This is a genomic window from Bacillus shivajii (assembly GCF_020519665.1).
Classification (GTDB): domain Bacteria; phylum Bacillota; class Bacilli; order Bacillales; family Salisediminibacteriaceae; genus Bacillus_CA; species Bacillus_CA shivajii.
The window spans coordinates 1,730,148-1,845,490 of the sequence record NZ_CP084703.1 but is presented as its reverse complement, the minus strand read 5'-3'; the positions used below and the strand labels follow the sequence as shown (position 1 = coordinate 1,845,490).

The window sequence follows — 115,343 nt, the reverse complement described above, 5'->3', positions numbered from 1 at the left end:
TTCACAGTTGACTCTAATGCTTCGTTTCTTACCTCCAAAATATAATTGTCTAAAATATAGTCTTTGCCACCATTTTTCTCATACCAGTCTTTTACTCGTTGAACATGAGGCATGTCACTCCTTACATTTGACTCAATTTCTATGTAATCATCGTAACTATCATACTCCCATATAGCAAAGATTTCATAGGTATTATTTCCATTGTCCTTCATCCAACGCCCTACCAAACGCGCACCGTGTTTTAATTGATTTGGTAGATTCGTTTTATTAAAATGGTTATTAATTTCTTCGACAAAATCACTTTTCACAGTATAAAATTTTCTCCTATAAAACATAGAGTATCCTCCAATTTTTTAATTCTTTTTTCACAAACCTCCACGTTAACTACATAACTGTATAACGACTGCACTAATCATTTTCATATAGCGACTTATATTCGCTCCATAAAATATCACTATGAATACCGTCATAGTCTTTCGGTAAATCTTTTAAAAATTCTTGGTAGGCTATAAGTTGTAACCGTCAAGTAAAATTGAACACTTTTTGCTAATTAATTTTGAACACTTTCATTTCCAAATATGGTTTTTCGATATTTCATTCGATGGCTATCCTCGTTCATATGAATAACCTCTGCACGATGAATTAAGCGATCAAGAATAGCTGCGGTTATACTTGGGTCCCCCATTAATTCACCCCAATCACTTGGGGCTTTATTTGAAGTGATAATAATTGATGCACTGTTATATAGATCATTTATTAAATGGAAGAACAAGTTTGCTTCTCTTTGATCCATCGCCATAAACATCATGTCGTCAATAATGACTAAATCTGAATTTCTTATACGTTTCATTCTTGTTTGTGATTTCTTCGTTACTTCTTCTGTTTTTAACGTGTGTATCATTTCTCCCATTGAAATAAAACTCACTTTATACCCCTGATGAATGGCTTCAATACCTAACCCTACCGCAAGGTGAGTTTTACCCGCACCTTGCGGTCCTAATAAGATTAAATTAAATAATTGCTCTATCCAAGTTAGTTCTTTCAATTGATGATATTGCTTTTTACTTAACGATGCTTGTTCATCTAAGTTAAATTCATTTAATGTCTTGTGGAAGGGGAATGTCGCCCATTTCATATGTTTTTCTATCAACTTTTCCTCTCGACACTTTTTTTCATAAGATAGAACGTCTAATAAAAAGGTTGTATAAGATGCATCGTTTACTTCTGCTTCTTTGATTAAGTCAGTAATGTTCTTTGACGTTTCAGAGAACCGCAGAGATTTTAATAATTCTTCTGCTTGCTTTATTGGTTTCATAGGTCATCACCTGCCAAAACCGAAACATACTCCTTAATATCTCTTGTAGCTGGCTTTACACTCATGAGTGATTCACTTTCTTCATAAAGTGGTTTAATCCTGTTTGTCTGCTGAGGGAGTGTAATGTTCAACGGTCGTTGTCGGTCAAGGTACTGAACCATATCGCTAAAATCTGTTGCACAAAAGAGCTTCTGCTTTACACATTCCATCAGTGCACAATTGACGATCTTTCGATCATTTTTCTTTAATACCTTTGAAATGATTTGAAGCTGGTCTCTAATGTAACGAGGATATGCTGTCCGTACACCTTGAAGAAAGGAAAAGGCAAGTTCATTGTCGTCAAATTGTTCCACAATGGACTCAATAAAACTATCGATTCCTTTCGTACGATCCCGTGTATGTTGGCGATCTTGAATGAGCTTGCCTTTTTCAGAGGAGAGTGGATGTTTAGCTAACACTTCTCCTGTGGCAATATCACAGATGACGATTTGATTATTCTCAAGTATCGAAACCGTTACGGTTGGATTTTTCTCAAATGTCCCTAGTGGCACAGAATAACGGTTTGACTGATAATAAATCGTATTGTCCTTTCGTACTTTCCTTGATATACTTGAACTACATTGGTTATCAATAGGAAAACTATTGATAGGTGAAGAGATCGGTCGTAAGTGTTGCTTTTCCAGGAGAAACACTTCGATTGGTCTCTTTTTTGTTGTGTTATGAACCTTATAATTTCCTGTTCGTTCCAGCCAAGCTAAGCCATCCTCATTCCATTTATCTATACCGTGAAACACCCGATGTTTAGCGAAATTTGATTTAATATAACCTACTACATTTTCGATTTTACCTTTGCTCTCTGGATCGGCCTTTCGACAAACCCACATGTTTAGCTTCCTTTCTTCCTTATACGCTTGAAATTCCTTTGTTAAAATCACATCTCCACCATTTTCACTGACAACCAACAAAGCATCTTGGTCATAAACAATCTCTCTCGTAATACCTTCAAAGTATTGAAAGGCATTTTCGTGAGCGCGAATGACATCTCTTGTTGTAAAAGGACGATCCAGCCATTCTTTATACTTGTATCTAGAATTGGACATCACGAAGGCAATAAAACGAAGTTTTACACTGTTTCCATTACTAGACTGTTGATTGGTCTGTCCAAAGTCCACTTGCATTTGATCACCCAATGGTGGGTCAGGAATGGCTTCATATGTTCGAGGGACTGATTCCTTAGGAATGTTGTATTCATTTCGTAATTCCCTAACATAACTTCTAACTGTACTCTCGGCAACGTCTTCAACCCCATGTTGTTCTTGCAGCCAATCTAATACTTGAGAGGCAGACATATCTCGATGTTTCTCCAACCAAGAAAGGATAACATCTTTATAAGGATCTAACTTCTTCGCTCTTCCTTTTTGTTGAAGCATCCACTCATGCATATCACTAGGTGACTTTTTCAAATAACTATATACCGTAGTTCTTGAAACTCCTAGTTTTTGCGCAACCTTTACTTTACTGAAACCTTGCTTTAATAACTGCTGAATTTCCATGTACATTTCCCACTTATCCACCTTTTTTACCTCCATCACAATATATCTCAAAGGATAATCATACTGCGATATGAGGCTTTATTTTCAATCCTTCTTTTGGTAAATAAATGTTCAATTTTATCAAGCGGAAACTGTCCACTTTAGTTTATCAGTCACATAAGTCCATCTTCTTTGGCTTGATACAAAGAATTTAAATAGTTTTTCAAGGTATTTCTACCTTCTACTTGCTTATTTTCTTCTAGTATTTCTGATAATTCAGCGTGTAGCCTGTCTACCTCTTCATAATCAAATTTTTCAATATTATCCCTGAAATTATCAAACTTACTCTCTAACAAGTCCTCGTCAAATTCCATAGCGTTTTGCTTGCTCTGTGAGCAACCAATTATAATTCCCATAAAGCTTAAAATTATAAAAAAATAAATTAACTGTTTCAAAATACTCCCCCGTTTTAATTATTTTTACAACTTACTTAAAATCTTCTTTTAGAAACCTTCTCTTTAGTTTGATATTTTTTCATTTTTTTAGTGTGAAGAGAGTTGCAAAGTTACAATTCGTAACTTTAATAACTTCTCCGTTTGTTTAAGTAAAGACCTTCACAAAATCTACCTATTCATCCTCAATAATTAACATATTAGAATCGTCAAATTCCCAAATATCTCCGTAGGCGACTTCCCAATAATATCCATCATTATCTGTAAAATAACCACCATAACCGCCCCAATCAGTTTTCTGAGGCTCTTTTTGAATAGTAGCACCTGCCAACTCTGCCTTCTTGAATAGTTCGTCAACCTCCTCATTTGATTTTGCATTATAAGCTAAAGTGATTCCCGAGAACCCCCTTACGATTTCTGGAGGATTATTTTCATTAACATCCAAAGCTAATTCCTCTAAAGGATATAGTGCTATTCTGGTTCCTTCGTTTTAAAAAAATTATATCTGGACTAGACTCGTTTCCTCTAACTGAAGTGTCAAATCCTAATTGTTTGAAAAACTTGTGGGACATTACAATGTCTTTTGTAACAAGTGTTATTATATTTAATCTGTTCACATTGTCCTTCCTCTCTTAATTTTATATTTAATTTTAAGTAAATTGCTGATCTCAACCACAAACATTTATTGAAGTATCCTGCTCCGTACAGTTAAATAAAAATATCTTCTCCTGTTGAAGGGTTCTCCCCATTAGCCCCTCAACGGCACCAGAGGCTTATTGAACTATTGCTATCCGTTTCTTTAAGTACACTATTTCACATAGTATTTATTCTTTACTTTTCACTACACTTAAAATTTCAGAAACCCCCATTGCAATACTTGCATTGAGCATTCCAAACACTGTCCAAATTAACGTCATTCCATCATATTCCCCTATAAAGTTCATTACAAAGAATATAAAACAAAATGCAAATATTATTAGTCCGAAAATAAATAAAAATCTAACCAAATCTATACCTCCAGTAAAGCTACCCGTTTGTTCAATAAGAAAATAATCAACATCCCCTTAACCTACTAAATCCTGATAATCCAACAATGGTATTTCTACGGGAACCCCATCATTTTTATCTTTCCTATACAAAACTAAATAACCACCGATCATTTCATCGTCTGCTTCATAAACATATGCTTGTATCCAATCATAATTTAGAGAACCAGTTTCTACAATATACCCTCTTTGTAAGATAGGTTCATCCAAGTATGGGGTGAGGTCAATATTTGCATTTTCTTTTTTCTCTTGTACATATTTCTGATGTTCATTAAGTTGATTATGTACTATCGATTTATCAGTTTCTTGATAGTTGAAATATACTTTAGAATGACTGTATCGAATATCCCAACCATACGAAGATAGGTAATTTTCATGCTCTTTGGGAAAAGGGATTCCTTCCCGTTCTCTATCTTGGCACCCTATGATAAATATAAATGAAACAAAGATCAAAAAAGAGATTTTCCTCATAAAATTCCCCCCTAGATAAAAACAAATCAAACTTAAAAATAACTATGTTATGGAAAATTAAATAACTAAGAAAATAACTTATTAAGCTATCACACCTCGAACATTAAAGGATCATTCATTAATATACAACTCAAAATCCTCCCAATGATTCTGCTATTTTTAATAATTTCTCTTCACTTATATTATTGCCTTGTAGTCTATATGTTGTACCGTCGACCTCCCATTGAATAAATATTGCATTTGGACGAGCGATAAATCCAGGATTATTATTAATCTCGATTTCTTCCCAAGTATAGGTTTCTCCTTTTTCCAACTCAACCAGTGAAGCTACAAACCTAACTGAAACTTCTTTGATTTCATCAGAATTACCAAATAATTCAATTTTCGCTTGTTCGTCGTCATGATAAGTTATACTAGCTCCCCTCCATGTAATATCCTCTAAGTACATAGGGGTTTTTATTTCAAATTCTAATAAATCATTTAACGCACCTTCTACATCAGTAGTGGTTACCTTAGACATCTCAACTGATTGATTAGGAAAGAAATATAAAAGCAATAATAACAGGAAGGTTCCCATTAAAATTTTCTTCATAATTACCTCCTTCTCTTTTTTTGCTAAACTCCCTGTTAACAATACAAGGGGAGCGATTGCTTGTTCAGATAAAGCTACCGTTTGTGAGCAAACCATCATAAGATGTATAGCTAGTAATCTCTATGTAGAAAATAGAATGTTACCTGTCCAATTATAAAACTTACTATAATAACAACCATTCCAAAATTGACTTCCTTTGTCACAACACTAAAAATTACAAATGCGCTTATCATGAAGATTAAAGTCCAAGTAGCTTTTTTCAATTAAACCACCTTTTCTAGTAATTGGAGTTCCTAATTTCAATGATCAAAATTAATCTCTCCATTACTTTAATAAGCTTTATCATTTCAAGTTTAACATTATTTTCCTTTTATTTGGCCAAAAAATAGCGTCTCTTATTAAAGAAACGCTACCCGTAGTTATATACATATGATTTAACAATCTTTAACTATATTCACCTGATTTAATTTTTTCTATGAATTTGCTTGTTATCTTTTCAACTTCTTCTTGCGAATAGTGCTCAATATTGTATGAAAACATATAATGTCCTTCATCCACAGCGATAAAGTATTGATAGTCGGTTCCGTTGTTTCTAAATAACACTTCGTTTGCTTCTATCTCTATCAAGTCTTCACTAATACCGCCCTCTTCGTTATTAAGCATCTCCGGCATATCTAATTTACTAAAAGCTAACCAAAAGTACATATCTCCCGCATTTACATAAGGAGGAACGAGATGTTTCATCCCTGTTTTTTCTTTTTCTTCTTCTACAATGACTTCATTTTCGTAGCGCTCATCTTTATCCGATACTTCCGCATGGTACTGAACATCTACAGAAAAAGGCTCTTCTCCTGAAAAAGTAACAAATGCATTTTTGATTTCTAATTCTTCCATTTCTGGAACGAGAATATCTTTTATGTCTAATTCACTCATTGCCTTATCTCTAATTTCTTCTATTACGCTATCATACTGTTTCTTTTCATTTGTCTCAGAAACTTCTTTTTCCCCATCGTTGTTTTCAGCCATATTACTGCTACCGCAACCAAATAAGGTTATACCTGCAATTATGAGTGAACATACACACAGTAATTTCTTCATAGTTTATTTTCCCCCCTTGTATTAAATGATTGCTCAAAATATTAACCTACGTGTTTTTTGTCATAAGCAAAAATCCAAATTACAAGTGGTAAAACCAAAACAATGTATAATACCACAAACAAAGTTGTTCCAATTATTTCTGCCTCTGTTGCAATGTTTATGCCTATAAATATAATACCTAACGCTAAACAGGGAGCCACTAGTCCTTTCTGATGTTTATGGCGTGCATCTCTGTCCAACTTTTTGGCTCTTTTTCCTAACAAAAAGGTCAATTTCATTGCATGACCAATTGCGTATAATATCATAAAAACTCCTAAAAGAAATGATATTTCGTGCATTGTGTACTGCCCCCTATACTTTTACCTTAATAAGTGGTATCTCACTTAACTTTTCACCTAAATCACTGCTTTTTTTCCTAAACTCCCCATTAGTACCACAACAGAAGCGAGAGCTTATTCAACTCTCGCTCTCCGTTAGTTTAACAAGTCTAAGGAAATATCTGAGAGCCTATGTCTAATTACCAACTGAACTTTTTGTACTTTTTCATTACTGTTTTTTAAATCTTCTGTTTGTATTTCCCAAGATAATTTTGTTTCCTGTTCTAATTTTTTTACTTGTTCCTCAATCAAAAGAGAATGCTTTTCATATATCTTAATAGCAACTTTTTCATTATTAAATTCCTCTGGTAATCTATAATTTAACCCGTCAAACCATTCTTGGAATTCTTCCTTACCATATTTATTAAACCTGTTTTCTAAAATAATCATTATTTCATCAACAAATTCCTTATTAAATCCCATTTCATTCATCTTGTTTTGGATGTTATCCAAAGTAATATTTGATAATACATTTCTACTCTTAAACCCAAATAGTTTCTTAATCATCGTTCTCCCCCTTCATAACCATATATTTATTCAACTATTCTGCTCCGTTAGTTCAATAAAAAAATGGTATGTCCTTATTAAGCGAAACTCCCCATTACTTTTAGTACATCTTTTCACAAACTCAGCATACTACACATTGAAATTTTAACATATAATTCCAACGTTGCCACAAACTCTTTTGTTAGGTTATTTTCGTTTAATAAAACTCCAGCTGAAAATGTACCTTGAGGCTTGATACATTTTTCATACAATTTAGATTACGAAAAACATTTCAATAAGAGGTAATCCCCTATAGATCAATAAATAAAAAACCCCTATCAAATCACCATATAATTTGATAGGCAAATTACTCAACATTTTCTTTGTTTGAGACAGGTTACGGAACTCGTTACACCGCTTGGGAATCTGTTACCCGAAGAAAAAGTCTTAGTTGAACTTATACTTCACATTTAAATTCATCTACTTCGAGTAAAAATCTTAGGTGAAATTCTATACATTTTTATGAGAAAAACAAAAAAAGAAGGCCTCGGAATGAGACCTTCTACTTTAAGAATGATACGGTGAATCTTCAGTTTGCTGTTCTTTTTTTAATTTTTTTCGGTAAACGAATCCAGCCATTGTAATACTTACTTCGTATAAGAGTAGTAATGGGATAATCACTAGAATATCCGAAAGTAAATCTGGTGGTGAAATAAGTACACTGACGACAATTAATGCAAAGTAAGCATATTTCCTGTTATTCTTCATTCCTTCAGGCGTTATAATACCGATACTCGTTAAGAACATAACGACTAATGGCATTTCAAATAGAATACTAAAAGGAATGGTCATTCTTAATACGAATTGGAAATATTTATCCGGAGTAAACATCGTTTCAAACATCTCTGCTGATAAGCCGAGCAAGAAATTCAATACAATCGGCATAACAACAAAATAACCAAATGCTAACCCACCTACAAACAGTATGAAAGAAGCAGGAATATAAATAATCGTTGCTTTCCTTTCTTTGTCAGTTAAGGCCGGCTTTACAAACACCCAAATTTGAAAGATGAGTACTGGTACAGTACACGCTAACGCAATGACACCTGCTAAACTAAAGTAAACCCATACAATATCTAGCGGTCCTAAGACGGTGAGTGTCATATTAAGGTCCTTAACAAACCATTCATAAATGTCCCGAATAAAAATAAAGCTTATAATAAAGAAAACGATAAATGCTGCTAACGTGATCATAATACGTTTTCTTAATTCGTCTAAGTGATCAAGAATGTTCATACTTTCGTTAGACATGATGAGGCTCTCCTTAAACATGAAAAAGATGCAAGATGGATGACACCTCACATCCTTTCAACCCTTTATTTTACATTTTAGCGGCACTCAAAAAGTTTGACAAAACGATCGACGTTACTAGTCCACCTGGAACTAGCAAGCTTAGTAACTTTTTGAAGTCATCACTTTATTGATTTGATTTTTTTTTCGATGAATCGTCATCATCTTCATTTGTTAAGTCTCTTGTCGAGTTTTTAAATTCCTTTAGCGTTTGTCCCATCGCACGACCAATTTCCGGAAGCTTCTTTGGTCCGAAAATTACTAATGCAATGACTAGTATAAGGATTAAACCTGGAATTCCAATATTAGATAGCATTTATATCCCTCCTCTGGCTCGTTTGTCCAGTCTCTGGTTAAACGAATTACACTTCTATTATAAAGCCTGAATATATATAATACTATATTCAACGTAAATTCTCATATAATATTCATAATTTCATTTCCTACGTTCCCTTTCAAAGATTATCGAAATAATCAGTGCCTTCTACTATTTCAATGTTATAATGAAAAAGCTAGTCCATCGTGTGATTCATAGAATTTCAACTTTGTAAGGAGAACGTTATGTTTATTGTTATTGTCAATTCGTACTCAGGTCAACATAAGTCTAATTATATCCTAAAACAAATGAAACAACATTTCTCTACACGTTTTGTATCATATTTTACCCACCAATATCAAGGGGATGAAATGTGGCAAATCATTCATGACAAAATAAATGAAACTGGCAATGCGTTAAAAGGAGTCATCGTAGTTGGTGGTGATGGAACATTACATCAAACGATTCAACATTTACACGATATTGATGTCCCCTTTGGGTTAATCCCTTCAGGCTCTGGAAATGACTTCGGACGTTCATTAAAAATAAGTAACAATACGAAAAAAGCGATAAAACGAATTATACATAATCAACCAAAAACCTATGATTTATTACGAGTTCAAGATAAGCGTGTTTTATCGATCGTTGGAATTGGAGTCGATGCTGTGACTGCCTCCTTATGTCAACATTCAAAATTAAAAAAATGGTTAAACCGTGCTTTCTTAGGTAAATTGACATATTTGCTCTTCTTTTTTAAAGCAATTAAACAATATGAACCTGTTCAAGCAACCATCACCGATGAAAATGGGAAACAAACGTTTGACCGTGTTTGGCTTATTGCAGGTGGAAATACGAATTATTATGGTGGAGGAATTCCGATATGTCCACAGTCTGATCCTCATGATGGGAAAGCAGACCTTGTCATCGTCCACGGGTTATCATTGATAAAATTAGTCGTCATCTTACCTTCTGTCTTTTTTCGAAGACATTTATCACTTCCATACGTTCATTCAATGAGTGGCACGACATTTCAAATAGAGTCTTCTCATCAAACACCTGTTCAAGGAGACGGTGAAAAACTGTGCCAAACTCCGATAACAGTAACTGTTGAGCAAGATGCAGTGCGTTTCTTTTAGTAGTCATAGATTAGTAGCTTCCCTAATTACTAATTGGTATATTGTTCTTGTTTTCAAAATTACCAAATAAAACTTACAAAATAGAAGGTTAATTAATGTGATTTCGGTCATTATGTTTTTGCATTTAGTGATCAAATTAGTTTGTCACTGTATCATTTATTTAGTTACTTGAATCAATTTCATAACTCAAAATAAGATGTGAAATTCCGAATGATGAGCGTGAACTTCACTTCAGACGGACGCTTTCCCGAGGGCTTGTCTTCAGCTAACTTAGGCTCGACAGTTCTTCGCCTAAGTGGATCTTCAGACTGCGCTTATCCTCCGGGAGTCGCCGTCTTTTGTTACGTTCACTTACAAATAAAACGTACATTTAATGGAAAAAATTATAATATCATTCGTTTCATTGCGAAAAAACGGAATTATGAAATTGATTCACTTGTTTGCAAATTAAACATTGATGAAAACAAGGGGAGGGTGTTTAAAATAACCCATCCCCTTATTCAGTATCAAATATCATAACTATTCAATTTAAATGAATACCTTCTTTCGGTGATTTTTGGAACGTAGTACCTTTCAATAAATGTACAATCCCCGTCTTTATTAACAATAATCACTGTACTTGATCTTGTACCATATCCTTCTGTTTTGATAAACATAGGAGACAACATTTTCTCAATTTCCTTCGTTACACCTGTCGTCGGTAAATATTCGTCATCGGCTTGTTTATCATTTCTTAAAGCGTTAAACAAGTGTACTACGAGTTCTTCTTTGTTATTTACTTCTAATCCATCATACATCGCTTTTTTCATGCTCTCTACTTTTGGCCAGTCGCTATTCAACTCTGCATTGCTTAAAGCATAAACGCCCCTATGAATCGTTTTCGTATCTTCTATTCGGTTTGAAAGATAATTCAACCTGTTTATGGAACCATATATTAAGTTGAACCCTTCAAAATTCTCCTTTTCGCTGATCAAATGATAAAACTTTTCTCTGTTTGTAAAATAACTTTTTACAAGCTCTCCCCTTGATGTTGTGTATGTTTCTTGCGCACTTTTTTCTCTTACATTTGTTAACATCGCAATATCGCCACTTTTTGATAAAGCTAACCAGGAACCTCCTTTTTCAAGGTCGATTCCTCCTACGACATCATTGTTTTCCATCCAAAATGTTGCCTTTTCAGTTGGACGATCATAAAATTCGTCTCGATTGGCGGCTAGAATAAAAGGAAATTCAGGATGCTCTCCGATTGCTAACCCAATTAAACACATACCGTTATCAACGCCTTCTTGTTCTGAAATATTTTAGACAAACATAAGTGAACACCGTCACAAAAAAACTAATAAAACCTGGGGCATAACTAGAAGGGATGAGTGCATAAATGATCATACCAAACACAATGGCATATGATGCGTCTGCATTCAATTTATTCTTATTATCTGCTAGTTTCATTAAATCGTTACGACTTATGTTAAGCTTTTTATGAACGGTATAATCAGCTACAATAACTGCTGATAGTGGGATGATAAACACCCCTAATAATGAAATAAAACCTTCTGCTTCATCAATTACTCCTGGATATGTGCTTAATAAAACTCCTGCAGCACCAAAGATCATTGCACTCTTTACTCTTCCTAGTGAAGGAAAGCTATTTAATAAACTATATCCTCCTGTATATGCATTATTTAAGTTAATCGTAATCATGCTCATCATTGCGGCACTCATAATAATGAACAACAATATTGTTGAGTCTGTCCATTGGCTAGTAATAATAAACGGATTCCAATGGTTCGCAGCAGCTGCCGTATAGGCACCAAGTAATGCCGTAATCGTAAAGCCTACACTATTTCCTATTAATATACCCCAAAACGCATGATGAGTTGATCTGCCGTATCTAGCCAAGTCTGATGAAGAGCTAACACCTGACACATATTGAACAAACGCCAGACTGGCAAAAAAGGCCATCATGGATAAGGAGTTATCACTTCCAAATTGAAAGATTGCCACATGGTTTTCTCCCGTCGGTGTTGACGTAAAGAACACGTAAAACATGACAACGGCTGATAAAAACATGATCGGTGTGAAAAATGCTGTTATTTTTTTCATCATGTGAAAGCCAACAAGAGCGAGATACCCCATAATCATTGCTAAAAATAATGACAGATAAATGAACGGAATATGTATATGAAAGGCTCGTAGTAAAATTTCTTGTAACATATATGCTCCACCGATTGTCTGAACACTAAACCAATATAATGAGGTAATCGTTCGTACTGGTGATGTAATCCACATCGCCCCTTTTGTCCCAACCATTGTGCGAATGGCATATTGTGCTGGGATTCCATATTTAGCCCCAGGTAATGCAAGTAAAGACACAAAAACGAATGCAAGTACAGCCCCTATAACGGTTGATAATACAGCTGCTGAAAAAGAAAGCCCTCCTTCTAGCACAGCTAGAGCAGGGACTAAAACGTTTCCAGCGTTTACAGAAACGGCGATTTGTATTCTTGAATAATCAAAAGCAGTTGTCGTCTTTAAGTGGTCAGGAACTTTTTCTAAGCCAAGTCTCTCAATCTTTGTAAAACCTTGATGATGTTCTGTCCTTTCAATGGCATTTGACACAAATGTTCCTCCTATTAAATGTTTACCTTATATTGATCAAATAAGTTGCTATCATTTCGATGAATTTGTCGATAAACTTCATCTAGAAAAAGCTTTTTCGTATTAGGGTGTAAAAGTGTATACGCACTCATTTCATAATATTGGCGTTCATTCATTTTCTTATCATGTAATAGTCGATCGAAAAAAGGCAGTCGAAATTGATCAATTGATATATAAGCAATAAGAATTTGGTCTTCTTCTGATTGCACTTGCATTTTTAACCCTTTAACTTTCGGAAAAATAAAAGAAGTAAAATCCGGTACAGCCTTTAACTGCTCTCTTTTCGCTTCCTTTATAAGAGGCGTTGAGTTTGGTAATGAAACAAAATAAGTCATTTCTTCATATGAAAAGTGTAATTCCGTTAATTTTTTATTGTGCTTTGTTAATTTATTTTCTGTTTTCCACTTTAAGACGTAATACATAAACGGTCTACTTAACATGATAAGTGATATTGAAGCTAAAATAAACATCATGACGATGATTAAGACATTCATGATACTTCAACCCCTTCGTATAAATTGACGCGATTTTTCCCACTTGATTTCGCTGCATATAATGCTTTATCAGCATGATCTATTAATGTATGAATATCACTCACATGAGAAGGGAATGAAGCAACCCCAACACTTACAGTTACACTCCCATTCGGTTGACGAGCTTCACCATAAAAGTGTGCTTTTTCTACTTTTGCACGAACGCTTTCAGCTAATTGACATGTTTCTTTCTCATCTTTCATTGGTAAAATGATGACAAACTCTTCACCACCAAAGCGACACACGAGATCTTCATGCCCGAAATGATTCTTTAAAATATCTGCTAATTTTATCAACACATCATTGCCTAACAAGTGTCCATGAGTATCGTTATAGACTTTGAAATGATCAATATCGATAACAATAGCCGAGAGAGGGTTTTCATTTGTTTTTGCTGACTCAAATAAATGGGGAAGCATCCGGTCAAGAAAGCGTTTATTATATAGTTTAGTCAAACCATCTGTAATCGCCATTTCTTCCGTTTTTCTATAAAGTGAAGCATTTTCAATTGCCATTGCAGCTTGTGTAGCTAACGGCATAATATTGTCCATCTCTTCTTTCTTTATTTCTTTTCCGTTTACAATATTGTCAATCATTAAAACGCCAACGACTTTTCCTCTATTTAATAATGGAACAACCGCAAACTGTTCCATAGAAAATGTTTCCCTTATTTGTCGAACGAGTGGATCATTCGTGTGTTCTTCTATTATGACTGGTTCTTTCTTATGAATAACACCACTCATTGTATCGTTTTCATCCGACACTTGAAATGAAAGTGATCGTAACATCTTGTTTAATTCATGGTCATCTAGCTTTGCTTTTTCTTGAAGTTGTATAAAATCTTTTAATGTTAGCTTATTTACAACAACATTCTCCCAAATTTTGTGCCCCTGTTCGACAGATAGAGGTCCAATCCCTAGTTTTCCTTCAAATGTGTTATAAGAGTCCTTCGCTAAAAATAATAATGCACGATTGTAACCTAATCCATACCCCGCAGTTATTGCAGTTAAAAAAATATGTAACAATTTATCTAAGTTTAATGTACTTTGCAAAGCAAGCGAAACTTCTCGCAAGATGTGTAAATTTTTGGACTGACGATAAAACTGTTTTTGCCATCTATCAAATTTCGTCCGTTCTCGATGTAAATATTCAAATAATAATCCCATTATTAAAGAAAAAATCATATAAAAAGCACTAATCCAGAGATAGCTAATTTGAGTTGAAACAGGTACCAATGAGAACAACACTAGTAAACTAAGTGCTGAAATAACAGCACCCTTCCATTTAAAAGATGAGGCCATAATAAAAATAAAGAACAATCCCATCCATAATAAATGGGCTTCATTTAAATGAACCAAACTTATAGCAATTAATAGACTTGAACCAAAAATGAGTATTAATTTATTTATCACATCTGAAAAATAAAATCGTATTAGATTCAACGTAAGAAACAAGGCTAAACCAAGGAATAAGATGATAAATTCCATATACATTTTCGCTTTCCCCTCCTTTTGCATTTAATGCAAACGCTTGCAACAAAATGAAAGTCTTATGACATTTATCCTATTTTTCTCCTTTTATTATATCATAATAGTACGACTGTTTTTTGTTTCCAACCTCTATTTTATCTAAGAAACACAAGTTTTAATAGAAGGTTAGCAAAAGTGAATCAATTTCATAATTATGTTTTTTTCGCAATGAAACGAATGATATGATAAATTTTTTCATTAAATGTACGTTTTATTTGCACTATCAGAATTTATAAATTTATGGTCGATAGTTTAACGGCAACTAAGGCTTTCGCCATTTAGACTTGGCGAAAAGCCAAGTTTTGTTTAGAAGTGAACGTAACTAAATACGGCGACTCCCGGAGGATTGCGCAGTCTGAAGATCCACTTAGGCGAAGAGTTGTCGAGCCTAAGTTAGCTGAAGACAAGCCCTCGGGAAAGCGTCCGTCTGAAGTGAAGTTCACGCTCATCATTCGGATTTCCCATCTTATTTTGAGTTATGAAATTGATTCAAGTATGTATTCTTTTAAAAAATACAAGTAAACTCAAAATCAAAGACACCCTCTCCTCCATAACGGTCTATCCTAACGAGTATACGGTTTCTTCCATGGTAGCCGCACTCTCACTTCAACTCCCTTTTCATATGATCATCTAGAAACACCAATTGTTGTTTCTAGTTTACTTGAAAGGTATAATTTAAAATGAAACTTATATCCACTCTATTCGTAAGTAATCACAATAAACAACAAAATTCCTCTCAGTTAGGAGGCTGTAACCTATGTCAAATGAACAACATCAAGATCGTGACGAAATGCCAATGCAAACGAAGGAACAAAAGGCAAGAACTTATATAGAAAACATGCGTGAAAATATGGATCTGAACGAAATTCTCGAGACACTCGGAAAAATTGGATCTGACGAACAAGAAAAAGCTGGGGAGTCACTCGAATCGTTAAAAACCCCAGTAAGTGACATGATGAATGATCCGAACCATGAGTTACCAGAACAGTTAACAAAATTAAAGGAAATCGTATCAGAATTGGAGCCTAATTACTTAAAAGAAGGAAAGTTGAAACGATTTCTTAATAAAGTCGTTAGGAAAAGCCCTGCAGAAAAATTCGCGCGAAAATATCAAACGATAGAATCTGAAGTTGAAACGATCATTGAAGCTCTTTTAAATGGAAAAGACCGTCTCCAAGAAGATACAGTGATGCTCCAACAGCTAAAAACCGTCGCCCACGAACGAATTGATCGTTTAAACGAACAAATTGAAGTAGGCAAGCAATTAAATGTCATGCTTGAAGCTGAAATAGAAAAAGAAGAATGGCAAAATGATCCGTCTCCGATCCAAAAGGGACAGCAAAAAGTCCTCTCTCGGATTAAAAATATGCAGCAAGCAGTCCTCGTCCTTCAACAATCACTAGCTTCAGTTGATATTATTGTTGAAAATAATGATAAACTTGAAGAAGCGATTTTTAACGCGATTACGATGACGAAAAATATCGTTACTGTCACTGCATCAATTCAACTGTCATTAAGCAATCAGAAAAAAGTCATTGATGCTGTACAAAATGTAAACAAAACGACGGAGTCAATGATTTTATCAAATGCTCAACTACTGAAATCTAACACAGAGGAAACATTAAAAACGTTAGAAGAGCCAGCTGTTGCATTAGAAACATTTAAAAAAGCGTATGAAGATGTTTATGCAGCCATTGAAATGACGGAACAATCCAACACCCGTATCATTGAATCAAGCAAAAAATTTATTAGTGAAATGGATGAACTAAATAACCAGATGGGACAAAAGTTGTTGAACGAATGAGGTGAACAAGTTGAGTTGGCGTGACAATCTGTTAGAACAGAAATGGCTCGAACCATTTCTACCAAATTATTTAAAACCGTTAAAAGACCCCGATATTAAGGATGCACATACAGAAACGTTTGTACAAGAAGCTATAGAATTTATATCAGATTTGTCATCGTTGTCTGAATTACCTCGACTAAACAAAACGTTTAAACGAGAAATATTAGGCTATTTATTTAAAGTTAAAATCAAGCAAAAAAAAATTCACCTTGAATTAATCGATACGAAAAAATCTTCCGCAAAATTAAAAAAACGGGTGTATTTAACTGTATATAGAAAGCAATTCAAAGAAGAATCAGGAATGGGGAAAGTGGCCGATTCCACGATTTACTATCAAAAAGAAGGGCGCACCATTGTAAGAAATGTGCGTAACCACTCGCTTTTCTCACCACTTTTTATAGCAGTTAACAAGCTTGATGAATCATTATCAGGAAAAAACGGAAAAGCACTTCCTCCAACTTCCATTTCAGAAGAAGTGAATCATCAACAGGATGAAACAGAATCTGTAAAACATGACATTCTATCAAATATAAAAGCAATAACGAGTCAGTCAAACTCGCAATTGGATAGTGAAATACAAGGAAAACTCCTTACATTGCAATCATCCATTGATTTATGTGTGAAGGAAATTCATTTGTTTGATATTGAAGAAAAGCATCAGATTAAAAGACTAATAAATCGAGACCTTCCAAACTTATTAGAAACCTATGAACAATTGACTCCAGAACAACGACAAGCAAAGTATGAGGAACTTACAAATACAGTAAATGCGATGATTACATTTGTAAACGATTTAAAGAATCAAATTAATGATTCACGAATGGACCGTATGGAGCACCTATTAAGATTAAACCGTATAAGATACGAGCAAAAGAAAGATGCTGACTAAATTGTCAGCATCTTTTTTATATGACGATTAACGATTTCCGTTCCCATTACCATTGCCGTTGCCGTTGCCGTTTCCATTACCATTGCCGTTTCCATTGCCATTTCCATTGCCGTTTCCATTGCCGTTTCCATTGCCATTTCCATTGCCATTTCCATTGCCATTTCCATTGCCGTTTCCTTTTCCGTTTCCATTGTTTCCATTTCCGTTGTTTCCATTTCCGTTGTTGCCAATTCCATTTTGCTCACCGTTATAAGAGCTGTTACCATTTCCATTTCCATTGCCACGGTTGTTTTTCTCAGTACGCTTCTCTTCTTCTTCTTCTGTTACTTCCGAAGTAGATACGCCATTCGTTTCTTCATTTGTTGCATCTTCATTTGTTGAATCTTCATTTTGAGTATCTTCGCCTGCTTCAGAATTTTGGTCATCAGATTGTTCTTCTGACTCTTCAACTTCCTCTTCTTCAGGGAAAGCAAGTGCAGGGTCAAGGCCTAGTTGTTCCATTTTTCTTTCGACATTACGTGTTAAAGCAGCTTTCGCATTTGGATTCTCAATTTTCTCGATGTTACGTAATAAGCTTACGATAGACTGGTGGAAAGTAATTTCTTCTACTTCCTCTTCAGTACCATCTTCTTCAATACCGTCTTCCTCAGTACCATCTTCCTCAGTACCATCTTCCTCAGTACCGTCTTCCTCAGTACCGTCTTCCTCAGTACCATCTTCCTCAGTACCGTCTTCCTCAGTACCATCTTCCTCAGTACCATCTTCCTCAGTACCATCTTCCTCAGTACCATCTTCCTCAGTACCATCTTCCTCAGTACCGTCTTCCTCAGTACCATCTTCCTCAGTACCGTCTTCCTCAGTACCGTCTTCCTCAGTACCGTCTTCCTCAGTACCGTCTTCCTCAGTACCGTCTTCTTGATCTGATTTTAGTTCTTCAGATAATAAGTATTGTTCATAAGCTTCATCAATTAATGCTTCAGCTTCTTCATATTCACCTTGTAAAATGAGTGTGTAAGCTTGCTCAAGTCGATCAGAAGCAAATTCAGTTAATACTTTCGCTTTACCGATATCACTCGTTGCAAGCTTTAATTGAAGTGATTCTAATGCCTCTTTCATAAAAACATAGAAATTGTTAGGTAACACTACTTCATCATCTTGTAGTTCGTCACCAATGATATCTTCAGCTGATTCATCTAATTCTTCAATTTGTTCCATTACTTCATCTAAGTTCACTGATTTGAAGTCTGAGTCATCTTCTTGTGCAAAAGTGGCATTTGCAGGTAATGCTGTTGATAACATTCCTACAAGTGCTGCAGTTGTTACGACATTTCTAATTTTGATCTTTTTCATAATAAAAAAACCACCCTTTAAATCATTTTTTGTTACGTTACATAATTTCGCAACATGTGCTGATTTTTGGGTGGTTTTTTATTTAATTCTTTTAAACAAGTACTAAGTCCTACTATTTTTTTTAGTTATTAGGACCATTTCCATGCCCTCGACCGCTATTACCTGGGCCCCCGTTGTTTCCGCTATTACCTGGGCCTCCGTTGTTTCCACTATTACCTGGGCCTCCGTTGTTTCCGCTATTACCTGGGCCTCCGTTGTTTCCACTATTACCTGGGCCTCCGTTGTTTCCACTATTACCTGGGCCTCCGTTGTTTCCGCTATTACCTGGGCCTCCGTTGTTTCCGCTATTACCTGGGCCTCCGTTGTTTCCGCTATTACCTGGGCCTCCGTTGTTTCCGCTATTGCCTGGGCTCTTATCATCCTTGTTTAAGCCAGGGGCATTTTCAGATGGATGAGTGTCATGATTGTTTCCTTTACCCGGATTTGAGTTTGAAGGATGGTCCTCATCTTTATTTGCACGGTTTTCCTTCCGATTTACATTTGAGTTTTCGTTTCCATTTGACCCTTGTTCTTTTACTTCTTCATTATTTGCTTTTTTAGACGCGACATTTTCAACACTTTCTCCTACACTTTCCTCAAGTTCTTTGATTGAAGTATTATTTACTTCTGTAGGCTCAATCTCCATCCCTTGATTTTCAGCTTCTTTTAATAGTAAAAATTTAGCTGGAGATAATGAATACTCATTTGCTTCTTGAATCAATTCTTCATCTAACAGTAACGAAACAAAACTTACAGAATAGTCATCGTAGATGTTAGATACCCATTGGTCATAATCTTCTCCCCAAGTATCTTGACTAAATAAAGATAATTGAGACGATACATAAATATCATTTGAAGATAAATACCCTAATTCATTGCTTGTTTCTATGAGAAGCAACGCAGCTTGATTCAGTGGTTTTCCAACTAGTTGATCCTCTATCTGTTCTAAAACATCATTACCTCTTTCATTAAAACCATTCGTTGAAATAACATCATAACTTTGATTTACAGCAAACTCTACACTTGGGTTTACATCAAATGAAACGGTACCGTATACACGATCTGTTTGAAACAATGGATAGATCGGTAACATGAGTAAAAATACCATCGCTAAAGCTAATGGAACACTAAATGTTTTGTTTTCATAAATGGTAGTAAATTGAAAGCTTCTATGAGGAACATATGTCACCTCTTCACCGATTTCACTGCTATCTCTCATTCTAGCCTTTTCTATTTCTCCAGACTGTGTCATTACAATCATATATCGCTTTTTTTTATCTATTATGACCCCTTTTTTCACGATATCCACTCCTTCAAGTAATCCTTCAAATAACGGTAATCCTCCATTAATATAATTGTGAGAGTGATGATATATTTTCGATTACGTTCGATTGTTTTTCTGCTCATTGTAATTTCATTCATTAACTGCTTCATTGGAAGACGCTTCTTTTCAATAAGAGTTTCTCGTAAGTTGTCATCATTAATAACAGTCTTCGCAATTTCAAGCATGTTTTCTCTTGCGTCTTTATGCTTCGGTGACTGTTCAGAGACTTCAGCTAACGTAATGCCATATTGACTTAAGTTTTCCTGCAGGTGAATAATCTCTTCTCGTCTGTATTCATTTTCAAGTTTTGAATGATATTCTTGAAAAGAAGCATGAACTTCAGCAACATTTTCCATATTTTCTTTATCTGTTTCTGTATAATCCATTGAAATGGATGTACGTCTTCGTTGCTCTTGTCTTATATAATCGATGACTCTTCTTCGAATAACAAGACTTGCAAAAGATAAAAATGAACTTCCCTTATCGGGAGAATATTGATGAATCGCTTCACTAAAAGCAATGAGCGCAATACTATACTCATCATCCTCTGTCGAACTAATGTACCGTTTACATACCTTTGATGTCGTTTTGCGGATAAACGGTATGTATTGTTCAATTAGATCGCTTTCATATTCATTGTGTCCACCCTGTATTTTCATTACTAAATCATTTAATGAGCTCTGATCTGTATTTTTATTTAACAGGCGCTTTAGCACAAGAAAACACCTCACATTAATGTCATTATAGTATTTCGGTCCCTTTTTAAAGTTTAAGGGGGCATTTTAACATAATATCGATAAAAATATATTTACGCAGGTGAAATTCTACCTATCTATCATTTACATTTCCGTGATAATTAGTTTACAAATATGTAACAGTTCAATACAATAATGAAAATATTATTTTTAAAAGGGGCTGAAAATCTTGTCGCAACTCGTCTTAACGTTTAGTCGAAATTTTCATTTAATTGACGGACATGATTTAGGGTTAGTCGAAAGAACTGGTACATATGTCTTAGATTGTCGACCAGAGGGAAATGTCACAATTATCGAGACAGGCCCTAGTATTTCAAATGAATATATCAAAAAAGGACTGGAAGAAATCGGCATACCATTATCAGACATTCAATGGATCATTGTCACTCACATCCATTTAGACCATGCTGGAGGTGCAGGTTTACTTCTAAATGACTGCCCAAATGCAAAGGTTGTTGTGCACCCGAGGGGATATCGCCACCTATGTGACCCTTCAAGATTAATTAAAGGAGCAAAAGCTGTATATGGTGCTGCATTTGATGATTTATTCGCCCCAATTCTACCTATTGCTAAGGATAGACTAGTTGAGAAGGCAGACCAATCAACTTTATCATTAACTGATGACAGGACATTAACTTTCATCGATACCCCCGGACACGCAAAGCATCACTATAGTATTTATGATACGGAAACCGCAACAATGTTTACAGGGGATACAATTGGCATCCGTTACCCTTCTTTAGAGCGAGATAACGTATCTCTTTATTTGCCTTCTACTTCACCTAACCAGTTTAATCCGGAGGATATGCTGAATTCTTTAGCGGAAATTAAATCATTTGAGCCAAAACAAATTGCTTTTGGTCACTTTGGTATTTCGGATCAACCAAGTGTTGTTTATGAACAAATAAGATATTGGCTATCTATTTTTATGGAAAAAGGACAAGAAGTATTCGATCAAAATCAAGATCACGAAACATTACAAAATATACTCTTAAATGAAGTAAATCATGAATTAAAGAAACAGGGAATTTCTCCTTCCCACTCAGCATATCAATTTATTCACTTAGATTTAAAGATAAGTGCAATGGGAATTCTAGATTATTTGAGCTAATTTCATAATTCACCTTGCAGTAGAAATACACTTCGCTTTCACCCCAAGGCACAAGTGCGACATCCGTTCAATGATATTATAAATATATCATTAAATGTACGTTTGATTTTCACTATCACAATTTATAAATTTATGGTCGATAGATAACTGCTCCTGCGCCGCTACGCTTGCTCGTCGCAACTCGACGTTTAATCATAGGAGTTGAGCTTGTGGCAACTAAGGCTTACTTCCACAGGAGGTGGTGACTTCGGCGTTGATCACAGGACGTGATCGATTGTAGTCGAAGTTCCTAATTAATGACTTAACGAAAAGCCAAGTTTTGTTTAGAAGTGATCGTAACGAAAGGCGACGACTCCCAGAGAATCAGCGACGAGCAATACTTCTTCGAACTGCTTCGAGCTGCGACGAGTAATCGCAGGAACACTGTTTATCTGCGACGAGTAATCGAGCCTAAGTTAGCTAAAGACAAGCCCTCGGGAAAGCGTCCGTCTGAAGTGACGTTCACGCTCATCATTCGGAATTTGGCATCATATTTTGAGTTATGAAATTAATTCCTTTAAGTAAAAAATAATTTTCAAACATAATTTTTTATTCATTCAAAAAATCTTCGAAGTTATTAATGTTTCACGCGTATGAAATGTACTATAATAGAAATATCAATCATCTAAATTGATTATTATGAACATCAAAGTGGGGATTCTTATGAATCGAAATGAAGCAAAACAACATATTGGCAAGCATGTCGTTTTAAACCATGGAAAACAAGGAACGTATATAGCCATCTTAAAAGATTTAAAGCTTAAACCGAATGTACCTTGGCGTGCAGTTGTAGAGATCATTGGCGTACAGTCTATTCCTGAACTCTTCCATGAAACTGTACAAAATGATTTAGATAAAGTGCTTGAAGAAAACGAGCTAATTGAGTGCCCGGGTACACGAATTGAACCATTAAACGAACCGTTCAATTCGAATTATACGAAATCACTCGCTCTTGCTCTAAAAGAAAAGTGGGACCAAATCCAAGAGCAAAATGAGCAAACAGAAACGTTAATGAACTATATACAACATGAACTTCGTCGTTTGAAATGTGAAAACTTGTTATTTGAAGGTAATTTTATTTATTACCAACTTGTAAAAAAGGGAAACCAGTTTTTCATTTATGATGAACAAAAAAAAGAAGCCCTTTCTATTGACGGGTGTCCTTTTGAATTTGAAATTAACGTAAACGGCAATTGGGTTCCAGGAATCTATTTGCATGATACAACATTTGAAATTTATGGCGGAAAACAAGTTGAATTGCAGCACGGTTCAACGGTTCGATTAAATAAGACACAATTTGACCCATATCAAATATTACTAAACGAACTTGATGAAGCTTCTCTGACAGCACTAGAAAAAGCTTTATCAAAGCTTGGGATCGGTCATGAACACTCTGTCTACTGCCATAACTCACTTCTCATGCAACTATTAAATTCATTTGAGAATAAAGACTTTTCCGGAGTAAACTTTATTTCTTATGCTAACAAAAACAAACAGTATGTCCTTCAGCACCATTATGAACGATCGTTAAAAGATGATCGCCCAGATGTAACATACGACCGTTTTGAATTTACATCAGACACGGGTGAAAGGCTATTAGCGACTTACGCAACACAACTTTCAAATGAATAAAAAATAAAGAAAACTCGCCGATTGGCGAGCCTTTAAGGCGAAGACAAAGGCGTAGTTGCACTTATACTATACACATAAAAATTTTCACTACGCCGATATTGCTTCTTAGCTAAAATTTTATACATTCTTATAGTGCAACGAAAGGCTGCCTCATTAATTAAATGATGAGACAGCCTTTTTTATTTATTTCTTTCATAGGAATACCAATTTAAGGTACGATTACTTTGCTCTCCACTAATATGCCTTAATAAAAATGTTTTTCCAGTAATACTCGATAAAACTGATACATGTAGTGAAAATAAATGATCAATCTTTTGTAAATAATGTTGGGACATATCCATAGATTGAATTCGTTTTCTTGGTAAAATGAATTCTGTTTTGACAAAGCTTCTTGAACGAAGGAACAAAAACTGATCATTTACATGCAGTCCTGCATCTTTATATTGCCAATACCCTAACAAAGCTGCTAATAACGGTAGGATAAAAGCCAGCCAACCATACGGGATAAAGTAAGTAAAGACACTAGCGGCAATCAGCGAAGGAACGATTAAACGAATCATATACCTCCTTAAGCTTTTACCAGGTAAAGTTTCATAAACAGATGAAACATCATAGTCCGGTAACAGTTCTTGAAGTAGTCCTTCTACTTCATTGCGCTTACACATTGGGATTAAAATCGTTGATAAATCCTCTTCTTTACTTCCTCCACCAGCACTTTCTACATACACTGCGACAAACCCAAAAGGTTGCCTTAGTAAATTTTGCACGATTCTTACCGCTGTAATTTTGTGGTCTGATAACGTTAATTGGCGTTTCTCTACTACCCCTCGTGAGATATGGATCTCACTACCTCTTTTTGTTACAGAAAACATCCCATATTTCAGTAGTGTTCTTATCACAGTAATGACCCATGCGATAAACAATATAAAAACAACCCAAGAACCTATAAATAATATACTATGGTGGATGACAAAACCTATAACTTGTTCATATAGCCTATTAGGGATAAATTGTTGGACTTGCGACATAATAGCCGCAACAAATGTCGCTGCAATACCGACCCCACTCGATGTCATTGCTGCAATAACAAGCCTTGGATTTGATAACATCCATTTATATTGTCGTATCTCTTCGTGTTCTTTCTCTTGTACTTGTTCTTGTGTTTGTTCCTCATGGACCTCTTCGGCTTCTTCCTTTTCGTCAAGAGGGCCCGTCATTTCATCATCATTTAATTCTTTTGGACTTTCAACGACTCTTAATAGTTGCTCTTTTATCATCGCTGCTTCATGTTTCTTTAGTGCAGTAATCTTAAACTCTGGTTCATCTCCGCCCCCAGCTGTTTCAATTCTTACTTCTACTAATCCAAATATACGTTGTAACAACTTTGCATTAATATCAATACTTTGGATTTTTTCTTTTCTTATATAACGATTTTTACGAAAAATGAGTCCATGTTTTATTTTTATTTCATTTTCAAATAACTGATACCTAAATGTCCACCATCGAATAATGCCATTTCCTAATGAAATAATTAAAATCAAACTAAAGAAAACGATGTAAAACGTTGATCCACCTGCTTGTGCTTGACCGAAAATAATCACAGCAATAAAGGTAATAATCATTTCTTTTAAATTATTTAAAAAGCTAATAAAGATTGCTATAGGGTGTTGCCTATTCCAACTATTCATTAGGATCAGCTTCCCTTGCTAACTGCGCAATGTGATCTCTTAATTGATTCGCCTTATCATCCTCGAGACCGGGAATTTCATGGACGGTCGCTGCGGTTGAAATTGTCACGGACGATAATCCATAATGCCTAAGTAGTGGGCCTTGTTTTGTATCAACATGTTGCACTCGAATCATCGGTATAATGATTCGTCTTACAACAAACACCCCAAACATCAATTCTACTTCATTTTCATAAATTTTATACCGCCATCTTTTCCATTGCATTTTTGGTACAATAAATATTTTTAATAGCCCTAGTGGAATAAGTATAATGCCCATTGCTATTAATGGCCAATTAGGTAATGTTATGAAGAAATAATTTTTCGCGATGTAATAAGCGATTGGCAACAATACGAAAAATAGCCACTCAAGAGCACTAGCTATTCGCCAAACATGTAACGTTTTTTCTGCTAACGATTGGTCCGGCTTTCGTCTAATCACCGAGAAATCCTCATTCTTCGTCAACATAAATAATTTCTACTCCATACTCTTTTAATATATTTAGGACATTTTCATTTAATGATTCGTCTCGTAATAACCCTAATGAAGGTGCCAGCTCTAATGCTTCTAATCCTCCCTTTTCAGCATCTGTGATTAATTCAATAATGTCATCCATCTTTTTTTCTTCTAATTCTTTTACTAGTTCATCTTTTGTCATGTTAAAACCACCCTTTTGCTTGTATATAAATCCTTCACTATACAGATATTAGGCTATCATACTCTTCATACCTTTTCCATTTGTTTCTTCTTTTAAAATAGGTTCTACCCTGAAAATTAACATAGTCTAAATAAAAACAAAAGTTATCCTAAAAAACGATAAATAGCCCCGCTTCCTATCGAAAGCGGGACCTGTCACACCTTACTTTTTCTCCATGGCTTCAGTCATTTGTTTCCAAACGGATCCTTTGGCTTCTTCTCCGCCTTCAATTCTCGCTAAAGCTAGTTTCGCTTGCATGCTAACTTCGAACTCTGGGTCATTTTCTGCTTCTTTTAAGGCTGGGATTGCTGATTCATCACCAACTTCGTATAAATACATAGCTGCTCTCCAACGAACCAGTTTATTAGAATCGGACAATGCTTTGATCATGGCTGGGATTCCCTTAGGACTTCCGATATCAGAGTATGAGTCACCTGCTGTACGTCGCACCGTTACAGATTTATCGTTTAATGCCTTTTCTAAATATGGCAAGACTTTTTCGTCTTCGATCATCCCTAAATAAACGGTTGCTAGACGACGAATCGATGCTTTTTCGTCTTCTAAAGCTTTTTCTAGTACAGATAAATCTTCGAGTTTCGGATCCATTTGCTCTAGATAAGCAAAGCGCTTTCTCCAGTCTGGGTCATCAAGCATTTCTTCCGTTACTTTTAACCACTGTTTTTTATGAACTTCTTTATTTTCCTCACGATTTTTAGCAGCTTCAACAAGTTCTGATAATCGCTTTTCTGAATAAGTTGCTTGCAATTCTTCTGCGACTTCATTACCGACATCTTCTAAATCACCGTAACGAGGCTTTTGATCGACCCATTGCCTTTGCATAACAATATTATCTTCAGGTAAAGCCGCTTTTGCAGCAGCTTCTTTAAAATGATTTGGTAACCCGACGCGAACTTCTTCTTCACCATTCGTTACTTTCACTTGCATTGGAATGTTTTTAAACATATGAACTTGAACATTTACTTCACCGTAATGTTCATCCACTTGGTTTTCATCTTCTGTTGTCTCTTCTTCTGCTTCACCGAATACAGCACGAACTTTTGGCAAGATCACTTTCCAATCGACTTTTGCATTTCTTTCTACAGCGATAAAGTCAGCGACGTGATAAACCCCTTTGACGCCTTCAACTTTAAATAACTCCTGAACAAATGCAGGACCGTCTGCTGCGTTTTCTTTTTTATAATTGTGACTCTTCCCTTGAGGTAAAGATTGATTTAATGTTAATTTCATCGTATTTGGGCTTGGTGTTGGTTCTACAGATACGATTTTCATAACGTCACTCCCCTTTCCACTATGACCATGTGCTTTTCTTTTTATATCGTATCACAATCTATTTTTTGACCCAAACAACTTTGCTCTTTGCCCTATTTTTGTATAATATAAAATGAAATCATGTTAAAAAGGTGTGGTTATATGCTACTCATTCAACAATCAACAGGACAAGCAAGGCTTACATATTATTTCTTCTTCCTACTATCAAAACTTTCCCTAAATAAAAATGACTTTTTTAATCAAAAAACGCAAGAAGCAAAAGATGAACTAAGCGAATTAAAAAGAGCACACCGTATTTAGCGGATCAAAAAAAGAGACTGACAATTTACCCATAAGTAGTTCCGTTTAAAGGGAAAAAGACGAAAATAACAACTCATTTTTGGAGGTAATTCGCGTACCTGAATTATCTCCTTTATTTTGTTGATATATGAATCAATTTCATAACTCAAAATATGATGCGATATTCCGAATGATGAGTGTGAACTTCACTTCAGACGGATTCGAGTGCTTACCTTAATAAAAACCAAAATAAAAAGGCAACATGTAAAACTTGATGTTAAACACGTTGCCATTCTATTGATTTTATTGTTTATTACCTCGAAAAGGGAACTACTTAATTTGTCCATATCAGTCTCTTTCTATTTACTGGTTTAAAACATTCCCTATTGCCTGGATCATCTCTTGAAATGATGCTTTATCGTTAAACCTTGCAACGATTTCATGGTTACTATTTAGTAAAAATGTTGTCGGAACACTCATACATTGATATCGGTCATAAACCTTTGTACCATCGTCAACTGCACACGGAAAAGTAAAGTTGTTTTCATCATAATACTTTTCCCCTGCTTCAGCTGTACCTTCTCTCCCTGATACATGAACCATCAGTATGACTAAATCATCTGTATTCATAGATCGATAAAGTTGTTCTTTATTCGGTAAGTCCCGCTGACTATCAGGGCACCACGAAACCCAAAAGGTTAATAAGATTGCTTTTTCTTTATATTTTTCTAACGATATAGGTTCTCCTGTTTTAATATCTTGTAATTGAAAATTTGGTGCCGTCACCTGTTGTACCTCCTATGTTGGTTTACATTTCTTCTTGAATAAATTGATAAACATTTGTAACAGACTCAAACTTATATAATTTCTTTTTCATTTCACCATGACGGATATATGCTAGACATGGCACACTTTCTATTTGCCACTTTTTAGCCAACACCTTTATATAATTAATGTCTACCATATGAATAGTAGGAGATGTATTTAATTTTTCAATGATTGTTAAAAACTGATGTGCAATATGACAAGTTCCACAAATAGGTGTAAAAAAATAAATAAAGTGAGAATCGTTTTTTAGTATTTTCGTAAGTTCTTCTTCTGAATAAATTGTTTCCATATATGCACCCCCATCAACCACTGTTACTATACCACACCACAAAAAAAGAAAAAACTCAGAGACTCCCTGAGTTTTTTAAACGGATCATTCCGTAAAGCTTATGTACGTTTGTTATCCTTTAATACGGCGCGGACTGGCGAGCCATCTGCATCTTCAATTTTCAAAGGGAATGCAAACAGTTCATAAAAGCCTTGTTTCACTTCATTCAATACGAGACCTTCAAGAATGAAAATATTTGCCTCCTTTAAAGCATGATGAGCTTTTAATTCTTTACTCGTTAATGGATCTACCGATGGTGAATCCACCCCTACCAAATGAATATTCTTTTCACTTAAATATGTAGCTAATTGTGGAGAAAGTATTGTAAAGTCATCATAACTTGCAGGACCGTTCTGTCTTGTTTTAAATAAAACTTTTTTTACACCTTTAAAGTCAATTCCCTTTACATCATCAACTTCTATTACTTTTTTCCCTAATACATCCATAACCAACGTTTCACCATGAAAATATTCAAGTGGAAGCTCATGTAACTTCAGCCCATTAGTGTCATAATGAAATGGTGCATCCATATGTGTTCCTGTATGAGAACTCATTGTAATTGTTCCTACGTTTACAGAGTCTCCTTCTTCAATTGACATCGTCGTATCATATTTAAAATGTGTGTCTCCTGGCCAAACGTCCATCTTTTCTTTTAATGTTTGTGAAATATCAATCCAGCTCATCGAACCTCTCCTTCCCATACTTAATATAATGAAATGTTCTTAACATTTTAACATATCATTTACATATTTACTTTAGGAATGAAGTGGAGTATCCTTTAATTCGAAGATAATCCCTATAAGGTTAATAGGATATGAGGTGATTTATATGGCATTACAGTCATTGAATGAAAACAATCAAAGAATACAAGAAGTAACACCTTTACCACCCATGCAGTTAAAACCATTCATCATCGGTCTTTTTGCATATATAATTTTAGGTATTGTCAGCTATACAATTTCTGGATTACAAATGTTTATTTTATCTTCATTTGGACTTATTTTTGGATATACACTTTTCCACGCTAGATTCGGATTTACTTCTGCATTCAGGCGATTTATGGCTGTAGGAAATGGGGAAGCATTACGTGCCCACATGCTTATGTTAGCTGTAGCTATCACATTATTTGCACCAATCTTACATTTTGGTATCGGCTTTTTCGGCGTTGACCCTTCTGGCTCTGTTGCACCAATTGGAGCAAGTGTCATAGTCGGATCGTTTTTATTTGGAATTGGTATGCAACTAGCTAATGGTTGTGCTTCCGGAGTTCTTTACCAAATCGGTGGAGGTAGGACGTCTGCTATCATTGTGTTGATTAGTTTTATAATCGGCTCTGTTATCGGAGCTTGGCATTTTGAATTTTGGACAGAAACTGCACCAAATCTTCCAGGATTTTCTCTTGCAGAGCACACAGGACTTGGCTTCTTCGGTGCATGGATCCTTCAATTAGCAATCTTCGGTGGGATAATTTTCTTAACATTTTATGTCGCTAAAAAACGTCGCTCGCCAAAAATGGCTGTACTTCCAACAGCCTCAGGATGGAAGAAAATCATCCGCGGTGCTTGGCCACTATGGGCTGCTGCAGTTATTTTAGCGGTATTTAATGCACTAACGTTAATGGTGAGTGGTTCTGCTTGGGGAATCACTAGTGCCTTTGCTTTATGGGGATCTAAAATTGCACAATTTATTGGTATCGATGTCCTGCAATGGGGGTATTGGTCTGGTTCACGTGAAGTTCAACTAGAGCAATCAATTTTTGCAGATCGAACAAGTGTCATGAACTTTGGTATCTTTATTGGTGCAACCATGGCCGCAGCTGCAGGTGGCGTACTAAGCTTTACAAAAAAGCTTCCATTTAAAATCATTATGGCATCTATTTTAGGTGGATTGTTAATGGGTTACGGTGCTAGACTTGCCTTCGGATGTAACATCGGAGCTTATTTCGGTGGTATTGCATCATTTAGTGTTCACGGTTGGGTATGGATGATTTTTGCAATGATTGGGACATATGTTGCTCTATTTATTCGCCCTCTATTCGGTATAAAAAATCCTAAATCAACTGATGAATTCTGTTAATTAATAAAGAGGCTGACTAAAAAGGTCAGTCTCTTTTCTTGTTTTGAGTTATATATATATAAAGCCCCAATGGCCTTCCTCCCCCGTCATAGGTCCATTAGGGCTTTTTTGCGTCTATTAATTATGATGTTTTTCCACTACAGAAAGCGAAGAAGCATGTGCTTCTAAACATAATGGATTCGGCATTTCATACGTCATAATCATATTTCATTTAACTTTTTTTATGAAGTTAAAAGTTAGCTTGTCTCTATTAATAAAATTGAACCATCACCAATAATAATTATAAAGAATAGACATGTAGTAAAAGGAATAACAAAAGATCGTCATTTCCTAACATGATGTGTATTTTTACCATCCCTTTTTCACACAATACAATTAATTCCAAAAGGTGTAAAAAGGTCATTTTCTTGAGAAAGGATCGATGTGGTGGACCATTATGAGAAACTTTCAAGTAATGAATTACTCATTTGAAAATTTACGAGAAAAAAACTTATCCTTTGAACAAGTATTTGAACGGATTGTCCAGTTTATGAAACGTGATCCTAATGGTAAATATAGATTAATGTTTGGTACTGATAGTCAAGTTCACTCTACCTACACAAGGTTTGTGACTGGTATTGTCATTCAACAAGAAGGAAAAGGTGCTTGGGCGTGTATAAGAAAAGTAGCTGTCCCTAGAAGAATGACAAATTTACATGAGAAGATCTCATATGAAACATCATTAACTGAAGAAGTCGTCTCAATGTTTACGGAAAAAAGGAAAGACGAGTTAATTCATATTGTTTTACCACACGTATACAAAGGTGCAACATTTACAGTTGAAGGACATATTGATATCGGTGCTTTAAGTCGTAACAAAACTAGATATTTTGTTCGTGAGATGATGTCACGAATCGAGTCGATGGGAATTGAACCGAAAATCAAACCCGAATCCTTTGTTGCTAGTGCTTATGCAAATAGATACACAAAGTAATCATTTTACACGAGAAGCATTAATAAAAACGTAATCGTAAACACACTACAAATCGTACTAATTAATGTTACGCTTGATACGAGATGTGGCTTTGTTTCAAATTGAATCGCATAAATGGTCGTCGTTGCTGCAGTTGGCATTGAACTTACGATAATAAGGACGGTTTGCATTAGTGATGAAATCGGCATCAGTGATGTTACACCAAAAGCTAGGATTGGTGAAATAATTAAACGTAAGCTAACGGCAAATGAAATATTTGACCATTCTAATTTATTTAACTTGATCCCTGCTAACTGCATCCCTAATAAAAGCATCGTCACTGGAATCGCAGCCTGGCTAATAAGTTCAATTGGATTAAACAACGGTTCTGGGATTCGAATATCGCCTATTTGTAGAATAATGACTAAAATTAACGTATACGTAGCCGGCATCTTCATGACTGTATTGATCGCAGTTCGTACACCCGTTCCACCTTTTGCAGCATAATAAACCCCAAAGATTGTCATAATGATGGTTTGCGTCACCATAAAGATAATCGCGTATGCAAAACCAGCCTCTCCAAAAGCAAATAAAATAATCGGTACACCATAATTTCCAGCATTCATAAATGCTGTTGAAAGAATCAATCCACTTTCTGTATTTTCATCTTTTTTCATCAATTTACTATACAATTTCGTAATAATAATCATTAAAAACAACCATATAAAGGCATACAGAACGATGTAAAAAAAATCGATCGATAACTCTTTTTCATATAACGTTACGAGAACTAAAGCAGGAATTAAAATATAAATTGTAACGACTGAAATAGGGGTTAAATTCACTTTCTTCCAAGCTTGCACAATATAACCAATAATAAAAACAAGTACGACAGGAAAAACGACTTCGATAAATAACATGACTTCACCTCCAATATGGTTGAATTTTTTCAGCTCATTAACATTAAAACAACCTTGATTGATCGCCAACCCCTTATGACGAAAGACTTCTATGTCGTAACACTTTCATCCTTTAGTGACATTAAAGTGCAAAAAATAACGCCCGGCAATCATCTCGATTTAGATGCTTTGCCGAGCATATCATCTCTTTGTCATTTTAAACATTCATTATCTTTCCTTGCCACTAACAAATACTTTTGCTCCAAGTGTATTTTTAAAGTGTTCTATCGCCCAATTATGCCCTACTGGATCAAAGCTCTCTACCGCATCTTGATGAACAACAATGGAAAACCCTTTATTATATGCATCTACAGCAGTATGTAACACGCATATATCCGTACAAACACCGGTCAGATGTACTTCATGAACGTTTCGCTCACGCAATTTCAATTCCAAATCCGTACCTTGAAACGCACTGTATCTCGTCTTATCGATCCACTCAATATTTTCTTTTTCTTCACGGAATGTATTATCTAATAACATACCAAGCTGTCCGTAAAGCTTCCTCCCTTTCGTACCGCGTATATTATGCGGTGGGAATAGCTTTGTTTCAGGATGGTATGGATCATTTTCTTCATGAACATCAACTGCAAAAATTACGTAATCATTATGGTCAATAAACTCTTTTGTCAGTTCAGTTATGCGTTCTTCAATCGACTGACCTCTTTCGCCACTAGTTAATTTCCCTTCATCTGCAACAAAGTCATTCGTATAATCAATGACGATTAACGCTTTCACACAAACCCTCTCCCCTCACCATTTTGCTAAACCCATTATACCATCGATTCTTTCGTATGAGTATGGTTACGACTTTTATGTAGATAGCCATTCATTAACGCGTGATAACGTATTTTCTTAATGATGCGCAGCAACTAATTGCCTCCCCGTTTGCGGACCAAGAGTACCGACAGCTTCTTGTGCTATCGCTTCCGTTAGTGGAGTAATAGAATTCAAGCTTGTTTAACCAGAATATAATTTAGTCTCAGACATAAAATGGGATGTATCGCCTATCATTTTATAATTAAACTGTTCTCCATCCCAATTAAAGGTTGTAAGACTTGTCCCATGAATAAAAGGTGGCTCCCACATTTGTTCAGTTGAAATATTCATGGTAAATGACAGGATAGCTCTTATCACTACTGCATGAGTAACGATTAGTATATTTCCATTATGGTTCTCTGAAATAACCCTTCTGACAGCATCTTCTACCCTCTGTTTAAATACAGTTAATCCTTCACCTTTATGAGGTTTGTGGTTATAGGTATGAGGATTATCCCAAAAATTCCGAAATTGAATATTATAATTCTTAATGGCTAGTATTTCTTCTTTGGTTTTACCTTCCCATTCACCAAAATGAATTTCCTTTAAATCTTCATTAGTATAAATAGGAATATCTTTATCTAATGTTATGTATTTAGCAGTCTGAAAAGCTCTTTCGCTTGTACTTGAATAGATGGCATTAAAATCAATATTACTTAATCGTTTTCCTAGCATGATTGCATTTTCGATTCCATTATCTGTAAGTTCCGAATCCTTCGAACCCTGTAAACGATTTTCTTTGTTCCATTGAGTTTCTCCATGACGTGTAAGATAAATATTTAGCATATATGCCTCCTATTACTATTGAATATATCTGTAATGTTAGTAAAATACATCCACTTTCTTATTTCATGCTTCTTTCCTTTAGCACTATAACAGAAGTTACTATACGTTGTGCTATCACATCTTCTTTCGTGCAAGAACGATTTACGCTTTTCTATTTATAATGTGTTTAGATTCTACCCTATTTCGCTCTTCCGACTTTTGCTCTTTCAACTCATTAATTTCTTTTTTCAAATCCTTTATTGTCTTTGAATCATCTATACCTTTTGAAACTGCTGTTTTAATTATTAGGTAGAATACGAATAAACCATTTCCCCCCCTCGTAACTTTCGTATCCTAATTTTACATTCACTCTTAAGCTCGTCAGCACAAAAAGAAAAACGCTAACTCTTATTTAAGCAAAGTAACCCTTTAGCTTAATAACACTAGTCTATTTTGTGACTTTTTTAATCAACTCATCTATAGTTCCAATACATTTCTCAACTTGCGATAAATGGTAAAAGGTACTGGTTATTTCAAAATTATTTACTTCATCATTTTGTGAGTAAAGATAAATTCTTTTGCCTTGTCCTAATGCAATACCAAATTCAATATGACTTCCTTTACCTGCTGGTAATAATACAATAATAAAATCAGCCTTCATCACAGCATTTCTTTCTTGCCTTCCTATTTCTTTTAAATCCTCTATCGTTGAAGCTCTATCATTTTTCGTCCAATCATATGTTTGAATATAACCTTTATCAATTAATTCATTACTAACGTAACGAACTGTATTTATATTTTTAAAGCTCGATGCAATATAAAATTTTTTCAATGTTTAAATTCTCCTTGTTAAATTGATCTCCCCATTAGCTTAACATCATTTTCCAGTTTATTGGCACAATAATGAGCTGCACCATAGCAACTCGAAATTTTACTAACGCATACTCTTTTGTTGAAAAAGAGTAAACTTCTGCCCTTAACTTTGCACTATTGTTTAATAAAATGAGGTTAATTCTATCTTTTTAGTAGCTATGGAACTAACGAAATATTCATTATGGTCAACACTAATCATTGTGGGGTTATAATTCTTTATAGCATCAATCAGTTGGTTAATAACCATAATATCCAAGCTATTGGTCACTTCATCCCAAATAAATAACTCATTTTTTCCTAATAGTGCATTAGCTAAAAAAACTTTTTTCTGCTCCCCAGAACTCCAATCCTTACTTGTTGGGTCTGAAAAGTGTGCTCGATTTATACCTAATTGATGAAGTAGATGTAAAAATTCTTCTTTATCTGATTTAGACGATAATTTATGCATTAGCGAAGAAAAATCTATATTTTCTTGATTTTTTTGACTTAGAGTGGATAGATTTTTAGGAAGTGTTATCTCATAGTCACCAACAGTTTCTAACTGTTCTTTCCCCAGTATAAAATTTATTAAAGTAGATTTACCTACACCATTTTTCCCTTCAATGAACAAACGTTCAGATGAATAAATATCTACGTTAATTGGTTCAAATAAAAGTGCTCCATCTCTCAGTATTGAAAAATTACGTAGAAACATTATTTGCTTTCTCGGCTGTTCCACATTCATCTTTAGTTCTGCAATATCCTCAATATTATTAATAAGCCCTCGCTTTTCTTCAATCAATTCTTCCGTTCTTTTTTTAATGGCTTTGGCTCTTTTCATTTGTTTTGCAGCTAATCTTCTTTCAGAAGCATCCTTTGTACTGTTTTCTCTTTTTAACCCCCAAGTATTTACTTGTCTAGATACATCATTTAGCCGATTTATTTCACCTTTTAACTTGGAATTCTCTTCTTGCACGAGTAAATCTGCATTTTGCTTTTCGGTTTTCCAAGTATCAACATTTCCCTTAATTAGGTCCAATGATTCCTTATTAATGGCTAAGATATGATTAACAAATTGATTCAAAAAATATTCATCGTGACTAACGACGATAAATCCCTTTTTATTACTTAAATATTCACCTACGATTTGTCTGCCAAACAAATCTAAATTATTTGTCGGCTCATCAATCAAAGGAAATGAATTTTCGCTTAAAAACAACTCAATCAATAAAAGTTTTGTTTGTTCGCCGCCACTAAGTACATTGAATTTCTTATATAAAATGTCAGGTGGTAATCCCATATACGTTAATTCACGTTCTATTTTCCAAACTTCTATATTTGGTTCATATCTTTGTAATACTTCTAAAGCAGTTAAATCGTATTGACTGTCGGGATAGCTAGGGAAGTATTTGAAGTCTAAAGTTGACTGTACAGTACCTTCATACTCAAGTTCATTTAAAAGAATTTTTAAAAATGTTGTTTTCCCTCTACCATTCCTCCCTACAAGTCCTAATTTCCAATTCTCATTGATATTTAACTCTACATTTTTAAAAACAGGTTTAAGCATAGATAAATATTTAAATGTCATATTTTTCATAAGAATATTTCTAGTCATTAAATCCTCTCCTTTTAAAAAAATCACCAATACAAAGTTCTTATATATCGCTCATTTAAATAATAATAAAAGCCTCCTATCCATTTTGAGATAGGAGGCAATGCAGACTATAACAGCTTAAATACACCTAAATAGACCGAGGTTGCAACTTTAGCCATTATTCAAAGAGCATTACACAATAATCCTACCTCAAAGAAATCATAAATAGCCAAAACAAATATGCATTTAGATATTAAGAAAATTAATCTAAACTTAAATAAGTTAAGCTATTTATGATTTCTATAAAAGTTAGGATCATTGAATCATTTTTTATTTCCACCCTTCCATTCACAATGTAATAAGAGTAAAACACATACCAAATTTTGTCAATTAATACATCTGCTAAATATAGACAGATATACTTAAGCTAATGTTTAAGCATGCGATTTTTATTAGATAGCTCCAATGCGTGATATTCGATACATTTTAGTAAAACTTATCATTGCTTTAAACACATAAAAAGACCTGCTTCATCATATTAGATAAAAACAGGTCTTTACCGTTACAATCCTAGGATCATTCGATTTTGCAGCTGATGAACTTGTTGCTGTAATCGCAGCAATTGATCTCTCTGTTCTGCAGTAGCGCTTCTTAGTATTTTTTCAAGCTCCATATTAGCAGCTTCAAGTTGCAACTGTGCCTCAGAGAATTCATTCGGATCACCAGGCTGGACTTTCTTAGAAGCAGTTAATTGTTCTTCTGCGTTCGTCATGACATGCTCAATCTCGTTGATTGCTCCTTGCAAGTAACTTGAGTTTGTCATTTCATCCACCTCCATCCTTAAATTTCTCATTTTTAAATGAATTTATTCGACCAATTGAATTCGATATATGATGACACTTATACATTTGACAATATTTAAAATTATAGTTTTTTTCTGATTATTATCGTTTATAATAATGATAAGCTTGATTTGAGAAAGGGGCATGAACAGTGAAAATTAAGTATAATATCATTCCTAAAGAAGAAGTAACATTTGTTAAAGAATCGTATACAATTAAGGAAGCTCTTCAACAACTAGAGGATAGTGGATTTCGTTGTATTCCCATCTTAGACAAAACGGCTACATACTTTAAAGGCAACATTTATGCACAAGACATTTATCGAGCAATTGTTAAAGAAACCGTTAACTGGGAAGATTCAGTTATGGACCTTTGTGAAGACGAATCTGTTTATATCGACGAACAAGCATCATTTTTCCGCATTTTCACAAACATCAAAAAATACCCATACCTTGCCGTTCATGAAGAGGATCATAAATTTACAGGGATATTGACACATGCAAATGTCATGTCAATTCTTGAAGACTCATGGGGCGTTAAGACTGGAAGCTACACATTAACAATTTCAACTCACGAATATCAAGGTGCGTTAAATATGATCGTTTCAAGCCTGAAAAAACATACGAACATTCAAAGTATGCTTACATTAGATAATGAAAGTACTTTTTTCAGACGGGTGCTTGTCACCCTTCCGAAAAATACTACGGAAGAAACACTAACTTCAGTCATTAAGCATTTGGAAAAAGAAGGGTTTCGCGTCTTCGATATAGAGAAAATATAATCAATAAAAATGCTGTCCATACTGGGCGGCTTTTTTTATTGGCCATTTTATAAAATAAGTCTAGTGAACACCCGAAGTTCGTGTTAAAGTTTCAAAAGGGAAATATTGAAAGAGGAAGTGAAGGAATGACGTGGGACGTGTTTAATATCATCGGCACGATTGCTTTTGCACTTAGTGGTGTCACTGTAGCTATGGAAGAAAAATATGATCTAATGGGTGTTTACGTTTTAGGCTTTGCAACTGCATTTGGTGGGGGAGCAATTCGAAATTTATTAATTGGTTTACCCGTCTCAGCATTGTGGGAACAAGGCACACTTTTTACGATGGCATTTATCGTCATGACCGTTGCTTTTTTCTTTCCTAGAGTATGGCTTCATCAATGGAAACGCTGGGGAATCTTTTTTGATGCAATTGGGTTGGCGTCATTCGCTATTCAAGGTGCTTTATTTGCAACATCTATGGGACACCCTATAAGTGCTGTCATTGTCGCTGCTGTTTTAACTGGAACAGGTGGTGGAATGATACGTGATGTTTTAGCAGGAAGAAAACCGTTAGTTTTAAAGCAAGAGATTTATATTTTATGGGCTTTTGCTGGAGGACTACTTATCGGATTAAATATCGTGGATACAACTTGGAAAATTACGCTATTATTTATTGCAATCATTGCTTTTAGAATGCTTTCTGTAAAATATAAATGGAGCCTTCCAGTAAAGGCTCCTTCACAACAATCTTCATCTGTTTAATCTTGCCGTTCGATTAAAGTAATTCGGTAGCCACGTGCTGAATCTGCGACATAGTATGACCTTGCTCGTTCTTGCACCTCGACTTGGTCTACTTGTCGCACTTGAATCTCTTCATTGGTCGTTACTTTATATTCTCCGGCTTCACTTACTTCCACTTCTTTATCAATGACCTCAACTACTTCTTCTACTTTACGTTCACTTAATAATTGCTGGTGTTGTCTTCGTTGCATATGATAAACATGACTATTCGCAACAAAAAATGGCTCCATCATTGAAAATGAATGTTCTTCTAAACTTCTTGTCCACATATTATTATAATCAGTCAAAAATTCTACCACATCTTCTCTTTCCTGCACATCTTCTACTACATACCAATTCTCATCTTCAGCGCATGCAGTAATCATAAATAAAAGCAGAAAAAGGACGATTGTTTTCCCTAACTTTCTCACGTCTTTCACTCCCGAGTTTTAATAACCTACTCTCAGAAGTATACAAAAAAGTAACCCAAAAGTATATGTAAGAAAATACTCCATATAGAAAAGAGCCACTCAAAACGAAAAGTAAGTAGTTCCGTTTTCCAGGTGTAAAACTATAAAAAAATAGTAATGGCAACACGTTTACCATTTAGTTTTACATGTTGCCTTTTTATTTTCATTTTTATTAAGATAAGCACTCGAATCCGTTAACAGGCGGACGCTTTCAGCTCAAGATGCAAGTGCGACATAAAATACACCATGGACGTTTGAGTCAATGAATAAGGAATTATATCCGTTCAAAAGTTCCTTCGCTTTCACCCCATGGCACAAGCGCGACAACAGTTCATCCTTCACTTCGCTCTAATTCACGGTGTCTTCTTTGCCACGGGCAATGCCCCAGCTAAACAGGGCTTAAGCCCTGTTGAATCTTCGCCTATTGCTTTTCCCGCTGGAGTCTTCGGATTTTTGACGGATTTCCTTTTATCAATAAGACGGCTATCACTTCTTGAGTTATAAAGTCAATGTGAATAGAGCTTTGTTTCATTTATAAATCTCAGCCTTTTTAAGTAAGAGTTAAAAGAAAAAAAGGAGTACCTCCTTAACGTCATCATATTTATAACCGTATGAAAGTGGCAAGCCCCGGGGTAAACTGTCAATCGAATACGGAGGTAGTAGCTTTAAAATGAAAACTGTTATAAAAGATGTTTTCTTCAAATACAAATGAACAAGATTAGATGGCCGAAGCAGTAGAAATACACGTAGACTCCAGCGGGAACAGCTCGAGCTGAAGATCCACTTTGGAAAGAAATAAGTTTTCTTTCCAAAGTTAGCTGAAGCCGTGCCCGTGGAAAGCGAAGTGTATTTCAACTGCGTATCAACCAAAAGTTAAAGAGATAATTCAGGCACAAATTATCTCCAAAAAAAGCTGTTTTTTTATTTTCTACCTTTAAACGGAATTACTTTTCTAGACCTTTATTCATTTATCGACTTTAACAAACTGTCAATTGTGTAGTAAATGGACTTATTTCTTTCTAGAAAACGCTTCTTCTTCGTATCCGCTTGAAAGCAAGTAACCGCCTCAATATGAATATTTTCGTGTGCATCATTTATTTGATTCTCGTGAAGATACTTTGGTTTTTCATCACGGATAAACTGGACTGCTAGTGGCATCCATTCATCTGCTTTTTGATGGACATCATCAGCAAAAGGCTTAATCAGTGACATGAAATCAGCTTGTTCATTATTTAAACGATATGTTTCAAAATGCTTTAAAGCTTCTTGGTTCTTTGTTAACAATTGATTTGAAAGTTTAACTAAATGATCTATTTCTTCATTTGTCATGTTGTAAATCACCTCAAGTTGATTTTAGCAAAGGTTTCATGGCAATTAAAGCGTTTTTAAAAACTAAAGATTTCAGCAAAACGACGTTTTTTGTTTTTTCGAATGTTCATTTTTTCTTCTAATGATACAATTTTGTTTTCCTTTTCTGAAATCACGGACTCTAAATAATTGATTCTTTCATCTAACTTTTCAAGGACAGTGCCTACGTCATCGATCTCTTTTCGATGCTGAAGCATTTGTACTTCAACAACTTCATCAGCCTTTTCCTGTAGCTTCTTGTCTAACTGATCAATTTGTAACAACATTTTATGAAACCTTTCATCTAATGTACTGGCTGGTACCATTTTTTCCTTTTTCTCGATAACGATTTCCTCCTTCGTTAATTGAATTTGTTTTAACCTTTTTCCTTTTTTCACTTCTTGATGAATGTAGGAAAGCTTGTTGTAAGAGTTTTCATCAATGACATAATGACCGACTTCATTTAATTGACACTCAATATTAAAATGCTTGATCCACCGTTGAATCGTTGTCTGATTTACTTGAAACTCCGCAGCGACCTCTTTTGTTTTCCATACCTTTGCCATGTTCCGATCCCCTTTCAAATTGTGTTACTAAAGTATTCTTCCTCCTTCCTTCGACTCCCTCCACCATTGACAAAACTAGTTTCCTTTCGTCAAAGAAAGTGGTTATAACCTTGAATTCGATACCATACATGTTTTCTCCTAAGTTAGGTAACGATAAGGATAAAGATGAATGGAGGTGTTTGCATTGGCGAAACAAAGAAAACAATCACCTGAAAGGCAACAAAATATGACAGGTAACCAAGCAAAGCAAGCTAAGCGCGGGTATGGAGATAAGAAAACAGAAGGTCCAAACCGTCCATCTACTTAATTTTCATTGCAAAAACGAAAGGACATTCAAACGTCCTTTCGTTTTATTTTTTATTTAATATCGTGTTTTCAATCGCGGCTGCGACCATCATTTGCGTTTGTTTTTTCTCGTACCAACCTGTTAAATCATATTTCACCTGCAACTGAATAAGCTTGTTTAATTGTTTATCCGGATCAAAACGGTCCTTAAGAGACCAATCTTCCCTTCTGTTATCTTCATGATGAATGATCGGATAGACGATTCTCAAAATTGGAGTATGTGGAAATGTATGATTGATATACTTCTGATAATCTTGTCGTGACCCAGTAAATTCTTCCTTCAAGAAGAATTGTTTAATTTTATCCCTTTCTGGGGATTTCATTAATATCCAGCCGAGTTGTTTTCCTAGTTCAATTCTGTTCTCTACTTTTTTAAATCCTTTGATCGACCTACCGTATAACGCACCTTCAAACGTTGGAAAAAGTACATAACTAAAATGTAAGCGCTCCTGCCATTTATAAACAAACTGATGGAACGTTTTATTTTTAAAAAAGGGCGCTTCAATAACCGGTTCTTGAATGAGATGTTGTTCATTGACAATTAATGCATGCAAGAGTTGTTCCTCATTTTTTGTAAGCCAAAACTGCTCCCATTGGGCGATGATCCATTTTGAGACATGGAAATGCTCTAACAAGTGAAATTGTCTTTTTCCTGTTCGTTTCGACCATTCATATATAAGTAGTTGTGGATACGCATCTGAAAAAATAAGCCAGTTTGCCCGTTCATAAGTAATAAATAATTGTCTTTGCAAATCATTTTTCAATAAAATGACATAAGGTTTACTACATAAATCAGCCATACTCCACCCAGCATTTCTTGAAACCATACTCGCTAAATACGCCCATGTAATTTCTGGATGGTTTTTGAAGAATTTCTGATATGCTTTTGTTCTTGAAATGTTGTCAACATTCATTCTTACGGTCTGATTTTGAATGTGTCGTACAATCCCTTTTTCTTCCATTGAAATAACTCTCCTTTGTTTTATTATGAGTGTATCCTTGCTAAAATAGTCAAAAAGTCTATTCTCAATGAAATGAGTTATGGTAAGATATAGTGATGGTTTGGAGAAAAAGGATGTGATGAAATGACTGTAAGGTATCCTAACGGAAAAAAGTATACAAAAGATGCAACCTTTTCACCTAAAAAAAACGTCAAAAAAGATGAGCGTTTTAGTAACCGAGGGATGACACTCGAAGAAGACTTAAATGAGACAAATGAATATTATAGGTCCCGTAACATCGCACTCATTCATAAAAAACCCACTCCACTTCAAATTGTGAATGTTCATTATCCGAAGCGAAGCGCTGCTGTTGTTACGGAAGCATACTTTAAAAAACCATCAACAACTGACTATAATGGTGTTTATAAAGGCAAATATATCGATTTTGAAGCAAAAGAAACCAAAAATAAAACAAGCTTCCCATTAAAAAACTTTCACGATCACCAAATTGATCATATGCGCCAAGTCATTGAACAAAACGGAATTACTTTTGCTATTTTACGCTTCAGCGTTACAGATGAAATATATCTTATGTTTGCCCAAGACATCATCCCTTATTTTCAAGAGAAAGACAAAAAGAGAAAATCCATTCCGAAAAATGATATTGAGTCAAAAGGATATAAAGTTCCATTAGGTCTTCATCCTAGAATTGACTATTTAAAAATCATTGATAAAATCATTTCTAATGTTTAAACATTGTACACAACTGTGTATTGAAAGGAAGATGCTACGATGTCAGATGAATATCGTACAAGACAAGAAAGAAGAAAAGTAAAGCAATCATCAAATAATAACTCCAAGAGCAAACGAAAACCTAAAGGCGCATTGAAAAAAATATTATTAGCATTAGGTATTGTGATGTTCGTTATGTTTGTTGTTGGTGCAATTAGTGTATTTGCAATTATTCGAGATGCACCTCCTTTAGATGAAGAAAAATTAACGTTAGCACAAAACCCTGAAATACTTGATCGAAACGGAGAGCTTTTAACCACTCTTCAAGCTTCTGAAAACAGAAGAAATGTAAATATAGAAGACGTCCCTGACGTGCTTAAAGATGCCGTACTATCTGTAGAAGACGTTCGTTTTTATGACCACTTTGGAATTGACTTACGTCGAATTGGTGGTGCTGTTGTCGCAAATGTCCGAGGTGGCTTTGGTGCAGAAGGTGCTAGTACGATCACACAGCAAGTTGTAAAAAACCTTTTCTTATCAATGGATAAGCAGATGTCTCGTAAAATTCAAGAACAATATTTAGCGATTCGTCTAGAACAACAGTATACGAAGGATCAAATCTTAGAAATGTATTTAAACGCAATATTTTTCTCAGGGTCCCCTTCTCAATATGGTGTTGTTTCAGCAGCAAATTATTACTTTAATAAAGAACTCGACGAACTTACAATTGAAGATGCTGCCCTATTAGCTGGAATTCCACAGCGTCCAAACCATTTTAATCCTTTTAACAACCCTGAAGCTGCAGAAAACCGTCGAAACACGGTGATTTCTTTGATGGAACGTCACGAAAAAATCACCCCTGAAGAAGCTGAGGCGGCTAGAAATGTTCCGGTTGAAGATCAACTTGAACAAAGTGAACAACTTGAAACAGGTGCTTACCAAGCTTTTATTAATCAAGTTCAACGAGAAGTTGAAAATATTGAAGGCATTGAACCTAGTGATATTTATACGGCTGGTATGACGATTCATACAACATTAGATCAAGACCTACAAGCTCATGTCGAACATGTTATGCAATCAGGAGAAGTTATTCAATATCCTGATGAACATTTCCAAGCTGGGATTACCGTTCTTGATACAACAAATGGTGAAGTGCTTGCTTTAGGTGGCATGAGAGAACCATCTGAAGCGCAAAGAACATATAATTGGGCAACACAGCCGAAACGTCAACCTGGTTCTTCAATCAAGCCGATCCTATCATTTGGTCCTGTAATTGAAGAATTAAAATGGTCCACTTATCATCAAATTGTTGATGAGCCTTATAATTATCAAACAACTGGTGATCCAGTACGAAACTTTGGTCGTGATTATCGAGGTCCTATGTCTATGAGAGAGGCATTACGAATCTCACAAAACGTCCCTGCAGTTAAAGCACTTAACGAAGTTGGCTATGACCAGGCCCAAACATTTGGTCAGCGATTAGGCTTGCCATTAGATACATTCCATGAATCGTATGCTCTTGGTGGTTTTGATACTGGCGTTTCTTCTTATGATATGGCCGGAGCCTATGCTGCCTTTGGAAACAATGGGGAATATAATGAACCACATACAGTTAGAAAAATTGAATTTCCAGATGGCCAAACCATTGACCTCACTCCAGATTCAACCATCGCTATGAATGACTATACAGCGTTTATGGTGACAGATATGTTAAAGACCGTCGTTCAATCTGGTACAGGGCAAAGAGCCGCAGTTTCTGGTGTACCAATTGCTGGTAAAACAGGGTCTACGAACTTTACACCAGATGAACGTGAGCAATATAATATTCAAAGTGGGATACGCGATGCTTGGTTTGCAGGTTATTCTACGAACATAACCGCTGCCGTATGGACAGGATATGAATCAATTGACAAAGGATATATCGCATATGATAACCATCAAGAGTTTATTGCACGTGACTTATTTAGAGAGGTTATGACTTTTGCTCATCAAAATCGTGATACGTCAGACTTTACTCAGCCTGATTCTGTCGTTCGTGTTGGTATTGAACGTTCAACAGGCTTATTACCAAGTGATTTCACTCCAGAAAGTGAGATTATTCATGAGTACTTTGTACGAGGTACAGAGCCAACAGATGTGTCAGATGAATATGAACAAGCTGAACCAGTGCAAGGATTACAAGCTGAATACAATGAAGATGATCACGAGATTCAAGTTAACTGGAGTTATAATGAGGAATTCATCGATCAGTTTAGCTTTAAACTAGAACTGAGAAGCAACAACGATGAAGAATATCAATTAATTGATATAACAAAAGATTTAGGGTATATCTTGTCTAACCCTGAATATGATACGACTTATTCAATAAGAGTAACGGCTGTTGCTGATGAAAACGAAGATCTTACAAGTGATCCAGCTACTGTTGAAGTAACGGTTCCAGAAGAACAAGGTCTTCTCGATGAGTTAGACGACCTTTTTGAAGGTGACGACGAATCTGATGAAGATAATGGTAGAGGCAATGGAAGAGGATCGGATAATGGTAACGGTCCTCCAGATGATGAAGATGACAATGACGATGATGTAATAGACGACCTCATTGGCGAAGACGATGAGGAGGAAGATGATGATGACGATGATGAAGATGACAATGACGAGGACAATGATTAAGAGCCAGGGCATAATGCCTGGCTCTTTTTTTACCTTCTTATCAATGTTTCTTAGTAAAATAAACTGCCCACTTCTTCATTGACTCTTGATAAAGTTGATCTAACGTAGTAAATGCATGATAGTGATCTGGGCTGTCTAGAACAAAAGAAATTCTTTCTTGAATATTCATTGGACTATAAGAAAACTCGTTTAATTGAGAAGGAATGTTTTCTAACGTCTCTACAGCATGACTGTTCGCCCAAAACATCGCTTGAATATATAAACTCGTATATTGTAACATAATTGGCCTCGCTGTTTTACGATCTCGGTTTTGGAAGCATTCTTTTAACAGCTCCTGTCCTTCCTCTTTCCAAGCAGCGCTTATACGTTTAATACTGCATTGAGGCGACTGCCAAGGTTCATAAGGAAGACTCACTTTTAAACAAGCACAAATATCATAAGCAAAATAGGAATTATCACGAATGATTTCTTGGTCTATAGAATTTTTTTCAATTTCATCCCCTTCTTTATAAAATGGAGAGTATTGAAATTGATTAGGAACTAACAACTTGTCCGTCATACAATAACTCCTCTTTTTTTCATTCTCTTTTTCCCTTCACGACATAATTCTAATAACGGACACTCATCACATTTTGGTGATTGAGCTTTACAATGATATCGTCCAAAGAAAATAAGACGGTGATGTGTAACAGACCATTGTTCTTTAGGAATTTTTCTCATCAACGTTTTTTCTACTTCTAGTACAGAATCTTTCCAACGGCAAATACCTAGTCGCTTACTTACACGTTCTACATGAGTGTCTACTGCAATCGCAGGTTCATCAAAGGCTACTGAAGCAACCACATTTGCAGTTTTCCTACCTACACCAGCAAGTTTAACGAGTTCATCTCTTTCATAAGGAATTTCTCCATTATAATTTTCAATGAGAGATTGACTAAGCTTCTTTATATTTTTAGCTTTACTACGGTAAAGTCCGATTGATTTGATATCTTGTTCTAATTCTTCTAATGATACACTAACGTAATCTTCTGGAGTTTTATATTTCTCAAATAGTTTTGGAGTAACTTTATTAACAAGGGCGTCTGTTGCTTGTGCAGATAAGACAACAGCAATTGTTAATTCAAATGGATTTGAATGAGTTAATTCGCATTCTGCCTCAGGAAACATCTCTCCCATTGTATACAAAACGTGTTCAATTTCTTTTTTGTTTAACATAATCTCTCCTCCGTTAGTCCTCTTCTCCATACAACCAATTATATTGGGGGTGTTTTACTTTATCTGATTGAGGTGTAGCTTGTGTTCTATTCTGGAACCTTTTTTCATGGTGTTGCCTAACTTTCTCACCGTGTTCTTTTGCTTGTTGGATCGTTTTTACACCATTCTTTTTCCAATCAAATAATATCCGATCAATATATCGGAAGTTTAATTTAGACGAAACAACGGCTTCTCTTAACGCAGCTTCAATAATTTCTGGATCGTGAGCGTCATCGTCAAGCCACATCGAAATCATTTCTAACTCCATCGGAGATAAAGGTCTTGCAAACTCTTCTTCAAAACGTCGAAATAATTGTCCTTCTAATTGTTGTTTCGTAAATTGCTGTTTATCGTTTTGTTTATCATTTAACAGAAGGACAAACTTTTCAAATAATGGTTTTAATGAAAATGCTTCAGAAAGCTTCCCATCTTCATCTTTCTTTTCTTCTATTGCAATAAACCCACTTCTTAATAATTCTTTCAATTCATTTGTGCAGTTGGATTCATCAATGTACATTCTTTCTTGTAACTCATATGGCGTCGGGAACATATTCCCTTCTTGTTCAAACTGCCTAATGTGCATTAAGATCATAAATTGTACTTCAGATAATCCTAATTGAGAATAATGTGTCATTAATGCAGAAGGAATGGCGAAGGGCTGTGACATCTGGAGTTGTATAATTGCTTCTTCATTCATTATGAGCACCCCACCTATAGATATATTTTTTTCTTTATGAAATGTAGTGATTTTAATTTAACTTTCTTAGTATACCATGAAGTTTCATCTTCATTGTACGAAATGAATCGGAGTTTTTCATTAATAATATAAGCTACCCTGGCAGCACATGCTGCTTCTTCCTCTACTAGCTTTTGCTACGTAGCTGGATGCGTCGGCGCAGCTCTCAGTGATTCGACGAAGCTGTGTTTGTTGCATCGCTTTCCGCGGGCACGGCCTCAAGTTCCTAAAACATGTTCGCCGACCTCAATAAAAGAAGCTGACTCTTCATAAATCACTTAAAAGTGTCTTATTGGAGTCAGCTTCACATTATGAAGTTTAAGTATTATGGGTAAAGACGGTTTAGTAGACGTGGGAATGGGATCGTTTCCCTAACGTGTTCAACACCTGATAACCACGCTACTGTTCGTTCTAATCCTAATCCGAATCCAGAGTGTGGAACAGAACCATATTTACGAAGATCTAAATACCATTGATAAGCATCTAAAGATAAGTTGTGCTCATCATAGCGTTGTTTTAATAATTCTTCATCATCAATACGTTGGCTTCCTCCGATGATTTCGCCATACCCTTCTGGGGCAATTAAATCTGCACATAAAACGACTTCTTCACGCCCAGGTACTGGTTTCATGTAAAAAGCTTTTATATCAGCTGGGTAATTTGTAATAAACACTGGCTTATCAAACTTCTCGGCAATTGCCGTTTCGTGTGGTGCACCGAAATCTTCACCCCACTCAATTTCGTGGCCTTCTTCTTTTAACATATCAATCGCATCATCATACGAAATGCGTGGGAATGGTGCTTGGACATTTTCTAATTTAGACGTATCACGTTCTAATGCTTGCAATTCAAGCTTACAGTTTGCTAGTACTGATTGTACAACAAATGAAACATATTGTTCTTGAACTTCTAAGCTTTCTTCATGATCCATAAATGCCATTTCCGGTTCAATCATCCAAAATTCAATAAGGTGTCTTCTCGTCTTAGATTTCTCTGCTCTAAACGTTGGACCAAAAGAGAAGACTTTTCCTAACGCCATCGCTGCAGCTTCCATATATAATTGTCCACTTTGAGAAAGATAAGCATCCTCATCAAAGTATTTCGTATGGAAAAGGTTTGTCGTTCCTTCTGCTGAACTTCCTGTTAAGATCGGAGGATCAACTTTCACAAACCCTTGCTCATTGAAAAACTCATATGTAGCTCGAATAATTTCATTACGTACTTTCATAACTGCATGTTGACGCTTTGAACGTAACCATAAATGACGATGGTCCATTAAGAACTCTGGTCCATGTTCTTTCGGAGTAATCGGATAATCTGTTGCTTCATGAATGAGCTCTACAGATGTTACTGTTAATTCATAACCAGATGGTGCACGATCGTCCTCACGTACTTCACCAGTCACAAATAATGAGCTTTCTTGTGTCATTTCTTTCGCTAATTTGAAACCTTCTTCTTCTACTTCTGCTTTTACAACGACGCCTTGAATAAACCCTGTACCATCGCGAAGTTGTAAAAAGGCAATTTTACCGCTTGAACGTTTGTTCGCAAGCCAAGCGCCAATTTTTACTGTTTCTCCAACATATTTCCCAACTTCAGAAATTGTTATTTTCACTTTTTATACCCTCCAAATTCCTATGTATCATTCATGATCGATGATAACTTATTTTCGCCCAATGATTGATTGTTCATTTTTTATACACGATACACATTATACATGTGAAAAAAAATAGAAGTCAATCTCTACTTAAATTAAGTCTATTTACGAAGATTTCCGTTGTACAAATTGACGAATTCGATTAACTGCTTCTAAGAATGAATCTAAGTCTGTTGCATACGATAATCTAATATTATCTGGAGAGCCAAAACCACTTCCTGGAACGACTGCAACTTTTTCTTCTTCAAGTAATGCGGTTACCCATTCATCAGTTGAAGCAAAGCCACCTGTTTGTACGGCTTCCTTTACGTTTGGAAATAAATAAAATGCTCCTTGAGGTTTCACACATTTGAAGCCAGGGATAGACTCTAGTTCAGGTAACACTTTATGTAAACGTTCTTCAAATGATTGTCTCATTTTCTCGACGGAACCGTCTTCTTGTTGATATGCAGCAATTGTTCCATGTTGAGCCATCACTGCTGGGTTGGACGTCGTATGACTTGCTAATGTTGTCATCTTTTTAATGATTTCCGCATGTCCAGCTGTATAACCAATTCTCCAACCCGTCATTGAATGAGATTTCGATACACCGTTAATAATAATCGTGTTGTTTTTTATTTCTTCTGACACTTCAGCAATAGAAATGTGATTTTTGCCGCCATAAATTAGTTTTTCATAAATTTCGTCAGAAACAATTAAAAGATCGTTATCTAAGCAAAATTGTCCAATTTCCTTTAGTTCATCTTTTTCGTACATCACTCCGGTTGGGTTACTTGGTGAATTTACGATGAGCGCTCTCGTCTTGTTTGTAACAACTTTTTCTAATTGTTCTTTTGTTACTTTAAATTCATTTTCTTCCTTACCTTCAACAAATACTGGTTTGCCTCCAGCAATCTTTACTTGTTCCGGATAACTAACCCAATAAGGAGAAGGAATAATGACTTCATCATCTTCTTGTAAGATTGTTTGGAACAATAAGGCAAGTGAATGCTTTGCACCGTTTGTTACAATGATTTCTTCAGGAGAATATTCAATATGCTGATCATTTTTGAACTTTTCGATGATAACATTTTTAAGTTCTGGCAAACCACCAGCTGGAGTATATTTCGTGTGCCCTTCAACCATTGACTTGTAGCTTGCTTCGATAATATAGGATGGCGTATTAAAATCTGGTTCCCCTGCTCCTAAGCCGATTACATCATGACCTTGTGCTTTTAATTCTTTTGCTTTTGCTGTAATTGCTAACGTTGTTGATGGTGTAATTGAAGTAACTTTTGACGAAAATTTCATGATTTATTCCCCTTTCATCTTTTTACTTGTCTTTATATTTTTTTAATACATTAAGACCTTTTAAATTGATAATGACGTATATAAGACCCATCTTTAAATGTTAAATAATAAAATGAATGCCGATCTGCATCATCGATGTAAACAACTTCATAAACTGGTGTATTCCCGATAATACCTAATCGAATATTAATTAATGATACGACATTTAAGCGATCATAAGCAATTTGTTCCACTTTATCCTTTGAGATTCCGTCGCTTTGACTTCGAACAAAAACTCTTCGTGATTGATTTTCATCATCTTCTTTATGCTCGATCTCTTCAACCCAAACAATGATGTCTTCATCATTATCATCGACGCCATAAAAAACTTGATATGATCTACTTCCATGATAATAACTTATGTCGTTTACAGAAGTTAACTCTGTTTCAGAAAGGGCAAATGCTTTTATTTCTTCTTGCCGATCATTTAAAGGACCTGCAGTTGCCGAATACATAAAATAGAAAAATACAATGCCTGCGGTTAATAGTACCGCTCCAATAGAAATTAGCCATGTTCTCATGCTGTTACACCTTCTTACGTTTCATAAATCGTAAAAACCATCTTTTCACTTTCGTTATCTTCATCTAATGCTAAACCAAACATAAGATCACGATCTTTCAATGTTCGATTCAACATATCAACAACTTTATATAGCTCATGATGTTTATCAATTTTTACTGTTGCTAACTTTTCAATTCCTTTATCGCTCATCATCAATTCCTCCTGTTACCTTCTTTATTCGAACTTTTCTCTCCCTCTAGCGTGAAAAATTACTAATCATACTCTTTTGTTCATTGAGTGATACTATCATTACCGCTCCAAAGTAAAGGATGATGAGCGTGAATGAAAAACATTTCAACAATGAACAAGAGGCGGTGACAACGGCTGACTGGTATTTTCTTGAAAGAGACTTAGTCGCGTTAAATTCTCCTCACCGTCCAAAGCAATATGAAGAAGTTACGTATTCTTTTCGGCAAACGAAGTTTCCGTACGAATGTAAACAATAATCATTCCTTAACCTGCACCTAATGAGCACCTGATGGATCACAGGTGCTCTCCTCCATTTAAAATAGAAATGCTTGAGCATCTGCAACAATTTTTTGTTCGTCTAAGAAAAGCAATTCTCTATCTTTCATTAACTGCTTCCCTTGAACGAAAACATCTGAGATGTCATCATCTTTTAGAGCATACACAAGATGAGAATGCACCCTTTCTTTATTCCAAGGTGTCAAATGTGCCCGGTCTGGATTTATTAATATAAAGTCCGCAAAAGAGCCTTCTTGAATAAAACCTATGTCTTCAAGCTGTAATGCTTTTGCACCGTTTACTGTTGCCATTTTTAGTATGTCTTTACTTTGTGTAACAGTTGGATCTTGATATGTTCCTTTATGAATTAAAGAAGCAAACCTAAGCTCTTCGACCATGCTTAAGTTGTTGTTACTAGCTGTTGAATCTGTTCCAATTGCCACATTTATCCCTTTATTTATCAACTCGGGTATATTAGCAATACCTGAACCTAACTTTAAATTGCTCATTGGATTATGCGAAACAGAGACATTCTTTTCTGAAAGAATATGTTGCTCTTCATCATTTAAATGTACACCATGGGCAATTAAGCAAGGTACATCAAATAAACCTAGTTTATTTAAATGGCTTACTTGTGTTTCATTATATTTCTCTTTATGCTCGAGCACTTCACGCTTTGTTTCTGCAACATGTGTATGTATCCACATGTTATGCTTTTCGGCTGCATCTACAACTTTCTCTAAAAAAGCAGGTGGACACGTGTAAGGAGCATGAGGAGCTAATGCAACGTGTAGCTTTCCAGCGTTTTCACCATGAAAATGTTTATGTAATGAAACGGATTCATTAATTTTACCGTACTGCTCTTCTTCAGAACATAGTCCGATCATTCCTCTGCATAAAACAGCACGCATGTTACTTTCAATCGTTAGTTCAGCCATTTGTTCCATATGTAAGTGATACATATCTAAAAAAGTCGTTGTACCAGATTTTATCATTTCAACAACTGCAAGCTTTGCTGCTTTTTCTACATCTTCTTTCGTCAGCCTTTGCTCATTTGGCCACATGACATTTTGAAGCCAATCCATTAAGGGCATGTCATCGCCAGCACCGCGTAATAACGAACTACCTAAATGACCATGTGTATTTACAAAGCCTGGCATGAGCCACTTTCCTTGTCCATTAATCGTTTCATCTGCTTGATCAATTAATGAATCGTTTGGATACCCCGCCGTTACTTCTTTAAACTTTCCGTCCTCAACGACAACATATCCGTCAACAATATCATCATTTTCATTCATTGTTACAATTGTGACAGAATGAATTAATAATTTCATGAAAGAACTCCTCTCCTCAGTTTATCATGAAAGTTTCGTTAAAAGCTTCCCTATTAACGTTTCTTTTTCTGTAGGGCGAACTGTAATAATTTCATAATCATCTTCTAAACACTTTATCGTAACCGTACCACTTCTACTCGTTTGATAAATATCAATCCATGTTTCGTTCAATCGCTCGAGGACATAATTACTCGGCAAGTCTTCACCATTTCTGAAGATGACAGCAACTTGTGGATCTGCTTCTTTTAATAATTTCTCTGATGTCCCTTTCTCACTTCCGAAATCTGGGACTTTCATTACGGTTGTCTTTAAGTCATAATCTTCGACGAGCTGATCTTCTACACGTTGATTTGCTTCTGTTAAGTATAATAATTTCTTTTGTTTATGTGTTAGAAAAAAAGACAGGGAACCTTGGTCAATCCCAATGTCTTCTTCAATAAATAATACTTGTAATGTTAACCCTGTTAACAAATCAAAAGTATCACCTTCATCAACATAACTAACGATGTCACTATCGACATTTTTTATTGATAATATATCATTGACAATTGGTGAAGAAACAACAATTTTCCCTACTGGATATTGCGATAACATCCAGGAAACATTCCCGGTATATTCTGGTTGTTTACTTGTAAGGAGTAAGGTATCAATTTGGTCAACATCATAAAAATCCAATCGATCCATTAAGTCATCCTGACTATCTTGATGACCAGTATTGATTAAAACGGTCTTCCCATCATTGTTTTGAATTAATGTCGCTTCTCCATGCTCTAAATCAAAAAATGTATATGCGATTTCCCCTTGAGATAAGTTTAATTCAATCCTATCCGCATTTACAGTCGGCATAGCAACAAGAAATAGAAGCATAAAAATCATGATTGAAAAAAAGATCTGACGAGCCATAAATAAACAGCTCCTTTCATAAATGAAATCGTCCACCTTATTGATTATAACCAATTTTCCAGATCTTTTTCCAATTCATCCATTGAATTCTCTAATACTGGAATTTGTGGCAATGATTCGATAAACGATTTTCCATACCTTGCTGTTACGATTCGACGATCAAGTACGATCACAGCCCCACGGTCATTCGATGTTCGAATTAAACGACCAAATCCTTGTTTAAACCGAATAACAGCTTGTGGTAGTGCCAACTTCATAAACGGAGATTGCTTTTGTTCTTTTAGTGCATCAGATTTTGCTTTGAAAACTGGATCATCTGGTGGGGAAAATGGAAGTCGTACAATCACGATCACACTTAAATCATTACCTGGAATATCGACCCCTTCCCAAAAGCTACTCGTACCTAACAAAATTGCTTTATCAAATTGTTGAAAGTTTTTCGTTAGCTTCGACCTACTCCCAGTTTGTACTCCTTGAGCAATTAACATGTAATCATCTGTTAATAATTCCCTTAAGTATTCATAACATTTTTTCAACATATCATATGATGTAAATAATACAAGCATTTTGCCTTCAGATAATTGAGAAATACGATAAATATTTAAAGCCGCAGCTTCAATATACCCTGATTCACCTGCCTCATTAATCATTGGCATATCTTCCGGAATACAGAGTTTGACTTGATTTCCCCAATCGAACGGTGATTGAACAAGCTTTGTTTCAACCGGAAAGTCCTCTAACCCAAGTCTTTGGATGAAATATTGGAACGACTGTTTTACAGATAACGTCGCAGATGTAAAGATCACACTGTCTTTTTTCGCGAAAAAAGCGTCAGCTAATTTCTCAGCAACGTGTATCGGTTTCTTTTGTATGGATACTGATTGTTTCGGCCCTTTTAAATCTGCTTCAAGCCAATATACGAAGTTTTCATCGTCATCATCTAACAGTAACATATTGAATCCATTCATGATTTGAACACTTCGATCATAGATCGTTTGTAGCATTTCAGCTAAACGTTGTTCACTATTGTTCATTTGAGATAGTCGGTCTTGTAACTCTGCCTGTATCCTCGTCCATTCACTTAGCTGCATAAAACAACGTTTCGCAGCTTCTAATACATGTTCCCACTGCTTTTCAGAACGATTAATAATTGTATTGGCGCGCCCGCGTTCGTTTCTTTTGATTTGTGAATGATTTAAGTATTGTCTTAATAATAAAAACAGCTCATTCCACTCTTGCTTTAACTCTTTGCTTGTCTCGATGACTTCACTTACATGTAGTTCTTCGTTATAGAACGTCTCTTTTTTCATGTAAGATAATACACCTTCATTTTCTGATCCTAAATCATTAATGATATGTGTTAACGATAAATAGTCGAGCATTTCACCAAATTGTTCTGTTGCTGTTTCTTCAAAATGATGAGCCTCATCAATGATGATATGGTTGTAGCTAGGAATGACTTGGTGATCAGATTTCATATCTGATAAAACGAGTGAATGATTGGTTATGATTAAATCTGATTCTTTTGCTTTTTGTTTGGCACGTTGATAAAAACAACGAGAAAACCATGGGCACTTTGGTGTCGTGCACGATGTATAATCACTTGCGATTTCTTTCCAAAAGCGAAATGAAGAAGTTGCTAAGTTTAACTCTTCTACGTCTCCAGTTTTCGTTTCAGTCAGCCATACAAGAATTTGCGCTTTAGCAATCGTTCGGTCATAAGAATCAAAAGGATCCTTTTCAAGGAGACGTTCAAATTTTTGTAAGCAAAGGTAATGGCTACGACCTTTTAATACACCGGTCTTTATTGCAAAAGGTAATATTTTCGCTAACGTATGTAAATCCTTTTTTAGCATTTGTTCTTGAAGTTGCACTGTGTGTGTACTAATGACAATGCGCTTACTATGTATTTTTGAATAAAAGGCTGCAGGAATTAGGTAAGCAAGAGTTTTACCAGTACCTGTTCCAGCTTCAATAAGACCAAATGAATTCCGCTCAAATTGGTCGTAAATAAATTGTGCCATATTTAATTGACCTTCGCGTTGTTCGTATCCAGTCATTACTCCTTTTAACTTTTCCTCATTTAATAACGTTTCTTTATAGTACGTTTCAAATGAACATTGTGGTGCTTCCTCTTCCTTTATCTCTTCTGCTGTTTTCCTTAGGACAAAGCCTCGGTAATAATCGTACCCCTCTAACTCTTTCATGGAGGCAGCATTCATCCATTCGTGCATTAATGACTGCAAATCACTTTTACAAAACTTTTGTAAACGATCAAGCTTCTTTAACGTATCTAATGGTAATGACGACAATTTATCGATCATCTTTAAAAACAGCTGTGACGTTGCTTCTGCATCACTATCCGCTCTATGCGGTTGGTTATGGTCCATATTTAAGTTTGCCGTCAACTGTGAAAGTTTAAAGCCATCGGATGTAGGATAAGCAATCTTTGCTAGCTCAACAGTGTCGATGACAAGACCACGATATGGTTCATATCCGGCATTTACAAGCTCATCGTTAATAAAACTTAAGTCAAAGTCGACATTATGAGCTACAAAGTAGGCCCCATCTAAGTCATTTAGTAACTGAGGCGCAACTTCCTCAAATAATGGGGCCTCGTCAACATGTTCTGCCTCAATGTTCGTTAATGACTGAATAAAACGTGGGATCGGCTTTTCAGGATTTATATAACTTGAAAACCTTTTGATGATTTGTTGTCCCTCTACGACCACATATGCAATTTGTATAATACGGTCACCTTTAGAAAAGGATACCCCAGTTGTTTCAACATCGATAATGAGAAAACGATTCATTATCTATTCCTCCAAATTTCCCTCGAGTAAAGTTCGATTATTTTTTAGTGTTATGTTAAATGAGCAATCAATGGGTGAGAAAGATTTTCATGACTTATTCTCTCTTTTAATTGTTTAAACTTTTCTATCTCTTCCCAACGGTATAAAAGCCATAAATAGGAAATCATTGCATTTATATTTGTTGGTTCAAGATATAATAGCTCTTCAAACATTTCCATTGATTTTTTTCTTTCGTCTAATAAGCCATAGTTCCATGCCATACCGTGTAAAACAAAGGCTTCATTATATCCTAACGATTTTAATCGTTCATAACAATAGATTGCACAAGAAAAGTTCCCATTCTCTTCGAAAATAAATGCTAATGTGCGAATCAGCTTTTTCGATTTTGTCCGTTGAATCGTTTCATACCATGCTTCCATCGCCTCAGTATTTCGTCCTAACGATTCAAAACATTTCCCTAACCAGAAATAACTTTCTGAGTCAGTTTCTCCTTTATGCACCATTTTTTGAAAATATTGAAGCGCCTCTTTCGGCATTTTCAGCAGTAAATAACAGATGCCTAAATTATACACTACATCGCTGTTAAAGAGGAGGACTTCGGATTTTTCAAAGTAGTGGATGGCCTCTTCTATATTTTCTTCTTGTCCAGCTTGCAGCCCTAATCCAACAAGTGCAAAATGATGTTCGGTAGGGTCTTTACTACGGTGTAAGACATTTAAGAAGCTTTCTTTTGCCTCGTTAGGTTGTTCAATATATAACTGAGAAAACCCTAAATATAAATATAAACGAGCACTATTTTGTTGCCCATCTAATCCGGCTTGAAATTCACGGATCGCTTCCTCATATAAACCAAGTTCAAAATAACTAATTCCAGTATGGGTCTCGTCTTCTTTTTGAAACGAAAATGGATTACTTGTTGTGAGCTCATCTTTTATTTCTTCGAGTAACTCATTTTGTGTACTCCATACTTCTAGAAGTTGGTCTTGCTCTTTTGATAAATGCTCCACCCATTGCTTGAGTTCATTTTCGTTTAACATGTCTTTATTATCCATAAGCCATTTAGACATCTCTTCCCATTGTGTTGATGAAAACATAATAAAACCCTCCCATGAATGCTGCATCTGTTACTTACAGTTTCCAACGTTTCAGGGAGGGATATTCGAATTATCTTAAGGTAGAAGCTGGTTCTGTTTGCATCATTTCTATAATATCGTTTTGTTCGTTTAAGATCGCTACCTTAGGTGTGTGTGCTTTACACTCTGCTTCAGCGACCCATTTATAAGAAATAATAATGACCGTATCATTTGGTTGAACAAGTCGTGCCGCAGCTCCATTTAAACAAATTGTTTTTGATCCACGCTCTCCTTTAATCACATACGTTTCAAGTCTAGCACCATTGTTATTATTTACTACTTGAACTTTTTCATTTTCTAAAACGCCAACTGCATCCATTAAGTCCTCATCAATTGTAATACTACCAACGTAATTTAAGTTCGCTTCTGTTACAGTAGCACGGTGCAGTTTACCACTCATCATTTCTCTAAACATGTTGTTTGTTCCCCTTCCGATGTTCTGTTAATTCTTCTGTTGTAATTAACGCGTTATCAATAAGTCTAACGTGAGAATATTTAACAGCAGTAGCAATAATGATATCACTTTGAACATTAGTTACCTCTTTTAGCTCTGGAAATGTTCTACATTCTATATAATCGACACTACCACTAATTTGTAATGTCATTTTGTCGTATAAATAACTTTTTACTTCATCAAAAGTTATTTGCCCTTTTAAGATCAACTGCTTCGTTTCATTTAGTAAAGCATAGATCTTAGGTGCTTCCTTACGCTCTTGTTGCGTTAAATTCACATTTCGTGAACTCTTCGCTAGTCCATCATCTTCTCTAACCGTAGGACATCGAATAATTTCTACATCTAGATGGAAATCCTCAACCATTCTCTCAATAACTGCTACTTGTTGAGCATCTTTCATTCCAAAGTAAGCTCGTGTTGGTTTTGTCAATTGGAATAATTTCATGACAACGGTTGCGACACCATCAAAATGACCGGGTCTACTCTCGCCACATAGAATGTCTACCCCTTCATGAACGATCAAAGATGCACTCATTTTTTTCTGATACATTTCTTTTGCGGAAGGAACAAATAATACATCTACACCATAATCTTTTGCAAGCGCTTTATCCCTTTCCAAATCACGTGGGTATTCATCGAAGTCCTCACCTTCACCAAACTGGAGTGGGTTAACAAAAATACTTGCAATGACCACATCGTTTTGTTGACGAGCTTTTTCCATTAGTGAAAGGTGTCCTTCATGTAAATACCCCATCGTAGGAACAAAGCCGATCTCTCTTCCTGTTTGACGTATATCTTTTATCCAGTTCTGGAGCTCATTTATTTTCGTAATCACGATCACTTTTGCTTCCCTCCATATAAGGTTTGCATATGGTCTTCATATGGAAGAAAGGTATGATTTTTTTCAGGGAATGAGCCCTTTTTCACATCTTGAGCAAAAAGGATTAAACTTTCCTCTATCTTCTCAGAGATATTTGTATATTGTTTTACAAATTTCGGGACGTGACCTTGTGTGTAGCCAATCACATCATGATAAACTAAAACTTGGCCGTCAGTATATCTTCCTGCGCCAATGCCAATAACAGGAATCGTAAGTTCTTCTGAAATCTGTTTTCCTAACCATTCTGGAACACATTCTAATACGAGCATACTAGAACCAATTTGTTCGGCTATCTTCGCTTCACTTATTAGCTTGTTTGCGGACTCCTCTGATTTTCCTTGGACACTGTATCCACCAAGTACACCCACTGATTGTGGCGTTAACCCTAAATGTGTAACAACCGGTACTCCAGCTTCAATAAGCTTTTCAGCAGTAAGTAAAACATCACCGCCACCTTCCATTTTTACAGCATGTGCCCCCGCATCTTGCATTAATAATTTTGCATTACTAAAAGCGTCTTTTAAAGAAGCATGATAGCTTAGATATGGAAGGTCACTTACGACAAACGTATTAGGTGCCCCTCTTTTAACTGCTTTTGTGTGATGAACCATGTCGTCTACTGTAACCGGAATCGTTGAATCGTACCCTAATACAACCATGCCTAAAGAGTCCCCTACTAAGAGGACATCAATGCCAGCGGCTTCTGCAAGTTTTGCACTCGGCGCATCATATGAAGTGAGCATTGAAATTTTTTCGTTCGCACTTTTCATTTTTCGAAAATCTTTTGTCGTTTTCACGTTTAATCTCCTTTCTTTTTTCTGAGAGAAGGGTGAAACAACTGAACGAATCAATATAAAAAGACTGTCTCAAAAGATTTTCACAGCAAATAATTACTCCAACATAAATAAACCTATTCGTTAACTTATGGTTGAAATAAAATTTAGCTGATCCTACTTTGAGACAGTCTTGGTTTTTATCGCTCATTTATCACTAAATTCAATTTAGTGTTGTAATCTTTCACACCCTCTGTCCCAGTCCGTTCTCGGATCAAGGCAGAACCTTTTTATAATGTTTGTTTTAAAAAAGAGTGGTACAGTTCCTTTTTGGATACCGTCCAGTTAAAGTATAACAGATTTACTTTTCATTTTGTTAGTTTTTTGCTATATCGATGTCTGCGGAATAAATGTTGTGCCTATCCCCTGTTTTGTCACGAAGTAATAGCACACCTTCCTCATCTATTCCTTCTGCAAAGCCTTCAATCACGTCGTTTGCTGTTCTAGCTTTAATCATTCTACCAATTGTATTCGACCTTGCTTCCCATAGTGGCTTAATAAACGAGAACCCTTTCGTTAAATAAGCATCATAAAGCCATTCAAACTCTTTTAATATTTGAGCGATTAATTCAGCTCTATTGAATGTCCGATCACTTTCATTTGCTAAAGAAGTTGCTATATCTTCTATCCCTTCAGGAAACGAACGATGGTTCACATTTATTCCGACCCCAATAATGACTGCTTTAATTTGGTCTGGGTCTGCTTGCATTTCCGTTAAGATCCCAGCAATCTTTTTCCCGTTTAACAATAAATCATTTGGCCACTTAATTTCAGCTTCGAGCTTCGTGACGTGTTCGATCGCTCGTACGACTGCAACTGCAGTGACAAGTGTTAATTGAGGTGCCCTCCGAAAATCGACCTTAGGTCTTAAAATCATACTCATCCATATTCCTGTTTCCGGAGGAGAATACCACTCACGGCCTAACCTTCCCCTTCCAGAAACTTGTTCATCAGCAATCACTACCGTTCCTTCACAAACCCCTTCATTTGCTGCAGCTTGGGCAATGATTTGTGTTGATGGTGTTGACTCTTCATAAATCACATCACTAAAGATTGAATGGTCTGTCAATCTCGATAAAAGCTCATGTTTACTTAATCGATCATACTCTTTTATAAGACAGTAACCTTTGTTTGAGACCGCCTCAATTTCATAGCCCTCTTTTCTTAACGCGTCAATATATTTCCATACCATTGTTCTACTACAATTCAATGCTTCACTAATCTTTGCGCCTGATATGTAATTTCCTTCTTCATCTCGTAATAACTGTAATACATTTGCCTTCATTCAAATCCCTCCTTCCTTGAGCCAATGATATATATGTTCTTTGTTATTTTCGACATCTCCATTAACAACAGCTTTTTCTATTTCTTGTAAACATTGGCCAATCCATACACCTGGTTCATTCGGAAACCAATTCATAAGGTCTTCCCCGCCAATAGCTAATTCTTCTTTATTTTTTATGGGGAGTGCATCGTACATTGTTTTAATCGTTTCTATTTCGGCAGGTTCTTCCTTACAGATAGCCCTGATCTTTTCAGTAAGTGGGATATACGTTTCACCTATTTCGTACAAATCCATTTTTGTCCATTTTCGATCGATGACTCGCCTTATGCCCGTAACAATATGGGAGAGTTGCCTTTTAAATTTATTACTGCGACGATAATAGGTAAATACGCTTGATAAATCTTCTGTATGTAGTAAAGCTATTAACCATAACTCTTCGATGTTCGTCGTTCTTATCGTTTCAGATGTCGACTTTAGTTTCTCAACAAATTCTTCAAAGTTTGTAAAAATATGTGGTAGTTCAAAGATAATAATCGAATCCAATAATTCAATGATCTGATTTTTTTCTAAAGTGGCAGAAGCAATCTTGTCTATTTCATTACTGATTCGTTCGACTGCTACGTCATTGATTTTCCCTGCATGTTCATTTATCCAACGCTCCGTTTTACGATCTACCCGTAAACTGTAATGAAGTTTGAAGCGAATGGCCCTTAATAAACGAAGAGGGTCCTCTAGTAGTCTTTCTTCGCTATGACCAACAACCTTTAACACTTTCTGCTTTAAATCATCTTGTCCTCCAAAGGGATCAATAATCTTTCCCGTTTCATTCATTGCCATTGCATTAATCGTAAAGTCTCGGTTGAATAAGTCTTCTTCGATTGTTACTATTTCACTGTTGTTCGTCGACTTAAAAGAGCTTACTTCAATTGTTTTATCCGAGACCTTGACAATGATCGTACCGTGAGTGGCCCCTACATCAATGTGATGTGGAAACAGCGTTTTTAGTTTACTTATTGAAGCATTTGTACAAATATCGATATCTTTTATTGGGATGTTAAGTAAGTAATCTCTAACAGCTCCACCTACGATATAGGCTTCATACCCTTTGTTATTTAACGTATCGATGACTTTGCGACTCGCTTCTTTCCAAGAGATCATATTAAACCTCCTGACTACTTAATGCGGCGTGATAAACTCCCTCATATTCCTTAACGATTTTTTCTTGATGAAAGTCTTTATTTGCCCGCTTCAGTGCATGAACTGACATTTCTTGTTGTAAATTTTGATTTAATAAATACATCTTTGCAGTCTGAGCAATACTTGTAATATCACCTAACGGACATATAAAGCCGCTTTTTCCGTCTTCAATGACTTCTGGGATCCCTCCAATATTGGTACCTATCACAGGAACTCCACACGCCATCGCTTCGAGAATGACTAGACCAAAGCTCTCTTTTTCTGACAATAATAGTTTCAAATCACTCATAGACAGTAATTCTGCGACACGTTTTTGATTCCCTAAAAATTTCACTCGATCTAAGATCCCTAATCTCTTTGCCTCTTCATTAATGATTGGCAAGTCAGGACCTTCACCTATTAGAATCAAGACAGAGTCTATGTCTTTTTGAATTTCATAAAAGGCTTTTAAAACGTCTGGGACTCTTTTTACTTTGCGAAAATTTGAAACGTGACAAATGACCTTTTGATCTGGTTTGATGCCTAGCTCCTCTTTAAGTCCATCTATTTCTCGAGGGTAATAAATCCTATGATCGACAAAATTATAAATGGTCTGAATTGGCTTTGTTGTATGTAATAATTGTTTCGTTTGATTAATGAGATCATTAGACACAGCTGTAACGATATCTGACCTTTCAATTCCAAAGCGAATCATATCAGATAAAGAAGGGTCATAACCTAGCACAGTAATATCCGTTCCATGTAACGTTGTCACTACTTTGAGATGGTCACCAACCATTTCTTTTGCTAAATACGCACTTATTGCATGCGGGATCGCATAATGGACGTGAAGGATATCTAACCCTTCCCTTTTCGATATTTCTGCCATTTTACTTGCTAAGGCTAAATCATATGGCGGGTAGCGAAACACAGAATATTGGTTTACTTCTACTTCATGAAAGTAAATGTTTGCCGTACTGTTTTCAAGTCTAAAAGGCATACTAGAAGTAATAAAATGAACTTCATGCCCTTTTTCAGCTAGTGCTTTACCTAGCTCAGTAGCAACCACTCCTGAGCCTCCTACCGTTGGATAGCATGTAATACCTATTTTTAGCGTCATACATTTTCTCCTAATATATGAGACATGATGATCGGCCGGTCAGAAGTAAATCCTTCCCCATACTTCACGCCTGCCTCATTACCTAGTAACATTTCTCTACTTTTTAACTTTTCTAAATAATTCTCATTTAAAGGGGTTTTTACCGTGCCTTCTTCTAAACGAAATTGAGTTTTAAAGCATGCCAATGCCTCTATTTTAACGTCTATAAAATCAGCTATATCAACGATGAATGTCGGGTTACCGATCCCATTAATTTGATAATAATATAATTGTTCTGCTCTATAAGCTTGATTCTCTGGAAGGTAACGTTTAATACCAGAAGAAAAATGTGCTTCTTTTACAATTTCACTACAATAACCATGATCTGGATGACGATCATGCTTATTCGGGGCAAATATTACTTTCGGTTGATACTTACGAATGACTTTTACAACCTCTTCGATACATTCTTTCGAGGAGTCTTTTAGTCCACGATCGGGAAAAGAGAGTTGAATTCTCTTTTCTAAGCCAAGTACTTCTGCAGCATGTTCCGCTTCTTTCTGTCGCGTTTCTACTGTTCCATTTGAAGACAATTCTGCTTTTGTTAAGTTTATTATTCCGATACGAAAGCCCATTTTTGCATACTTTGCAATCGTGCCCCCCATACCGATTTCAACATCATCTGGGTGGGCACCGATCGCAAGCATATCTAATTTCTGTTCATTCATCATCCGTCTCTGATTCACCTCTGACGATTTCCCGCCATTGTAAATCTCCTCTGTTTAAGCCTTTCAACAGAATTTCAGCAGTTGCCATATTTGTTGCAAGCGGAATATTATATACATCACATAATCGAATTAAAGCAGAAATATCAGGTTCATGAGGTTGAGCAGTTAATGGATCTTTAAAAAATAAAACGAGGTCCATTTTATTTTCAGCGATTAAAGCACCAATTTGTTGATCGCCACCTAAAGGGCCTGATTGAAAACGATGAATAGATAACCCTGTAGCTTCCATGATTTTTATCCCAGTGGTGCCTGTTGAAAATAATGTATGCCCTTTAAACAATTCTTTATATGCAGTCGTAAATTGAACAAGATCATTTTTCTTATTATCATGTGCGATAAATGCTATGTTCATGGAATTTCCCCTCTCTATTTTCTTATTCAATAATATGTTCAAGGCCGTATACTAGGTGGTCAAGCTTTAGCACTGTGTCACAAGCAAGCTTTACACCGGGCATAAATGATGCGCGATTCATCGAGTCGTGGCGAATCTTAAGCGTTTGGCCTTCACCACCAAAGATCACCTCTTGGTGAGCAACAAGACCAGGTAAGCGAACACTATGTATACGTAATCCATCGTATTCTGCCCCTCTTGCGCCTTCCATCTGCTCTGTCTCTTCAGGATGCCCTTGTTGTTTTGCATCACGTACTTCGCTAATTAATTGAGCTGTTTTCGCTGCTGTCCCTGATGGGGCATCGAGCTTTCGATCATGATGTTGTTCAATAATTTCTACATCAGGCATATATCTAGCTGCCATTTGTGAAAACTTCATCATTAAAATTGCACCGATTGCAAAGTTTGGCGCAATAATCGCACCTAATTCTTTTTCTTTGGCAATCGCACTTAATTCTTCAACATCTTCATCTGTAAATCCTGTTGTACCAACGACTGGTCGTACACCATAATCAAATGCCATTAACATATGATTTTTCCCGTGTTCAGGTGTTGTTAAATCGATTAGTATGTCACAACCTGTTTCTTGAAAGCACTCTTCTATATCTTCATAAATGGGTACATCTAATGGTTCCATACCTGAAACCTCTTTCATCAGTTTACCACTGTTTTTACGATCAACGACAGCTGATAATGTGAAGCTCTCTGTTGCCTCTACCATCTTTACAGCTTCTTTTCCCATATTTCCCCTTGGTCCTGCGATTACAATTTTAGTCATGCTGTTCACTTCCTTTATCTTCGATTCTTGTCCAACGATCTTTATCTCTTGTATTAAACTTGTTCATTACTAAGTCAAAAGCTTCTTCCATGTTGATATTTAATGAGTTAGCTAAGCAAACTAAAACGAATAGAATATCACCCAACTCTTGTTCCATTGATTTGTTTTCTTCGTTATCTTTTTTCGGCTTTTCACCATAATAATGATTTACTTCACGAGCTAGTTCGCCCATTTCCTCTGTTAGTCTAGCCATCATAGCTAGTGGAGAAAAATAGCCTTCTTTAAACTGAGATATGTATTCATCGACTTCTTGTTGCATCTCTTTCATTGATTTTTCTGACATAATTTGCTTCCTTTCATTGAAAAATCTTAGAACATACACTATCATGTTAGCGAAAACGACTACCTTTGACAAATGTTTTGTAAAGGTTTTATTAATATCTTTCGCAACGCACTTACAAAAACTACGACATCAACAACTTTTTAATATGTGAATCAATTTCATAATTCAAAATAAGATGGCAAATTCCGAATGATGAGCGTGAACTTCACTTCAGACTGACGCTTTCCCGAGGGCTTGTCTTCAGCTAACTTAGGCTCGACAACTCTTCGCCTAAGTGGATCTTCAGCTCGTTGTTCCTGCGATTACTCGTCACAGATAAACAGTGCTCCTGCGCCACTACGCTTGCTCGTCGCAGCTCGAAGCAGTTCGAAGAAGTATTGCTCGTCGCTGATCCTCCGGGAGTCGCCGTCTTTAGTTACGTTCACTCCTAAACAAAACTTGGCTTTTGGGCAAGTCTTAATAAGGAACTTCGGCTAAAGTCGATCACGTCCTGTGATCAACACCGAAGCCACCACCTCCTGTGGAAGTAGCCCTAGTTGCCACAAGCTCAACTCCTATGACTAAACGTCGAGTTGCGACGAGCAAGCTTAGCAGCGCAGGAGCAACGAGTATCGGCTTCCTCGAAATCCCTTCGAGCTGCGACGGATAACCGCAGGAGCACTTATCTATCGACCATAAATTTTTAAATTCTGATAGTACAATAAAACGTACATTTAATGAAAAATTTATAATATCATTCGTTTCATTACACAAAAAAAGTAATTATGAAATTGATTCATGTCAACATTAAACTTTAATAGAGCTTTTGTAAAAGAATTGAAGCAAATTATATCTTATTTTATAATGAAGCAGTTAAATCTGTTTGTTAATACTATCATTTTTGGGGGTTTTCCTTTGATCAACTCAATTAAAATTAAAAATATTCTCTTTATATTAATTGGTACAGCGATTATGTCATTTGGACTCGTTTATTTTAATATGGAAAACAATTTAGCTGATGGCGGCTTTACCGGGATAACGTTAATCCTTTATTTTATGTTCCAAATCGATCCAGCTTATTCTAATCTCGTTTTAAATATCCCTCTTTTCATTATTGGTTGGAAAGTACTTGGTCGAAACGCCTTTATTTATACTGTAATTGGGACACTTGCTGTTTCTGTCTTTTTATGGCTTTTTCAACGATATAAATTCCTTTATATTCCCCTTTATGATGACATGACATTAGCTGCATTATTTGCCGGAGTGTTTATAGGGGTTGGATTAGGGATTGTCTTTCGATACGGCGGTACGACTGGTGGCGTAGATATCATTGCAAAATTAGGATTTAAATATTGGGGATGGAGTATGGGAAAAACCATGTTCTTATTTGATGCAGCTGTCATCACTTCTTCTCTCATTTATTTAAATTATCGTGAAGCGATGTACACATTACTTGCTGTTTTTGTTGCTGCCAAAGTGATTGATTTCATCCAACAAGGAGCCTACTCAGGGAAAGCAGCGATCATTATCTCAGATAATGCCCCTGAAATTGCTTCTGTGATTTTGCAAGAAATGGACCGCGGTGCCACTATTTTAAAGGGAAAAGGTAGCTTTACTGGAGTCGATCGCGAAGTCCTCTATTGTGTTGTCGGCAGAAACGAAATGGTTCGGTTAAAAAATTTGATAGCAAAAGTTGATCCACATGCATTTGTTACATTAGGAGATGTCCAAGATGTGATGGGAGAAGGATTCACTTTCGATGAAAATAAAAAGCCATTCGAAATCTAGTTGTAGCAAAGTGTATGATTGTAAAAGGTAGAAAGGGTGCCCCAAAAGTTTTGGGGCACCCTTTTTATAGTACTAAATTAATCATTGTTCATCGCGACATACATGAGGATAAACCTTACGAGTTCTGCTACTGCTACTAAAGCCGCTGCAACATACGTTAATGCCGCTGCATTTAGAACCTTTTTCGTTTCTCGTTCTTCATCGTTACGAATAACGCCAACAGAAACAACTTGTTCCATTGCACGGTTAGAAGCGTTAAACTCAACTGGTAATGTAACTAATTGGAATAAAACGGCAGCGGACATGAAAACAATCCCCGCTAAAAGCATACCAGTCATTTGCAAAAAGATACCTGCTAAAATTAAGAAAAACGAAATATTCGAACCGAAGTTTGCTACAGGAACTAAGGCGTGACGGAAGCGTAAGAATGCATAACCTTCTTCATCTTGCAATGCATGCCCTACCTCGTGCGCTGCAACTGCTGCACCTGCTACAGAATTACCGTAATAGTTAGATTCAGATAACCGAACCACTTTACTACGCGGGTCATAATGGTCTGTTAACTTTCCTTTTACCGGTTCAACTGAAACATCATATAAACCATTGTCGTTTAAGATCTTTCTTGCTACTTCAGCACCAGTCATTCCAGAAGATGCACGTACTTGTGAATATTTTTTATATGCACTCTTTACTTTAGATTGTGCCCACAAAGGGATTAACATTAAGATTGCGATATAAACAATAAAAGCTCCTAATGACATATAATCTCTCCTCCTATCTCTGTTATTCTTTGATTGTAATATTAATTTTAGTCAAAGATATTTAACCTGTCAACGATATTCCCTTAACGGTTTTGCCCTCTTCTCATTTTCTTTCTTTCTAATTCTTTTTCTCTTTCACCTTTGTATTTTTTCCAACCTGCATATGAGAGAACTGCAATAATTGCACCACCTATTGTAATCATCACCCAAATTAATTGGGGATCTGATACTTCATCTTCTTTTTCTTCAAAGATCGTTGAAAGTTGGAGTTCAATCGCATTAAGGTGGTCGATGAATTCTTCACTAGAAGCTCCTCTTTCCCTTAGATGGTTTAAAAATTGTATTTGCGACTCTAGTTGTGTATATTTTTCACTTTGCAAACTGACTGACCAAGCAGGTCGTACAACTTCATATCGGGAGAGAAATCGATTTAATTTTTTTTGGACATTCCCTTCTCCCGTACTTGCTGCTACCTTTACGGTCTGTAATGAATCAAACACAGGATTCTTTGTCTTGAGCCATAGAGGCTGATGAGACGTTTCATACACATCAACTAATAGACGTAGCTTTGTCGCAGCGTTTACTCTCTCATTATGAGAAAGAGAAGCTTGTACCGTCGCACCTTCTACATCTTCATAAACTGAAGTAATCACGTTTAAGTCTCTCATAGATAAGTTATTGTGTCCCGACGCCTGTAAAGTCATAAATTCATCAGAAAATACGTCTAATAGTTGATGAGCCTCTTCATAATGTCCTTCTCTTACATACTGTAAGATTTTATCACTTGTTTGATTTAACTCCCTCCATGATTGAGAGTAATCATCAGAAGCTGTTATTATTCCTGGTGATACGACCAAGGTTAATATTATAACGGAAATTAAAAATAATCGTTCAGCCATGCCTGTCCCTCCTCTTGTTCATACTAAATCTTATGAAGAGTTGGACAAGAGTAGACCTACTAGATTTTAAGTTCTCGTTTTTTTACTTTTTTATTTAGAATATACACGATTAACAAAGATATTCCGCTTAACCAAAATGTAAAGTATGCAATTTCTTGTATATAATCATGAAGAGAAGCAGAAATCCACGGATGCATCCCATAGATGTAATCAATGACATCGTTATGAATCGTCCATATTGCTACAACAACGAGGTGCCAAGGTTTGATTCGGTAAAATGGTGCATAAAGAAGACCTTGTATAGCCATTCCTAAATGAGAGAAAATTAACATGTATTGTTGCCATACTAACGTGTCCCCAGCCCATGCTCCAGCAACGATCATAACGACAGCCCACACACCATACTTAAACAAAGTAACCGCTGCAAACGCTTCTATAAGTGGCATATTCTTCTTTAAAAAGATAAAGGCAAACAAAACGATACAAAAAAACAAACTAGCAGTCGGACTATCTGGAACGAAAATTAAAAAGTGTGTCGGTGTAATAGCCAATTGATTTGCATACCATATGTACCCATAAATCGTCCCGAAAACATTAACAACAAATAGTAATATTAAAAAATAACGGTTAATTAATAGCTGCATAAATTCTTCATATATATTGAGTTTCATGTCTAGTCATCTTCCCTCTTTTAATTTTCCTATCATTTTTGAAATATGTATGAATTTATCTTATTAAAACGTCAATTATAAAGCAAATAATCGTATGTCATGTTTTAAAAAAACTTACAAAATGTCAGCTGTACTGACCGAGTGGGACTTAATAAACATGTACCATATTGCCATTGCTTTTGTCGCTTATATCTAAAGCTGGGGAAAACTTTGACCGTCCTCCCCCCCCCGTACAAACTTTTATAGGACCAAAAGAAAAACTGACTGATAAAAATCAGTCAGTTTTATTAGATTTATTCCTCATCGCCTTCGTCGTCACCATTACCATTTGGTGCTTGGCCGTCATTAGCGATAAATTCAGCTAGAGTTTCTAGCTCTTCATCCGTACCTTCGAACTCTCCACCAGGCATTGCAGTACCTTCAATACCATTAATGATGATATCCATTACTTCATCTTTATCATAGTCACTTGGAATAATAGGAGGCCCTGCTGCTCCACCTAGCATATCACCACCGTGACAAGCGATACATGAATCTTGTGTTAAGTATATTTCATACCCTAAAGCTGATTCATCAATTTGAACATCATCAACAATTGCCCCTTGTTGTGCTGCAGCTTCCCAATCATGCTCATCAACTGATTCCCAAGTTAAGAAGATGATTGAAATAACACCTAACAGCATTAAGCCGCTTGCAATTGGACGCTTAATTGGACGTCGTTCGGTACCACGGTCCAAAAACGGTGCTAACAATAGTGCACCGAAAGCAATACCAGGAATAACAACTGCTCCAATTACTGTGTAACTACCAGCAGCATATTCGTACTTTAATAGTTGATATAAGAATAAGAAATACCAGTCAGGTAATGGTATGTAACCTGTATCTGTAGGATCCGCAACCCTCTCTAGAGGGGCTGGATGCGCAACTGTTAAACATAAATATCCAATTAAGAAGACGGCACCAACCATCCATTCTTTTAATAAGAAGTTCGGCCAGAAAGCTTCTGTCTTATGAGGATATTCGGAATAATCTTTTGGTATATTTGGCTTTCGTTCAGCTGGAATACGTGAGTCTCCAACGAACTTCATACCTTTTCCGCGCTGCATAGCTTTCCCTCCTTTTCACATCTAGCTCCATCTTACAATGGACCAGAAATACCTTGCTTACGAATCATGTAGAAGTGAGCTCCTAATAAACCAAGTAAAGCACCCGGTAAGAAGAATACATGAATCGCAAAGAATCGTGTTAGAGTCTGAGCCCCAATAATATCACCACCAGCAAGTAGTGTCTTTGCAAAGCCTCCAACAATCGGAGCAGCTTCAGCGATTTCAAGCCCTACTACCGTTGCGAAATAAGCTTTCATATCCCAAGGTAATAAGTATCCTGTAAACCCTAAGCCTAACATTACAAAGAATATCAATACACCTACGACCCAGTTTAATTCGCGAGGCTTTTTATATGAGCCTGTGAAGAAAACTCGTAGTGTATGAAGGAACATCATAACAATAACTAAACTTGCCCCCCAGTGGTGCATACCACGAACAATGACACCGTGCGTTACTTCATTTTGCAAGTAATATACGGATTCATATGCGTTTACAATGTCTGGAACATAATACATCGTTAAGAACATCCCAGATAAGATTTGGATGACAGTAACAAAGAACGTCAATCCACCAAAACAATAAACAAATGCAGAGAAATGATGGGCAGGGTTTACGTGTTCAGGTACTTCATGATCTGCAATATCACGCCACATTGGTGTAATATCTAAACGTTCATCTACCCAGTCATATAATTTTTGAAGCATTGTATTGCGCCCCCCTTTCTATCGTCGTTGAATAATGCCTCCAAGGTATACTTCTCCATCTCGAACTTCAATCTCATAAACGTCTAATGGACGAGTAGGCGGCGTTCCAGGGACGTTCACACCGTCCTTTTCAAAGCGCCCAAAGTGACATGGACAGAAGAACTGGTTCGGGTGATCATCAGTATCCCAGTTAACTGTACAACCTAAGTGTGTACAAATTGGAGATAACGCGACAACCTCATTGCCTTCTTGATAAACCCATGCAGCTCTTGTCTGCTCAGACGTATACCATGCATCCTCAATTTCAAGACTAAAATCAAAACGTTGAGGTTCATTTGTAAGTTCATCTACTGATGCGACGCGTACAAACTCTGTCTCGTCACCAGCTTCTAGTGCAGGATCCAATGCAAATCGCACCATAGGACTTAACATACCGGCAGCCATAAATCCGCCAACTCCCGTAAGTGTATACGTTAAGAATTGACGTCTTGATACTCGGTGTTTTTTCTCTTCGCTCACGACCTTCCCTCCTCACTTGCATTTCTCTTTATAAATTGACACACAAATGTGATACTAAGACATACTCATGATAGCCCATCAAATCTACGTATGTCAACAAAATCAACAAGCTTTTCACAAGAAAAGTGTAACTTGTCTGCTCGAACACTTAAAACCTCGCAAATTCGCAATATTTGTCAAAGATTACCGAATCAAATTTTCAAAGTAAACCTACTTGATAAAATTATAAAACCCGTAATAAAGTTGCTGCCTTTTTCTTTTATGAACGATCCCTTGGATCCTCTTGCCATTTATTGGTTATTAATGGGAGGATTTGTTTCATTTGTTGGTCAATGATTTGTTTTACATATTTATCATCCATTGACTCTAGAGATAGCGATGGGATCCATATTAGCATATCCGTTAATGAACCTTCGTGCTTTTTCCAATCACCATCAGACGTTACATATACGATATGTTTGAACCCATTTTCAAAAAGGTGAAGATCCCAATCTTTTAGGCGTTGAACTCGTTGATCATCATCTTCGCTTTTCAAATATGTAAAAGGCATCATTTGGAAAACGCGCCCTTTAAACTGACGCTCTAATTCATCGACTAAAATTGCTGTGAATTCTCCCATTGATACGACACCTTTAGGATCTTTCCCCCACTCAACTGGCACAAGAGGAATGACTGCTGTATCTACATATTCCTTTGCTTGCAAATACATGTCCATTTGTTCTGTTGTCCATTTCAAAGCTGCTCTCTCCTTTACTTATGTACATAATAAGAAAACATATTCTTTATTCGTCTATAGTATATCACTTTTCCGCCGAAAGTTAGAATCAAATTAGTCTAAGTTATATAAAGAAAACTTATGTGTTGGCAAGCTGTATCTTATAGCTTAATGATAAGGAATGTCTTTTAAAATACATGAATGATCTTGATATTTTAAGGGCAAAAGGAAAGCCCATTTAAGGATGGGCTTTTAATTGCTGATATTTTTTTGCTAACTTATGAAAGGTTCGTTCATCGCCATCCAATAAAGCTTGGTCAATTTCACGTTCTAATACGTTAAGCTCATACATTTTAATTGAGTGATCCAATACCATCTCTGCAAAAAGACTTTGTAAACTCGCCTCTTCTTTATTAATTGGAAGGTATGGGTTCTCCTCTAAAATAGCTAAATATTGAGGTGAGGAATGCTTTCCTTTGAAGTTAAGCTGAATATAGATGTCTTCATTTCGGTTTAGTCGAATATCATGAAATGATTTTTCCGCATCCATCGTTACATGCTGATTCTTATGAAATGCAAAAGGGACACTCTCAACATCATTGGCTGAAATCAATAACGCTTTCGGGCAATATTCTGCCTTTTCTACGAAGTGAACACGTTCCATCAATACATCATCACTAATTAAAAAATTAAGTAGCCACGCGCACTCTCTTCTTTTGAGTTGGTATTGATCTAAAAACCACTTTAGAAAATCACGTTTCTCCATTACTGGAATAGGATTGTTCACCAATATCCCTCCCTCTCATTTTTTTCATACCTGAGGAAGACTCATCACACGTTGTTCTTGGCGGACGATAGAAGTAGAACCATTTCATAGTCTCTATTTTATATTATATATTCACCAAAAGATAAAAAAATCCTTTATTTGTTTCACATAAAATTAAATTTTTTATGCTTTTTCCTATGATTCTCACCTTTACGTTGCAACGTATAATATACTTGTCCATCGATGACTGTTTCTTTTAAAAACTGTTGGTAAACAAGCATTTTCAATATTCTTTTTGTAATAATGTCTTCCCTCGAGTCAAAGTAGTATTTTCGAACAAGTGGTAATAACACAGACTTAATTGTTTCTTCTTCTACTGCTATTTTTGGTTCCAAAGCAAATATAAGCATATTTAATAAATCCTTAATATTTGGAATGGCACGTTTGTAAATATTTATATAACATCGGTTTAAGCGCTCAAGCATCTCATTTACCGAGTAGCTTTGTCCTTTTTCCCAAGCTTTTGTAACAGATAACGTTGTCCCTTCAGTAATCCACCCTTGTTCAAAACAAAAATCATAAAGTAAAGAGAGTTTATCAGGGTAAGTATCGAAGTGTCTACCGTAGCCAAAACGCCATTTTTCATCAGGTAATTGTTCGTTTTGAGTCAGCTCACTTAATAATAACATTAATTCTCTTTTATAAATTGTTTTTTTCTTCGTTAACCGAACATTTCTATCTGAAACAAAGTCCATAAATGTGAAAAGGTCATCTATAAAAGAAATATCATGGTCATCGTCTGATGGAATAAACAGAGATGTCTTTTGTAGTTCATTTTTATAATGGTGCTTGATCCAGTTTTCTAGTTCTTGAGGTAACATCCACCCATATTTATCCTCAAATAACCAGCCAGTCCTTTTTAAATTACCTAGGTCATCGATCAAACACTTTCTTTCCTCTTTCTGATAAAAAGAAAATAACTCCTCAATTTGATACGAAAGTGCTGGACGAAAAGCCATGTACGTAAGTAAGTTCCTCTCCCGATCCAATCTTTCGTTCCATGATTTCGATATGTAGTCGGGGCATAAAAGTTTTTGAACAATCTCTTCGGTTAATTGTTGTTTCGAATGAACATTACAAGATATCGATAACGATTTTTTCCGTTCTATAAGCTCATTATGGGGTTGTGACAATAGGATTTGCGTGAGGTTCATTTCGATCACTCCACACCTTTTTCTTTTAGGATGTGTCAATCATGAAAATAGTATGAAAAGCAATTTTTTCTGTTGTCCAAGACTTACCTGTACATCGATGCACTCTTTAGTCGCGACGAGTAAACGCAGGAGAAGTTCGAAGCATCTTCGTGAAGATCATGCTCGTCGCTGGAGTCGCCACCTACCGTCTCTTCATATTTATAAAAACAACAACCTATGTTAATTGAGCCTATAAAAAGCAAAAAAGCTGACACACCTTTTTAAATGCGTCAGCTTAGTACTATTTGTTTATTTGTAATACTGGCTAAAAGTCCTTGTCATTGCAAATACCGGCTCTAGCCCGTCCTTGGTAATACAACTACACCTCCACCTTCGCCAAAAGGCTGGGCTATCACCAAGTTTTCTTTACATGTCATTTTGCTTTAGTTGGATTATTCGTTCTTCGATATCATATCTTTCAGGCTCTAGAGAGAGTAGTTTCTCTAATATAGAGATGCCCTCTTTTTTCTTTCCTACTTCTAAATATGCAAATCCTGCTTCTTCAAGAAGTGTGCTGTCTTGATCATCACCATCTTCAATCGCCTTCTCATACGCTTGAACAGCACCATCTAAGTCATCCGTCTCATATAGAGCTTTCGCCTTATAACGTTCAAATAATGGGTCATATTCACCGTAATCATCAAGAAACTCCATTAAATCAAGAACATCTTCATAATCTTCTTCTTCCATAAAGTAGACAAATAGCTCTTTAACCGCTGAGACATTCGAAGGGTTTAATGCAATAACTTTTTGTAAAAAGTCTTTTCCTGCTTCACCATTCCCTTTTAAGAATTGCACTTTAGCCATTTCCAAGTACAGGTCTTCATTGAATTCATCTCGTTTTAGCCCTTCTTGCAGTATATCTAGAGCTTCATTTAAAAAGCTTTGTTCTCTAAGCGCTTTACCTAAATATGGATACAACGTCGTAAAATCTGGATCTAGATCTTTTAATTGTATTAACTGCTTTGTTGCTGTTTCATAATCTTTGACTTGTAAAGCAGTAATACCGAATCCAAATAACCCTTCTGGAGTTTCTTCCTTACCTAATCCTTGCTGATAATAATCTAACGCTTCTTCAAATTGACCTGTGGCACTATAAGCCTCAGCAATTCGTAAGGCCGGGTTCAGAGGGTGATCTTGAAGAAACTTCTCATTATGAACCACTTTTTTAAAGTATGGAATCGATTGTAAGTAATCACCTCGGTTTAAGTAAAACTCTCCGAGTCCATATTGTAAAACAGGCTCTTCAGGAGCAAGCTTTTGTGCTTGAATTAACTTTTGCTCAGCAACTTCTTCTAAACCTTGGTTTTGGTATATATCAGCAAGTAATAGCTGCGCTTGTAAAAAGGCAGGGTCATCTTCCTTTATTTCTGATAACATTTCAATCGCTTCGTCTTCTTTTCCAAGTTCTCCATAACATTCTGCGGCAAAAGCAAAAAGCTCTCCATGATCTGGATATCTAAACATCAATTCTTCAATGATTTCTAGTGAGCGGTCAACTAAACCTAGTTCGTAGAAAAGTTCAGCAGCCGTTCGTTTCGTTTCATCATCCGCTTCTTTTACTAGTTTTTCAGCTTTTTGTATACCTTCTTCGCTTTTTCCTTGTTCAATTAATTGAATTGCTTCTTGTAGCTTTTCATTCATTAAAATACTCTCCCTTTATGTATTCCCATATATAAGCATGGTTTTTATTTTTGGCTACTCTGATAATAAATGTTTATGCTTGACAGCTTATGTGCTCGCTTTCACCCCAGGGCACAAGTGTGACATCCATTCAAGCTTCACTTTGTTCGCTTGCACGGTGTCTTCTTTGCACCTCTAGGCACAAGTGCGACATGCGTTCATGCTGCGCTTCACTTGCATTCACGGTGTCTTCTTTGCCGCGGGCACGGCCTCAACTTCCCAAAACTCTCAAAGTTCGTTTTGGGTGATTTTCGGCTCGTGCATTCCCGCAGGAGTCTCACACAAGCTGTCAAACTCAAAATAAAAAAATTTTCATGTCTCATGGTGCTAATAAAATTAGCATAAAAGTCTACCCTGAAAATAACCAATATCATTAATAAAAAACTTATTATTTTAATCAACTATGGTATTTGATATTCATTCGCTACAGTACTACTCGTTTCACCTCTAGGTACAAGTATGAAACGATTTTCTCACCTTTTCAATAAATAGATTGTTCTAGTATTGCCATTAAAAACCTTTATTCTACCTGTTTTTTTCATCGATACAAATTTCTAACTAAATGTTTAGCCTTTTCACTCACATTGATTACTAAATTACCTAGCGGAAGTATTATAAATGAACGACAAAAAAGGAGTCAAATGATGACTCCTTAATGTTTATCTGAATAGCGATGCACATCGTTAATTGATATCATTTTTTCCGGTATTAAATCCGTTAATTCTCTACCACTACCTTCTTCAATATCCCAACGTTTACCAGCTTTTATAACTTTACCTTTCCTGACAATAACTTCTGGTACATGTACAGGTTTTTCTTTTGAATTTGGGGGATACATCATATAATCTGCATCACTTCCCATAATTAAGACTCCTTTTTGTGGGTAAAGCCCTAACCGCATTAAAAGTAGTGGTGGAAACGGCTTCCACTTTTTCGGTAAAGATAAGTATGAATTCATTCTAAACGTCTCTACAATTTGAAGCCACGTATCTAATATCTCTTTTTTCTCTTGATCATTCGTAACATGATCTGCTGGTTCACCAATACAAAGAATTCTTTTCGGAAACATTGCTTCAACTAACCTTTGCCATGCTGTTTCTTTCATTTCATCAATTGATTGTATTTTAAGAATAATGATTGAAATACATTCTTGTTTAAGTTTTCGGATCCATGACTCTGTAACTCTTGATAAAGGTAGAGAAATAGCGATTGTATAATCAAGTGGTGATGATTTAAACGCTTCTCTCGCACGCTCAAGTACATGGTCTGTCTCACTTTCGTAATCAATGGAGATGCGTTGAATAAACGTTGTAAACCCGTATAACAACATATGCTTAATATATGATATGCCATCACCCTTCTCAAAGTATGAAATGGCTTTATCATCAATCATCACTTTTCCTGGTACGGTATAAAACTGGTCTGAGTATACCTTTATTATTTCAATTTCATTTGTAGGTACTGAAGTATACCTCACTTTTCCGTCTTCTACCCACACTTCTTTTTTTTCATCAGAGTCTGGCTGGTGAACATTAATGATATACTTCATTTCACTCCCCGCCTCTCACATATTCCTTAATGACAAGCTATGTGATTAATGACAGGGATATGTCTCAATTCAATGAAGATTCACAAAAATTTATTTTTGCTTAAGCATCTCTAGGTGTTCGAAAAATTTGGGGTACGAAACATTAATTGCCTCTGTATTAATTAACTGAACAGGCGAGTCTGAAATTAACCCACAAAGAGCCATGGCCATTCCTACGCGATGGTCTCCAAAACTGTTCACTTCACCGCCTGTTAAAGGTTTTGTTTGTCCTTCGATGATCATTCCATCGTCAGTTGCTCGTATGTTTGCCCCTAAGGCCTTTAACTGATTCACCATTGTGTCTATACGATTGGTTTCTTTCACTTTCAATTCTGCAGCATCTTTAATGACCGTCGTTCCTTCTGCTTGTGTAGCTAGAACAGCAATCGCAGGAATCTCATCAATGAGTCTTGGAATGAGATCGCCATCAATTGTTATCCCATTGAGTGAGCTTGATTTCATCGTAATCGTTGCTGTCGGCTCAAAAGAAGAGGTTTGATCATATTCGATATCCATATCGGCTCCCATTTTTTCTAATACATCAATGATCCCTGTACGAGTAGGATTGACACCAACATTATTCAATATTACTTTACTGTTTTTTGTAATCGCCCCAGCTACTAACATAAATGCAGCAGATGAAATGTCACCAGGAACATGAACGTTTGTTGCAACAAGGTCATGTCCACCTTTAATCGCCACAGTGTTCCCCGAAACTTCAACATCTACTTGAAAGGCTTTTAACATCCGTTCTGTATGGTCCCTGGAGCGATAAGGTTCTGTCACCTTTGTCGTTCCATTTGCGCGAAGCGAAGCAAGGATAATCGCTGATTTTACTTGTGCACTAGCGACTGGAGATACATAGTTGATTGCATTTAAGTTCCCACCTCGAATAAATAGTGGAGTTAATTGCCCTTGATCCCTTCCATCAATGAAAGCATTCATCATTTTTAATGGGCCTGTTACTCTCCCCATTGGACGCTTTGCGATGGAGTCATCACCCACTAGTACATTTGAAAAAGACTGTGTGGCCAATATCCCAGATAAAAGGCGTATCGTTGTTCCAGAGTTTCCAACATCAAGCACTTCCTCGGGTTCTTGTAAACCGTCTAGGCCTTTTCCATGAACAATGATCTTGTCTTCTTTTTCTTCGATGTTTACGCCTAGTTGTCTCATACAACGAATCGTACTTAAGCAATCTTCACCTTTTAAAAAACCTGTAATTTCTGTCGTTCCGTTTGCGATAGATCCAAACATGACCGCACGGTGTGAGATCGATTTATCTCCAGGAACTGTTATTGTTCCAACTAATCCTGTATTTGGTTTGTTAATGACGGTTTCCAACACATTCACCTCTTAAGTTAACTCATACGTCTCGTACATATGATCTTGTAAAATATTTTTCGCATTTTGTAAGTCATCATCAGATCGAAAACTTAATCGCAGTACCCCCATTATATCTTCACGTGATTCAATGATACGAATGTTTGTAAGACTGATTGAATGGGAAGATAAAATACTAGTAACATCAGAAATAACACCTGGATGGTCTGGTACATCTACAAATAAATCGTAAAAAGGGAGTACAGCCCCTTTCTTTTTAATTGGTAAACCATCCCGTAGGGTTTTTGCTTCAGAAAAGAAGGAATAAATGGCATCCTCATCTCCTTCTTTTAGCATAGATCGTATATCTCCCATAAGCTCACACCATTGGTCTATCATCGATAGGAGAACATCTTTATTTTGCATTGTGATATCTCTCCACATCGTTGGTGAAGCAGAAGCGATTCTAGTAATATCTCTAAATCCTCCTGCGGCTAAACTATGGACGATCGTGTCTCCTTTTGAGAGATTTTCCGTTTGATGAACGAGTGAAGCTGCAATAAGGTGTGGCATATGGCTGATCAATCCTGCATACTTATCATGTGCTTCAGGGTCTAATTGAATAAATTTAGCACGCGTTCCACGAAGCCAGTTTTGTAAAGTAATCACCTTATTCGCCTTCGTTTCAGTATATGGGGTTAAAATATAATATGCATTTTCAAAGAGCCTTTCATTCGAGGCTTCGACTCCTGTTTTATGTGAGCCTGCCATCGGATGACCGCCAATAAATGTTACTTGTCCATTATTTAATTTACTGGCTTTTTGAAAGATCGCTTTTTTCGTACTGCCCACGTCTGTAATGATACAACCATTCTTAAAAGTACAAGTTGATAACTCCTCAATGATCTTTATAGCACTTTGTACAGGTGTTGATAATATAATTAAATCAGCCTTTTCAGCCTCACTTTTAAGACTTTCACCTACTTGATCAATTACTTTTAACGAAAGTGCAAGTTTCTTTGCTTTAGCGTCTACATCAAAGCCTACGATAGTCGTATCAGGGTGTTCTTTTTTTATCGTTAAGGCAAGAGAGCCGCCGATCAACCCTAAGCCGATCAATAACACTCTTTTCGCCAATTTTTTCCCCCCTATATATGCAGTTTTTTCAATTCTTCAATGATTCGATCATTTTGGTCTGCATTTCCTAATGTAATTCGTACAGATGTTGGAAACCCTAGTGCTTCACCGTTACGTGTAATAAAACCTTTGTTTAGCAGGCGATTAAATACTTCGCTACCTGCAACCTTCAAATCAATTAAAATGAAGTTTGCTTGTGAGCGGTAATAATCATATCCAAACTCCTCGCAAAACGCTTCATATTTCTTCATTTCCGTTCTATTCTTGTTATAACAATCGTTAATAAATTGATCATCATTTAATGCTGTAAGAGCTGCACGTTGTGCAATTGTGTTCGTATTAAAAGGTTCTCTTCCTGGGTCTACTGCTTTAATTAGTTCTTCATTCGCAATTCCGTAGCCAATACGTAATGAAGCAAGTCCATATGCTTTAGAGAACGTTCTAAGAATAATTAAATTTGGGTATTGTTTCAGTAATGGCAATGTTTCTGGGTAATCTTTTGCTTCAACATACTCAAAGTAAGCTTCATCACTAATAACAAATACATCTTCTGGTACTTTTTCGATAAACGCTTTAAATTGTTCTTCATTGACATACGTTCCAGTTGGATTATTCGGATTACAAACAAACACCATCTTTGTATTTTCATCAATAGCATCAAGCATAGCGTCAAGGTCATGAACGCCATCAACTAAAGGAACTTCCTTTACTTCAGTCCCTTCTATCACTGCGTTGTGACGATATTGTGGGAAAGTAGGTGTTGCCGTTACAATATTATCATTTTTAGATAAAATAGATCGGCATAAAATAAGAATGACTTCGTCAGAGCCATTTCCGAAAATTAGTTGCGTTACATTTACCTCTAGTTTTTCTGCAACAGATTCACGTAGTTGTCTTGCATATCCATCAGGATATATTGCTAAGTCTTGAAAAGACTTTTCAATTGTTTCTTTAACTTTAGGCGAACACCCGTATGGGTTTTCATTTGAAGCGAGTTTAACCACTTCTTCTAACCCTAACTCTCTTTTCACTTCTTCAATCGGTTTCCCTGGTTGGTATGGTACAAGATCTAACATTGTTTCTTTTACTCTCATGTCTATTCTCCTCCAAGCATGTCAGTTATTGTACTATGTTATTACGAAATGAGCTCTTGTACAAATGCTTTGATTTGATTTAAGGCATTTTCTTTTTGAAAAGGAGATTGTAATGCTTCTTCCCGCTCTTCAATAACTTTTACGAGTGCACTTCCGACAATAACACCATCACACCGTTCTTGAAAGAAACGGACATGTTCACGTTGTGAGATTCCAAAGCCGGCTATGACTGGGATGTGTGTTAAAGTTTTAACTTCAGAAATCGCCTCATCGATCTTCGAAGAAAACGATTCACGTGTACCTGTTACACCGTATGAAGTAACAAAATATAAAAAGCCGTCACTTACTTTAGCAATCTCTTTCATTCGCTCTTTTGAATTAAGAGCAACTAAAGAAATGAATGTTTTATTAGAAGACTTACACTGTTCACGAATGTTGTTACTTTCTTCAACTGGTAAATCAGGAATCAAGATTCCGTCAATATCTGCCTCAACCATCAACTTTAAAGTTTCTTCTTCGCCTAACGACAAAACTGGATTAATATACGTAAATAAAATAACAGGAATCGTTAAGCCTTGCTTTCTTGCTTCTTTTACTCCTTCAATCGCTTTTTTTATATTCGTGCCTTTGTTTCTTGCTCGCGTTCCCGCTTTTTGTATAACTGGCCCATCTGCTAGCGGATCACTAAACGGAACGCCCCATTCTAGGGCATCTGCCCCTGCCTTTTCGAGCGTTAAAGCGATGTCGATTGAAACCTCAATCGACGGGTCCCCTGCCATAATATAAGGGATAAATTTATTTTCTTTTTGCTGAAATGTTTCTTCTACGAGACGGTTCATTTCTCATCTCCTCCAATTGCCCCTCTTATTGTTTGTACGTCCTTATCTCCTCTTCCAGATAAACATACGAGCAAGCTTTCATTCTCTTGTAATTGTTTTGCTCTTTTTATCGCATAAGCAAGTGCATGAGAAGATTCTAACGCTGGTAAAATTCCCTCTAGCTGACATAGCAGTTTTAATGCATCCAATGCCTCTTCATCTGTGACAGACTCGTATGCTACCCGCCCGATCTCTTTTAAATGAGCATGTTCTGGACCAATGCCTGGATAGTCTAGCCCTGCCGATATGGAATAAGGCTCAATAATATTACCTGAGTCATCTTGAATTAAATACGATAACGAGCCATGTAAGACTCCTTTTCTACCTTTCGCTAATGTCGCTGCATGTTCATTCGTCTCAATTCCTTTTCCGGCTGCTTCAACACCCGTTAACTTTACTTCGTCGCCGATAAATGGATGAAACATACCGATTGCATTACTGCCTCCACCTACACATGCGATCACTTCACTTGGGAGGTTGCCGTGTTCTTCTAAAAACTGCCCCTTACTTTCACGACCAATAATACTTTGAAAATCTCTTACCATTTTAGGATAAGGGTGAGGACCAACAGCAGAACCAATTAAATAAAATGTGTCCTCAACATTTGAAACCCAGTAGCGAATTGCTTCATTTGTCGCATCTTTTAATGTTTTTCCTCCACTATTTACTTCAATTACTTCTGCTCCTAATAACTCCATCCGAAATACATTTAATTCTTGGCGCTTCATATCTTCTTTTCCCATGAACACTTTGCACGATAGACCGAACCTTGCAGCGACTGTAGCAGAGGCTACACCGTGCTGCCCTGCCCCTGTTTCAGCGATGATTTTCGTTTTTCCCATCCGTTTTGCAAGAAGTGCTTGAGCAATCGCATTGTTGATTTTATGTGCCCCTGTATGATTGAGGTCTTCACGTTTTAAATAAATTTGCGCTCCACCTAAGCTTTCACTTAACCTGTTCGCTTTCGTTAATGCTGTCGGACGACCTGAATATTTTTTCAATTCTTGTATTAATTCATCTTGAAATTCCTCATCATTTTTTACACTTTCATACGCTTTTTCTAATTCGCTTAGCGCATACATTAACGTTTCCGGAACGTACCTGCCGCCGAACTCTCCAAATCTCCCAACGTGATCTGGGGCAGTGTATTGTTGTTTCGTTTTTGAAGTGATTGCTTCCATCTTTTCTTCATCCTTTCGTTCATTCGTTTCGATCCCTGATGAAATATCGATTCCTGTGGGGTTATAGCGATGTAATTTGCCAATATTTCTTTCATGAATTCCTCCTGCGATGAAACACGGTACACCTTGAGATTTCGCTTCATCTGTATAAGTTGGCACTTGAGTCCAATCAAAGCTAACCCCGCTTCCTCCCCAAGATGTTGTTTTTGTATCAACAACATAACCGTCAGCAACATCGCAATATTGTTGCATTTTCCGAAGGCCATCCAAATCATGGTGAATGGTTTTAAATACACCTACTTGCAATCTTTCTTTTAAATACATAATGTCTATCGGGGATTCCTCCCCATGTAATTGAATGACATCTAATTTACAAGCATTGGCAATATCAATAACCGTTTCGTTCGCTTCATTAACAAACACTCCGACTAAACGTTGTTTTTGCTTTGGAGGTGTCTGTTCTACCCACTTTTTCACATCGTTTTTTCGTACTTGCCTCTTACTCTTTACAAAAACAAAACCGATATAGTCTGCTTTTGAATGTACTGCCTTCTTATAATCCTCTTCAGTGCGCATTCCACAAAATTTAATTAAAGGGTTCATAGACTTGCTTCCTTAGTAAACCACTCGTCAATAATACCCCTCTTATTTTTTGAACGCATAAACGTCTCGCCTACTAGCATTCCGTTTGCACCCATTTCTTTTAATCTATTAATATCATTTCTCGTTTGAATCCCGCTTTCGCTAATAAATAGTGATGACTTTGGAATGTACTCACTTAAATTTTCCGATGTCTCAATTGATGTTTCAAACGTCTTCAAGTTACGGTTATTTACCCCGATAAGCTTCGGTGTCGTTACAGATAAAACATCTTCTAACTCTTGTTCATTATGAACTTCAACGAGAACGTCTAGGTGCTGCTCTTCTGCAATATTCATATATTCTTTCAACTGCTTCTTTGATAAGATTGCAGCAATCAAGAGGATTGCATCAGCTCCAATCGCTTTCGATTCAAAAATTTGCTTATCATCGATAATAAAATCCTTTCGAAGAATCGGGACAGATACGTTCTTTTTCACTTCCGTTAAATGGCTAATATCGCCTTTAAAAAATGATTTGTCAGTTAAAACTGAAATTGCATCAACATTGATTTGTTCATATTCTTCCGCAATCTTTACTGAATGAAAATCTGTACTCAAAACCCCTTTTGAAGGACTTGCTTTTTTTACTTCAGAAATAATACCTAAATCTCGATTTGGCTCTTTAAGCGCTTCGTAAAGCGACCTATGTGGATAAGGAACACTATCTGTATCGAAAGATGAAAGGTTTTCTACTTCTTCTTTCTTCTTTTCTACGATCGTATCTAAGATTGTCATTGTGCAATCACTTCTTTCTTCTCAAGTTGAAGCTTTTTTAAATGATCTAATATATTTACACCCAAATTAGCTCTTGCCATTTCAACTCCTTCAGCAATACTTTCACTTTTCCCTGCGATGTACAATGCAGCTCCAGCATTCATTAAAAGGAGGTTTGTCGCTTCTTCGGGTGCTTTTTTACGGAAAATATTTAAGATTAACTTCCCACTTTCTTGTGGGGATTGTACGAGTGTATTTTGTAATTCCCCTCGCTTTAATCCGAGACTTTCAGGTGTTATTGTGTATTCACTTATCTTGTTGTCCTTCAACTCAGTAACATAAGTTTCACCTGTAATCGTCATTTCATCAAGTCCGTCTGAACCTGTTACAAACAGCGCTCTTTTAATCCCTAAATCTTTTGAAGCTAATGCCATTTTCCTACCTTGTTCACGACTATATACACCGATGAGTCGATGTGTCGCTCCTGCTGGATTTGTTAAAGGACCTAGTAAATTAAAAATCGTTTTTACACCTATTTTTTTTCTCGCATTGGCAACTTGCTTCATTGCAGAATGATAGATAGGAGCGTATAGAAAACAAAGGTTATTCCTTTGTAACTGTTTAAGGGCCTCTTCAGATGTTGTTTGAATTGGAATTCCTAAATATTCAAGGACGTCTGCACTTCCAGTTTTCGATGATACACTTCGGTTCCCGTGTTTTGCTACAGGTATGTTTAACGAACTAACTAACAATGCAACAGCTGTTGAAACATTGTACGTCCCTATTCCATCCCCACCAGTTCCACAAGTATCTAAAACGAGCTGGTTTGGATTTATTTGAACGCTCTTTTCTTGCATACCCTTTGCAAATCCAACTAATTCATCCACGGTCTCACCTCGAAATTGAAGAACCGATAATATCGCTGCTACTTGTTCGTCTTCAATTTCTCCTTCCATCATTTGTTCGACAAGTGTTTTTGCTTCTTGCTCTGAAAGTGTACGTTTATTTAGTAAGTTCTTTAACACATTTTCCATTTTCATCTGCCTCCCCTTGTTCAAACCTTTTTTCAGCAAGTTTGACTGCGTATAATAAGGCCTTTGCTTTATTTTTCGTCTCTTCGTACTCAGCTTCAGGATTTGAATCATGAACAATTCCCGCTCCTGCTTGGATGGATACAACCCCGTCCTTTAGGATCATGGTCCGAATTGCAATACAAGAGTCAATCGCACCATTCCAACCACAATAAGCAATGGCTCCAGCATAAACACCTCTTTTTTCTTCTTCTAACTCTTGAATGATCTCTACAGCCCTTACTTTAGGGGCACCTGATACTGTCCCTGCTGGATGAGATGAAAATAGTGCTTCAAATGGCGAAACCTTTTCGCTCATCTGTCCATATACTTTAGTGATCAAGTGCATGACGTGAGAAAAATAAGTCATTGTCATAAAATCTTTTACTTGGACCGTACCTGGTTTACTTACTTTTCCGATATCATTTCTTGCAAGGTCTACGAGCATTAGATGCTCCGCTTTTTCTTTTTCATCGTTTTTTAGATCTAAAGCTAAAGCTTCATCTTCTTCTTTTGATTTTCCTCGAGGACGTGTTCCAGCAATTGGGTGGATTTCCAGTTCACCACAAGCTTCAATTTTCACGAGCCTTTCAGGTGAACTTCCGATAATTTCTTCACTTCCTAATCGTAAATAGTATAAATAAGGTGAAGGGTTTACCTTTCTCAACACACGATATAAATCAATCCCGGATGACTTTACAGGGATGGAAAATCTTTGGGATAACACAGTTTGGAACACATCTCCTGCCACAATATACTTTTTCACTTTGTTTACTTTTTCTATAAAAGAATGTTTCGTTTCATTTGATTGAACATTTAGAAACAAGTCCTCATTTACACTCGATTCCGATTGAAAGATTGAGGGTGTATTTGGTGAACCATGTTTGATCTTCTCAATTAGATTTTCGAGATGTTTAGACCCGTGATAAAAATCTACTTTCGGTTCACTTCCTACTTGTTTGTAATAAATGATCGTTAACTGTTCTTTTTCATGGTCGAAAGCCAAAATCGTTTCACAAAATAATAGACAGACTTTCGAACCTTCTGTATCATCTCTAGAAACTTTTGGCTCATAAAGGCTATACGCTTCAAATGTAAAATAACCAACTGCACCACCAGGGAATGGGATGTCCGGGATATTTGAAGATAATTGAAAATGATCGTGACATTTGTTCCAAATATCCTGCATACGATCACTTTCATAAATTTGTTGACCATCGATTGTTTCAAATGAAAACTTTCCGTTATGTTCAATCAATACGTGTGTCGGATCAATTCCTATAAATGAATAGTTTGACCAGATGGATTTTTCATCATGGCTCTCTAATATAAAAGCTGCTCGATCATCAAATAATTGAAATAATTGAATAGGGGTCGTCATGTCAGCGAAGATTGTTCGTGACATCGGAATAGTTTTGCAGTTTGAGGCATCATTAACAAACTGCTGTAGATTTTGTTCAATCACATGATTCACCTCTTCTGAGAAATCTAAGTGATTGAAGCTGGGAGATATAATAATGAGGTGTATTTTCATCAATTTAAAGCATTAAAGCGCGGAATATAAATAAAACGCCTGTCTGAGAAGACAGACGTATGCTTATTCATACATACTGCTTTTACTCAGCTCTCCTCAACTTCACTCAACTCAACTCATCTTATTTTCTAAACTAATCTAAAAAGCATCTTATAAACTAAATAAAACTTAACTAAACTAATCTTCTTTCATCTCAACTTATTGTTATCCTATCGTGATTCGCTTTTATTTGTCAAGGTTAAATCTGGTCTTAATTGCACAGCCTCTTTTAAATAAATATGTTGTATTTCGCCTTGTTTTTTCTCTGTATTAACATTACACATGACTCTAATACACTTTTGTAAACTGTTCGGAACAGGAATTTCTTGAGCACACATAACCGGAACACGTTCAAAACCTTCTATCATTCTTGTAGCACCTGCAGGAAATGTGGCATTTAAATCTTGGGTCATTGTAATAATAATATGAGAGATTTCCTCAGGTTGAACGGCATTTTTTTGAGTAATATCTTTTAATAATTCAACCGTTGCTTGTAAAATTTCTTCTTCGTCATTTTTGTTTACTGTCGTCGCTCCCCTTATCCCACGTATCAATGATCATTCTCCTTTCTACTTAACAATGTATATAACATTGTTTCATCAACTTCTTCTAAAGATGGAGATCCAACATCTTTTAATAAGACGAATCGAATGGAAGAGTATGTACTCTTTTTATCTCTCTTCATTCGTTGTATTAAACCGGACGGATGAAGTACATTAGGCACACTTGTTTCATATCCAAGCTGTTTGACATAGTTCTTAAAGGGTTTGATCGGTAATGATACTTTAAAATACTCCTCACTTAATTCTAGTGCAAACATCATACCGATTAAGACTGCTTCCCCGTGCGTCATTTCACCGTAACCTAATTCCCCTTCAATTGCATGACCAAGTGTATGCCCGAAGTTTAAAAAAGCACGTACCCCTTTTTCTCGCTCATCTTCTTCAACAATTTTCGCTTTTACAGATATCGAATCAATGAGCATGTTCGTCATTTGTTCCATCGTTAATGAATCAAATGAATGAACATTATTAAGCAACCATTGTAATAACTTAGGATCAGAAATAAAACCATGCTTTATGACTTCTGCAAACCCAGAACGCCATTCTGTTTCTGGGAGTGTTCGTAAACATTCTGGATCATATAAAACTAGAGTTGGTGCGTGAAAAGCACCAATCATATTTTTTCCTAATGGATGGTTAATTCCTACTTTCCCTCCAACACTACTATCATGAGCTAATAATGTTGTAGGTATCTGTACAAAGGGGATTCCTCGCATATATGAAGATGCAACAAAACCAGCAATATCACCTACTACTCCTCCACCTAATGCGATAATCAATGATTTTCGGTCAAGTTGTTTTTGCAAGGCAAATGTTAAAAGATTTTCGTACTGTTGTAGGGATTTTGATTGCTCTCCACTTGAAATCACATACGTAAAAACATTGTTATCGTTTGAAAAAGATTGGAGAACATCATCTAAATAAAGACTCTCAACATGATTGTCAGTAATAATTAAAATCGATGAGGGCTCATCACTTAACTGTTTTTGTAAATAACTTTTTACATGAAAACGAATCGAAGGCTTTATATATATCGGATACGTATGACTAGATGATTGAATCGTTATATTTGGTTCAGACATTTAAAAATTCCTTACCTTGTTTTGATAGTCTTCATAATGATCTTTGATATCTTCCATCGTGTCTGATCCAAATTTATCTAAAAATCCATTTGCTAGTTCCCAAGCAACTGCGGCTTCACATACAACAGCTGCAGCAGGTACGGCACAACTATCTGACCTTTCAATACTCGCTGAAAAAGGTTCTTTCGAATCAATATCAACACTTTGTAAAGGTTTATAAAGCGTCGGGATCGGCTTCATTGCACCATGAACGACAACTGGCATACCATTTGTCATCCCTCCTTCAAATCCCCCAAGACGGTTCGTCTTACGTGAAAAACCTTCAGCTTCTGAATAAGTAATTTCATCATGAACTTCGCTTCCTAACATTCTTGCAGCTTCAAACCCAACGCCTACTTCAATTCCTTTAAAAGCGTTAATGCTCATCACTGCTTGGGCAATTTTGCCATCAAGCTTACGATCATAATGGACATGGCTCCCTAAGCCAACAGGAACATTCGTTGCAACAACTTCAACGATCCCCCCTATCGAATCACCATCTTTTTTCGCTTGATCAATCGCAGCTTTCATTTTTTCAGATGCTTCTTCATCTAGACACCTTACTTCTGATGCTTCGGTTAATTCTTTCAGCTCACTTATTTTTTTATATGAACTCTCTTCAGAACGAATTCCACCTATTTCAAGAACATGCCCACAAAGTTCAATTTCGAAGTATTGTAGAATTTTTTGAGCAACTGCACCGACGGCTACTCTTACTGTCGTTTCACGGGCAGATGAACGTTCCAAGACATTTCTCATATCACGATGACGGTATTTGATTGCTCCATTTAAATCCGCATGTCCTGGACGTGGTCTCGTTAACTTTCTTTTTATTTCTTTTTCTTCTTCTTCACTGATCGGCTCTGTTCCCATGATCTTTTGCCAATGTGTCCAATCTTTATTTTCCACATGAAGGGTAATTGGGGCTCCAGTAGTTTTACCGTGTCTCACCCCACTCGTAATACGAACACGATCTTTTTCAATTTGCATTCTTCGGCCACGCCCGTACCCTTTTTGTCTTCTTTGTAAATGTACATTAATATCATCTTCCGTTAATGGTAAATGACTAGGGACTCCTTCTATAATCGCAGTTAACTCCGGTCCGTGGGATTCCCCTGCAGTTAAAAACCTCATGAAAATCAGCTCCAATTTCTTTATCACTTTTATGCGTTAAATCATTCACTTTGTTTTATTGTGATTGAACTTCGATCATTTTTCAAGGGGAAAATTTAAATTTATTGTTTTCGATAAAAAAATGATTCTTCCATTTTAAAGTTAAATCGTTCTGGATTAAAGATTTGCTCTGTACTACCTACAAATAAAACCCCTCCAGGCTTTAATGCATTACTGAATTTTTCGTACACAGTATTTTTTGCATCTTCTGTAAAATAGATTAATACATTTCTACAAATAATTAAATCGAAGTCACCCTCGTAACGATCTGCTAATAAATTATGTTTTGAAAACCTTATATCACGCTTCGTATCATCGCTAACACGATAACCTGCTCCTTCTTTTATAAAAGAATGCTTTAAATCTGCTTCTCTTACCTCTTTTAATGCACGCTCTAAATAGAACCCTGACTTAGCTCGCTTTAATATCCCTTCATCTAAATCAGTAGCTAAAATATCATGACTCATATGATCGTAATCTCTCTTTAATAAAATGGAGAGAGAATAAGGTTCTTCTCCTGTCGAACATGCCGCGCTCCAAACCTTTATCTTTCTCTTACCTTTTGTCATTTCAGGTAATATTCGCTCACTCAATGCTTCCCATCTGCTTGGGTTTCGAAAAAATTCAGAAACGTTTATCGTCATCCGATCTAAAAACTCAGCAAATAATTCCGGGTTTACATTTAATTCGTTAAAGTAGTCAGTAAAGGTTTGAAAACCTCTTTTATTTTTTAATGAAGTTAATCGTCGCTTCATTTGTGCTTCTTTATAAAGTGATAAATCAATCCCTGTTTTTCTTTTAATTTGGTCAATAAATTGTACGTAATCATCCATATGTCTGTTATCTCCTTAAGTCTTTCCAATATGTATTTTTATATTTATAAACTAGTATATAGTTTTCCGCAATAATAGAAAAGTGGTTTAGTACTCTCCAATCACCAAATTTTTGACTTTGTTCAGAGGATGTCCAAAGTTTATTGTAGCTTTTATTAGGTAAGCACTCGAATCCGTTTACAGGCGGACGCTTTCACCTCTAGGCACAAGTGCGACATCCGTTCTAGCTTTGCTTCGCTTGCATTCACGGTGTCTTCTTTGCATCCCAGGGCACCTTCTTCTTTAACTAGTAACACACTGCAATTTATGTGTGCGAATACCCGACAAATAAAAAAACTACCGTTTATATAACGGCAGTTCGTACTTAGGATTAAACCCAAGTCTTTATTGTCTTGTCGTAAGATAAAATTTCTTCTTCATTAAAGAAAAGTTCGATTTCACGTTTTGCACTTTCAGGTGAATCTGATCCGTGAATAATGTTCATAGAAACTTGCATTCCATAGTCTCCACGAATAGTACCAGGCGCTGCTTCTTGTGGGTTTGTTTGTCCCATCATTTTTCTTGCTTCACTTATAACATTGTCACCTTCCCAAACCATCGCGAAAACTGGTGAAGAAGTAATGAAATCAACAAGCTCTCCAAAGAAAGGACGCTCTTTATGTTCACTGTAATGAGTTTCAGCAAGATCCTTTGAAACCGTTATCAATTTTGCACCTGCTAATGTAAACCCTTTCTTTTCAAATCGAGAAACAATTTCTCCTATTAAATTACGTTGTACTCCATCAGGCTTTACCATTAAAAATGTACGTTCCATGTTCATTACCTCCTAAATATGTATAAAAATATCATCTACCAAACCTTTTTGAGTATAGCAAATTTTCGCAAGAATCACAAATGATTCTTTTATGAAGTTTTATATTATTCCGATTACTCTCTATGAAACCGTAAAAACGATTTGGTATCATGCTATTATTGCCATAAAAAAAAGACTTCATAACGAAGTCTCACTTTAAAATTTTCGTGAACCGATATAATCCGCTATTTGAATTAATGCTTTCTTTGCTTGAATATCAGGGAGATCATTTAATGCTTCCTTAGATTTCACAATATATTTGTCAGCAATATCTTTAGAATAAGCAATAGCTCCAGACGCTTTTATTCCGTTGATAATTGTTTTCATTTCACTTTTGTTTATTTCTCTATCTTCTAATAAAGAAATAATACTATGTTTCATCCCATCATCATGATGCATCGCATATAAGGCAGGAAGAGTGACATTTCCTTGTGCAAGATCACTGCCTGCTGGTTTACCTAATTCTTTCTCACTACCGACAAAATCTAAAATATCATCCGTAATTTGAAACGCCATTCCAACATAATACCCGTAATTTCTTAACATGATTTCATGCTCTCTTGGTACATTTGCCGCAAGCGCTCCTAATTGACAGCTGACAGCAATGAGTAGTGCTGTTTTTCGACGGATTCTTCTAAAGTACATACGCAAATTTTGATTCCAATCATACTGATCACGAATTTGCTCTACTTCTCCGATACACATCTCTACCATCGCATCAGATAAGACGTGATGAATTTCTAGTCTTTTAGAGTGCGTAGCCATCTCGATCGCTTTAGCAAAAATATAATCCCCTGTATACATTGCTACACGATTATCCCACTTTGACTTGATCGTTTTTTTACCACGACGTAGTTCCGCATCATCAATAACATCATCATGAACAAGAGAAGCCATGTGTATCATTTCAAGAGGTACGGCAACCCTTTTAATTTCTTCTAAATCATAGTTTCCAAATTGACCAGACAACAGGACAAAAACAGGCCTGATTCTTTTTCCACCCGCTTTTAATAAATGAGAAGATGCTTCTTGCAAGACTGGGTGCTCTGCATCAATATTTTTTTCTATCTCTTTTTCTATTTTTGAAATATCAGAACGTAAGTGCCAATAAATATCTGTCAGTTTCATACGTGTCCACCTTACTATACTGATTGACAGTATCCACTAGGATTCCATAATTTGATTTCCTGAACTTTCTCTTTAAGGAGTCCTAATTCATAAGCCAAGTCATAATATAAGTGCAATCCTTCGATATGTTTATCCGTTAAGTCATAGTTTAACCCAGAAAAGTAATCATTCCAAAACGAGGTGGCTCCCCCCATATTTAGTTGAATACTTTTAATCATCTCATGGAAATCATTTTGAATCGATTTCCTTTTGCTATTTTGAAACTGGTCATAAAGTTCTTCTAAAAGTTTACCGTTTTCCTGCCATGCTTCTTTTCGGACGGCAAAAACGGCAAATGTCATTGGAAGCCCTGTGTAGTGTGACCATAAAGCTCCTAAATCATAACAATAAATAGACGAAGGTAGGTGTCGTGCCGTTCGAATCGCATCGTCACCAATTAATAAACATGCGTCATGTGAGGCCATCATCTGCTCATAATTTGGTTCCATCGTTACATAAGAATTATTTAAGGAATATAATTTCTTTAATATAATTTTCAATAGATTTACAGATGTTGCTGAACTAGATGTAAGAGCAATGCTGCGTTCATCTAATTGTGTAATCGGTACTTTCGAAAATAAAAAGATCGAACCAACCTCATTTTGAGCTGATACAGACAAATCAGGTAATACTAGATACTCATCCCAATGCTCACCGAATGAAAAAGACGAGATCCCCCCGACCTGAACCTCCCCTTTATCCATTCCTTCATTTAACTGCGAAGGAACTTTTGGTATGAATTCACACCCTAGATTACTTAACTTCTCCCGATTTAAATAATAAAACAAAGGAAGGATATTTGTATAATTAATCTCCCCAACAACTAAGCTCATGTCATATCACCCCAGCGCTCGAAAAGAGTGTGATCTACGTCCAACTGATCTAAAACTTTACCAACAACAAAGTTGATTAAATCATCCATTGATTGAGGGTTATGATAAAAACCAGGCATCGCTGGAACAATTTGTCCACCTTGATCACTAATTTTTTTCATATTTTCTAAATGTGTTGAATGTAATGGTGTTTCACGAGGTACAATAATTAGCCTTCTTCTTTCTTTAAACATGACATCAGCGGTTCTTTCTAATAAGTTACTTGATATCCCATTCGCAATCTTAGCGAGTGTACCCATAGAACAAGGGATAATAATCATCCCATCATTTTTTGCTGAGCCACTAGCAATAGGTGCGCCAAAGTCTTGCTGCGTATGATAATGGAGTTCATCATGATCTCCAAATACGTCTACTATACACTTATCTTCATTACTAGTGTCTGCCTGTAGTTCGTAATATAACACTTGCCAAGCAGCTCCTGTTAATAATAAGTGTACACGATGCCCTTCATGAAGTAGAGCTTTCACGAGTCGAACACCATATATTGCACCGCTGGCACCAGTGATACCTACAGTAAATATCTTTTGACTATTCTTACTCATAGAAGCAAATCTCCAATCGTAAATGCTAGCATAACCATACTGATGACACCATTCATTGTAAAAAATGCGACATTCACTTTAGATAAGTCATTAGGAGATACGAGTGAGTGTTCATATACCATAATTGCTCCAACAATTAAGACACCGATTAAATAAACCCAACTTAATGGAGCGATAAAAAATAACGATACCATCGCAACAAAACTTACAATATGGAAGCCTCTAGCAAATAGGAGGGCCTTCTCGATTCCAAAACGACTTGGAATAGAATGTAGCTTAACTTTTTTGTCATAATCGGCATCTTGTGTCGCATAAATAACGTCAAAGCCGGCTGTCCATAATGCGACTGCGACAAATAAAGCAAATGCTTCCCATGTTAATGTTCCCGTTGCACCGACCCAACCGCCTAGCGGTGCAATACCGATTGTTATCCCTAAGAAAACATGACAAAGCCATGTGAACCTTTTCGTATAAGAATAGAATACTAAAAAGAACACAGCTACAGGAAGTAAATATACCGCTAGCATATTTAATTGAAATGCAGAGAAGAATAGCACACCGAATGAAGCAATAATGAAAACGACTGATTCCGTTGGAGATATCTTTCCTGCTGGTATCGCTCGCTCTTCTGTTCTTGGGTTTGCCTTATCAATTTTTGCATCGATTAACCTGTTTAAAGTCATCGCTGCACTTCTTGCACCGACCATCGCTAATGTGATCCATATCCACTCACTAATTGTTGGCCAATTTCCCTCAATTAGTAAGCTCCCCAATACTGCACCTAAAAATGCAAAAGGTAGTGCGAATATCGTATGCTCAAACTTTATCATTTCTAAAATGATTCGTACTTTTTTCATAGTCATTCCTCACTTAATCGTTACTCGAGTTGTTTGACATTTCAATTCTTTTTAGCAAAATGTGAAGCTGCTACTCCTGCTGAGTATGATTTATATGTGACATCCTGAAAACCAGCTTCTAAAAACATAGCTTTTAATTCTTCTTTGTTTGGAAATGATTGCGTTGATTCTTGGAGCCATGAATATTCATCATAACTTTTTGCAAAAACCTTACCAAAAAGAGGCATAATATATTTAAAATAAAGCCAATAAATTTGCTTAAATCCGATCGTTGTTGGCTGAGAAGTTTCTAAACAAACAACTAATCCACCTGGTTTAACAACTCGGCGCATTTCTAATAATGCTTTTTTATAGTCTGGTACATTCCTTAAGCCAAAACCGATCGTTAAGTAATCGAAGGAATTATCTTCAAACGGTAGTTCCATTGCATTTCCATGGACTAACTTTACTTGCTGAAGATTATGATCTTCAAGTTTTTTCTCGCCGATTGATAACATGTTTTTACTAAAATCAAGACCAACTACATTTCCTTCGCTACCTACAGCCTTTGCTAATGCAATTGTCCAATCAGCTGTCCCACAACAAATATCTAATGCCGAGGTTCCTTCTTGAACATCCATATGCTTCATTGTATCTTTTCTCCATGCAACATGGCGCTGGAAACTAATAATAGAGTTCATCTTATCGTAATTATCATAGATTGACTCAAACACTTGATGTACACGTTCTTCTTTTGATTGTGCCATATTTTACCCTTCCTCTACTACCGAATGTTCGTATATACCATGTTCTTCAAATAATTCATGAACTCTTGATCGAAAGAAACTCCCGATATTTGTCGAACTATTAGTGAAATCTAATAACTTTTCTTTTGACAATTCAATTTGTCGATCAAATTGATGAATGAGTTGGTTTGTTTCTGACAACGATTTCCTATCTACTTCTTTAAGCATCACATCAGCTGCAAACCCTTTCACACCCGAGTTTACCAATTCGAATCTTTCAATAATCAGTCGTTTTAAGAAGAAATACTCTGTTACTACTTTCTTCCATTCTGGCATTTGCAACATATGTGCGATGTTTTGCAATAAAGATGAATCTATCGTGTGTAGATCATGTAGGCAACCTCTTAGGTAATCATCGTTGTATACATTCATCTTTGATTCATTAATCTCTTGAATTGACTTTGCTAACACTCGAATTAACGAAACATCATTCACTTTTGACAATAAAAAGTAATATAAACTACTGTAATAATCTCCAGCGAGTACTGTTAATTGTCTCTTTGTTTGTAAGGAACTATTATTTGTTTTATTTACACTGATCAAATCATGAGTATTTAGTGCTGTTTGTACGAGAGTTGTTGTAATAATACAATTGCTTATGTAATTGTTATCAAGTTCTTTTTCTTTTAACATTTCATATAGTAAATACGTTTGATCACGATCAATGGCGGGATCACCGATAAACTTTTGAAGATATGGGTGTTTAATGTATGAATAAAAGTTTTCTATGATCTGATTAAGCTCTTCACTGCTGTTCATAAATGAAGTCATCCGAAAGTCCCCCAGCGCTTTAATTCTACTACAAACATTTAAAAGATATCTGTTTATGAATAAGATTAGTATACCACAATTGTATGAATCACATAAGAATGGGAATTACACAAAATCTATCGTTATAATACAAAATCTTAAGGTACGCTATCATCTATGAACATTTTTCTCTGTATATATTACTAGAAAAATCGCCTAAACCTTCATCCATCCATCTTTATGAGCAATTAAAGTTGTACCCTTCTCAGTTCTTGTGAAAAATTGATGACAATTTCCTGCATCAACTGTCCTTTCAAGAAATAATAGAAAAACATAGACTGTCTTATAAAAAAAGAAAAAGCAGGAGATCCCCGCTTTTATTCATCACTCTCTATTTCTCCATGAGCTGTTTGAATCGTCGCTTTCCCACGAACCTTAATTGCAGAAGTATGTTCTGTAAACTGTGCAATCATCACTTCATGTCGATCTAATTTTTCTGAATGATGAAACCGTGTATCTGTTCCTCGTGTTAGCCCAATTACGTTAACACCATCTTCTTTTGCTTTAATAACAATATAATCATTTGATTGAGACATAACGCACCCCCTCCATACCTTTTTATCATTAACTCTTAATTAGAGACAGTACCTCAGCTCTTGATGCTTGATCTTTTTCAAATACCCCACGTACAGCTGATGTGACTGTTTTAGAACCTGGCTTTTTTACGCCGCGCATGGTCATGCACATATGTTCTGCTTCAACAACCACAATTACTCCTAAAGGCTCTAATGTTTCAACAATTGAATCTGCAATTGTTGAAGTAATACGCTCTTGTAACTGAGGTCTTTTTGAAACAGCTTCAACAGCTCGCGCTAGTTTACTTAGCCCCGTAACTTTTCCACCTTGTGGAATATAACCGATATGTGCATGTCCATAAAACGGGACAAGGTGATGTTCACACATTGAATAAAATGGAATATCTTTAACGAGCACAAGCTCTTCATGATCTTCTCCAAAAACTGTCGCAAAGTGTTCTTTCGGATCTTGATTTAACCCTTGGAAAACTTCCTCATACATACGGGCGACACGTTTTGGTGTATCCATTAACCCTTCTCGACTTGGATCTTCTCCAATTGCTTCTAAAATCATCGTTACTGCTTGTTGTATCTTCTCATGATCAACATTGTTCAAAGCTGTTTCCTCCAATCATACATTCAACCTATTCTTCAGTTCGTAAAAATTCTAGCACACGAAGTCCATGAAAACAAGGCAATCGTATCTATGACACGTGTTATAGCAATGTCGGTTCATAAGTTTTAAGCTACTATTTAATGGGTCAACTGAAAATAAGCGATGTGTATTATAGAAAACTTATATTTGTTATTCATTCACTAAAATCCCTCTCGCTTCACTTCTTGGTAAGTGCGATCTCTCTACGAAGCATCTCTTCTCTTGCATTCACGGTGTCTTCTTTGCTCTGGGCATCGACGCCGTTTGCTCTTCAAATGGTTGCAAAAACTATTACTTATTATTTATCAACAATGAACGAAAACAGAGGGTATTTTAAAAAAGGCATAAAAAAGAACCACATCATCTCAGTGGTTCTTTTCATAGCCCTCTATGTATGATTATTTAACTGCATCTTTAAGGGCTTTACCCGGCTTAAACGCTGGTACATTGCTTGCTGGAATTTCGATTTCTTCACCAGTTTGTGGGTTACGACCTTTACGGGCAGCACGTTCACGAACCTCGAAGTTACCGAATCCAATCAATTGTACTTTCTCTTGTTTTTGTAGAGAACTAGTGATGACTTCAAAGACGGCATCAACGGCACTAGTAGCATCTTTTTTAGAAAGATCTGCTTGTTCAGCAACCGCATTGATAAGTTCTGTCTTATTCATACCATTCACCTCCTCCCATAATATCAATAAACGTTATTCCTTTTCTTTCACAAAAGTAAACGTTTTATACTTGTTTTCCCACAATTAATAGGATAACAACGCTTATGTTAAACGATTAAAGCTAATAATTCAACAACTTTTGCTTATTTCTATGTAAATTTATCACTTTTTCCCCTATTTTGGCAAAAAAAGTTGGTGAAATTTCCTATATTGATGATTTTAGCTCACGAACCTTGTTATATCAACATTTACCTTCGGTTCAAAATAACAGGTCGAAATATATTTGTAAATAATAATAATATTTAGCGTTTTCACTAGTTCTTTACTTAAAGGAGCCAGTTTCATTCCGTTATAAACCATCGTAACAAGATCAAAGTGGACTTTTGCTCTTTTTCCTGTACGGTATCTCACATTTTAATTGAAAAAACACTTAAACAAAACTTGGCTTATCGCCAAGTCCTAATGGCGAAAGCCTTAGTTGCCACAAGCATAACTCCATTGATTAAACTACGAGTTTAAAAAGAAGATAGCTTAAAAGCTACCTTCTAATTCGTTACTTTTACGAACTTAAGAGAATAAATCTCTAAACCTCTCCCAAAACCCCGGGTTTTCTTCTACATCATCAGTGATTATTTCCTCTTCAAGCTCAATTGATTCAGTTTTGAAAATAAATTGTACTGAGTCAACACTTGTGTTTTTCGGAGACACAAACGAAATGGGCTCAAAATCAGATCGATCGTATTCATCCATCATTGAATTGACCTCTTCTTGCATCTGATCTGGTAAATCACTTGTCTCAGAAGCCAATTCATCTGTACCGTCATAAAGCTCACCTACCCCACTTCCTAGTTCAGACGACCCTTGTACAAGTTCACCAAACCCTGAGTCGATCTCATCGTAGGAGTTTGCAAGCTGAGAAATCCCGTCGGTATAAGAAACTAAACCTGAATGAAACACACCATAATTCTCCGAAAGCAATCCAATACCTTCCTCTAATTCACTTAATGCTTCCAATGATTCCATACGTTCAAAGGAACTTGAAAGCTCCTTTGCAATCGAAGTTAATTCGCTACTCATCTCTTTTACAGAACCACTTGTTTTATCTAACGTTGTTTCTACTGCATCAAAAACTTCTTTTACGTTATCATATGTCCCTTTTGCCGTTTGAGCAGCAGAATAGACTTCAATTAAATGATCGATGGTTTCATCGTTTTCTCCGCTAGCATATAATTGTTGTAATTCTTCTTCTGACACAGCAGGAGCTGGAATAGCCTTCATTGCATCGTTCAAAGAAGAATATGCGACAGAATAGTTTTCATTAAAGTGGAGTAATCCATCGGCTACTTCTTCAAGACCATCTGCTATTAGTAACAAGCCTCCTGAAAGTTGATCCATCTCGCTAAAATCCATCTCTTCTGATGAGCCACTGAGCTTCTTATTAAACATTGCAAGGGAGTCCTCGATTGATTCTGAAACCTCAACAATTTCAGAAGAAGATGCTTTCATCTCATTCAGCCCTAAATGATATTCACTTGAACCCTCGTTCAAACTTTGTAGTCCATCATTCAATTCTGAAACACCAGATTTTAATTCAAACACACCATTTTTTATATCATTTATTGCATCACTTAATGACCGCATTTCCTTTGTCATTCCGTCAAGCTCTAAATCATCAATGACCATGGATAATGGAATTGCAGAAATATCGATCCCGTCCATTTCAAAGTCCACCACATCCGCTAGAAGACTAATATCCCCTTCAGTATCAGGCATAACTGTATAGGTTAATTGTCGTTTTTTCCCCACATTTGCAACGGTTGCATCTGGTGCTTGCAAGTTGCTGATGATGTCTGTGTCAAGAGTAAGAGATATTTGTAACGTATAGTTTTCATAAAACACAGGGTTTACACTTTCATTTTGAGTTGTTTTTATTGAAAGAGATAACCGTCCCTCTTTCCCAGGTAAATCATCTGGGACTTTTTCTTCCCCATCGAGCATATAAGAGATGTCAATATCCCATGGCAATTCAGTATATTCCATATTCCCTTGAAAGTAGAACCAACCTGGTGACGCTTCGAATTGTACCTTATCATCTTCTTGCTCTATTTCTGAAAGGTTTGTTAAGTTTCTAACCGTCGTGTAATCTCCATAATCAATGATGTAACCAGCTGTCGTTACATTTATCATGTTAACAACATATAATTCATTTAGAGTACCCAAAGCACTTAAGGATCCGTAAACCACTTCATCCTTTGAAGCCATTTCCCCTACTGCATTCATTTCTATTTTATTTTCCGCAGTGGAACGTTCACTTACTGTGTTTGGGTCAGCCTGTCCTATTTGATAGGGAAAGATGAGTAGCAAAGCAATAAAAGTGAAGATTATTTTCTTGTTCATGATTAATTGCCCTCCCTAAAGAAATTTGCTTTTAATGTTGTTTTACCAATGATTTTGTCGCACACAAGTAACATCGCTGGCAAGAAAAAGAGGACCATAATAAACGCTAATAATGCCCCTCTACCAAGAAGTAAACCAATTGATGAGACGATCGGATTGGTAGATGTGATCCATAGAATAAAGCCAACACTCGATAATATGGCAGCCGATATGGAAATGGAGAACGTCTTTTCATTTAACGTTTTCACAATCGCTTGTCGGGCTGGCATTCTTTTCCGATTATCTAAATAATTTTCTGTAAAAAGAATCGCATAATCGACCGTTGCCGCAAGCTGCACAGTACCAACCACTAAGTAACCTACAAAGACTAAAGGAGTATCTGTAAAATATGGGATAGCAAGGTTGAACCATACAGCTGATTGTATCGTCAGTAATAAAACGACCGGGAGAGAAATCGATTTAAATGTAAATAGTAAAACAGTAGCTATCGCAACAACGGTCAGTATGTTTACCACTGTATTGTCTTTTATTACCGTCGTTTTCATATCGTATAACGCTACACTTTCACCTAGAGTATAAACGCTATCCCCATAATAGGATTCAGCGATATCTTTAACATTTTCTACGACATTAAACGCTACATCACCTTCAGAATCTGTTTCTGTATAAAGGGTGATTCGGCTGTAATTTTCTGAAAGAAATTGTTCTGTAACTGTTTCATCTAGGTACTCTGGTGGAATAGCAGGACTTACAGTTTGATTATAAGACATCACATTCGTTACGTGATCGGCTTTTTCTAACTCTTGCTCAAGCTGTACTTCCCTCGCCACATCCCCTTTTGGTACTAAGAGAACAATCGGCGTTGACTTCCCAAACACCTCATCAATCGCCACGATATCGCTTCCTAGGCGAGTTGTATCTGGCTGTTCACCAATTCCGTATATAAAAGTGGTTTCTTGTTGTGCTAAGTAACTAGGGACAATGATAAGAAAAACAGCGACTAAGCTAACAACCCTTACCTTCATCACGGGCTTACCAATGGATTTGAAACGAGGAAACAAAGGTCTATGTTCTGTTTTATCAATCCATTTATAAAGCCATACCGTTAATGCTGGTAAAAACACCATCACACTAATAAAGCTTAGGAGTATACCTTTGACTAGGTTAATTCCTAAATCGGCACCAATTTCAAATTGCATAAACGTCAGTGCCATAAAACCAAAGAATGTAGTTGCAGCACTTGCTGATATTGCTGGAAAAGATTTTCGAATCGCTTGTCGCATCGCCTCTTCAGGATCATCCATTTGCTTACGATAATCTGAAAAACTATGTAAAAGAAAAACGGCATAGTCGAGAGATACAGCAAGTTGTAAAATTGGGCTTACAGATTGAGTGACGAATGAAATTTCACCAATGAATATATTCGTACCTAAGTTTATAATCACAGATACACCTATCGCTAATAAGAAAAACAATGGTTCAATCCACGAAGTTGTGGAGAGAACAAGAATGATAATGATGATTGGGACTAACAACAAACCTGCATACAACGCTTCTGCCGATGCCATCTTCTGGGAAACCGCTGTATCGACAGATTCTCCCACCAATGCATTGTCATCATCTATCAGCTCATAAATTGCGTCAGAAACAGCTACTTCATCACCTTCTCGTATAGTGAAGGAAATTAGCGCATTGTTTTCCTGATAATAAGTCTCTACTAATTCCTTTTCTGCCATTTCTAAAGGAATTTTTATATCGATGACTTCGTCAAGCCAAACAACATCCGAAACGCCATCAATTCCCTCAAGCAATTCTTTGTATAAAATTGCTTCTTGCACTGATACATCCCGAATCATTACTTGTGCATTCGAAAGAGTACGATCGAACTCTTCTTCCATTACCTCGACCGCTTTAGTGGATTGAGCGTCTTCTGGCATATAGTCATTCATATTGTAGTTAACCGAAACAAAAAGCGTTGCAATTGCACTGATTACTGTTAAGACCATAAAAACAATGACAATCGTTTTTTTGTACTTAATAATTTTTGCTGCAATGTCTGACATAACGAACCCACTCCTTGATTAACAACTAATGTAAAATTATAATGACACTGTGTTGACTAATCAACAAACAGTTTACTAATTTATGTTATGTAATCAACACCTTCAATTGATTTGTTGGATAAATAACAAAAAGGAGAAAATCAATGGGCTCAAAATTAGACAGACGAAAAAAGTATACACGGAAAGTTTTGAGAGAAAGCTTGATGAAACGAATGCAAGATAAACCTTTATCTAGCATCACCATTAAAGAAGTGTGCGAACTTGCAGATATCAATCGATCTACTTTTTACTCACATTACACGGACCTATATGACCTTCTTTATCAAATTGAAGATGACATTATCGAAGATATGAATCAAACCTTGTCCGCATATAACTACAATGAAAACGAAGAAGCCATTCAAATGACAGTAAAATTGTTAGAGTATCTTGCAAAAAATCACGAAAGCTGTCAAACCTTATTTAGTGAACATGGTGATCCTAACTTCCAAAAAAAAGTGATGATGTTAGCCCAAAGTCATTTGCTAAAATCATTAATGGTTAATGACCATCATGTACCGCACTATTCAGAATACTTAGCTTTGTATATCGCTAACGGAAGTATTATTGTTGTTCAACATTGGTTGAAAAACGGGTTAAAAGAACCACCTAATGAGGTGGCAGAATTAATTATTAAGCTTGCCAATAAAGGACTCTCTTCGTTTCAATAAAGAAGCTTTCCGAGACGTCTTCTTCATTGATTTACACACGATAAAGAGAGTGTCAAATAAACCCTCTTTATTTTGACACTCTCTTTTCTACTATGATCGATGTTCACCTAAGGAATATTTCGGTTGGTGACGTTACTCTGCTAATTTTCCTTTTTATGCCGTTCAATACAACGATTACCGTATTCTCTTCCTTCCTACACGTTTAGCAATCATACCAATTGACCCACTTGCTCGTCCCAATAAACAAGAATAAAAAGGCATCTACGAAACATTGTTTCGTGATACCTTCATTATTTATAGGATGATGGCAATTAATCCTCCAGAGCCTTCATTAATAATACGCTCTAACGTTTCTTTCAGCTTGTAACGTGCATTTTCAGGCATTAAGGATAATTTTGCCGATATACCTTCTCTTACGATTGAGTTTAATGATCTTCCGAAGATATCTGAGTTCCAGATAGATAACGGATCTTCTTCAAAATCTTGCATCAAGTAGCGGACGAGCTCTTCACTTTGCTTTTCTGTTCCGATAATCGGTGCAAACTCAGATTCGACATCTACTTTAATCATATGGATTGATGGAGCAACTGCTTTTAAACGGACGCCGAACCTAGACCCTTGGCGAATGATTTCAGGCTCATCCAAACTCATATCTTCAATTGCTGGTGCGGCAATACCGTAACCTGTTTGTTTTACCATTGTTAAGGCATCTGATACTTGATCAAATTCGGCCTTTGCATGAGCAAAGTCTTGCATTAGTTCCAGTAAATGATCTTTACCTCGAATTTCTACACCAACAACTTCTTTTAAGATTTGATCGTATAAGTCATCTGGTGCATATAGGTCAATTTCAGCAACACCTTGACCCATTTCGATTCCTGCTAATTGGGCTCTCTCAATAAATTCATAATCATAAAAATGATTTACAACCCGGTCAACATCCCTCAATCGTTTAATATCTTTTACAGTATCTCTTACAGATCCCTCATAGTTTTCACGAAGCCAGTGGTCCTCTTTTAATACCATGACCCAGCTTGGTAAATTTACATTTACTTCATGAACAGGGAATTCGTATAATACTTCGCGCATGACACTATTAATATCGTGTTCTGTCATGCCTTCTATGTTCATAGCTAATGCTGGTACATCATATTCTTCTTGTAAATCTTGACGTAATTGTTCTGTACTTGGATGTTGTGGGTGTACACTATTTACAAGAACAATAAACGGTTTTCCTACTTCTTTTAACTCTTCAATTACGCGTTGCTCTGATTCTACATAATCTTCCCTTGCAATTTCACCAATCGATCCGTCCGTTGTAACGACAACACCTAAGGTTGAATGCTCTTGAATGACTTTTCTCGTTCCAATTTCTGCAGCTTCATGAAACGGGATCGGATCCTCATACCAAGGGGTGTGGATCATGCGCGGTCCATTCTCATCTTCATATCCCTTTGCTCCCGGTACTGCATAACCTACACAATCAACGACGCGAACATTTACATCAAGTCCTTCATCTACGTGAAGAGATACAGCTTGATTTGGTACAAATTTAGGTTCTGTCGTCATAATTTGTTTACCAGCTGCACTTTGTGGCAGCTCATCTTGTGCTCTCATTCGGTCTGCTTCATCTTCAATGTTTGGGATGACAGCAAGTTCCATAAACTTCTTTATAAATGTAGATTTCCCAGTTCGAACTGACCCTACCACCCCTAGATAAATATCACCACCTGTACGTTCGGCGATATCTTTAAAAATATCAACTTTTTCCACAAGATCCCCTCCCGATCATAGTCAAAATATCATTGGTTACTTTGTTTCCATTACGATAGAAAGACAGTATATACTTATGATGTTGTCCATCAATTATGACAAGTGATGGCTAATGAATTTTTATTTATTGAAAATCACTTGATGTTAAAAGTATTTTCTCAGGGGATTGATCTCCAAAATAAAAATAGCCTCCCTCTCTTTTGTAAGTATATGAGAAGGGAGACTATTTAGAACATAAAATCATTTTGGAGAATATTTAGTTTTCATCTAAAAATATTACTTCATTATTCTTGACTGTTTGTGGAATTGAATATGCAGGGACAAATGGTGAGTGATCAACTAACAGCCAACGTAAATCATCACCAGACTCGTATTCGTCTGTTTCATGCTCGTCAATATAATGGATAATATCAAGGCTATAATCTACGACAATATCACCATTTGTCCTCATTAATAATGGTAAACGGTGATTTGGATGAAATGGACTACTAATAGTAGGTTCCTCTTCATAATTAAGTGCTTTATAGTCTAATCTCATTAATTCGTTACCTACGATCTCTTTTACAGGAGCATAGTCATGCTGCCTGCGATACTGCTGAATACGCCTTTGAAATTCTTGAATTTCTCTTGTTGTTGTTAAATCAATTAATTTCACTTCTGGTATTTCTTCAGGATTTACAAGAACGTATTGGAACACCCCACCGTTTTCAAAAGAATTTCCGGGAGCACTCTGAATATATTTAGGAATAAGTTGTCCAAAATTGACTGGATATTTCCTAAAGATTGGTGTGTCTGCTTCTCTCGTTTTAATCGGAAGAACCCCATAATCTTGACGGTATTGTATAACAGCTGATTGAACAGAAGCAATCTGATCTTCATACGGAATTCGATTTTCTCCACGACGTTCGTCAGGATAAAGACATCCTGTTAAAAAAATAGACAGAGCGATTACTATAAAACTTAAACGATTGACACGCAAAATAATCCCTTCCTTTAACTTACATGTATCCTTCTCTATTCAGGTACAGGTCCACTAAATACAACCAGCATAATGATTAAACCTGCGACGACCATGCATAGAAAACTAAATGTAAGTAATGTATAGCGGAAAAACCCTCTTAATTTTTCTTTTGTTATAATCGTCACGACGACAGAAACAAACATTAACCCCATCGCGATAAACGAAACCCACATTTTTAACATTGGATCTTCAAACATACTATCACCTCATTTGCTTGTCCGTTGAGATTCACCGAATTATTATAGCATAGCCTTCCAATTAATGCACAGAAAACAAATGTACAAAAATTAGACTTATAGATTTCCATATTTATGTAAGTGAATCAATTTCATTATTCCGTGTTTTGCGCAATGAAACGAATGATATGATAAATGTTTCATTAAATGTAAGTTTTATTTGGAAGTGAACGTAACAAAAGACGGCGACTCCCGGAGGAGAAGCGCAGTCAGAAGATCCACTTAGGCGAAGAGCTGTCGAGCCTAAGTTAGCTGAAGACAAGCCCTCGGGAAAGCGTCCGTCTGAAGTGAAGTTCACGCTCATCATTCGGAAATCCACATCTTATTTTGAGTTATGAAATTGATTCAAGTAAAAAAGCTGGAGAAAAGGGGGCACCTTCCTCCAACTTTGTGACTAAATATAACTAATCTGGACGTTTGCCCTTGATTTAGCAGTCGTTCTGTTTAGTATATGCTGCGACAAAAGGGTTCGATGTATACAGCGGCCTAAATTATTTGTTTTTCTGGAACATTTTTGCCAAGCTTGCAAAGTCAACTGGAACATTGTTTGATGTGATTGCTTTCACGAGTTCATCTTCTTTTTCTTTCGAAACCTTGACATTGGCGACTTGTGCAACTTGATGGATTAACTTACGAACATTTTTCTCATCTTTTAAGTCCGATGTGTTTATTGAGTTTGCTAGGTTAAATAGGTCCTGCTGATTAACATTTGCCTTTTTTTGCACCTGTTCAAAGATATTTTTTTTCTCGTCCAAAAGAAGCCCTCCTCTTGCATGATGTCAAGATATCATATGCAAAGGAAGGCATCATGTGAAAACTATGGCTCTAATTTATTTAATGGATCAGACTCACCTAACTTTAAATCTTCAACTTCATGTTTCTTTACTCTGCCCATAAGCTCCGCAACGGCTTCTTGTGGGGATTTTTCATGGAAGAGAACATCGTAAAGACCTGCTGTTATCGGCATATCTACATTGAGTTCTTTCGCTAATTCATAAGCAGCTTTTGTCGTACGAATTCCTTCAACGACCATCCCCATTTCTTCTAGCATATCATCAACAGATTTTCCTTGACCAATCATATTCCCAGCTCGCCAGTTACGACTATGTATGCTTGTACAAGTTACGATAAGGTCACCAAGACCTGATAATCCCGCAAATGTAATTGGATTCGCTCCAAGTTTCATTCCGAGACGGCCGATTTCTGCTAAACCTCTCGTCATTAAAGCTGCTTTTGCGTTATCACCAAACCCTAACCCATGTGTCAAACCTGAACCAATAGCGATAATATTTTTTAAAGCTCCACCTATTTCTACACCAATGAGGTCAGGGTTAGTATAGACGCGAAAGTGCTTGTTCATAAATAAATCTTGTACGCTTTTTGCTTCTTCTATATTTTGTGATGAAGCTGTGACTGTCGTAGGTTGACGCAAACTAACTTCTTCTGCATGACTTGGTCCAGATAAAACAACGACTGCATTCCTTAAATGCTCTGGAATCTCTTCTTCAATAATTTCAGAAATACGTAAATGAGTGCCCGGCTCAATTCCTTTACTTGCATGAACAAATGTTTTTTCGGATGATAAATGCTCTTTAATTTGTGGTAAGACTTCTCTCATTGCTTTTGTAGGGATGACTAAAACAATTGTCTCAACATCTTCAAGAGCATATTCAATACTCGTTGTAGCTTCTATTTCATTTGGTAAATCTACCTCAGGCAAGTAACGTTCATTTGTATGATTGGTGTTTATTTCATTCGTTTGTTCTTCAGAACGGCCCCAAAGTTTTACTTCATGTTGATTATCTGCTAACACGATCGATAATGCTGTCCCCCAGCTACCAGAGCCGATCACTGCAACCTTTGCCATCAAAATGCCTCCTTTTATTTTACAGTCGATTTCTCTCCTATTTTACTCTCAGTACCTTTAAGAAGCCGCTCTATATTTGTTCTATGACGCCAAAAAGATAGGGCTGAAATAATAAGTAAAAAGTAAAAATAAACAATTGGATAGTCAAAATGGCTACTAAAAATGCCAGTCATAATTGTTGTTGCGCTAATAAAGATCAATGATCCAAGGGAAACAAACCTAGTAATAATAATACTTATAATAGCAAGAATCCCTGAAATAAGTGCAGCGGTAAAGACGAGAGTAGCTAATACCCCAATCGTTGTAGCTACTCCTTTACCTCCTTTAAAGCCGTAATAAATAGGCCAATTATGTCCCAAAATTGAAGCTAGTCCACACGCAGCAGCAATTAGCGGATCACCATTTGTAATGTACAATCCTAATAAAACAGCTAAAACCCCTTTACCGCAATCAAGTAACAATACAGTGATGGCAGGACCAACACCAAGTACTCTCAATGTATTCGTAGCCCCTGCATTTCCACTCCCATGTTTTCGGATGTCTACTTTATTAATTTTCATTCCGATTAAATAGCTAAAGCTAATTGAACCGATTAAATATGACAAGACAATTACAAATAATGGAACCATGCTTACCTCCATGCTATATCATTGTTTTAATCATTCTTTTTTCGCGCTAATATTCTTATTGGTGTACCAATAAAGTTAAACGTATTTCGTATTTTGTTCTCTAAGTATCTTCTGTATGAAAAATGGAGTAACTCAGGATCATTGACAAAGAGAACAAATGTAGGGGGGGCGACAGCTACTTGAGTCGTATATTTAATTCTTAGTCTTCTTCCTCCATGGTCAGTTGGAGTAGGATTCATTGTTACAGCATCGACGATAACATCATTTAGCACATGAGTTTGAACTCGTAAGTTATGGAATTCACTCACTTCATTCACAAGTGGTAATAAATGTTGCATACGTCGTTTTGTTTTTGCTGATAAAAACACAATAGGAGCGTAATCTAAGAATAAAAACTCATCTCGTATTTTCTGTTCGAATTCCCTCATTGTTTTATCATCTTTTTCTACTGCATCCCATTTATTGACGACAATAACGACTGCTCGTCCTTCTTCATGAGCGTATCCTGCAATTTTTTTATCTTGTTCGATGATCCCCTCTTCTGCATTTAAAACAACCAATACAACATCTGAACGTTCAATCGCTTTTAAGGAACGTAAAACACTATATTTCTCAGTCGTTTCGTAAACTTTTCCTCGTTTTCTCATCCCTGCTGTATCAATGATGACATAATCTTGATCGTCTTTTTTAAATGGCGTATCAATGGCATCACGCGTCGTTCCAGGAATATCACTTACAATGACTCGTTCTTCTCCTAGGATCGCATTCACTAAAGAAGACTTTCCTACATTCGGACGACCAATTAAACTCATTCGGATTGTATCTTCATCATATGGATCTTCTTCTATATTTTCGAAATGCTTTGCGACTTCATCTAAAAGGTCTCCTAAACCAAGTCCATGAGTTCCTGAGATCGGGAAAGGCTCTCCTATTCCTAAGCTGTAAAATTCATATAGACGATCGTGCATACCTGGATCATCCATCTTGTTCACACCAAGTACGATTGGCTTTTTAGAACGGAATAAGATTTGAGCGACCTCTTCATCAGCAGCAGTAGTTCCTTCTTTTCCATTTACCACAAAACAGATAACATCTGCTTCTTCGATTGCTAACTCTGCTTGGTACCTCATTTGTGTAATTAAAGGCTCATTACTCATTTCGATCCCACCTGTGTCGATAAGGTGGAATTCATGGTTTAGCCAATCAGCTTGACTATAAATACGATCACGCGTAACTCCTGGTTTATCTTCGACAATGGCAACTCTTTCTCCTACTATTCGGTTAAATATTGTTGACTTACCAACATTTGGACGGCCAACAATCGCTAATACAGGTTTTGACACTAGTCATTCCTCACTTTCATGAACATCATTCATTAACTATGCTTGTTTAATATTGTTTGATTACAGCTTACTTTTATTATAAATCTTTTGAACACAAATAGAAAACCCTTCCCAGCCGAGAAGGGTACACATATCAGCTTGATTATTATACCATTAGGCTTAAAGTTATCCAAATGATTTTTTATGATTAGATATTAATAGTAAACCTCTACGCATTCATCTTCCTTTGACTCACTGTACTTCTTCCAGGAACAGATAAAAGCACACGTCTCTTCAGTTCAAGTGTCACCATTTCAAATAAACTCCATATAGAAATGATAACAATCGCCATTGATATAATTGCTAATGATTGAACCTGACCAATAACATAATCAAACATATATACATGGTTAAAGTAGTATAACATGACACTTGTCATTATCTCTCCTCCAATAACTGCAGCGGAAACAACAATACATCTATACAATATTTTTCTCAACAAAACGATTGTAATAAAACTATTTACGGCAACACTCATCCAAAATGGGGGAAAATACATCCATACAGGTTCGATGTAAAGTAAATATTGAATCCAAACATAAAAGCCAGCTAAAAAAAAACTAATCAGCATAAGGACAAACTGTCGCAACTTACATTGTCTTGCACAATACCAAAAGACTAAAGCCGACAAAAATACAAACGAAAGGTTTACATGAAAATGATAAAAAGTTACAGAGTATAACGAAGTGATAACAATGATTAAACCAATGATCGTTAACCGTTCACGTCTTTTTATTTCATTATCGAAAAAATATACACTTATAATTAATAGCCACATACTCCAGTAAAAAAGTGCCTCAATCATTTCTGCTTTTCCTTTCTATAACGTTATTATTATTTAAAAGAACATTAATTTCATAACTCAAAATATGATGCCAAATTCCGCATGATGAGCGTGAACTTCACTTCAAAATAAAACCTACATTTAAAGATAAAATTTATAATATCATTCGTTTCCTGTCGCTAAAAACGGAATTATGAAATTGATTTAAATATAAACGCCCTTTTCCCTAAATTTTAAAAACATTCTTTAAAAAGTACTTTTTTAACATAATGACCGTATATGTGGGTAATTTATACATGAATGATATGAAAGGAGAATAAATCATGGGAAAAGACCGACAAGAATCGAAACTTCGAAAAGAAAGAAGGACGGAATCTGACAGAGATCAGAAGTTAAGTTATCCTGGAAGTGCCAAACTAGAAAATGCTAACGAAGCAAGAAAACGCCAAAGACCATAAGTAAGAAAAGCGCCAGGCGCCAAATTACGCCTAAAACCAGCCTGCATCCTACGGGCAACGGCGTAATGTCGACATCCTGTCTCCGCGACAGCGCTGGAGTCTCGGTATGAAGAAGTCGACTAGACTTCAAATGCCGAGCGAAGCGACCTCGAGCCGATGGCGCCTGGAGTCTAGACAACTATCCAGGACAAAAATTAATATTTTCTTATCACTAAAAAAAAGTGACACAATTGATACAGCACGTTCGTACCGTAATCAATTGTGTCACTAAAATCATTATTCCATTGACGATCTGTTTGCATATAATTTCGTATCAACATTTCTCTCGTCCAGCCATTCTTTTGTATTACCTTTAATAATAATTGGTACTTGTTGTAGTTCCATAATGGAAGAAGCCCCTAACGCTGTCATAACCATTGTTAGTTCCTCTTTCAAACGGTTAATTGACTCGATCGTATCATCGATCCCATCATTTTGAAGCCAACTCAGGACTCTCCCTGCCATTCCTGCTCCATTAGCGCCTAATGCTATCGATTTAGCAATATCTGATGCAGATTGCAGCCCACCGGAAGAAATAATTGATACATCGTGTGTGGCTTCTCTTACTTCTGCAATAGAAACTGCTGTCGGTATGCCCCAATCATTAAAGAACGAATATGGTAACAACCTTCTTTCGTTTTCAATTTTAGAGAAGTTTGTTCCTCCAAAACCGCCCACATCTATCGCTTGTACACCAACGTCATTTAATTTTAAGGCAGCTTCTTTACTCATACCGAAACCGACCTCTTTGACAATAACAGGTACATCAACATTTTCTACGATTTTTTCTATTCTATTTAGTGCCCCTTCAAACTCTCGGTCCCCTTCTGGCATAACGAGCTCTTGAATGACATTTAAATGGATTTGTAAAGCGTTTGCTTCTATCATTTCTATACACCGTTTTGATTGATCTACGTTTGCTTCACTACCTATATTTGCAAAGATAACACCTTTTTCATTCATTTCACGGACCGTTCGATAAGAAGGAATCTCATTCTCATCTTTTATCGCTGACATTTGTGAACCAACTGCCATTGGCAATTGACAGTTAGCTGCAACCTCAGCTAGTTGACGATTAATCGCTTCTGTTGATGAACCACCGCCGCCTGTCATCGCATTGATAAAAATCGGCGAACTGATTTCCAGTCCGCCGATTTTTGAAGTTAACGAAACATCTTTTACATTCGCGTTTGGCAAGCTTTGGTGGATGAAGCGAATATCGTCAAAACCAGAATCCCTTGTCTGTCCAGTGGACAATGCATGTTCGATATGATCTAGTTTTCTTTTTGCGCGATTACTCACTTAACTCTCACCTGCAGTATTATTTTTTATATTTTTCTAACTGGTCTCCGATAACGTCCCCTAAAGAAAAACCAGCATGCTCTTCTTCTTTTTTATATTGTTGTTCTTGCTGCTTTTCTACTTTCACTTCTTGTTCTTCTTCTAATGCACGAATACTCAAGGAAATACGCTTATCTCCTAGGTTAACATCTAGTACTTTTGCTTTTACTTGCTCACCTTCTTTTAACACTTCACCCGGTGTTCCGATATGTCTATTAGCTATTTGAGAAATATGAACAAGTCCTTCTACTCCAGGCGCGATTTCAATAAATGCACCGAATGATACAAGACGCTTTACTGTTCCTTCAATAACTTCGCCTTGTTTTACTTTTCCACCGATAAGCTCCCAAGGTCCAGGTAACGTTTCTTTAATTGATAAAGAGATTCTTTCGTTATCAGGGTCTACACCTAGGACTTTCACTTTCACTTTATCGCCTTCGTTAACAACGTCTGA

118 protein-coding genes and 1 pseudogene (2 of these 119 cut by a window edge) are annotated in these 115,343 nt (G+C 36.2%); 17 read left to right on the top strand and 102 right to left on the bottom strand.

Annotation, left to right across the window (positions count from 1 at the left end):
- The 12 genes and pseudogenes from LGQ02_RS09015 to LGQ02_RS08960 form a co-directional block, all read right to left on the bottom strand.
- Positions 1-335, bottom strand: partial view of an NIPSNAP family protein gene (locus LGQ02_RS09015; protein ID WP_226517848.1) — the 5' portion only. 4 nt of this gene lie to the left of the window's left edge; the window shows 335 of its 339 coding nt (coding positions 1-335); it begins with the start codon at positions 333-335; the stop codon falls past the left edge of the window.
- 215 nt (positions 336-550) lie between these two features.
- Complete coding sequence (istB, locus tag LGQ02_RS09010; protein WP_226517847.1) at positions 551-1,315, bottom strand: IS21-like element helper ATPase IstB; 765 nt, start codon at positions 1,313-1,315, stop codon at positions 551-553.
- Positions 1,312-2,889: an IS21 family transposase gene (istA, locus tag LGQ02_RS09005; protein ID WP_226517846.1), complete on the bottom strand. Its 1,578-nt coding sequence runs from the start codon at positions 2,887-2,889 to the stop codon at positions 1,312-1,314. Before istA ends, istB begins: the two co-directional genes overlap by 4 nt.
- A 131-nt stretch (positions 2,890-3,020) precedes the next feature.
- Positions 3,021-3,302, bottom strand: coding sequence for a hypothetical protein (locus LGQ02_RS09000; protein ID WP_226517845.1), 282 nt, complete (start codon positions 3,300-3,302; stop codon positions 3,021-3,023).
- A 172-nt stretch (positions 3,303-3,474) separates the two neighbouring features.
- A pseudogene (locus tag LGQ02_RS08995) lies at positions 3,475-3,916 on the bottom strand (VOC family protein).
- A gap of 447 nt (positions 3,917-4,363) precedes the next feature.
- Entirely contained in the window at positions 4,364-4,816 is a 453-nt protein-coding gene (locus tag LGQ02_RS08990; RefSeq protein WP_226517844.1) for a DUF4830 domain-containing protein, read from the bottom strand.
- A 130-nt stretch (positions 4,817-4,946) separates the two neighbouring features.
- Complete coding sequence (locus LGQ02_RS08985; protein ID WP_226517843.1) at positions 4,947-5,408, bottom strand: DUF4367 domain-containing protein; 462 nt, start codon at positions 5,406-5,408, stop codon at positions 4,947-4,949.
- Between the two features lie 444 nt (positions 5,409-5,852).
- Positions 5,853-6,506 carry a hypothetical protein gene (locus LGQ02_RS08980; protein ID WP_226517842.1) on the bottom strand — a complete coding sequence of 218 codons (654 nt, stop codon included), beginning with the start codon at positions 6,504-6,506 and terminating at the stop codon, positions 5,853-5,855.
- Between the two features lie 41 nt (positions 6,507-6,547).
- Positions 6,548-6,844: a hypothetical protein gene (locus tag LGQ02_RS08975; RefSeq protein WP_226517841.1), complete on the bottom strand. Its 297-nt coding sequence runs from the start codon at positions 6,842-6,844 to the stop codon at positions 6,548-6,550.
- Positions 6,845-6,979: 135 nt separating this feature from the next.
- Positions 6,980-7,390: a hypothetical protein gene (locus LGQ02_RS08970; protein WP_226517840.1), complete on the bottom strand. Its 411-nt coding sequence runs from the start codon at positions 7,388-7,390 to the stop codon at positions 6,980-6,982.
- 546 nt (positions 7,391-7,936) lie between these two features.
- Complete coding sequence (gene tatC, locus LGQ02_RS08965) at positions 7,937-8,680, bottom strand: twin-arginine translocase subunit TatC (RefSeq protein ID WP_226517839.1); 744 nt, start codon at positions 8,678-8,680, stop codon at positions 7,937-7,939.
- Between the two features lie 166 nt (positions 8,681-8,846).
- Positions 8,847-9,035, bottom strand: a complete 189-nt coding sequence (locus LGQ02_RS08960) for a twin-arginine translocase TatA/TatE family subunit (RefSeq protein ID WP_226517838.1) — start codon at positions 9,033-9,035, stop codon at positions 8,847-8,849.
- A gap of 245 nt (positions 9,036-9,280) precedes the next feature.
- Here LGQ02_RS08960 and LGQ02_RS08955 point away from each other — a divergent pair, with 245 nt between their 5' ends.
- Positions 9,281-10,171: a diacylglycerol/lipid kinase family protein gene (locus LGQ02_RS08955; protein ID WP_226517837.1), complete on the top strand. Its 891-nt coding sequence runs from the start codon at positions 9,281-9,283 to the stop codon at positions 10,169-10,171.
- Positions 10,172-10,677: 506 nt separating this feature from the next.
- Here LGQ02_RS08955 and LGQ02_RS08950 read toward each other — a convergent pair.
- Genes LGQ02_RS08950 through LGQ02_RS08935 form a run of 4 tightly spaced genes read right to left on the bottom strand, consistent with a single transcriptional unit; the run spans position 10,678 to position 14,855 of the window.
- Complete coding sequence (locus tag LGQ02_RS08950) at positions 10,678-11,439, bottom strand: NRDE family protein (RefSeq protein ID WP_226517836.1); 762 nt, start codon at positions 11,437-11,439, stop codon at positions 10,678-10,680.
- A 7-nt stretch (positions 11,440-11,446) separates the two neighbouring features.
- Positions 11,447-12,790: a purine-cytosine permease family protein gene (locus LGQ02_RS08945; RefSeq protein WP_226517835.1), complete on the bottom strand. Its 1,344-nt coding sequence runs from the start codon at positions 12,788-12,790 to the stop codon at positions 11,447-11,449.
- A 14-nt stretch (positions 12,791-12,804) separates the two neighbouring features.
- Positions 12,805-13,323 carry a hypothetical protein gene (locus tag LGQ02_RS08940; protein ID WP_226517834.1) on the bottom strand — a complete coding sequence of 173 codons (519 nt, stop codon included), beginning with the start codon at positions 13,321-13,323 and terminating at the stop codon, positions 12,805-12,807.
- Positions 13,320-14,855, bottom strand: coding sequence for a sensor domain-containing diguanylate cyclase (locus LGQ02_RS08935; RefSeq protein ID WP_226517833.1), 1,536 nt, complete (start codon positions 14,853-14,855; stop codon positions 13,320-13,322). The genes LGQ02_RS08940 and LGQ02_RS08935 overlap by 4 nt, the downstream gene beginning before the upstream one ends.
- Before the next feature lie 793 nt (positions 14,856-15,648).
- On the opposite strand from LGQ02_RS08935, the gene LGQ02_RS08930 reads away from it, so the two are divergent.
- Complete coding sequence (locus LGQ02_RS08930) at positions 15,649-16,695, top strand: toxic anion resistance protein (protein ID WP_404802390.1); 1,047 nt, start codon at positions 15,649-15,651, stop codon at positions 16,693-16,695.
- Between the two features lie 10 nt (positions 16,696-16,705).
- Complete coding sequence (locus LGQ02_RS08925) at positions 16,706-17,626, top strand: hypothetical protein (RefSeq protein WP_226517832.1); 921 nt, start codon at positions 16,706-16,708, stop codon at positions 17,624-17,626.
- A gap of 27 nt (positions 17,627-17,653) precedes the next feature.
- On the opposite strand, the gene LGQ02_RS21580 is transcribed toward LGQ02_RS08925, so the two are convergent.
- From LGQ02_RS21580 to sigI, 3 genes are all read right to left on the bottom strand, one after another.
- Positions 17,654-18,976 carry a DUF5667 domain-containing protein gene (locus LGQ02_RS21580; RefSeq protein WP_264184010.1) on the bottom strand — a complete coding sequence of 441 codons (1,323 nt, stop codon included), beginning with the start codon at positions 18,974-18,976 and terminating at the stop codon, positions 17,654-17,656.
- Between the two features lie 121 nt (positions 18,977-19,097).
- A complete protein-coding gene (locus LGQ02_RS08910; RefSeq protein WP_226517831.1) occupies positions 19,098-20,315 on the bottom strand; it encodes an anti-sigma factor domain-containing protein in 1,218 nt (405 codons plus the stop codon).
- The gene (sigI, locus tag LGQ02_RS08905; protein WP_226517830.1) at positions 20,312-21,055 is read right to left on the bottom strand and encodes an RNA polymerase sigma-I factor; all 744 of its coding nucleotides are present in this window, start codon (positions 21,053-21,055) and stop codon (positions 20,312-20,314) included. The genes LGQ02_RS08910 and sigI overlap by 4 nt, the downstream gene beginning before the upstream one ends.
- A 208-nt stretch (positions 21,056-21,263) precedes the next feature.
- Here sigI and LGQ02_RS08900 point away from each other — a divergent pair, with 208 nt between their 5' ends.
- Together LGQ02_RS08900 and LGQ02_RS08895 are read left to right on the top strand one after the other, a co-directional pair.
- Entirely contained in the window at positions 21,264-22,205 is a 942-nt protein-coding gene (locus tag LGQ02_RS08900) for an MBL fold metallo-hydrolase (RefSeq protein ID WP_226517829.1), read from the top strand.
- Positions 22,206-22,907: 702 nt separating this feature from the next.
- Positions 22,908-23,876 carry a DUF2777 family protein gene (locus LGQ02_RS08895; protein ID WP_226517828.1) on the top strand — a complete coding sequence of 323 codons (969 nt, stop codon included), beginning with the start codon at positions 22,908-22,910 and terminating at the stop codon, positions 23,874-23,876.
- A gap of 179 nt (positions 23,877-24,055) precedes the next feature.
- Here LGQ02_RS08895 and LGQ02_RS08890 read toward each other — a convergent pair whose 3' ends face one another.
- From LGQ02_RS08890 to LGQ02_RS08875, 4 genes are all read right to left on the bottom strand, one after another.
- On the bottom strand, positions 24,056-25,564 hold the full coding sequence (locus tag LGQ02_RS08890; RefSeq protein WP_226517827.1) for a PH domain-containing protein: 1,509 nt from the start codon (positions 25,562-25,564) through the stop codon (positions 24,056-24,058).
- A complete protein-coding gene (locus LGQ02_RS08885) occupies positions 25,557-26,045 on the bottom strand; it encodes a PH domain-containing protein (protein WP_226517826.1) in 489 nt (162 codons plus the stop codon). The genes LGQ02_RS08890 and LGQ02_RS08885 overlap by 8 nt, the downstream gene beginning before the upstream one ends.
- A 10-nt stretch (positions 26,046-26,055) precedes the next feature.
- On the bottom strand, positions 26,056-26,262 hold the full coding sequence (locus tag LGQ02_RS08880; protein WP_226517825.1) for a hypothetical protein: 207 nt from the start codon (positions 26,260-26,262) through the stop codon (positions 26,056-26,058).
- Positions 26,263-26,463: 201 nt separating this feature from the next.
- Positions 26,464-27,591 carry a conserved virulence factor C family protein gene (locus LGQ02_RS08875; RefSeq protein ID WP_226517824.1) on the bottom strand — a complete coding sequence of 376 codons (1,128 nt, stop codon included), beginning with the start codon at positions 27,589-27,591 and terminating at the stop codon, positions 26,464-26,466.
- A 141-nt stretch (positions 27,592-27,732) separates the two neighbouring features.
- Between LGQ02_RS08875 and LGQ02_RS08870 the strand changes: the two genes are divergently transcribed.
- The gene (locus tag LGQ02_RS08870; protein WP_226517823.1) at positions 27,733-27,891 is read left to right on the top strand and encodes a hypothetical protein; all 159 of its coding nucleotides are present in this window, start codon (positions 27,733-27,735) and stop codon (positions 27,889-27,891) included.
- A 342-nt stretch (positions 27,892-28,233) separates the two neighbouring features.
- Here the strand turns inward: LGQ02_RS08870 and LGQ02_RS08865 are convergent, their stop codons facing one another.
- From LGQ02_RS08865 to kynB, 3 genes are all read right to left on the bottom strand, one after another.
- Positions 28,234-28,656, bottom strand: coding sequence for a TlpA family protein disulfide reductase (locus LGQ02_RS08865; protein WP_226517822.1), 423 nt, complete (start codon positions 28,654-28,656; stop codon positions 28,234-28,236).
- 22 nt (positions 28,657-28,678) lie between these two features.
- Entirely contained in the window at positions 28,679-28,987 is a 309-nt protein-coding gene (locus tag LGQ02_RS08860; RefSeq protein ID WP_226517821.1) for a thioredoxin family protein, read from the bottom strand.
- A 98-nt stretch (positions 28,988-29,085) separates the two neighbouring features.
- Complete coding sequence (gene kynB / locus LGQ02_RS08855; protein WP_226517820.1) at positions 29,086-29,709, bottom strand: arylformamidase; 624 nt, start codon at positions 29,707-29,709, stop codon at positions 29,086-29,088.
- 145 nt (positions 29,710-29,854) lie between these two features.
- Here kynB and LGQ02_RS08850 point away from each other — a divergent pair, with 145 nt between their 5' ends.
- Together LGQ02_RS08850 and LGQ02_RS08845 are read left to right on the top strand one after the other, a co-directional pair.
- A complete protein-coding gene (locus LGQ02_RS08850; RefSeq protein ID WP_226517819.1) occupies positions 29,855-31,102 on the top strand; it encodes a YeeE/YedE family protein in 1,248 nt (415 codons plus the stop codon).
- A 436-nt stretch (positions 31,103-31,538) separates the two neighbouring features.
- Complete coding sequence (locus LGQ02_RS08845; RefSeq protein ID WP_226517818.1) at positions 31,539-32,075, top strand: ribonuclease H-like YkuK family protein; 537 nt, start codon at positions 31,539-31,541, stop codon at positions 32,073-32,075.
- Positions 32,076-32,080: 5 nt separating this feature from the next.
- Here the strand turns inward: LGQ02_RS08845 and LGQ02_RS08840 are convergent, their stop codons facing one another.
- The 6 genes from LGQ02_RS08840 to LGQ02_RS08815 all read right to left on the bottom strand — a co-directional run bounded on the left by LGQ02_RS08840 (position 32,081) and on the right by LGQ02_RS08815 (position 37,866).
- A complete protein-coding gene (locus LGQ02_RS08840; protein ID WP_226517817.1) occupies positions 32,081-32,974 on the bottom strand; it encodes an AEC family transporter in 894 nt (297 codons plus the stop codon).
- A 207-nt stretch (positions 32,975-33,181) separates the two neighbouring features.
- Positions 33,182-33,751, bottom strand: coding sequence for a cysteine hydrolase family protein (locus LGQ02_RS08835; RefSeq protein ID WP_226517816.1), 570 nt, complete (start codon positions 33,749-33,751; stop codon positions 33,182-33,184).
- Between the two features lie 222 nt (positions 33,752-33,973).
- Complete coding sequence (locus LGQ02_RS08830) at positions 33,974-34,618, bottom strand: histidine phosphatase family protein (protein ID WP_226517815.1); 645 nt, start codon at positions 34,616-34,618, stop codon at positions 33,974-33,976.
- Positions 34,619-35,045: 427 nt separating this feature from the next.
- Positions 35,046-35,429: a group-specific protein gene (locus LGQ02_RS08825; protein ID WP_226517814.1), complete on the bottom strand. Its 384-nt coding sequence runs from the start codon at positions 35,427-35,429 to the stop codon at positions 35,046-35,048.
- Between the two features lie 162 nt (positions 35,430-35,591).
- Complete coding sequence (locus LGQ02_RS08820; RefSeq protein WP_226517813.1) at positions 35,592-37,064, bottom strand: ATP-binding cassette domain-containing protein; 1,473 nt, start codon at positions 37,062-37,064, stop codon at positions 35,592-35,594.
- 541 nt (positions 37,065-37,605) lie between these two features.
- Positions 37,606-37,866 (bottom strand): DUF2524 family protein, encoded by a 261-nt coding sequence (locus tag LGQ02_RS08815; protein WP_226517812.1) that lies wholly within the window; start codon positions 37,864-37,866, stop codon positions 37,606-37,608.
- Positions 37,867-38,036: 170 nt separating this feature from the next.
- On the opposite strand from LGQ02_RS08815, the gene cbpA reads away from it, so the two are divergent.
- A complete protein-coding gene (gene cbpA / locus LGQ02_RS08810) occupies positions 38,037-38,666 on the top strand; it encodes a cyclic di-AMP binding protein CbpA (protein ID WP_226517811.1) in 630 nt (209 codons plus the stop codon).
- A 125-nt stretch (positions 38,667-38,791) separates the two neighbouring features.
- Complete coding sequence (locus LGQ02_RS08805) at positions 38,792-39,409, top strand: trimeric intracellular cation channel family protein (protein WP_226517810.1); 618 nt, start codon at positions 38,792-38,794, stop codon at positions 39,407-39,409.
- Here the strand turns inward: LGQ02_RS08805 and LGQ02_RS08800 are convergent.
- From LGQ02_RS08800 to LGQ02_RS08790, 3 genes are all read right to left on the bottom strand, one after another.
- Positions 39,406-39,858: a TcaA NTF2-like domain-containing protein gene (locus LGQ02_RS08800; RefSeq protein ID WP_226517809.1), complete on the bottom strand. Its 453-nt coding sequence runs from the start codon at positions 39,856-39,858 to the stop codon at positions 39,406-39,408. The genes LGQ02_RS08805 and LGQ02_RS08800 overlap by 4 nt on opposite strands.
- A gap of 999 nt (positions 39,859-40,857) precedes the next feature.
- Positions 40,858-41,226, bottom strand: coding sequence for a YppE family protein (locus tag LGQ02_RS08795; protein ID WP_226517808.1), 369 nt, complete (start codon positions 41,224-41,226; stop codon positions 40,858-40,860).
- A gap of 56 nt (positions 41,227-41,282) precedes the next feature.
- Positions 41,283-41,810 carry a MerR family transcriptional regulator gene (locus tag LGQ02_RS08790; RefSeq protein ID WP_226517807.1) on the bottom strand — a complete coding sequence of 176 codons (528 nt, stop codon included), beginning with the start codon at positions 41,808-41,810 and terminating at the stop codon, positions 41,283-41,285.
- 184 nt (positions 41,811-41,994) lie between these two features.
- Between LGQ02_RS08790 and LGQ02_RS21265 the strand changes: the two genes are divergently transcribed.
- Positions 41,995-42,117: a hypothetical protein gene (locus LGQ02_RS21265; RefSeq protein WP_264184009.1), complete on the top strand. Its 123-nt coding sequence runs from the start codon at positions 41,995-41,997 to the stop codon at positions 42,115-42,117.
- Positions 42,118-42,160: 43 nt separating this feature from the next.
- On the opposite strand, the gene LGQ02_RS08785 is transcribed toward LGQ02_RS21265, so the two are convergent.
- Positions 42,161-43,117 carry a DUF2515 family protein gene (locus LGQ02_RS08785; RefSeq protein ID WP_226517806.1) on the bottom strand — a complete coding sequence of 319 codons (957 nt, stop codon included), beginning with the start codon at positions 43,115-43,117 and terminating at the stop codon, positions 42,161-42,163.
- 123 nt (positions 43,118-43,240) lie between these two features.
- On the opposite strand from LGQ02_RS08785, the gene recU reads away from it, so the two are divergent.
- Together recU and LGQ02_RS08775 are read left to right on the top strand one after the other, a co-directional pair.
- Positions 43,241-43,849 (top strand): Holliday junction resolvase RecU, encoded by a 609-nt coding sequence (recU, locus tag LGQ02_RS08780; protein ID WP_226517805.1) that lies wholly within the window; start codon positions 43,241-43,243, stop codon positions 43,847-43,849.
- Positions 43,850-43,888: 39 nt separating this feature from the next.
- A complete protein-coding gene (locus LGQ02_RS08775; protein ID WP_226517804.1) occupies positions 43,889-46,495 on the top strand; it encodes a transglycosylase domain-containing protein in 2,607 nt (868 codons plus the stop codon).
- A gap of 40 nt (positions 46,496-46,535) precedes the next feature.
- Here the strand turns inward: LGQ02_RS08775 and LGQ02_RS08770 are convergent, their stop codons facing one another.
- From LGQ02_RS08770 to LGQ02_RS08740, 7 genes are all read right to left on the bottom strand, one after another.
- The gene (locus tag LGQ02_RS08770) at positions 46,536-47,054 is read right to left on the bottom strand and encodes a YpoC family protein (RefSeq protein WP_226517803.1); all 519 of its coding nucleotides are present in this window, start codon (positions 47,052-47,054) and stop codon (positions 46,536-46,538) included.
- A complete protein-coding gene (gene nth / locus LGQ02_RS08765) occupies positions 47,051-47,710 on the bottom strand; it encodes an endonuclease III (RefSeq protein WP_226517802.1) in 660 nt (219 codons plus the stop codon). Before nth ends, LGQ02_RS08770 begins: the two co-directional genes overlap by 4 nt.
- Positions 47,711-47,723: 13 nt before the next feature.
- Entirely contained in the window at positions 47,724-48,446 is a 723-nt protein-coding gene (locus tag LGQ02_RS08760) for a DnaD domain-containing protein (protein ID WP_226517801.1), read from the bottom strand.
- A gap of 364 nt (positions 48,447-48,810) precedes the next feature.
- Positions 48,811-50,100: an asparagine--tRNA ligase gene (gene asnS / locus LGQ02_RS08755; RefSeq protein WP_226517800.1), complete on the bottom strand. Its 1,290-nt coding sequence runs from the start codon at positions 50,098-50,100 to the stop codon at positions 48,811-48,813.
- 147 nt (positions 50,101-50,247) lie between these two features.
- The gene (locus LGQ02_RS08750) at positions 50,248-51,432 is read right to left on the bottom strand and encodes a pyridoxal phosphate-dependent aminotransferase (RefSeq protein WP_226517799.1); all 1,185 of its coding nucleotides are present in this window, start codon (positions 51,430-51,432) and stop codon (positions 50,248-50,250) included.
- Between the two features lie 50 nt (positions 51,433-51,482).
- The gene (locus LGQ02_RS08745; RefSeq protein ID WP_226517798.1) at positions 51,483-51,992 is read right to left on the bottom strand and encodes a cell wall elongation regulator TseB-like domain-containing protein; all 510 of its coding nucleotides are present in this window, start codon (positions 51,990-51,992) and stop codon (positions 51,483-51,485) included.
- Positions 51,993-52,006: 14 nt separating this feature from the next.
- Positions 52,007-52,186, bottom strand: a complete 180-nt coding sequence (locus LGQ02_RS08740) for a YpmA family protein (protein WP_404802389.1) — start codon at positions 52,184-52,186, stop codon at positions 52,007-52,009.
- Between the two features lie 125 nt (positions 52,187-52,311).
- Here LGQ02_RS08740 and LGQ02_RS08735 point away from each other — a divergent pair, with 125 nt between their 5' ends.
- Positions 52,312-52,479 (top strand): hypothetical protein, encoded by a 168-nt coding sequence (locus LGQ02_RS08735; RefSeq protein ID WP_226517797.1) that lies wholly within the window; start codon positions 52,312-52,314, stop codon positions 52,477-52,479.
- A 57-nt stretch (positions 52,480-52,536) separates the two neighbouring features.
- On the opposite strand, the gene LGQ02_RS08730 is transcribed toward LGQ02_RS08735, so the two are convergent.
- The 14 genes from LGQ02_RS08730 to LGQ02_RS08665 all read right to left on the bottom strand — a co-directional run bounded on the left by LGQ02_RS08730 (position 52,537) and on the right by LGQ02_RS08665 (position 66,708).
- Complete coding sequence (locus LGQ02_RS08730) at positions 52,537-53,832, bottom strand: amidohydrolase (protein ID WP_226517796.1); 1,296 nt, start codon at positions 53,830-53,832, stop codon at positions 52,537-52,539.
- Between the two features lie 24 nt (positions 53,833-53,856).
- Positions 53,857-54,735, bottom strand: coding sequence for a ComEC/Rec2 family competence protein (locus tag LGQ02_RS08725; RefSeq protein WP_226517795.1), 879 nt, complete (start codon positions 54,733-54,735; stop codon positions 53,857-53,859).
- A gap of 44 nt (positions 54,736-54,779) precedes the next feature.
- Entirely contained in the window at positions 54,780-57,548 is a 2,769-nt protein-coding gene (gene dinG / locus LGQ02_RS08720) for an ATP-dependent DNA helicase DinG (RefSeq protein ID WP_226517794.1), read from the bottom strand.
- Positions 57,549-57,598: 50 nt separating this feature from the next.
- On the bottom strand, positions 57,599-58,642 hold the full coding sequence (locus LGQ02_RS08715; RefSeq protein ID WP_226517793.1) for a tetratricopeptide repeat protein: 1,044 nt from the start codon (positions 58,640-58,642) through the stop codon (positions 57,599-57,601).
- 70 nt (positions 58,643-58,712) lie between these two features.
- Entirely contained in the window at positions 58,713-59,096 is a 384-nt protein-coding gene (gene panD / locus LGQ02_RS08710) for an aspartate 1-decarboxylase (protein WP_226517792.1), read from the bottom strand.
- Positions 59,089-59,976 carry a pantoate--beta-alanine ligase gene (panC, locus tag LGQ02_RS08705; RefSeq protein ID WP_226517791.1) on the bottom strand — a complete coding sequence of 296 codons (888 nt, stop codon included), beginning with the start codon at positions 59,974-59,976 and terminating at the stop codon, positions 59,089-59,091. The genes panD and panC overlap by 8 nt, the downstream gene beginning before the upstream one ends.
- A complete protein-coding gene (gene panB / locus LGQ02_RS08700) occupies positions 59,973-60,812 on the bottom strand; it encodes a 3-methyl-2-oxobutanoate hydroxymethyltransferase (protein WP_226517790.1) in 840 nt (279 codons plus the stop codon). Before panB ends, panC begins: the two co-directional genes overlap by 4 nt.
- 352 nt (positions 60,813-61,164) lie before the next feature.
- On the bottom strand, positions 61,165-62,133 hold the full coding sequence (locus LGQ02_RS08695; RefSeq protein WP_226517789.1) for a biotin--[acetyl-CoA-carboxylase] ligase: 969 nt from the start codon (positions 62,131-62,133) through the stop codon (positions 61,165-61,167).
- The gene (locus LGQ02_RS08690; RefSeq protein ID WP_226517788.1) at positions 62,134-63,291 is read right to left on the bottom strand and encodes a CCA tRNA nucleotidyltransferase; all 1,158 of its coding nucleotides are present in this window, start codon (positions 63,289-63,291) and stop codon (positions 62,134-62,136) included.
- Position 63,292: 1 nt separating this feature from the next.
- Positions 63,293-64,429 carry an N-acetyl-alpha-D-glucosaminyl L-malate synthase BshA gene (gene bshA, locus LGQ02_RS08685; protein WP_226517787.1) on the bottom strand — a complete coding sequence of 379 codons (1,137 nt, stop codon included), beginning with the start codon at positions 64,427-64,429 and terminating at the stop codon, positions 63,293-63,295.
- The gene (gene bshB1 / locus LGQ02_RS08680) at positions 64,426-65,136 is read right to left on the bottom strand and encodes a bacillithiol biosynthesis deacetylase BshB1 (protein ID WP_226518265.1); all 711 of its coding nucleotides are present in this window, start codon (positions 65,134-65,136) and stop codon (positions 64,426-64,428) included. The genes bshA and bshB1 overlap by 4 nt, the downstream gene beginning before the upstream one ends.
- Positions 65,129-65,548 carry a methylglyoxal synthase gene (mgsA, locus tag LGQ02_RS08675; protein ID WP_226517786.1) on the bottom strand — a complete coding sequence of 140 codons (420 nt, stop codon included), beginning with the start codon at positions 65,546-65,548 and terminating at the stop codon, positions 65,129-65,131. The genes bshB1 and mgsA overlap by 8 nt, the downstream gene beginning before the upstream one ends.
- A gap of 22 nt (positions 65,549-65,570) precedes the next feature.
- Complete coding sequence (gene dapB, locus LGQ02_RS08670) at positions 65,571-66,365, bottom strand: 4-hydroxy-tetrahydrodipicolinate reductase (protein ID WP_319003524.1); 795 nt, start codon at positions 66,363-66,365, stop codon at positions 65,571-65,573.
- The gene (locus tag LGQ02_RS08665) at positions 66,358-66,708 is read right to left on the bottom strand and encodes a nucleotide pyrophosphohydrolase (protein WP_226517785.1); all 351 of its coding nucleotides are present in this window, start codon (positions 66,706-66,708) and stop codon (positions 66,358-66,360) included. The genes dapB and LGQ02_RS08665 overlap by 8 nt, the downstream gene beginning before the upstream one ends.
- 951 nt (positions 66,709-67,659) lie before the next feature.
- On the opposite strand from LGQ02_RS08665, the gene LGQ02_RS08660 reads away from it, so the two are divergent.
- Entirely contained in the window at positions 67,660-68,475 is an 816-nt protein-coding gene (locus tag LGQ02_RS08660; RefSeq protein ID WP_404802418.1) for a YitT family protein, read from the top strand.
- Positions 68,476-68,552: 77 nt separating this feature from the next.
- Here LGQ02_RS08660 and LGQ02_RS08655 read toward each other — a convergent pair whose 3' ends face one another.
- The 35 genes from LGQ02_RS08655 to LGQ02_RS08485 all read right to left on the bottom strand — a co-directional run bounded on the left by LGQ02_RS08655 (position 68,553) and on the right by LGQ02_RS08485 (position 104,649).
- On the bottom strand, positions 68,553-69,236 hold the full coding sequence (locus LGQ02_RS08655; protein ID WP_226517783.1) for a zinc metallopeptidase: 684 nt from the start codon (positions 69,234-69,236) through the stop codon (positions 68,553-68,555).
- Between the two features lie 83 nt (positions 69,237-69,319).
- A complete protein-coding gene (locus tag LGQ02_RS08650; RefSeq protein ID WP_226517782.1) occupies positions 69,320-70,135 on the bottom strand; it encodes a sporulation protein YpjB in 816 nt (271 codons plus the stop codon).
- Between the two features lie 59 nt (positions 70,136-70,194).
- Positions 70,195-70,806 (bottom strand): lipoprotein heptaprenylglyceryl N-acetyltransferase LhaT, encoded by a 612-nt coding sequence (locus tag LGQ02_RS08645; RefSeq protein WP_226517781.1) that lies wholly within the window; start codon positions 70,804-70,806, stop codon positions 70,195-70,197.
- Positions 70,807-71,099: 293 nt separating this feature from the next.
- Positions 71,100-71,912: a menaquinol-cytochrome c reductase cytochrome b/c subunit gene (locus tag LGQ02_RS08640; RefSeq protein ID WP_226517780.1), complete on the bottom strand. Its 813-nt coding sequence runs from the start codon at positions 71,910-71,912 to the stop codon at positions 71,100-71,102.
- A 32-nt stretch (positions 71,913-71,944) separates the two neighbouring features.
- Positions 71,945-72,616 carry a menaquinol-cytochrome c reductase cytochrome b subunit gene (qcrB, locus tag LGQ02_RS08635; RefSeq protein WP_226517779.1) on the bottom strand — a complete coding sequence of 224 codons (672 nt, stop codon included), beginning with the start codon at positions 72,614-72,616 and terminating at the stop codon, positions 71,945-71,947.
- Between the two features lie 18 nt (positions 72,617-72,634).
- Positions 72,635-73,135, bottom strand: a complete 501-nt coding sequence (locus tag LGQ02_RS08630) for a Rieske (2Fe-2S) protein (RefSeq protein WP_226517778.1) — start codon at positions 73,133-73,135, stop codon at positions 72,635-72,637.
- Between the two features lie 259 nt (positions 73,136-73,394).
- Positions 73,395-73,871: a YpiF family protein gene (locus LGQ02_RS08625; RefSeq protein WP_226517777.1), complete on the bottom strand. Its 477-nt coding sequence runs from the start codon at positions 73,869-73,871 to the stop codon at positions 73,395-73,397.
- Positions 73,872-74,088: 217 nt separating this feature from the next.
- Entirely contained in the window at positions 74,089-74,637 is a 549-nt protein-coding gene (locus tag LGQ02_RS08620) for a ReoY family proteolytic degradation factor (RefSeq protein WP_226517776.1), read from the bottom strand.
- A 143-nt stretch (positions 74,638-74,780) separates the two neighbouring features.
- Positions 74,781-75,830 carry a hypothetical protein gene (locus LGQ02_RS08615; protein WP_226517775.1) on the bottom strand — a complete coding sequence of 350 codons (1,050 nt, stop codon included), beginning with the start codon at positions 75,828-75,830 and terminating at the stop codon, positions 74,781-74,783.
- A gap of 405 nt (positions 75,831-76,235) precedes the next feature.
- The gene (locus LGQ02_RS08610; RefSeq protein WP_226517774.1) at positions 76,236-77,513 is read right to left on the bottom strand and encodes a tetratricopeptide repeat protein; all 1,278 of its coding nucleotides are present in this window, start codon (positions 77,511-77,513) and stop codon (positions 76,236-76,238) included.
- 691 nt (positions 77,514-78,204) lie between these two features.
- Entirely contained in the window at positions 78,205-79,101 is an 897-nt protein-coding gene (locus tag LGQ02_RS08605) for a hypothetical protein (protein WP_226517773.1), read from the bottom strand.
- Between the two features lie 90 nt (positions 79,102-79,191).
- On the bottom strand, positions 79,192-80,487 hold the full coding sequence (gene aroA, locus LGQ02_RS08600) for a 3-phosphoshikimate 1-carboxyvinyltransferase (protein WP_404802388.1): 1,296 nt from the start codon (positions 80,485-80,487) through the stop codon (positions 79,192-79,194).
- A 9-nt stretch (positions 80,488-80,496) separates the two neighbouring features.
- Positions 80,497-81,600, bottom strand: a complete 1,104-nt coding sequence (locus tag LGQ02_RS08595) for a prephenate dehydrogenase (RefSeq protein ID WP_226517771.1) — start codon at positions 81,598-81,600, stop codon at positions 80,497-80,499.
- Positions 81,601-81,611: 11 nt separating this feature from the next.
- Positions 81,612-82,694 carry a histidinol-phosphate transaminase gene (gene hisC / locus LGQ02_RS08590; protein ID WP_226517770.1) on the bottom strand — a complete coding sequence of 361 codons (1,083 nt, stop codon included), beginning with the start codon at positions 82,692-82,694 and terminating at the stop codon, positions 81,612-81,614.
- A 41-nt stretch (positions 82,695-82,735) separates the two neighbouring features.
- Complete coding sequence (gene trpA, locus LGQ02_RS08585; protein WP_226517769.1) at positions 82,736-83,533, bottom strand: tryptophan synthase subunit alpha; 798 nt, start codon at positions 83,531-83,533, stop codon at positions 82,736-82,738.
- A complete protein-coding gene (gene trpB, locus LGQ02_RS08580; RefSeq protein WP_226517768.1) occupies positions 83,530-85,356 on the bottom strand; it encodes a tryptophan synthase subunit beta in 1,827 nt (608 codons plus the stop codon). Before trpB ends, trpA begins: the two co-directional genes overlap by 4 nt.
- Positions 85,353-86,129 carry an indole-3-glycerol phosphate synthase TrpC gene (gene trpC / locus LGQ02_RS08575; protein WP_319003523.1) on the bottom strand — a complete coding sequence of 259 codons (777 nt, stop codon included), beginning with the start codon at positions 86,127-86,129 and terminating at the stop codon, positions 85,353-85,355. Before trpC ends, trpB begins: the two co-directional genes overlap by 4 nt.
- Complete coding sequence (gene trpD / locus LGQ02_RS08570) at positions 86,126-87,133, bottom strand: anthranilate phosphoribosyltransferase (protein ID WP_404802417.1); 1,008 nt, start codon at positions 87,131-87,133, stop codon at positions 86,126-86,128. The genes trpC and trpD overlap by 4 nt, the downstream gene beginning before the upstream one ends.
- On the bottom strand, positions 87,111-88,643 hold the full coding sequence (locus LGQ02_RS08565) for an anthranilate synthase component I family protein (protein WP_226517766.1): 1,533 nt from the start codon (positions 88,641-88,643) through the stop codon (positions 87,111-87,113). The genes trpD and LGQ02_RS08565 overlap by 23 nt, the downstream gene beginning before the upstream one ends.
- A 278-nt stretch (positions 88,644-88,921) precedes the next feature.
- Positions 88,922-89,305, bottom strand: coding sequence for a chorismate mutase (gene aroH, locus LGQ02_RS08560; RefSeq protein ID WP_226517765.1), 384 nt, complete (start codon positions 89,303-89,305; stop codon positions 88,922-88,924).
- A complete protein-coding gene (gene aroB / locus LGQ02_RS08555; protein ID WP_226517764.1) occupies positions 89,302-90,396 on the bottom strand; it encodes a 3-dehydroquinate synthase in 1,095 nt (364 codons plus the stop codon). The genes aroH and aroB overlap by 4 nt, the downstream gene beginning before the upstream one ends.
- Positions 90,397-91,569: a chorismate synthase gene (aroC, locus tag LGQ02_RS08550; protein WP_226517763.1), complete on the bottom strand. Its 1,173-nt coding sequence runs from the start codon at positions 91,567-91,569 to the stop codon at positions 90,397-90,399. It abuts the gene before it with no gap.
- Between the two features lie 101 nt (positions 91,570-91,670).
- Entirely contained in the window at positions 91,671-92,441 is a 771-nt protein-coding gene (locus tag LGQ02_RS08545) for a CheR family methyltransferase (RefSeq protein ID WP_226517762.1), read from the bottom strand.
- Between the two features lie 370 nt (positions 92,442-92,811).
- Positions 92,812-93,255, bottom strand: a complete 444-nt coding sequence (gene ndk / locus LGQ02_RS08540) for a nucleoside-diphosphate kinase (protein WP_226517761.1) — start codon at positions 93,253-93,255, stop codon at positions 92,812-92,814.
- 195 nt (positions 93,256-93,450) lie between these two features.
- On the bottom strand, positions 93,451-94,422 hold the full coding sequence (hepT, locus tag LGQ02_RS08535; protein WP_226517760.1) for a heptaprenyl diphosphate synthase component II: 972 nt from the start codon (positions 94,420-94,422) through the stop codon (positions 93,451-93,453).
- 14 nt (positions 94,423-94,436) lie between these two features.
- The gene (locus tag LGQ02_RS08530; RefSeq protein ID WP_226517759.1) at positions 94,437-95,294 is read right to left on the bottom strand and encodes a menaquinone biosynthetic enzyme MqnA/MqnD family protein; all 858 of its coding nucleotides are present in this window, start codon (positions 95,292-95,294) and stop codon (positions 94,437-94,439) included.
- Entirely contained in the window at positions 95,291-95,896 is a 606-nt protein-coding gene (locus tag LGQ02_RS08525; RefSeq protein ID WP_226517758.1) for a UbiX family flavin prenyltransferase, read from the bottom strand. The genes LGQ02_RS08530 and LGQ02_RS08525 overlap by 4 nt, the downstream gene beginning before the upstream one ends.
- Positions 95,893-96,759, bottom strand: coding sequence for a UbiA-like polyprenyltransferase (locus tag LGQ02_RS08520; protein ID WP_319003522.1), 867 nt, complete (start codon positions 96,757-96,759; stop codon positions 95,893-95,895). The genes LGQ02_RS08525 and LGQ02_RS08520 overlap by 4 nt, the downstream gene beginning before the upstream one ends.
- Before the next feature lie 35 nt (positions 96,760-96,794).
- Positions 96,795-97,499, bottom strand: a complete 705-nt coding sequence (locus LGQ02_RS08515; RefSeq protein WP_226517756.1) for a demethylmenaquinone methyltransferase — start codon at positions 97,497-97,499, stop codon at positions 96,795-96,797.
- A gap of 3 nt (positions 97,500-97,502) precedes the next feature.
- A complete protein-coding gene (locus LGQ02_RS08510; RefSeq protein WP_226517755.1) occupies positions 97,503-98,309 on the bottom strand; it encodes a heptaprenyl diphosphate synthase component 1 in 807 nt (268 codons plus the stop codon).
- Positions 98,310-98,665: 356 nt separating this feature from the next.
- Positions 98,666-98,884: a trp RNA-binding attenuation protein MtrB gene (mtrB, locus tag LGQ02_RS08505; RefSeq protein ID WP_226517754.1), complete on the bottom strand. Its 219-nt coding sequence runs from the start codon at positions 98,882-98,884 to the stop codon at positions 98,666-98,668.
- A 28-nt stretch (positions 98,885-98,912) separates the two neighbouring features.
- Positions 98,913-99,437 (bottom strand): GTP cyclohydrolase I FolE, encoded by a 525-nt coding sequence (gene folE / locus LGQ02_RS08500; protein ID WP_404802416.1) that lies wholly within the window; start codon positions 99,435-99,437, stop codon positions 98,913-98,915.
- A gap of 479 nt (positions 99,438-99,916) precedes the next feature.
- Positions 99,917-100,189, bottom strand: a complete 273-nt coding sequence (locus LGQ02_RS08495; RefSeq protein ID WP_226517752.1) for an HU family DNA-binding protein — start codon at positions 100,187-100,189, stop codon at positions 99,917-99,919.
- 567 nt (positions 100,190-100,756) lie between these two features.
- Positions 100,757-102,586: a YhgE/Pip domain-containing protein gene (locus LGQ02_RS08490; RefSeq protein WP_226517751.1), complete on the bottom strand. Its 1,830-nt coding sequence runs from the start codon at positions 102,584-102,586 to the stop codon at positions 100,757-100,759.
- Between the two features lie 2 nt (positions 102,587-102,588).
- Positions 102,589-104,649 carry an efflux RND transporter permease subunit gene (locus LGQ02_RS08485; protein WP_226517750.1) on the bottom strand — a complete coding sequence of 687 codons (2,061 nt, stop codon included), beginning with the start codon at positions 104,647-104,649 and terminating at the stop codon, positions 102,589-102,591.
- Positions 104,650-104,792: 143 nt separating this feature from the next.
- Between LGQ02_RS08485 and LGQ02_RS08480 the strand changes: the two genes are divergently transcribed.
- Positions 104,793-105,359: a TetR/AcrR family transcriptional regulator gene (locus tag LGQ02_RS08480; protein WP_226517749.1), complete on the top strand. Its 567-nt coding sequence runs from the start codon at positions 104,793-104,795 to the stop codon at positions 105,357-105,359.
- A gap of 294 nt (positions 105,360-105,653) precedes the next feature.
- On the opposite strand, the gene spoIVA is transcribed toward LGQ02_RS08480, so the two are convergent.
- The 8 genes from spoIVA to LGQ02_RS08440 form a co-directional block, all read right to left on the bottom strand.
- Positions 105,654-107,132, bottom strand: coding sequence for a stage IV sporulation protein A (gene spoIVA / locus LGQ02_RS08475; RefSeq protein ID WP_226517748.1), 1,479 nt, complete (start codon positions 107,130-107,132; stop codon positions 105,654-105,656).
- A 256-nt stretch (positions 107,133-107,388) separates the two neighbouring features.
- Positions 107,389-108,111: a glutathione S-transferase N-terminal domain-containing protein gene (locus LGQ02_RS08470; RefSeq protein WP_226517747.1), complete on the bottom strand. Its 723-nt coding sequence runs from the start codon at positions 108,109-108,111 to the stop codon at positions 107,389-107,391.
- 35 nt (positions 108,112-108,146) lie between these two features.
- Positions 108,147-108,350: a DUF2768 domain-containing protein gene (locus LGQ02_RS08465; protein WP_226517746.1), complete on the bottom strand. Its 204-nt coding sequence runs from the start codon at positions 108,348-108,350 to the stop codon at positions 108,147-108,149.
- 530 nt (positions 108,351-108,880) lie between these two features.
- Entirely contained in the window at positions 108,881-109,144 is a 264-nt protein-coding gene (locus LGQ02_RS08460; protein WP_226517745.1) for a stage VI sporulation protein F, read from the bottom strand.
- Between the two features lie 62 nt (positions 109,145-109,206).
- Positions 109,207-110,256, bottom strand: coding sequence for an NAD(P)H-dependent glycerol-3-phosphate dehydrogenase (locus tag LGQ02_RS08455; RefSeq protein WP_226517744.1), 1,050 nt, complete (start codon positions 110,254-110,256; stop codon positions 109,207-109,209).
- Between the two features lie 14 nt (positions 110,257-110,270).
- Positions 110,271-110,885, bottom strand: coding sequence for a glycerol-3-phosphate 1-O-acyltransferase PlsY (gene plsY / locus LGQ02_RS08450; protein WP_264184008.1), 615 nt, complete (start codon positions 110,883-110,885; stop codon positions 110,271-110,273).
- 26 nt (positions 110,886-110,911) lie between these two features.
- Positions 110,912-112,228, bottom strand: coding sequence for a ribosome biogenesis GTPase Der (der, locus tag LGQ02_RS08445; RefSeq protein ID WP_226517742.1), 1,317 nt, complete (start codon positions 112,226-112,228; stop codon positions 110,912-110,914).
- A gap of 208 nt (positions 112,229-112,436) precedes the next feature.
- Positions 112,437-113,072 carry a YphA family membrane protein gene (locus LGQ02_RS08440; protein WP_226517741.1) on the bottom strand — a complete coding sequence of 212 codons (636 nt, stop codon included), beginning with the start codon at positions 113,070-113,072 and terminating at the stop codon, positions 112,437-112,439.
- A gap of 302 nt (positions 113,073-113,374) precedes the next feature.
- On the opposite strand from LGQ02_RS08440, the gene LGQ02_RS08435 reads away from it, so the two are divergent.
- Positions 113,375-113,509: a YpzI family protein gene (locus LGQ02_RS08435; protein ID WP_226517740.1), complete on the top strand. Its 135-nt coding sequence runs from the start codon at positions 113,375-113,377 to the stop codon at positions 113,507-113,509.
- A gap of 276 nt (positions 113,510-113,785) precedes the next feature.
- Here LGQ02_RS08435 and fni read toward each other — a convergent pair whose 3' ends face one another.
- Together fni and rpsA are read right to left on the bottom strand one after the other, a co-directional pair.
- On the bottom strand, positions 113,786-114,850 hold the full coding sequence (fni, locus tag LGQ02_RS08430; RefSeq protein WP_226517739.1) for a type 2 isopentenyl-diphosphate Delta-isomerase: 1,065 nt from the start codon (positions 114,848-114,850) through the stop codon (positions 113,786-113,788).
- A gap of 19 nt (positions 114,851-114,869) precedes the next feature.
- Positions 114,870-115,343 carry the end of a 30S ribosomal protein S1 gene (gene rpsA / locus LGQ02_RS08425; protein WP_226517738.1) on the bottom strand. 684 nt of this gene lie beyond the right edge of the window, so the window shows 474 of its 1,158 coding nt (coding positions 685-1,158); its start codon lies beyond the right edge, outside the window — the gene reads right to left on this strand; its stop codon occupies positions 114,870-114,872.

What these genes read in the sequence shown, in the direction of transcription:
- istB (WP_226517847.1), bottom strand. Translation starts at nt 1,315, where the DNA reads ATGAAACCAATAAAGCAAGCAGAAGAATTATTAAAATCTCTGCGGTTC.
- LGQ02_RS08990 (WP_226517844.1), bottom strand. Translation starts at nt 4,816, where the DNA reads ATGAGGAAAATCTCTTTTTTGATCTTTGTTTCATTTATATTTATCATA.
- LGQ02_RS08985 (WP_226517843.1), bottom strand. Translation starts at nt 5,408, where the DNA reads ATGAAGAAAATTTTAATGGGAACCTTCCTGTTATTATTGCTTTTATAT.
- LGQ02_RS08980 (WP_226517842.1), bottom strand. Translation starts at nt 6,506, where the DNA reads ATGAAGAAATTACTGTGTGTATGTTCACTCATAATTGCAGGTATAACC.
- LGQ02_RS08975 (WP_226517841.1), bottom strand. Translation starts at nt 6,844, where the DNA reads ATGCACGAAATATCATTTCTTTTAGGAGTTTTTATGATATTATACGCA.
- LGQ02_RS08970 (WP_226517840.1), bottom strand. Translation starts at nt 7,390, where the DNA reads ATGATTAAGAAACTATTTGGGTTTAAGAGTAGAAATGTATTATCAAAT.
- tatC (WP_226517839.1), bottom strand. Translation starts at nt 8,680, where the DNA reads ATGTCTAACGAAAGTATGAACATTCTTGATCACTTAGACGAATTAAGA.
- LGQ02_RS08960 (WP_226517838.1), bottom strand. Translation starts at nt 9,035, where the DNA reads ATGCTATCTAATATTGGAATTCCAGGTTTAATCCTTATACTAGTCATT.
- LGQ02_RS08955 (WP_226517837.1), top strand. Translation starts at nt 9,281, where the DNA reads ATGTTTATTGTTATTGTCAATTCGTACTCAGGTCAACATAAGTCTAAT.
- LGQ02_RS08950 (WP_226517836.1), bottom strand. Translation starts at nt 11,439, where the DNA reads ATGTGTTTAATTGGGTTAGCAATCGGAGAGCATCCTGAATTTCCTTTT.
- LGQ02_RS08940 (WP_226517834.1), bottom strand. Translation starts at nt 13,323, where the DNA reads ATGAATGTCTTAATCATCGTCATGATGTTTATTTTAGCTTCAATATCA.
- LGQ02_RS08935 (WP_226517833.1), bottom strand. Translation starts at nt 14,855, where the DNA reads ATGTATATGGAATTTATCATCTTATTCCTTGGTTTAGCCTTGTTTCTT.
- LGQ02_RS08930 (WP_404802390.1), top strand. Translation starts at nt 15,649, where the DNA reads ATGTCAAATGAACAACATCAAGATCGTGACGAAATGCCAATGCAAACG.
- LGQ02_RS21580 (WP_264184010.1), bottom strand. Translation starts at nt 18,976, where the DNA reads ATGAAAAAGATCAAAATTAGAAATGTCGTAACAACTGCAGCACTTGTA.
- LGQ02_RS08895 (WP_226517828.1), top strand. Translation starts at nt 22,908, where the DNA reads ATGAATCGAAATGAAGCAAAACAACATATTGGCAAGCATGTCGTTTTA.
- LGQ02_RS08890 (WP_226517827.1), bottom strand. Translation starts at nt 25,564, where the DNA reads ATGAATAGTTGGAATAGGCAACACCCTATAGCAATCTTTATTAGCTTT.
- LGQ02_RS08880 (WP_226517825.1), bottom strand. Translation starts at nt 26,262, where the DNA reads ATGACAAAAGATGAACTAGTAAAAGAATTAGAAGAAAAAAAGATGGAT.
- LGQ02_RS08875 (WP_226517824.1), bottom strand. Translation starts at nt 27,591, where the DNA reads ATGAAAATCGTATCTGTAGAACCAACACCAAGCCCAAATACGATGAAA.
- LGQ02_RS08870 (WP_226517823.1), top strand. Translation starts at nt 27,733, where the DNA reads ATGCTACTCATTCAACAATCAACAGGACAAGCAAGGCTTACATATTAT.
- LGQ02_RS08860 (WP_226517821.1), bottom strand. Translation starts at nt 28,987, where the DNA reads ATGGAAACAATTTATTCAGAAGAAGAACTTACGAAAATACTAAAAAAC.
- kynB (WP_226517820.1), bottom strand. Translation starts at nt 29,709, where the DNA reads ATGAGCTGGATTGATATTTCACAAACATTAAAAGAAAAGATGGACGTT.
- LGQ02_RS08850 (WP_226517819.1), top strand. Translation starts at nt 29,855, where the DNA reads ATGGCATTACAGTCATTGAATGAAAACAATCAAAGAATACAAGAAGTA.
- LGQ02_RS08845 (WP_226517818.1), top strand. Translation starts at nt 31,539, where the DNA reads ATGAGAAACTTTCAAGTAATGAATTACTCATTTGAAAATTTACGAGAA.
- LGQ02_RS08840 (WP_226517817.1), bottom strand. Translation starts at nt 32,974, where the DNA reads ATGTTATTTATCGAAGTCGTTTTTCCTGTCGTACTTGTTTTTATTATT.
- LGQ02_RS08830 (WP_226517815.1), bottom strand. Translation starts at nt 34,618, where the DNA reads ATGCTAAATATTTATCTTACACGTCATGGAGAAACTCAATGGAACAAA.
- LGQ02_RS08820 (WP_226517813.1), bottom strand. Translation starts at nt 37,064, where the DNA reads ATGACTAGAAATATTCTTATGAAAAATATGACATTTAAATATTTATCT.
- LGQ02_RS08815 (WP_226517812.1), bottom strand. Translation starts at nt 37,866, where the DNA reads ATGACAAACTCAAGTTACTTGCAAGGAGCAATCAACGAGATTGAGCAT.
- LGQ02_RS08805 (WP_226517810.1), top strand. Translation starts at nt 38,792, where the DNA reads ATGACGTGGGACGTGTTTAATATCATCGGCACGATTGCTTTTGCACTT.
- LGQ02_RS08795 (WP_226517808.1), bottom strand. Translation starts at nt 41,226, where the DNA reads ATGACAAATGAAGAAATAGATCATTTAGTTAAACTTTCAAATCAATTG.
- LGQ02_RS08790 (WP_226517807.1), bottom strand. Translation starts at nt 41,810, where the DNA reads ATGGCAAAGGTATGGAAAACAAAAGAGGTCGCTGCGGAGTTTCAAGTA.
- LGQ02_RS08785 (WP_226517806.1), bottom strand. Translation starts at nt 43,117, where the DNA reads ATGGAAGAAAAAGGGATTGTACGACACATTCAAAATCAGACCGTAAGA.
- recU (WP_226517805.1), top strand. Translation starts at nt 43,241, where the DNA reads ATGACTGTAAGGTATCCTAACGGAAAAAAGTATACAAAAGATGCAACC.
- LGQ02_RS08775 (WP_226517804.1), top strand. Translation starts at nt 43,889, where the DNA reads ATGTCAGATGAATATCGTACAAGACAAGAAAGAAGAAAAGTAAAGCAA.
- LGQ02_RS08770 (WP_226517803.1), bottom strand. Translation starts at nt 47,054, where the DNA reads ATGACGGACAAGTTGTTAGTTCCTAATCAATTTCAATACTCTCCATTT.
- nth (WP_226517802.1), bottom strand. Translation starts at nt 47,710, where the DNA reads ATGTTAAACAAAAAAGAAATTGAACACGTTTTGTATACAATGGGAGAG.
- LGQ02_RS08760 (WP_226517801.1), bottom strand. Translation starts at nt 48,446, where the DNA reads ATGAATGAAGAAGCAATTATACAACTCCAGATGTCACAGCCCTTCGCC.
- LGQ02_RS08750 (WP_226517799.1), bottom strand. Translation starts at nt 51,432, where the DNA reads ATGAAATTTTCGTCAAAAGTTACTTCAATTACACCATCAACAACGTTA.
- LGQ02_RS08745 (WP_226517798.1), bottom strand. Translation starts at nt 51,992, where the DNA reads ATGAGAACATGGCTAATTTCTATTGGAGCGGTACTATTAACCGCAGGC.
- LGQ02_RS08740 (WP_404802389.1), bottom strand. Translation starts at nt 52,186, where the DNA reads ATGATGAGCGATAAAGGAATTGAAAAGTTAGCAACAGTAAAAATTGAT.
- LGQ02_RS08730 (WP_226517796.1), bottom strand. Translation starts at nt 53,832, where the DNA reads ATGAAATTATTAATTCATTCTGTCACAATTGTAACAATGAATGAAAAT.
- LGQ02_RS08725 (WP_226517795.1), bottom strand. Translation starts at nt 54,735, where the DNA reads ATGGCTCGTCAGATCTTTTTTTCAATCATGATTTTTATGCTTCTATTT.
- dinG (WP_226517794.1), bottom strand. Translation starts at nt 57,548, where the DNA reads ATGAATCGTTTTCTCATTATCGATGTTGAAACAACTGGGGTATCCTTT.
- LGQ02_RS08715 (WP_226517793.1), bottom strand. Translation starts at nt 58,642, where the DNA reads ATGTTTTCATCAACACAATGGGAAGAGATGTCTAAATGGCTTATGGAT.
- panD (WP_226517792.1), bottom strand. Translation starts at nt 59,096, where the DNA reads ATGTTTAGAGAAATGATGAGTGGTAAACTGCACCGTGCTACTGTAACA.
- LGQ02_RS08695 (WP_226517789.1), bottom strand. Translation starts at nt 62,133, where the DNA reads ATGAAGGCAAATGTATTACAGTTATTACGAGATGAAGAAGGAAATTAC.
- LGQ02_RS08690 (WP_226517788.1), bottom strand. Translation starts at nt 63,291, where the DNA reads ATGATCTCTTGGAAAGAAGCGAGTCGCAAAGTCATCGATACGTTAAAT.
- bshA (WP_226517787.1), bottom strand. Translation starts at nt 64,429, where the DNA reads ATGACGCTAAAAATAGGTATTACATGCTATCCAACGGTAGGAGGCTCA.
- bshB1 (WP_226518265.1), bottom strand. Translation starts at nt 65,136, where the DNA reads ATGAATGAACAGAAATTAGATATGCTTGCGATCGGTGCCCACCCAGAT.
- mgsA (WP_226517786.1), bottom strand. Translation starts at nt 65,548, where the DNA reads ATGAACATAGCATTTATCGCACATGATAATAAGAAAAATGATCTTGTT.
- dapB (WP_319003524.1), bottom strand. Translation starts at nt 66,365, where the DNA reads ATGACTAAAATTGTAATCGCAGGACCAAGGGGAAATATGGGAAAAGAA.
- LGQ02_RS08665 (WP_226517785.1), bottom strand. Translation starts at nt 66,708, where the DNA reads ATGTCAGAAAAATCAATGAAAGAGATGCAACAAGAAGTCGATGAATAC.
- LGQ02_RS08660 (WP_404802418.1), top strand. Translation starts at nt 67,660, where the DNA reads ATGTCATTTGGACTCGTTTATTTTAATATGGAAAACAATTTAGCTGAT.
- LGQ02_RS08655 (WP_226517783.1), bottom strand. Translation starts at nt 69,236, where the DNA reads ATGTCATTAGGAGCTTTTATTGTTTATATCGCAATCTTAATGTTAATC.
- LGQ02_RS08650 (WP_226517782.1), bottom strand. Translation starts at nt 70,135, where the DNA reads ATGGCTGAACGATTATTTTTAATTTCCGTTATAATATTAACCTTGGTC.
- LGQ02_RS08645 (WP_226517781.1), bottom strand. Translation starts at nt 70,806, where the DNA reads ATGAAACTCAATATATATGAAGAATTTATGCAGCTATTAATTAACCGT.
- LGQ02_RS08640 (WP_226517780.1), bottom strand. Translation starts at nt 71,912, where the DNA reads ATGCAGCGCGGAAAAGGTATGAAGTTCGTTGGAGACTCACGTATTCCA.
- qcrB (WP_226517779.1), bottom strand. Translation starts at nt 72,616, where the DNA reads ATGCTTCAAAAATTATATGACTGGGTAGATGAACGTTTAGATATTACA.
- LGQ02_RS08615 (WP_226517775.1), bottom strand. Translation starts at nt 75,830, where the DNA reads ATGAACCTCACGCAAATCCTATTGTCACAACCCCATAATGAGCTTATA.
- LGQ02_RS08610 (WP_226517774.1), bottom strand. Translation starts at nt 77,513, where the DNA reads ATGAATGAAAAGCTACAAGAAGCAATTCAATTAATTGAACAAGGAAAA.
- LGQ02_RS08605 (WP_226517773.1), bottom strand. Translation starts at nt 79,101, where the DNA reads ATGAAGTATATCATTAATGTTCACCAGCCAGACTCTGATGAAAAAAAA.
- hisC (WP_226517770.1), bottom strand. Translation starts at nt 82,694, where the DNA reads ATGAGAGTAAAAGAAACAATGTTAGATCTTGTACCATACCAACCAGGG.
- trpA (WP_226517769.1), bottom strand. Translation starts at nt 83,533, where the DNA reads ATGAACCGTCTCGTAGAAGAAACATTTCAGCAAAAAGAAAATAAATTT.
- trpB (WP_226517768.1), bottom strand. Translation starts at nt 85,356, where the DNA reads ATGAACCCTTTAATTAAATTTTGTGGAATGCGCACTGAAGAGGATTAT.
- trpC (WP_319003523.1), bottom strand. Translation starts at nt 86,129, where the DNA reads ATGACAATCTTAGATACGATCGTAGAAAAGAAGAAAGAAGAAGTAGAA.
- aroB (WP_226517764.1), bottom strand. Translation starts at nt 90,396, where the DNA reads ATGTCTGAACCAAATATAACGATTCAATCATCTAGTCATACGTATCCG.
- aroC (WP_226517763.1), bottom strand. Translation starts at nt 91,569, where the DNA reads ATGAGGTTTTTAACTGCAGGGGAATCCCACGGACCGGAGTTAACTGCG.
- LGQ02_RS08545 (WP_226517762.1), bottom strand. Translation starts at nt 92,441, where the DNA reads ATGGATGATTACGTACAATTTATTGACCAAATTAAAAGAAAAACAGGG.
- ndk (WP_226517761.1), bottom strand. Translation starts at nt 93,255, where the DNA reads ATGGAACGTACATTTTTAATGGTAAAGCCTGATGGAGTACAACGTAAT.
- hepT (WP_226517760.1), bottom strand. Translation starts at nt 94,422, where the DNA reads ATGAAACTGACAGATATTTATTGGCACTTACGTTCTGATATTTCAAAA.
- LGQ02_RS08530 (WP_226517759.1), bottom strand. Translation starts at nt 95,294, where the DNA reads ATGAGCTTAGTTGTTGGGGAGATTAATTATACAAATATCCTTCCTTTG.
- LGQ02_RS08525 (WP_226517758.1), bottom strand. Translation starts at nt 95,896, where the DNA reads ATGAGTAAGAATAGTCAAAAGATATTTACTGTAGGTATCACTGGTGCC.
- LGQ02_RS08520 (WP_319003522.1), bottom strand. Translation starts at nt 96,759, where the DNA reads ATGACTATGAAAAAAGTACGAATCATTTTAGAAATGATAAAGTTTGAG.
- LGQ02_RS08515 (WP_226517756.1), bottom strand. Translation starts at nt 97,499, where the DNA reads ATGGCACAATCAAAAGAAGAACGTGTACATCAAGTGTTTGAGTCAATC.
- LGQ02_RS08510 (WP_226517755.1), bottom strand. Translation starts at nt 98,309, where the DNA reads ATGACTTCATTTATGAACAGCAGTGAAGAGCTTAATCAGATCATAGAA.
- mtrB (WP_226517754.1), bottom strand. Translation starts at nt 98,884, where the DNA reads ATGTCTCAATCAAATGATTATATTGTTATTAAAGCAAAAGAAGATGGT.
- folE (WP_404802416.1), bottom strand. Translation starts at nt 99,437, where the DNA reads ATGATTTTAGAAGCAATTGGAGAAGATCCAAGTCGAGAAGGGTTAATG.
- LGQ02_RS08495 (WP_226517752.1), bottom strand. Translation starts at nt 100,189, where the DNA reads ATGAATAAGACAGAACTTATCAATGCGGTTGCTGAACAAGCAGATCTT.
- LGQ02_RS08490 (WP_226517751.1), bottom strand. Translation starts at nt 102,586, where the DNA reads ATGAACAAGAAAATAATCTTCACTTTTATTGCTTTGCTACTCATCTTT.
- LGQ02_RS08485 (WP_226517750.1), bottom strand. Translation starts at nt 104,649, where the DNA reads ATGTCAGACATTGCAGCAAAAATTATTAAGTACAAAAAAACGATTGTC.
- LGQ02_RS08480 (WP_226517749.1), top strand. Translation starts at nt 104,793, where the DNA reads ATGGGCTCAAAATTAGACAGACGAAAAAAGTATACACGGAAAGTTTTG.
- LGQ02_RS08465 (WP_226517746.1), bottom strand. Translation starts at nt 108,350, where the DNA reads ATGTTTGAAGATCCAATGTTAAAAATGTGGGTTTCGTTTATCGCGATG.
- LGQ02_RS08455 (WP_226517744.1), bottom strand. Translation starts at nt 110,256, where the DNA reads ATGGCAAAGGTTGCAGTGATCGGCTCTGGTAGCTGGGGGACAGCATTA.
- plsY (WP_264184008.1), bottom strand. Translation starts at nt 110,885, where the DNA reads ATGGTTCCATTATTTGTAATTGTCTTGTCATATTTAATCGGTTCAATT.
- LGQ02_RS08440 (WP_226517741.1), bottom strand. Translation starts at nt 113,072, where the DNA reads ATGATTGAGGCACTTTTTTACTGGAGTATGTGGCTATTAATTATAAGT.
- LGQ02_RS08435 (WP_226517740.1), top strand. Translation starts at nt 113,375, where the DNA reads ATGGGAAAAGACCGACAAGAATCGAAACTTCGAAAAGAAAGAAGGACG.